The organism is Rhizobium sp. P40RR-XXII (assembly GCF_012641405.1).
In the GTDB taxonomy this organism is placed as follows: Bacteria; Pseudomonadota; Alphaproteobacteria; order Rhizobiales; family Rhizobiaceae; genus Rhizobium.
In genome coordinates this window covers 1-82,175 of the sequence record NZ_JABAII010000026.1, presented here as the reverse complement: position 1 = coordinate 82,175, position 82,175 = coordinate 1, and the positions used below count along the sequence as shown (strand labels likewise).

General features: G+C 61.3%; 75 protein-coding genes, 2 tRNA genes, 2 pseudogenes and 1 riboswitch. Of the genes and pseudogenes, 33 read left to right on the top strand and 46 right to left on the bottom strand.

What is annotated here, in order from left to right; all coding sequences use genetic code 11:
• The first annotated feature begins 48 nt into the window (after positions 1 to 48).
• The 6 genes from HGP16_RS31345 (at position 49) to HGP16_RS31325 (ending at position 2,606) form a co-directional block, all read left to right on the top strand.
• A tRNA-Met gene (locus HGP16_RS31345) sits at positions 49 to 125 on the top strand.
• A 169-nt stretch (positions 126 to 294) separates the two neighbouring features.
• Positions 295 to 1,119 (top strand): hypothetical protein, encoded by an 825-nt coding sequence (locus tag HGP16_RS31340; RefSeq protein ID WP_246703608.1) that lies wholly within the window; start codon positions 295 to 297, stop codon positions 1,117 to 1,119.
• Positions 1,068 to 1,553 carry a hypothetical protein gene (locus HGP16_RS34290; protein ID WP_246703609.1) on the top strand — a complete coding sequence of 162 codons (486 nt, stop codon included), beginning with the start codon at positions 1,068 to 1,070 and terminating at the stop codon, positions 1,551 to 1,553. Before HGP16_RS31340 ends, HGP16_RS34290 begins: the two co-directional genes overlap by 52 nt.
• 212 nt (positions 1,554 to 1,765) lie before the next feature.
• Positions 1,766 to 2,011: a CopG family ribbon-helix-helix protein gene (locus tag HGP16_RS31335; RefSeq protein ID WP_168843836.1), complete on the top strand. Its 246-nt coding sequence runs from the start codon at positions 1,766 to 1,768 to the stop codon at positions 2,009 to 2,011.
• Complete coding sequence (locus HGP16_RS31330; protein WP_168843835.1) at positions 2,008 to 2,298, top strand: type II toxin-antitoxin system RelE/ParE family toxin; 291 nt, start codon at positions 2,008 to 2,010, stop codon at positions 2,296 to 2,298. The genes HGP16_RS31335 and HGP16_RS31330 overlap by 4 nt, the downstream gene beginning before the upstream one ends.
• Positions 2,299 to 2,529: 231 nt before the next feature.
• Positions 2,530 to 2,606, top strand: a tRNA-Met gene (locus HGP16_RS31325).
• Positions 2,607 to 2,731: 125 nt separating this feature from the next.
• Here the strand turns inward: HGP16_RS31325 and HGP16_RS31320 are convergent.
• From HGP16_RS31320 to HGP16_RS31305, 4 genes are read right to left on the bottom strand one after another with little or no spacing between them, the layout of a single operon-like run.
• Entirely contained in the window at positions 2,732 to 3,790 is a 1,059-nt protein-coding gene (locus HGP16_RS31320; protein ID WP_168843834.1) for an ABC transporter ATP-binding protein, read from the bottom strand.
• A 6-nt stretch (positions 3,791 to 3,796) separates the two neighbouring features.
• On the bottom strand, positions 3,797 to 4,588 hold the full coding sequence (locus HGP16_RS31315; RefSeq protein ID WP_168843840.1) for an ABC transporter permease: 792 nt from the start codon (positions 4,586 to 4,588) through the stop codon (positions 3,797 to 3,799).
• On the bottom strand, positions 4,588 to 5,412 hold the full coding sequence (locus tag HGP16_RS31310) for an ABC transporter permease (RefSeq protein ID WP_168843833.1): 825 nt from the start codon (positions 5,410 to 5,412) through the stop codon (positions 4,588 to 4,590). Before HGP16_RS31310 ends, HGP16_RS31315 begins: the two co-directional genes overlap by 1 nt.
• Before the next feature lie 46 nt (positions 5,413 to 5,458).
• Positions 5,459 to 6,496, bottom strand: coding sequence for an ABC transporter substrate-binding protein (locus HGP16_RS31305; protein ID WP_168843832.1), 1,038 nt, complete (start codon positions 6,494 to 6,496; stop codon positions 5,459 to 5,461).
• A gap of 272 nt (positions 6,497 to 6,768) precedes the next feature.
• Here HGP16_RS31305 and HGP16_RS31300 point away from each other — a divergent pair, with 272 nt between their 5' ends.
• The 5 genes from HGP16_RS31300 (at position 6,769) to HGP16_RS31280 (ending at position 12,071) form a co-directional block, all read left to right on the top strand.
• Complete coding sequence (locus HGP16_RS31300; protein WP_168843831.1) at positions 6,769 to 8,646, top strand: adenine deaminase; 1,878 nt, start codon at positions 6,769 to 6,771, stop codon at positions 8,644 to 8,646.
• 224 nt (positions 8,647 to 8,870) lie between these two features.
• A complete protein-coding gene (locus tag HGP16_RS31295) occupies positions 8,871 to 9,716 on the top strand; it encodes a sugar phosphate isomerase/epimerase (RefSeq protein WP_312862958.1) in 846 nt (281 codons plus the stop codon).
• 333 nt (positions 9,717 to 10,049) lie between these two features.
• Complete coding sequence (locus tag HGP16_RS31290) at positions 10,050 to 10,838, top strand: EAL domain-containing protein (protein ID WP_168843830.1); 789 nt, start codon at positions 10,050 to 10,052, stop codon at positions 10,836 to 10,838.
• A 61-nt stretch (positions 10,839 to 10,899) separates the two neighbouring features.
• Positions 10,900 to 11,454 (top strand): RNA polymerase subunit sigma-54, encoded by a 555-nt coding sequence (locus tag HGP16_RS31285; RefSeq protein WP_205926747.1) that lies wholly within the window; start codon positions 10,900 to 10,902, stop codon positions 11,452 to 11,454.
• A 170-nt stretch (positions 11,455 to 11,624) separates the two neighbouring features.
• Positions 11,625 to 12,071, top strand: a complete 447-nt coding sequence (locus HGP16_RS31280; RefSeq protein ID WP_168843828.1) for a MucR family transcriptional regulator — start codon at positions 11,625 to 11,627, stop codon at positions 12,069 to 12,071.
• A gap of 107 nt (positions 12,072 to 12,178) precedes the next feature.
• Here HGP16_RS31280 and HGP16_RS31275 read toward each other — a convergent pair whose 3' ends face one another.
• Positions 12,179 to 13,786, bottom strand: a complete 1,608-nt coding sequence (locus HGP16_RS31275; protein WP_168843827.1) for an inorganic phosphate transporter — start codon at positions 13,784 to 13,786, stop codon at positions 12,179 to 12,181.
• A 239-nt stretch (positions 13,787 to 14,025) separates the two neighbouring features.
• Here HGP16_RS31275 and HGP16_RS34835 point away from each other — a divergent pair, with 239 nt between their 5' ends.
• Positions 14,026 to 14,328 carry a GCG_CRPN prefix-to-repeats domain-containing protein gene (locus tag HGP16_RS34835; protein ID WP_409526874.1) on the top strand — a complete coding sequence of 101 codons (303 nt, stop codon included), beginning with the start codon at positions 14,026 to 14,028 and terminating at the stop codon, positions 14,326 to 14,328.
• 138 nt (positions 14,329 to 14,466) lie between these two features.
• On the opposite strand, the gene HGP16_RS31270 is transcribed toward HGP16_RS34835, so the two are convergent.
• The 3 genes from HGP16_RS31270 to HGP16_RS31260 form a co-directional block, all read right to left on the bottom strand.
• A complete protein-coding gene (locus HGP16_RS31270; protein ID WP_168843826.1) occupies positions 14,467 to 15,093 on the bottom strand; it encodes a hypothetical protein in 627 nt (208 codons plus the stop codon).
• A gap of 34 nt (positions 15,094 to 15,127) precedes the next feature.
• Positions 15,128 to 15,868: a CbtA family protein gene (locus HGP16_RS31265; protein WP_168843825.1), complete on the bottom strand. Its 741-nt coding sequence runs from the start codon at positions 15,866 to 15,868 to the stop codon at positions 15,128 to 15,130.
• A gap of 114 nt (positions 15,869 to 15,982) precedes the next feature.
• A complete protein-coding gene (locus HGP16_RS31260) occupies positions 15,983 to 16,192 on the bottom strand; it encodes a CbtB-domain containing protein (RefSeq protein WP_168843824.1) in 210 nt (69 codons plus the stop codon).
• Between the two features lie 58 nt (positions 16,193 to 16,250).
• A riboswitch (cobalamin riboswitch) is annotated at positions 16,251 to 16,324 on the bottom strand.
• A 113-nt stretch (positions 16,325 to 16,437) separates the two neighbouring features.
• Here HGP16_RS31260 and HGP16_RS31255 point away from each other — a divergent pair.
• Complete coding sequence (locus HGP16_RS31255) at positions 16,438 to 17,004, top strand: histidine phosphatase family protein (RefSeq protein WP_168843823.1); 567 nt, start codon at positions 16,438 to 16,440, stop codon at positions 17,002 to 17,004.
• A gap of 70 nt (positions 17,005 to 17,074) precedes the next feature.
• On the opposite strand, the gene HGP16_RS31250 is transcribed toward HGP16_RS31255, so the two are convergent.
• The 5 genes from HGP16_RS31250 to cyoA form a co-directional block, all read right to left on the bottom strand.
• Complete coding sequence (locus tag HGP16_RS31250) at positions 17,075 to 17,839, bottom strand: SURF1 family protein (RefSeq protein WP_168843822.1); 765 nt, start codon at positions 17,837 to 17,839, stop codon at positions 17,075 to 17,077.
• A 191-nt stretch (positions 17,840 to 18,030) separates the two neighbouring features.
• The gene (gene cyoD, locus HGP16_RS31245) at positions 18,031 to 18,435 is read right to left on the bottom strand and encodes a cytochrome o ubiquinol oxidase subunit IV (RefSeq protein ID WP_168843821.1); all 405 of its coding nucleotides are present in this window, start codon (positions 18,433 to 18,435) and stop codon (positions 18,031 to 18,033) included.
• Positions 18,432 to 19,061, bottom strand: coding sequence for a cytochrome o ubiquinol oxidase subunit III (gene cyoC / locus HGP16_RS31240; RefSeq protein WP_168843820.1), 630 nt, complete (start codon positions 19,059 to 19,061; stop codon positions 18,432 to 18,434). Before cyoC ends, cyoD begins: the two co-directional genes overlap by 4 nt.
• A gap of 5 nt (positions 19,062 to 19,066) precedes the next feature.
• Complete coding sequence (gene cyoB, locus HGP16_RS31235; protein ID WP_168843819.1) at positions 19,067 to 21,070, bottom strand: cytochrome o ubiquinol oxidase subunit I; 2,004 nt, start codon at positions 21,068 to 21,070, stop codon at positions 19,067 to 19,069.
• A 47-nt stretch (positions 21,071 to 21,117) separates the two neighbouring features.
• Positions 21,118 to 22,236 (bottom strand): ubiquinol oxidase subunit II, encoded by a 1,119-nt coding sequence (cyoA, locus tag HGP16_RS31230; protein ID WP_168843818.1) that lies wholly within the window; start codon positions 22,234 to 22,236, stop codon positions 21,118 to 21,120.
• A gap of 393 nt (positions 22,237 to 22,629) precedes the next feature.
• Between cyoA and HGP16_RS31225 the strand changes: the two genes are divergently transcribed.
• From HGP16_RS31225 to HGP16_RS31205, 5 genes are all read left to right on the top strand, one after another.
• On the top strand, positions 22,630 to 23,967 hold the full coding sequence (locus HGP16_RS31225) for an MFS transporter (RefSeq protein ID WP_168843817.1): 1,338 nt from the start codon (positions 22,630 to 22,632) through the stop codon (positions 23,965 to 23,967).
• A gap of 252 nt (positions 23,968 to 24,219) precedes the next feature.
• Positions 24,220 to 25,236, top strand: coding sequence for an iron ABC transporter substrate-binding protein (locus HGP16_RS31220; protein ID WP_168843816.1), 1,017 nt, complete (start codon positions 24,220 to 24,222; stop codon positions 25,234 to 25,236).
• 209 nt (positions 25,237 to 25,445) lie between these two features.
• Complete coding sequence (locus tag HGP16_RS31215) at positions 25,446 to 26,999, top strand: ABC transporter permease (RefSeq protein WP_205926755.1); 1,554 nt, start codon at positions 25,446 to 25,448, stop codon at positions 26,997 to 26,999.
• The gene (locus tag HGP16_RS31210) at positions 26,996 to 28,057 is read left to right on the top strand and encodes an ABC transporter ATP-binding protein (RefSeq protein WP_168843814.1); all 1,062 of its coding nucleotides are present in this window, start codon (positions 26,996 to 26,998) and stop codon (positions 28,055 to 28,057) included. Before HGP16_RS31215 ends, HGP16_RS31210 begins: the two co-directional genes overlap by 4 nt.
• A gap of 81 nt (positions 28,058 to 28,138) precedes the next feature.
• Complete coding sequence (locus tag HGP16_RS31205) at positions 28,139 to 29,314, top strand: M20 aminoacylase family protein (protein WP_168843813.1); 1,176 nt, start codon at positions 28,139 to 28,141, stop codon at positions 29,312 to 29,314.
• A gap of 55 nt (positions 29,315 to 29,369) precedes the next feature.
• Here HGP16_RS31205 and HGP16_RS31200 read toward each other — a convergent pair.
• The 3 genes and pseudogenes from HGP16_RS31200 to HGP16_RS31190 all read right to left on the bottom strand — a co-directional run bounded on the left by HGP16_RS31200 (position 29,370) and on the right by HGP16_RS31190 (position 33,597).
• Positions 29,370 to 31,156, bottom strand: a pseudogene (locus HGP16_RS31200) (adenine deaminase).
• A complete protein-coding gene (locus HGP16_RS31195) occupies positions 31,153 to 32,076 on the bottom strand; it encodes a nucleoside hydrolase (RefSeq protein ID WP_168843812.1) in 924 nt (307 codons plus the stop codon). Before HGP16_RS31195 ends, HGP16_RS31200 begins: the two are co-directional and overlap by 4 nt.
• Before the next feature lie 132 nt (positions 32,077 to 32,208).
• Positions 32,209 to 33,597 (bottom strand): M20/M25/M40 family metallo-hydrolase, encoded by a 1,389-nt coding sequence (locus HGP16_RS31190; protein WP_168843811.1) that lies wholly within the window; start codon positions 33,595 to 33,597, stop codon positions 32,209 to 32,211.
• Positions 33,598 to 33,795: 198 nt separating this feature from the next.
• Between HGP16_RS31190 and HGP16_RS31185 the strand changes: the two genes are divergently transcribed.
• A complete protein-coding gene (locus tag HGP16_RS31185) occupies positions 33,796 to 36,132 on the top strand; it encodes an EAL domain-containing protein (RefSeq protein ID WP_168843810.1) in 2,337 nt (778 codons plus the stop codon).
• A 2-nt stretch (positions 36,133 to 36,134) separates the two neighbouring features.
• On the opposite strand, the gene HGP16_RS31180 is transcribed toward HGP16_RS31185, so the two are convergent.
• Positions 36,135 to 36,551 carry a MarR family winged helix-turn-helix transcriptional regulator gene (locus HGP16_RS31180; RefSeq protein ID WP_168843809.1) on the bottom strand — a complete coding sequence of 139 codons (417 nt, stop codon included), beginning with the start codon at positions 36,549 to 36,551 and terminating at the stop codon, positions 36,135 to 36,137.
• 440 nt (positions 36,552 to 36,991) lie between these two features.
• Between HGP16_RS31180 and polA the strand changes: the two genes are divergently transcribed.
• Positions 36,992 to 39,994 (top strand): DNA polymerase I, encoded by a 3,003-nt coding sequence (polA, locus tag HGP16_RS31175; protein ID WP_168843808.1) that lies wholly within the window; start codon positions 36,992 to 36,994, stop codon positions 39,992 to 39,994.
• Positions 39,995 to 40,205: 211 nt separating this feature from the next.
• Here polA and phnN read toward each other — a convergent pair whose 3' ends face one another.
• The 15 genes from phnN to phnG all read right to left on the bottom strand — a co-directional run bounded on the left by phnN (position 40,206) and on the right by phnG (position 53,187).
• Positions 40,206 to 40,811 (bottom strand): phosphonate metabolism protein/1,5-bisphosphokinase (PRPP-forming) PhnN, encoded by a 606-nt coding sequence (gene phnN / locus HGP16_RS31170; RefSeq protein WP_168843807.1) that lies wholly within the window; start codon positions 40,809 to 40,811, stop codon positions 40,206 to 40,208.
• Positions 40,808 to 41,947 carry an alpha-D-ribose 1-methylphosphonate 5-triphosphate diphosphatase gene (locus HGP16_RS31165; protein ID WP_168843806.1) on the bottom strand — a complete coding sequence of 380 codons (1,140 nt, stop codon included), beginning with the start codon at positions 41,945 to 41,947 and terminating at the stop codon, positions 40,808 to 40,810. Before HGP16_RS31165 ends, phnN begins: the two co-directional genes overlap by 4 nt.
• 15 nt (positions 41,948 to 41,962) lie before the next feature.
• Positions 41,963 to 42,649, bottom strand: a complete 687-nt coding sequence (locus tag HGP16_RS31160) for a DUF1045 domain-containing protein (protein ID WP_168843805.1) — start codon at positions 42,647 to 42,649, stop codon at positions 41,963 to 41,965.
• Positions 42,650 to 42,837: 188 nt separating this feature from the next.
• Positions 42,838 to 44,184, bottom strand: coding sequence for a phosphonate ABC transporter, permease protein PhnE (phnE, locus tag HGP16_RS31155; protein ID WP_168843804.1), 1,347 nt, complete (start codon positions 44,182 to 44,184; stop codon positions 42,838 to 42,840).
• Between the two features lie 8 nt (positions 44,185 to 44,192).
• Entirely contained in the window at positions 44,193 to 45,173 is a 981-nt protein-coding gene (gene phnE, locus HGP16_RS31150) for a phosphonate ABC transporter, permease protein PhnE (protein WP_168843803.1), read from the bottom strand.
• Positions 45,174 to 45,255: 82 nt separating this feature from the next.
• The gene (gene phnD / locus HGP16_RS31145) at positions 45,256 to 46,167 is read right to left on the bottom strand and encodes a phosphonate ABC transporter substrate-binding protein (protein WP_168843802.1); all 912 of its coding nucleotides are present in this window, start codon (positions 46,165 to 46,167) and stop codon (positions 45,256 to 45,258) included.
• A 95-nt stretch (positions 46,168 to 46,262) separates the two neighbouring features.
• Positions 46,263 to 47,117, bottom strand: coding sequence for a phosphonate ABC transporter ATP-binding protein (gene phnC, locus HGP16_RS31140; RefSeq protein ID WP_168843801.1), 855 nt, complete (start codon positions 47,115 to 47,117; stop codon positions 46,263 to 46,265).
• A 224-nt stretch (positions 47,118 to 47,341) separates the two neighbouring features.
• Entirely contained in the window at positions 47,342 to 47,896 is a 555-nt protein-coding gene (locus tag HGP16_RS31135; protein ID WP_168843800.1) for a pyridoxamine 5'-phosphate oxidase family protein, read from the bottom strand.
• 48 nt (positions 47,897 to 47,944) lie between these two features.
• Positions 47,945 to 48,562 (bottom strand): DapH/DapD/GlmU-related protein, encoded by a 618-nt coding sequence (locus HGP16_RS31130; RefSeq protein ID WP_168843799.1) that lies wholly within the window; start codon positions 48,560 to 48,562, stop codon positions 47,945 to 47,947.
• Positions 48,559 to 49,266 (bottom strand): phosphonate C-P lyase system protein PhnL, encoded by a 708-nt coding sequence (gene phnL / locus HGP16_RS31125; RefSeq protein ID WP_168843798.1) that lies wholly within the window; start codon positions 49,264 to 49,266, stop codon positions 48,559 to 48,561. Before phnL ends, HGP16_RS31130 begins: the two co-directional genes overlap by 4 nt.
• Positions 49,267 to 49,275: 9 nt before the next feature.
• Positions 49,276 to 50,052, bottom strand: coding sequence for a phosphonate C-P lyase system protein PhnK (phnK, locus tag HGP16_RS31120; protein ID WP_037155357.1), 777 nt, complete (start codon positions 50,050 to 50,052; stop codon positions 49,276 to 49,278).
• Positions 50,049 to 50,975 carry an alpha-D-ribose 1-methylphosphonate 5-phosphate C-P-lyase PhnJ gene (locus tag HGP16_RS31115; protein ID WP_168843797.1) on the bottom strand — a complete coding sequence of 309 codons (927 nt, stop codon included), beginning with the start codon at positions 50,973 to 50,975 and terminating at the stop codon, positions 50,049 to 50,051. The genes phnK and HGP16_RS31115 overlap by 4 nt, the downstream gene beginning before the upstream one ends.
• Complete coding sequence (locus HGP16_RS31110; RefSeq protein WP_168843796.1) at positions 50,972 to 52,081, bottom strand: carbon-phosphorus lyase complex subunit PhnI; 1,110 nt, start codon at positions 52,079 to 52,081, stop codon at positions 50,972 to 50,974. The genes HGP16_RS31115 and HGP16_RS31110 overlap by 4 nt, the downstream gene beginning before the upstream one ends.
• Before the next feature lie 3 nt (positions 52,082 to 52,084).
• Positions 52,085 to 52,711, bottom strand: coding sequence for a phosphonate C-P lyase system protein PhnH (gene phnH, locus HGP16_RS31105; RefSeq protein WP_168843795.1), 627 nt, complete (start codon positions 52,709 to 52,711; stop codon positions 52,085 to 52,087).
• Complete coding sequence (gene phnG / locus HGP16_RS31100; RefSeq protein WP_168843794.1) at positions 52,711 to 53,187, bottom strand: phosphonate C-P lyase system protein PhnG; 477 nt, start codon at positions 53,185 to 53,187, stop codon at positions 52,711 to 52,713. The genes phnH and phnG overlap by 1 nt, the downstream gene beginning before the upstream one ends.
• A 101-nt stretch (positions 53,188 to 53,288) precedes the next feature.
• Here phnG and phnF point away from each other — a divergent pair, with 101 nt between their 5' ends.
• On the top strand, positions 53,289 to 54,023 hold the full coding sequence (gene phnF / locus HGP16_RS31095; RefSeq protein WP_168843793.1) for a phosphonate metabolism transcriptional regulator PhnF: 735 nt from the start codon (positions 53,289 to 53,291) through the stop codon (positions 54,021 to 54,023).
• 188 nt (positions 54,024 to 54,211) lie between these two features.
• Here phnF and HGP16_RS31090 read toward each other — a convergent pair whose 3' ends face one another.
• The 7 genes from HGP16_RS31090 to HGP16_RS31060 all read right to left on the bottom strand — a co-directional run bounded on the left by HGP16_RS31090 (position 54,212) and on the right by HGP16_RS31060 (position 61,122).
• Positions 54,212 to 54,847 carry a 2,3-bisphosphoglycerate-dependent phosphoglycerate mutase gene (locus tag HGP16_RS31090; protein ID WP_168843792.1) on the bottom strand — a complete coding sequence of 212 codons (636 nt, stop codon included), beginning with the start codon at positions 54,845 to 54,847 and terminating at the stop codon, positions 54,212 to 54,214.
• 122 nt (positions 54,848 to 54,969) lie between these two features.
• Positions 54,970 to 55,794 carry a 4-hydroxy-tetrahydrodipicolinate reductase gene (gene dapB, locus HGP16_RS31085; protein ID WP_168843791.1) on the bottom strand — a complete coding sequence of 275 codons (825 nt, stop codon included), beginning with the start codon at positions 55,792 to 55,794 and terminating at the stop codon, positions 54,970 to 54,972.
• A 14-nt stretch (positions 55,795 to 55,808) separates the two neighbouring features.
• Positions 55,809 to 57,548, bottom strand: coding sequence for an ABC transporter ATP-binding protein (locus HGP16_RS31080; protein ID WP_409526875.1), 1,740 nt, complete (start codon positions 57,546 to 57,548; stop codon positions 55,809 to 55,811).
• A gap of 263 nt (positions 57,549 to 57,811) precedes the next feature.
• The gene (locus HGP16_RS31075; RefSeq protein ID WP_168843789.1) at positions 57,812 to 58,834 is read right to left on the bottom strand and encodes a glucokinase; all 1,023 of its coding nucleotides are present in this window, start codon (positions 58,832 to 58,834) and stop codon (positions 57,812 to 57,814) included.
• Between the two features lie 34 nt (positions 58,835 to 58,868).
• Positions 58,869 to 59,249, bottom strand: coding sequence for a methylglyoxal synthase (locus tag HGP16_RS31070; protein WP_168843788.1), 381 nt, complete (start codon positions 59,247 to 59,249; stop codon positions 58,869 to 58,871).
• A gap of 99 nt (positions 59,250 to 59,348) precedes the next feature.
• Entirely contained in the window at positions 59,349 to 60,395 is a 1,047-nt protein-coding gene (gene mepA, locus HGP16_RS31065; RefSeq protein ID WP_168843787.1) for a penicillin-insensitive murein endopeptidase, read from the bottom strand.
• 157 nt (positions 60,396 to 60,552) lie between these two features.
• Positions 60,553 to 61,122, bottom strand: coding sequence for a hydrolase (locus HGP16_RS31060; RefSeq protein WP_168843786.1), 570 nt, complete (start codon positions 61,120 to 61,122; stop codon positions 60,553 to 60,555).
• A 35-nt stretch (positions 61,123 to 61,157) separates the two neighbouring features.
• Between HGP16_RS31060 and HGP16_RS31055 the strand changes: the two genes are divergently transcribed.
• The 7 genes from HGP16_RS31055 (at position 61,158) to pncB (ending at position 70,268) form a co-directional block, all read left to right on the top strand.
• Positions 61,158 to 61,793, top strand: a complete 636-nt coding sequence (locus tag HGP16_RS31055) for a TetR/AcrR family transcriptional regulator (protein WP_205926752.1) — start codon at positions 61,158 to 61,160, stop codon at positions 61,791 to 61,793.
• Between the two features lie 109 nt (positions 61,794 to 61,902).
• Positions 61,903 to 63,741 carry an extracellular solute-binding protein gene (locus HGP16_RS31050; RefSeq protein ID WP_168843784.1) on the top strand — a complete coding sequence of 613 codons (1,839 nt, stop codon included), beginning with the start codon at positions 61,903 to 61,905 and terminating at the stop codon, positions 63,739 to 63,741.
• A 170-nt stretch (positions 63,742 to 63,911) separates the two neighbouring features.
• Positions 63,912 to 65,006 carry a microcin C ABC transporter permease YejB gene (locus HGP16_RS31045; RefSeq protein WP_168843783.1) on the top strand — a complete coding sequence of 365 codons (1,095 nt, stop codon included), beginning with the start codon at positions 63,912 to 63,914 and terminating at the stop codon, positions 65,004 to 65,006.
• A complete protein-coding gene (locus HGP16_RS31040) occupies positions 65,006 to 66,160 on the top strand; it encodes an ABC transporter permease (protein WP_168843838.1) in 1,155 nt (384 codons plus the stop codon). The genes HGP16_RS31045 and HGP16_RS31040 overlap by 1 nt, the downstream gene beginning before the upstream one ends.
• Complete coding sequence (locus HGP16_RS31035) at positions 66,157 to 67,794, top strand: ABC transporter ATP-binding protein (RefSeq protein ID WP_168843782.1); 1,638 nt, start codon at positions 66,157 to 66,159, stop codon at positions 67,792 to 67,794. The genes HGP16_RS31040 and HGP16_RS31035 overlap by 4 nt, the downstream gene beginning before the upstream one ends.
• Before the next feature lie 11 nt (positions 67,795 to 67,805).
• Entirely contained in the window at positions 67,806 to 68,765 is a 960-nt protein-coding gene (locus HGP16_RS31030; protein ID WP_168843781.1) for a 2-hydroxyacid dehydrogenase, read from the top strand.
• 198 nt (positions 68,766 to 68,963) lie between these two features.
• Positions 68,964 to 70,268: a nicotinate phosphoribosyltransferase gene (pncB, locus tag HGP16_RS31025; protein ID WP_168843780.1), complete on the top strand. Its 1,305-nt coding sequence runs from the start codon at positions 68,964 to 68,966 to the stop codon at positions 70,266 to 70,268.
• Between the two features lie 127 nt (positions 70,269 to 70,395).
• Here pncB and HGP16_RS31020 read toward each other — a convergent pair whose 3' ends face one another.
• Positions 70,396 to 71,358 carry a hypothetical protein gene (locus HGP16_RS31020; RefSeq protein ID WP_168843779.1) on the bottom strand — a complete coding sequence of 321 codons (963 nt, stop codon included), beginning with the start codon at positions 71,356 to 71,358 and terminating at the stop codon, positions 70,396 to 70,398.
• A 173-nt stretch (positions 71,359 to 71,531) separates the two neighbouring features.
• Here HGP16_RS31020 and HGP16_RS31015 point away from each other — a divergent pair, with 173 nt between their 5' ends.
• On the top strand, positions 71,532 to 73,712 hold the full coding sequence (locus tag HGP16_RS31015; RefSeq protein ID WP_168843778.1) for a mechanosensitive ion channel family protein: 2,181 nt from the start codon (positions 71,532 to 71,534) through the stop codon (positions 73,710 to 73,712).
• Positions 73,713 to 73,764: 52 nt separating this feature from the next.
• Here the strand turns inward: HGP16_RS31015 and HGP16_RS31010 are convergent, their stop codons facing one another.
• From HGP16_RS31010 to HGP16_RS30990, 5 genes are all read right to left on the bottom strand, one after another.
• Entirely contained in the window at positions 73,765 to 74,823 is a 1,059-nt protein-coding gene (locus HGP16_RS31010; protein WP_168843777.1) for a LacI family DNA-binding transcriptional regulator, read from the bottom strand.
• Positions 74,824 to 75,349: 526 nt separating this feature from the next.
• Positions 75,350 to 76,078 (bottom strand): SDR family NAD(P)-dependent oxidoreductase, encoded by a 729-nt coding sequence (locus HGP16_RS31005; RefSeq protein ID WP_168843776.1) that lies wholly within the window; start codon positions 76,076 to 76,078, stop codon positions 75,350 to 75,352.
• Positions 76,075 to 77,196: an alkene reductase gene (locus tag HGP16_RS31000; protein WP_168843775.1), complete on the bottom strand. Its 1,122-nt coding sequence runs from the start codon at positions 77,194 to 77,196 to the stop codon at positions 76,075 to 76,077. The genes HGP16_RS31005 and HGP16_RS31000 overlap by 4 nt, the downstream gene beginning before the upstream one ends.
• 136 nt (positions 77,197 to 77,332) lie before the next feature.
• A complete protein-coding gene (locus HGP16_RS30995) occupies positions 77,333 to 78,139 on the bottom strand; it encodes an alpha/beta fold hydrolase (protein ID WP_168843774.1) in 807 nt (268 codons plus the stop codon).
• An 84-nt stretch (positions 78,140 to 78,223) separates the two neighbouring features.
• Entirely contained in the window at positions 78,224 to 79,102 is an 879-nt protein-coding gene (locus HGP16_RS30990; RefSeq protein WP_168843773.1) for a LysR family transcriptional regulator, read from the bottom strand.
• Positions 79,103 to 79,200: 98 nt separating this feature from the next.
• Here HGP16_RS30990 and HGP16_RS30985 point away from each other — a divergent pair, with 98 nt between their 5' ends.
• The 4 genes from HGP16_RS30985 (at position 79,201) to HGP16_RS30970 (ending at position 82,012) form a co-directional block, all read left to right on the top strand.
• Positions 79,201 to 79,950, top strand: coding sequence for a sulfite exporter TauE/SafE family protein (locus tag HGP16_RS30985; protein WP_168843772.1), 750 nt, complete (start codon positions 79,201 to 79,203; stop codon positions 79,948 to 79,950).
• A gap of 58 nt (positions 79,951 to 80,008) precedes the next feature.
• Positions 80,009 to 80,614 (top strand): isochorismatase family protein, encoded by a 606-nt coding sequence (locus HGP16_RS30980; protein ID WP_246703610.1) that lies wholly within the window; start codon positions 80,009 to 80,011, stop codon positions 80,612 to 80,614.
• Positions 80,615 to 80,684: 70 nt separating this feature from the next.
• Entirely contained in the window at positions 80,685 to 81,134 is a 450-nt protein-coding gene (locus tag HGP16_RS30975; protein ID WP_168843771.1) for an RrF2 family transcriptional regulator, read from the top strand.
• Complete coding sequence (locus HGP16_RS30970; RefSeq protein WP_168843770.1) at positions 81,131 to 82,012, top strand: NAD(P)/FAD-dependent oxidoreductase; 882 nt, start codon at positions 81,131 to 81,133, stop codon at positions 82,010 to 82,012. Before HGP16_RS30975 ends, HGP16_RS30970 begins: the two co-directional genes overlap by 4 nt.
• Before the next feature lie 53 nt (positions 82,013 to 82,065).
• On the opposite strand, the pseudogene HGP16_RS30965 reads toward HGP16_RS30970, so the two are convergent.
• Positions 82,066 to 82,175, bottom strand: a pseudogene (locus tag HGP16_RS30965) (IS5/IS1182 family transposase); the annotation flags it as partial.

The window sequence follows — 82,175 nt, the reverse complement described above, 5'->3', positions numbered from 1 at the left end:
GTTTGCGCTGGATAAGACGACAAATCGCCGCGCGATTTGCGTCAATGGCGCGGGGTGGAGCAGCCCGGTAGCTCGTCAGGCTCATAACCTGAAGGCCGCAGGTTCAAATCCTGCCCCCGCAACCAAAATTTACAAGACTTATCAAACGAATAAGCCCTCCCGCAAGGAGGGCTTTCGTGCGTTTTAGGCCTAGCACAACGCTAGCACAAACGCGGCCCCCCCCATTTGACGGGTCCCTTGCTGGTGTGATTCGCTGTCCCCATATCGAAGTAACGAAATGAGTAGGGGGCCCTTATGGCGAGCCACGACATCCTCGGAGGAAAGGTCAACGTCTACCGGCGGGGCGGGCTCACCTGGCATTGCTCGGCATCTGTAAAAGGCCGCCAGTATCGCACCAGCACCAAGGAAACGGGCCTCGAACAAGCCAAGGCCTTTGCCGAAGACTGGTATCTCGGTCTAAGGGGAAAGTCGGCGGCGGGCATTCTGAAATCGGAAACCACCTTTGCCGAGGCTGCCAAGAAGTTTGAGCTGGAATACAGCGTCATCACGGAAGGTGAGCGCAGTCCGAAATGGATTGAAGGTCACGGCATTCGGCTTCGGCTGCACCTCATCCCGTTCTTCGGTAAGATGGGCCTTTCCGAGATCAATGCCGGAACGGTTCAGGACTATCGCGTTCATCGTATTGGTTCATCCACGACGGGCAAAGCCCCGGCGCGCAGCACGTTGCATGACGAGGTGAGAACCCTCCGGCAGGTCCTGAAAACTGCCATTCGCCACAAGTGGCTCACCCATCTCCCCGATCTGTCGCCGCCTTACAAGACCCAAGGGAAGATCACGCACCGTCCGTGGTTCAGCCAGGTGGAATACAAGCAGCTTTACGAGGCTACGCGTCAGAATGCCAAGGAGCCGAAGAACCCGCACTTCCGTTGGGAAGCGGAGCAGTTGCATGACTTCATCCTGTTCATGGGGAACACGGGCTTGCGCCCGGACGAGGCCAAGCAGCTCCAGCACCGCGACGTGACCATTATTGAAGATCCCGTAGCCGTGAGCGCATCCTTGAGATCGAGGTGCGCGGCAAGCGCGGCATCGGCTGGTGCAAATCCATGCCGGGCGCGGTGAAGCCCTATGAGCGCTTGCGCGACCGGTTGAAACCGGTTCGCGGGAAAGAGAAAGAAGGTGGCGCGATCGTCATCAAGGCTCCCCAGCCGACCGACCTCCTGTTTCCGGGCAATTATCTCAAGATGTTCAACAACCTTCTTGAAGCCCAGAACCTCAAGCTCGACCGGGATGGCAAGCCGCGAACAGCCTACAGCTTACGTCATACCTATATTTGCCTTCGCCTCATGGAAGGTGCTGATGTTTATGCGATTGCCAAGAATTGTCGCACCAGCGTCGAAATGATTGAAAAATTCTACGCGGCCCACATCAAGACGTCGCTTGATACCGCGTTCATCAATTCCCGGAAGCCCAAGCGTGGCCATCGTGGACGGAAGGTGCCTAGGGCGGCGGGACCGCCGCCCTACCACGGAAGCCGAGGCCCCACGGTCCGGTAAGACACCCGAACGGGTGTCGCCACAAATCGCTTGCCGATTTGTCAGCCCGCTTGGCGGGCCTTAACAAGGGACAAGTCCCTGTCCGGTCGCCGGGTCAGAAGCCCGGTGGCCGGAATCCATTATCCAATCGAAAGTCCTCTTTCATGAGCAGAACCTTGACGAACCATGTTGGTTCACCAATAATATTAGTGAACCAAGGAAAGTTAGGTGCCATGACTGCGTTCACCGTTCGCGTCTCAGACGAAACCGCCAGCAAACTTGATCAGATCGCGGAAAAGCTGGATCGCTCCCGCTCGTATATGGCTGCACAGGCGATTGAAGATTATGTCGCCCGCGAAGAGTGGCAGCTTGCCGAGATCGAGGCCGGGTTGGCGGAAGCCAACCGGGGCGAATTCGCCAGCGACAAAGATGTGGCGAAGGTTGTCGGCAAGTACGTCAAGTCTGCCCGTCAATCATGAGTCGAAAACGCATCCGCTGGACGCTGCGAGCGTTACGACGGCTTGATGAAATCGGCGAATACATCCAGAGAGACAATCCGGATGCCGCAGCGCGCGTGATCGCGCGCATCGTGTCGGCTGTCGATATGCTGGCCGAGTTTCCGGCGACAGGGCGTGCCGGTCGTATCAAGGGCACGCGTGAAGTGGTGCTTGCAGATATTCCCTATATCATTCCCTACCGCGTCGGGCAGGACATCGAGATTCTGACCGTCATGCACGCGCACCAGCGGTGGCCACTGGAGCTGTAGTCCGCCATGGACTCCGCGATAACCTGGGCGAAAGACTGGCTGGCGGCTCACGGCTATCGTGTGCTTGGTGAGCCGGAACTTGTACGCGCCGTACCATGGTCAAGGATCTATCGTTTCGCGACGGACTGGCCTTCAACGGGCCGGATACTCCCCATCTTCTGCCCATATAAAGACAACCTTAAATAAGTTCTTGCCAGAATGTTTTTCCCGTAATACAAGCGCTGATTGTGACGCGGGATGGAGCAGCCTGGTAGCTCGCAAGGCTCATAACCTTGAGGTCGGTGGTTCGAATCCACCTCCCGCAACCAAATACAAAAGCCCGCCATCGCGCGGGCTTTCCTGTATCTGCGAACGGCCAGGCTCTTTGCGGTTTTTAACCGCACAAAGCGCATCGACGACTTCGCTCTCTGGGCAACGAAAGCGTTCCTGCCTCTTACCCTTCGGGTTCCAGGATGCAGCATTGCTCCGGCACGGGCAGGAGCACGGCGCTGCTTCCCGCCGTCATCAGCTCCGACAGCGCGCCATTGGCGACGATAGCGCCAGCCGCCGTTTCGCATTGATATTGATAGGCGCGGCCGAGATAGGTTCGTGTCCCCAAAATGGCCGGCAGTCCATTGCCCTCGCGTCGAACGGAAAGCCCGTCCGCACGGCAGCCGAGAATGAAGCTATCCGGAATCGGCCCGAAATCCTCCTGCGACAGCGTGATCCTCGCGCCGCCGGCAGCCTCGGCCGCGATCAAGGCACCTGCGCGCTCCATGACCCGCAGCGGCAGCAGGTTCTCGAAGCCGACGAAGCGGGCGACGAAGCAGCTGGCGGGTTTGCGGTAGAGGGTCTCGGGCGTATCGAGCTGCATGATGCGCCCGGCATTCATGATGGCGACGCGATCGGAGATCGAGAAGGCTTCCTCCTGATCATGCGTCACGTAAAGCGAGGTCGTGCCGTTGGCGCGCTGCAGCTGGCGGATTTCGACGCGCATATCCACCCGGAGCTTCGCATCGAGATTGGACAGCGGCTCGTCGAACATCAGGAGCGGCGGCTCGATGACGAGGGCGCGCGCCAGTGCGACGCGCTGCTTCTGGCCGCCGGAGAGTGCCGAGGGCAGGCGGTCGCCGAGACCGGAAAGTCCGACACGTTCCAGCATAGCGGCAGCCTTTTTCCGGCGTTCCTGTGTCGGGATGCGGCGCTGCTTCAGGCCGAAGGCGACATTTTCGAGTACGGTCAGATGTGGAAACAGCGCGTAGTTCTGGAACACCAGGCCGATATCCCTGGCATGCGCCGGCAGCGTCGTCAAATCACGATCGCCGAGCTTGATGGTGCCGCTGGTCGGCTGCAGGAAGCCCGCAACAAGCCGCAAGGTCGTCGTCTTGCCGCAGCCGCTGGAGCCGAGCAGCGAAACGAGTTCGCCAGCCGCCACGGAAAGCGAAAGATCCTCCAATACGGTCGTCTTGCCGTAATGGGCGCTGATGGAATTGATGGAGAGCGATACGGTCAAGGGCGGCTACTTTGTCAGGAAGGTGAGGCCCAAGGTGGCTTCGACGATCGCCATGACGGCGACGGTCACGAGCATCAGCAGCACGGACACCGAGGCGATGGTCGGGTCGAAGAACTGCTCCATATGGGCAAGGATCTGGATCGGAAGGGTGGAGATGCCGGGACCGGTCAGGAAGACCGAAACGGAGACGTCGTTGATCGAGGTGATGAAGGCGAGGATGAAGGCGGCAATGACGCCGGCGCGGATATTCGGCAGCACCACGGTCAGGAAGGTCTTCAGGGGCGGGCAGCCGAGGCTGATGGCCGCCTCCTCGATCGAGAAATCGAAGCTCGCGAGGCTGGCGCTGACGACACGCACCGAATAGGGCAGCACCAGCAGGGCATGGCCGACCAAGAGGCTCGGAAAGATCGGCAGCCCGAGCCCGATGGTGATCGATTTCATCAGCGAAAAGCCGAAGACGATTTCCGGAACGAGGATAGGCAGCACGAAGAGCGTCGAAAGCCAGCGCGGCAGTTCCACCCTGTATCGGCTGATGGCATAGGCGGCGGGGATGCCGATCAGCAGTGAAAGCGCCGTTCCGAGGAATGCCAGTTCGAGGCTGGTAATCGCTGTCGTGCGGAAGGCCTCGATCTGAAAAATGTTCGAGAACCAGTGCAGCGTCAGGCCCCGCGGCGGGAAGGTGAGATAGCTTGTGTCGCTGAAGGCCGAACCGATGATGATGACGAGCGGCGCCAGCAGGAACAGGAAGACGCAGGTCGTGAAAGCGATGAGTGCGGGGTGGATGGGTCTCGTCATGATCACACCGCCATCGGATTCAGCCGGCGTGCCAGATGGCTCATGATCGTGACAATGCCGATCGTCACCACGACCATGATGGCGGCGATTGTCGAGGCGCCAACCCAGTCGAAGGTGACCATGGCGCGCTGATAGAGGAAGGTGCCCATCATCATCTGCTTTTCGCCGCCGAGCAGCTGCGGTGTGGCGTAGGAGGTGAAGCTGCCCGTGAAGACCAGTACGGCACCGACGATAAGGCCCGGCGTCGCGAGCGGCAGGATGACCTGGCGGAAGGTTGCGGCGGGCGTTGCGCCGAGCGAGGTCGCCGCCTGGATGAGATCCTGCGGTATGCCTTCAAGCACGCCGACAAGGGTCAGGATCATCAGCGGCACGAAGAGATAGACCATCGCGACGATCACCGAGCCTTCGGTATAGAGCATCGAAAGCGGCTCGCCGATAACGCCGATCGACAGCAGAACGGTATTGAGAATACCGTTCTTGCCGAGAATGATCAGCCAGGCGAAGGAGCGCACGACCACGCCTGTCAGCAGCGGGAACACGGCGGCGATGATCATCAGGCTTTTGGCGCGCCCCGGCATCTGCGCGATCACATAGGCGGCGATGAATCCGATGATCAAAGAGATCGCCGTCGTAATCAGCGCAACCTCGATCGTCCTGAAGAGCACCGCACGGCGAAAGCCACTGCCGAAGAAGGCGATATAGGGAGAAAACACCCCCTTGGCTTCGCCGAAGGTTGCCGCGATCGTAATGATCACCGGAATGAGCAGGAACAGCGTTATCGCCAGGATTGCCGGCGTCGCCAAACCCCATTTCATCAAATGCTTCATCAACCAAATTCCGTGAGAACGCCGCATGGGCTCGCGGCATGCCCTGTTACATGCCGAAGATCTCGTTCCAGCGGTCGACCCAATCCGGTTGCGCTTCGATCAGCTTCTGATAGTCGATGCGGCTGAGCTTGGCGATCATCTCGGCGCCGTAGGTCCAGAGTTTGGCCTTCTCGGGCGGCAGCACTACCTTGGTCGAAACCGGAGCATCGACGCCCTGTTCGGCTTCGGCCTGTTGCACATCCTTCGACAGGATGAAATTGATGAACTGGTGTGCAAGCTCGACATTTTCCGAGCCCTTGGGAATATTGACCGTGTTGAGGACGGCGATATCGCCCTCCTTCAGATCGGCCCAGGCCATCGTCGGAACAGCTGATCGCAGGGATGTCAGAACAAAATCCTGTGTCATCGCCACCTTGACCTCGCCTGTCGAGATCAGGTTCACCAGCTCGGAGCCGGTATTGTAGTTCTTGACCACGTTCGGCTTCAGCGCCTCGATGGCTTCGAAGGTCTTGTCGGCATCGATATAGGGATCGACACCAGCATGCTTGCCGGCTTCGAGCACGGCGAGCGGCCCGCCTGTCGTGGTTATACCGGGAAGCGAAACCGCGCCCTTCAGATCATTGTGCCAGAGATCGTTCCAGGAGGTAATCGGCGGGGTCACCTTCGCCGCATCGTAGACGATACCCACGCGGCCGATCGTGTAAGCCGGGCCGTAATTGCCTTGCGGTGCCCTCGCGATATCGTAGAGATCGGCAAGGTTCTGGATCTTGCTGCGGTCGACTTCCTGGAAGAGGCCCTGCTGGATGCCAAGCTGCGAATAGCTGTCTGTGAGATAGATGACATCGACGCCCTTGCCCCCGCGCAGCTTCAGCTTGTTGAGGCGGTCGGCGTTATTGCCTGTTTCGAAGACGACATCGCAGCCGCAGGTCTTCTTGAACGGCTCGATGATGTTGGCCTGCATCTTCTCGCCATTATAGCCCCACCAGGAAACGGTCAGCGTTTTTGCCTGGGCGTAGGCCGGCACGGCGGACGCCGCGGCAAGAATGGCAAATCCCGCGGCGCGGGCAAGAGTGAGGCCTTTCATTCTCGAAATCCTTTTGGTCAATGAAATCGGGCATATGTTTCAAGCTTGCAGGATACTATTTTTCGAGCACCGGCTTTACAAGCCCAACAAATGGGCAGGATGGCAGTTTTTGCCTTTGATGGGATGAATATCCAGCGTTGTCGCGCTGCTACACTCAGCTATTGCAAACGCTTGAGATCATTCGCCTTCCGCAAGCGAGCCAGCCGGCTTTACAGGCCGGTCCGTCGTCTCTACCCTCCACGGATCGAATTTCCCTCGCAGGCATGCTTCCCATGACATCCCCGAAAACAACCCTTCCCGACGATCTGCTTGTCAATGCGGCGGACGAAGTGCTGGTCCGCCAGGATCTGACGCTGACCGCCCTCGGCCGGCGTCCAGCAGATCGCCTGCTGCGCGTCGGCAAGCTGTTGGATGTGCATAGCCGCACCTGGCTGGAAGACCAGGAAATCGTCATTAAGGGCCGCCGGATCGCCTATGTCGGCCCGGCCGGCAGCTATAAGGGTGAGGTCAGCGAGCGTGTGCACGAGCCGTATCTGGCGGCTGTTCCCGGCTTCGGCGAGGCCCATAAGCATATCGAAAGCTCGCATTTGACGCCGGAATGGGAGGCGGCTCTGGTCATGCCGCATGGCGTCACCTGGACCTGCGAGGCGAGCCATGAATTTTCCAATGTGAATGGCGCCCGCAACCTGGAATTCTGGCTGGAGGCCCGTCGTCGCGGCTCGCCGATGAAGATATTTCCTCTGCCCGGATCGGCCGTGCCGCCGACCGCTTACGAATGGGGAGGCGGTCACTTCGGCTATGACGAGCAGAAGTCCTTTTTGAGCGAAAGCCTGATGGTGGCCGGCCTCGATGAGGTCATGGACTGGCCTTCTGTCAGCAATCCGGAGAATCCGGCTTATGATCGCCTCTGGGGCATGATCCGGGCCACGTTCGAACAACGCGGGGTCGTCGAAGGTCATGGTGCGGGCCTGCGCGATCTGCCGTCGATCAATGCCTTTGCCGGCGCCGGCCTCGCTTCCGATCATGAGGGCTGGTTCCTGGACGAGATATGGGAAAAGCTGACGCATGGCCTGTTCATCGAGCTTAGGCCGCATTCCCTGCCTGATGTGATTAAGGGGCTGATCGACAAGGGCTTGTCCGACTGGTCACAGATCGCCTTCGTCACCGATGATCGCAGCGCCACCGATACGCTGAAGATCGGCGCGACGGATTACAATGCCCGGCTTGCGATCGAGAATGGACTGGCACCCGAAATCGCCATTCAATGCGTGACGATCAATCCCGCCCGCCACATGCGGCTGACACCTTGGGTCGGCTCGATTGCGCCCGGTCGCTTCGCCGATATCGTGCTGCTGGACGACGTGAAAACGCTATCGATCGCCAAAGTCTGGGCCGATGGCCGGCCGGCATCCGAAGGCAAGGCCTTCGTCGGCGTCCGGCCCGAGATCGACTGGCCGGATTGGGCAATGCAGACGGTCCGCATCGATCGGATCGTCACGGTGGAGGATTTCCGGATTGCCGCGCCATCGGATATGGCGACGGCGAAAGCGGCGCTGCTGCGGCCATTCCATTGGGCCGATGATTTCATCACCATGGACCTGCCCGTCAGTGATGGCGCCGTCCAGCGTGATCCTGATCGCAACGTCACGAAATTCGCGATCATCGACCGCTTCTCCGGCGAGGCCAAGGTCGCCCGCATGTTCTGGCTGGGCACGGGGCCGCGCACGCCTGATACCGCGCTGGGGGCCACGCTCGGCCATGACAAGCACAACATCTGGGTCGTGGGTTCCTCCGATGAAGCCATGGCGATGGTCGCCAATGCGCTGAAGGAGCAACAGGGTGGCTGGGTGCTGGTATCGGGCGGTAAAGTCGTCGCCCGCGTTCGCTACGAAGTCGGCGGCCTGATGACGGCGCGATCGGCCGAGGAGCTGGATGCGGAGATGCAGGCGCTGTATGAGGCAGGCGCCGAGATCGACTGGATGTATGAGCCGACCTTCTCACCGCGCTGGTGGCCAGGCTTTCCCGAGCGGCTCTCCTTTGCAACGCTCACCTGCGCGCCCTGGCGTTGGGTTCTGGTTGCTCCCTCCGAAAGGGCACCGGAGGGCTTTGTCAATGTCGCGACCGGTGAAACCCATCCCATCGTTTGGTAGGGGATATCCACTTTCCTAAATAAGGATGTCCGCTCTGAAGCCGCCGCTTGAGCGAATCACCTCATCTCGCCAGGCTGCAACTCGATCGAGCCTTGACGGCTTGAGTCCGCTCCTTGATTATCCGTTTGGTTACTTGTGGCGCATTACGACTGCGCGAAAGGACGGAGGATGACCGTCGACGCACATAGGCAAGCGCTACCGGGAATCAGACGGAGGAGGGAATTGTGTTTGCCACTAATAACGATGCGCCGCGGATCGTGCCGGCGTTTTCCACGCTGGGATGCGCGGAATTCGAATTGGATGAAACCCTCGGTCTGGCGGCACGCCACGGCCTGGATGCCATCGAAATCCGTGCTCTTGGCGGCACGATCGACCTTTCTGCCTATTTCACCGACAGGTTCGGTTCTCCGGCTGGCCTGGCCAAGGCACTGAAGGCATCCCCCGTAAGCGTGTGCGCCTTCAATACCTCGCTGCGTCTTGTCAGTGCGACATCGCAGGCGAAGGAAGAGTTTTTGCGCTATCTTCCCTGGGCGGAAGCTGCCGGCGTCAGGTCGCTGCGGGTTTTCGATGGCGGCGAAACCGGTGACGAGAGCGAAATGGCGGAAGCGCTGTCGACGCTGCAATGGTGGCGCGAGACCGCCAGGCGCGAAGGGTTTCGTGCTGACATGATCATCGAGACGCATGATTTCCTCGCTTTGCCTGATGCTATTCCCCGGTTCCTCGAAATGGCGCCCGATTGCGTGCTCCTTTGGGACACACATCACACCTGGCGCAAAGGTGGGCAGGATCCCGTCGAGACCTGGAAGCAGGTTCGCGACAATACCCAGCATCTTCATGTGAAGGACAGCATCTCCACGCCGGGGCCGAAGCTGCCGTATAGCTATGTTCTGCCGGGCGAGGGTGAGTTTCCCATGGCTGCGCTGCGAGCGGTGCTTGTTGCGGACAATTATAATGGTGTCATGAGTCTGGAATGGGAAAGACTATGGCATCCGGATTTGCCGCCCCTGGATTTAGCTGTGAGATCCGCGCAGCACAATGGATGGTGGTTCCAGGCGCCGCGCAGTGAATAGTTGCTGAAGTTTACTAATATTTTAGCTTAGTTTCATATAAGAGGGTGCTGCAGCAGTTGACTTTGCCACAGCTCGCTAATTAATATATTAGAATTAATTAAATAATAGCTTGTCGTCGTACGGCGCCGGGTTGACTATGATCTTCGGTGCAACGTTTCCAGCTTCGTAAAGGGGAACCTCGGTGATATGGGGTTTGTGGGTGTCTGGAGGATGGAAGAGACGGATTTTAGACACCAGAAATCCGATGCTTTGGGGTCATGCGCGCCGCTGTCAGCCGTCGTTCCCGTTTCCGAAGCGCCGGCTGCAATCGGCTCCCCTGCGAAGGGAGATCTGATGAACGGTAGTACGAGCCGAGGAGAGGAGGGACACAGAGCCCTCATTTTGAAGGCGATCGCCGAAGGCGGCCTGGGTTTTGCCGCGCAATGGGTTCATGACGTCGCGAATGTCGGCGAGGTCTTCTATGCGGAAAGTCTCGCGCGCGTAACCGATTCGGATGGCACCGTGCACGCGGCCGGCACATTTGTCTCGTTCCTCGAGCGGCAGGATCGCTGGTTCGATCTTGATCTGCGTATTCTTGACATGGTGCTCTCTGCTTTGGCGGAGGATGAGAGGCTGGTGCTGGGGTTCAATCTGAATGCTGCCAGCCTATCCCGTTCGGATCGGTTTTCCGATGTCTTCGGCCGCATAAGCCGTCAGCCGGAGCTCGCTCCACGGCTCGTCGTCGAGATCACGGAAGGCTATCCTGTCATCGGCACCTCCATAGAGCGCATGAAGATGATCCGCGCTCTTGGCTGCCGCATCGCGATAGACGATTTCGGATCCGGCTTTGCCACGCCGGCATCGCTGTTGCAGGTGGTCGCCGATATCGTCAAGATCGACGCTGCCTTCACACGGGATAACAGGTGCGGCCGCGACGGAAGCGACAGTCTTTCCCATCTTGTCGGCTTTGCCGCCTGCTTTGCGCCTTTCGTCGTCGTCGAAGGCATCGAAACAAGCTCTCAGCTCGACGCTGCACGAGAGGCTGGCGCAACGCACTCGCAAGGCTTCTTCCTGTCGCAACCCGTTTCGTTAGCACAGCTTCGCCGCCGCAAGGGGAAGGCCGTTTTGCGGGGGATGGGATGAACATTGCCGCCATTATCCTGCCAGGTATGATCGCGAGCTCGCCTTCACAGGTGTCGCTGTGATGAAGCAACCGGCCTTTACCTCTGATTATCAGGTTTCCGCCGCCCGGGCGACGCGCGAACTTAAGACGAAGACCTTGCTTCGCGCTTTGGTGAGCCGGCTGCATACGGCCTTTTCAGATGGCGCGGAGGCGTTGTCCTTCTCGTTTTCCGGCGGGGCTGCTCCCCATATCCTCATTTGCGATCGCGCCGCGGCGCCTTTGGGCCGTGTGACGATAGACGCGGAAACCGGGCTCTATGTTCTTTGCGAACTCGGGCGCGACGCCGCCAACATCGTCACCGCGACCGCGAATGAAAATCGGTCGATCGAGGAGATCGCCCTTCATCTGTCCGATGGCCGTCCGACGCAGCAGGCATGTGATACGGCCATCGGAAGCCTTGTCGGTCAGACGCTGCATCATTGCGGCGGAGATCACACGCATACGGCATTCATGCTCGGCATGCCGCTCGTCACCCTTTGCAACAAGCTGGCGCTGTATTTCGCAGGCTCGGTCGATGATCCGCCGCGGGCTGCGGCGGAGACAGGATATGGAATGAAAGACTATCGATTGCGATGATCGCGGACGCACGCTGTGCGAACGCATTCTGTCCCGGCAACAGAACCGGGATCGAGCGCCTGAAAGACGGCGCAATTTGAAATGGCGGGATGTCCGGCAGCGGGCGTCGCGCATGATGCAATTCGAGCGGGGCGGCGCGCGAGGAACCAAATGAAATCCGGGAAAAGATCATGGATTCTTTTAGCGAGAGAAAAGTCCCTGCCCAACCACTGCCGCGTCCCCTGTTTGACGGCTGTGTAAAGATCGTTTCGGCCTATGTCAGTCACAACGCTGTGCCACTTCACAGCCTTCCCAGGCTGATCAAGGATATCCACGAAGCGCTGCAAGCCTTGGATACAGGCACGGCCGTCGACCGCGCCAATCTGGTGCCGGCGGTGGATTTGAAGAAATCGGTGACGAGCGATTACATCGTCTGCCTTGAAGACGGCAAGCGATTCAAAACGCTGAAGCGTCACTTGCGCGTGCATTATGGGATGACGCCGGAAGAATATCGCCAGAAATGGGGATTGGCACCCAATTATCCGATGGTCGCGCAGAACTATGCACACCGCCGTTCGGAACTGGCGAAACTTTCCGGTCTCGGTGCCAACGGCAACAAGAGGGAAAGCGTGCGGTAAGGCTCCTCGCAGCCGCTTGCTGCAACAACAATGGCGCCCCATGAGGGGCGCCATTGCTTTCGAATATGGTCCGATCGCGATATCGGCGCTTGAGCCGATATGGCAGGTCAGAAGACCTGGCGCAGCACGATGAACAGCATGAAAGCCAACGCGATCGAGGCCGGCAGCGTCAGGATCCAGGCCATCAGCATGTTGCGCACGGTCGACCATTGCAAGCCGGAACCGTTCGCCGCCATGGTGCCGGCGACGCCGGAGGACAGGACGTGCGTGGTCGAAACCGGCAGGCCGAAATGGTCGGCCGCACCGATCGTCAGCATGGCCACGACTTCAGCGGCAGCACCCTGGCCATAGGTCAGGTGCGTCTTGCCGATCTTTTCGCCGACGGTGACGACGATGCGCTTCCAGCCAACCATGGTGCCGAGGCCGAGCGCGAGCGCGACGGCGACCTTCACCCAGAGGGGAATGAACTTCGTCGCGTGATCGACGGCGGCATGATAGCTGGTTACGGCCTTGAGGTCGTCGGCGCTCATCGGCAGCAGTTTCTGCTTGTCGATCAGCTTCAGCGATTCACCGATCAGGTAGATGTCGTTACGAACGTTGCCGACGAGGCCGTTCGGCAGCTTCTCGACGCTGGGGTAAGCGGCGATTTCGGCGCTGGTGGCGTGGATATAGGCCTGGAGCGCTGGCGTCGTCGCGTCCGTCCAGGTCTTGCTCTTGACGGCGTCGCTGACCACAGCCTTCGGGTCGGCCGGCGTCGCAACGCCTGGCTTCATATACTTGCCGAGCACGGTCTCGACCTGCGTCGAGGCAGTCTTATAAGCTTCGAGATAGTTGATATCGGGTGTGCGGTTCAACGCGAAAGCCGTCGGCACGAGGCCGATGAGAATGAGCATGATAAGACCCATGCCCTTCTGGCCGTCGTTGGAACCATGGGCGAAGCTGACGCCGGTGCAGGTGAAGATCAGCAGGCCACGAATCCAGGCCGGCGGCGGGGCATTACCCTTCGGTGCTTCATAGAGTTCCTTGTTGCGGATCAGCACCTTGGCGACCAGAAGCAGGATCGCGGCCATGGCAAACCCGATGATCGGCGACAGCAGTAGCGACATGCCGACGCTGCTTGCCTGCGACCAGTCGACGCCGCTGGTGGCGGAGCCGGCGGGTGCCAGGAACTGGTTGGCGAGACCGACGCCGATGATGGAGCCGACGAGAGTGTGCGAGCTCGATGCCGGCAAGCCCAGATACCAGGTGCCGAGATTCCAGATAATGGCCGCTGTCAGAAGCGCGAAAACCATGGCGAGACCGGAGCCCGAACCCACCTGGAGGATCAGTTCGACCGGCAGCAGCGCCAGAATGCCGAAGGCGACCGCGCCCGAGGAGGTCAGAACGCCGAGGAAGTTGAAGAAACCGGACCAGATGACGGCGAATTCAGCCGGCAGCGAACGGGTGTAGATGACGGTGGCAACGGCATTGGCCGTATCGTGGAAGCCGTTGACGAATTCGAAGCCGAGCGCGATCAAAAGCGCCAGACCGAGCAGGATCCACGGAACGGCGGCCGCGTCGGCAAGGTCGCTGCCGAGGGCATAGCCGACATAGGCAAGGCCGCCGAGCACGACCACGCCGAAAAGCGGCAGAAACCACTTTGCCGAGCTCCCGGCACCATGAATTGGGTGATTGGCGTTGCCACCCTCGGAAGTGTTTGAAGCGAGGTCGACCATCCCAAACTCCTTTATGGTCATTGATATTGCCGGTGTAAGCCTCGTTCATGAAACTCTCGTGACGCGCGAGAAGTCGGATGCCAGCCGTATTGGCGGGGCGGGGGGCGCTCTTTGAGGACGTATGGTTCCGAGCTGCCGTCTTGATTTTGCCCCCAAAAGGCCATTTTCGGTTCAGCCGCCGTTCATACGTTTGGGGGCTAAATCCCTGATGTAAGGGACTTGGATAGAGGGCCATCAAAATGAGATCGTCCGTGATTGCTATCGCTGCCTTGTTCGGCAGCCTGGTTGTATCTTCGGCAGAGGCAATGCCTATCCCAGCAGTTGGGACAGCGGCTTCCGTGCCGGTCGTGAAAATTGATTATGCCTGCGGTCGTGGCTGGCATCTGACGCGTTGGGGCGAATGCCGCCCGAATCGCTGGGGTCCGCCGCCGCGGCGTTGGGGTTACTACAGACCGCCACCGCCGCCGCCGTGGGGCTGGCGTGGCCATCATCGCCATTGGCGCGATGATGGCGGTTGGCGCGGCCGGCCAGGCTATTGGTGAAAAGACAAACACCGCCGCGTTTCGCGGCGGTGTTTTCTCGTGAGGGGCTCAGCTTTTCACGAAATCCCTGAACTGTTCCATCTCTTCGTTTCCCCGCAATTCCGGACGGAAATCGCCGCGCACTTTCCTGGAATTGCCCTAAGGACGCGGCGCTGCCCGCAAAGCGCGCGCCGCTACCCATAATCCTGCGATAACGACAAGGCCGGCGGCCAGAATGGTCGTGAGGCTCCTAGCGTGCAGGAGGATATCGGCGGGTTTCGGGCGGATGAGGTCGGCCGTATTGAAGCCTTCGCCGCTGAATTTGCACAGGATAAGCGAGAGATTATTGCGCACCAACGCCGAGTCGACGTCCGAGACGATGTCGCCGGCCGCTGCCTTTTCGTCCTTCATCGTCCGCATCTGGAGCAGCACCGCCTTCACTGCCGCTAGATAGGCGTGCGAACACTCGTTGAATGGACTTTCCTCGTCGCCAACGCTGCCGGGCACCATGCCCCAGAGGCAATAGGTCCGCTGGATCTGCGCGAAATTCAGCAGGCGCCTGAAGGTTTCGTCGGTGTCGGATGCGCTTTCGGCAAGCGAGATGATCCGCCCGTAATAGGGTGCGATCACAGCCATTTCGCCATGCGTGAGGCTTGGTATCGAGATGCCGGCCTGGCTGTCGGAGGAGGCGCCGCCGTGCGCGGCGACTGCAAACGGCCAACACGAAACCATGAGGCAGAAGATTGCGAGCAAGACGCCGTTTGAATCCTGGCGTCTCCCGCGCATGTTGCCATGCGCGGGATGCGAGCCATTTAGCATGCTAGGCCCGGCGCAGGGTCGCATTGCCGTGACGTGGTTGCGGCAGTTGGCGTTCCGCCCAGGCTCCGAAGGCAAGCCCGAGTGTCATCCAGAGGATGGCATGCATGCCGAGCGAGGTGATACGGAAGCGCCAAAGCACGACGGCCGAGAATTGCTCGGGCACTTCGTTGATGGGGGGAAGCAGATATTGGATCAGCGCGATGAAGACGACATAGCCGATGCCGGCAATGATCGCGCCGTTCCAGGAACCATATCGTGCCGCCAGCCGGCGACCGAAACCAACCGCGACGATCATGGCGACGACGGATGCGACGATCATGATGAAGAACAGTTCGGTTCTCGCGCCGATCGTGTCGGGATTGCCGACCGCTGGTGGGTTTGCCGGGTATTTGATGTAGGGCACCAGCGAGATCGTCACGAAAGCGGCGATCGCGAGCAGGGCTGCCGTGCCGCGCGCGCCGAGAGTGCTGATACGACCGTAGACGAAGGAAAAGACCAGCGCGAACAATCCGCCGATCGCCGTCGAAAAGATCACAGCGCCAGTGAGAAGACCGGGCCCCGCCTGCGTGGCGCGGCTGACGATTTCCGGCTCCGGGACTTCGCCGGCTGCCTGCGCGGCCTTTTCCTCAAAGCCGATGGCCCAATCGACCAGCGGTTCGCCAAAGGTGTGGGCAAAGGCAAAAATGAGAATACCGGCAAAGGCCCCGACGATCATGCCGCGAAGCAAAAGACGTCCAACCATGTATGTGCTCCCTTGAAGCATGGCGCGCAAAAGCGTGTAGCGGTTTGCGACAACGACATGCGCAAAATCAACGACCTGAAGCACGAGAAGCGATCTGAAAGATCGCGGCGCGCTTTAGTGGCAGGGGAAGCCGAGCAGATGGCGGGCGTCATGCACGAATTCGTGCACATACATGCCGGAGATGAGCGAGGTCGCACCTTCTTCTGCGCCGATGAAATAGATCGCGAGCAGCATAACCAGGCCGGCGAAAACGGCCCAGGGCAGGATTTGGCCGAGCGGAATCGGCTGCGGAACTGCGGATGGAGTGAAAGTGGTGTCGGACATTGTATTTCCCTCGTTAAGAAAAGCGCGTTCCATTTGCGGAAGGGTTCTTGCGGGAAGGGTCTGGCTCTCGGGGCGGAATTCTTCCGCCTTCGATTACAGTGGCGCGACCGCGCCGGGATTCCACCGGCTTCCACACCCGCAAGCGCAAGTTTATATCTATTTGCAAAGATAATTGTCAATCAAGCGCCACCGCGATGTGAAATCGCGACAAGAGCGCGGCAGGGGGATGGAGTTGGGAGCCTCTCATGAAGACACGTCTGAGCTGGATTTGCCACGGGGCGACGCAAGCCAATCGAAATGGCTGCTTTCCCGATGATGAACCGTTGGAGGTCAAGGCGGCACAGCAGGGCCAATCGCTGTCCTTCGGGCTTGCTGCAATCGATCGGGTTTGGACGAGCCCCGCCTTGCGTGCGCGTCAGACAGCCAGCGTCCTTGGTCTCGACGCCATTCCGGATGTCGCCTTGCGCGAATGCGATTACGGCGACTGGCGCGGGCAATCGCTTGCCGAACTGCATGAAAAGGATGCGGAATCCCTGACGCTGTGGATGACGGATACATCGGTTGCGCCGCATGGCGGCGAATCCCTGTCGGCGGTCATGAGGCGTGTCGGAGAATGGATGGGAAATCATATTGACGACGCCGGCCATATCGTCGTGGTTACGCATGCCAGCGTCATCCGCGCTGCCGTTCAGCATGTCCTGCAGGCGCCGGCCGCCGCATTCTGGGCAATCGATGTCGAGCCGTTCGGCATCGTCGAAATGACGAGCGACGGCCGTCGCTGGCAGCTTCGCTTCCCGAAAATGGCGGCATAGAACAATTCCCGCAAAAGCGCGAAGCGGTTTTGCGTGCGGAATTGCGTGAAACAAGGAAACGCTCTGGCGATCAGCGGGCAGCCTGCGCTCGCTGCCGTTCGAAATAGATGAGATAGACGGCCATGCCGAAGGTCATCGCGGCCAGCCCGTACCAGGTGACGGCATAAACGAGATGGCTATTGTGGAAGGTGATCTGCGTCAGCCCTCCCACGGGCAACTCGCCCGGGTTTTTCGCGTCGTCGGCATCGATGAAATAGGGTGCCGCGTTCTGCAGGCCGCGCGCCTCAGCGATCGCGGTCACGTCGCGTGAATACCAGCGCTCTTGCGCCGGCATATTCGAACGCAGCATCGTGCCCTTCGGCTCGCTGATCCGCAATAGACCGGTTACGGTCGTTTCGCCGCCGATCTGGCCCTCCGGGCGCGTGCCCGGATTGCGCTTCTCGGTCGGCACGAAGCCGCGGTTGATGACGACGATCGTGCCGTCGGCGAGTTTCAGCGGCGTCAGAACCCAATACCCGGGGCCGAGCGCGGTCGAGGCATAGACCTGCACTTCCTTGTCGTTGAGGAAAATGCCGCTTGCCTGCACATGGCTGTATTCGGAGTTTTCGGCATTGATATCGGCCCACTGCGCCGGACCAGGCGCCTGAACCGCCGGAGCACGCACGCGCGCATCGACCCGGGCGATCAGATCCAGCTTCCAGTGCAGTCGCTGCACCTGCCAGGTGCCGAGCCCGATGAGGAGCGCGGTCAGGAGCAGCAGCAGGCCCACCCATATGGCGAGAGCAAATGCCGAGCGCGCCCTGCCGCGAGGTGTGTTCGGGGAAATGTCGGTCATGGAGCTGGTCTCCGGGGACGCGCTGCCGCATGATTTCGGGAGGTCTCTAAGTCTCTTCGCTGAAGATCATGCGTGGTCTTAGAAAATTGGCTGCGACGTCAGGCGTTGTTAAGGAAAGCGCCGCGCAGCGCCCGGCGGAATTCGTGCCGGTGGGGAAGGGCGGACCTTCACCAGAAGGCCCGCCCTCGGTCTTATGGCATATTGCGCATCATCTCGGGCGACATGGGCATCATGTTCGCGTTGAGGTGATGCATGACCCAGAGCGAACCGGAAAGGGCGATGATGACGATCACGATGGTGAAGATCAGCGCCATCATGTTCCAGCCGCCTTCCGAGCGAGTGTTCATATGCAGGAAGTAGATCATGTGCACGACGATCTGGATCGCGCCGAGGATCATGACGATCGCCCCGGTGACGGCGGGATCGGAGAAGACCTTGCCCATCACCAGCCAGAAGGGGATGGCGGTCAGGATGACGGAAAGGACAAACCCCGTCATGTAGCTCTTGAAGGTGCCGTGCGCGGCCTCATGGCCGCCATGATGGCCATGATCGTGGGCGTCGCCGGAATGATGCGAATGGTCTGCGTTCGAGCTCATCCGAGAACTCCCATGAGATAGACGAGGGAAAACACGCCGATCCAGACGACGTCCAGGAAGTGCCAGAACATCGAAAGGCACATCAGGCGACGCTTGTTTTCCACGATCAGGCCATACCGGCCAACCTGCACCATCAGCGTGATCAGCCAGACGATACCGGTGGTGACGTGCAGACCGTGCGTGCCGACCAGCGTGAAGAAGGCCGAAAGGAAGGCGCTGCGCTGCGGACCGGCGCCGTCGAGGATTAGGTGATAGAATTCGTAAAGCTCGAAGAAGATGAAGAGGGCGCCGAAGATGCCTGTGATCGTCAGCCACATTAGCGTTCCCGACTTGTTGTCCTTCTCCATCGCCAGCATGGCAAAGCCGTAAGTGATGGAGGAGAAGAGCAGCATCGCCGTGTTGACGGCAACGAGCGGCAGCTCGAACAGGTCGGCCGGAGACGGGCCGGCAGCATAGCTGTGGCCGAGCACGGCAAAGGTCGCGAAGAGGACTGCGAAGATCAGGCAGTCGCTCATGATGTAGATCCAGAAGCCCAGCATGGTGCTGCCTTCCGGATGATGCTCTTCCGTCAGGTAGAAGGCGGGCGTTTCGCCATCCTTTGGGGCGTGTGCGGTTTGGGTGGTCATAGGTCTTATACCTGTCCTGCGAGCTGCTTCGTACGCTCGTTCTCGGTCTTCACGACCTCGTCGGCGGGAATATAGAAGTCGCGCTTATAGTTGAAGGTATGGCCGATCGTGACGATGATCATCGCGGCAAAGGTAATGGCGGCAAGCCACCACATGTACCAGATCATGCCGAATGCGAAGCCGATGGAGAGAACGCCGAGGATGATGCCCGTGCCGGTGTTCTTCGGCATGTGGATCGGGATGAAGCCCTCCGTCGGACGCTTGAAGCCGCGGTTCTTCATGTCCCACCAGGCGTCGTGATCGTAGACGATCGGCGTGAAGGCGAAGTTGTAGGCCGGCGGCGGCGACGAGGTGGACCATTCCAGCGTACGGCCGTTCCAGGGGTCGCCGGTGTGGTCGCGAAGTTCCTCGCGCTTCATGAAGCTGACGGCGAGCTGGATGAGGAAGCAGGCGATGCCGATGGCGATCAGGCCGGCGCCGAAGGCGGCGATGATGAACCAGATCTGCAGCGACGGATCATCGAACTGGCTCACGCGTCGGGTGACGCCCATCAGGCCGAGAATATAGAGCGGCATGAAGGCGAACCAGAAGCCGATTTGCCAGAACCAGAAGCTCATCTTGCCCCAGAAAGGATCGAGCTTGAAGCCGAAGGCCTTCGGGAACCAGTAGTTGACGCCCGCGAACATGCCGAAAAGCACGCCGCCGATGATCACGTTATGGAAGTGGGCGATCAGGAACAGCGAGTTGTGCAGCACGAAGTCGGCCGGCGGAATGGCGAGCATGACGCCGGTCATGCCGCCGATGGTGAAGGTCACCATGAAGCCGACGGTCCACAGCATCGGCACTTCGTAGCGGATGCGGCCGTGGTACATCGTGAACAGCCAGTTGAACAGCTTCGCACCCGTCGGGATCGAGATGATCATCGTGGTGATGCCGAAGAAGGAATTGACGCTGGCGCCGGAGCCCATCGTGAAGAAGTGGTGCAGCCAGACGAGGTAGGAGAGGATCATGATCACGCAGGTGGCGTAGACCATCGAGGCGTAGCCGAAGAGGCGCTTGCCGCAGAAGGTCGCGACGACTTCCGAGAAGACGCCGAAAGCCGGCAGGATCAGGATGTAGACTTCCGGATGGCCCCAGATCCAGATGAGGTTGACATACATCATCGGATTGCCGCCGAGGTCGTTCGTGAAGAAGTTCGTGCCGGCGTAGCGATCGAGAGTGAGCAGTGCGAGCGTGGCGGTCAGGATCGGGAAGCTCGCGACGATCAGGATGTTGGTGCAGAGCGACGTCCAGGTGAAAACAGGCATTTTCATGAACGTCATGCCCGGCGCGCGCATCTTGACGATGGTGGCGATCAGGTTGATGCCCGAAAGCGTCGTTCCGATACCCGCGACCTGCAGGCCCCAGATGTAATAGTCGACGCCGACATCGGGACTATAGGCGATGCCGGAAAGCGGCGGATAGGCCAGCCAGCCGGTCTTGGCGAATTCGCCGATGAAGAGCGAGATCATGACGACGATCGCGCCTGCCGTTGTCATCCAGAACGAGAAATTGTTCAGGAACGGGAAGGAGACGTCGCGCGCGCCGATCTGCAGCGGCACGACGAGGTTCATCAGACCGGTGACGAAGGGCATCGCCACGAAGAAGATCATGATGACGCCGTGGGCGGTGAAGATCTGGTCGTAGTGGTGCGGCGGCAGGTAGCCTTCGGAACCGTTGAAGGCGAGCGCCTGCTGCAGGCGCATCAGCAGCGCATCGGAAAAGCCGCGCAGCAGCATGATCAGCGCCAGAACGACATACATGATGCCGATCTTCTTGTGGTCGATGCTGGTGAACCACTCCGTCCAGAGATAGCCCCAGAGGCGGAAATAGGTCAGCAGGCCGAGAAGGGCGATGCCGCCGACGGCGACGCCTAGGAAGGTCACGACGAGGATCGGCTCGTGATACGGAATGGCGTCGAGCGTCAGCCGACCGAAGATGAATTTATAGAGGTCCGGGTTGGAAAACATGGATTGCCTCTGTCCCTTATGAATGTCTTGTTATTGCGCGCACCGGATCAGTGACCCTGATGCTGTGCCGAACCGGTCGACGAATCGGAAGAAGAGCTGTTGCCCATATCCATGCCCTGCATCGAATTGTCTTCATGCTGCATGGTGTGGCCGGCGCCGCTATCAGCCTTGACGGGCGTGACTTCGGCCGAGCTCGTATCACGATTGTCGTAGATCAGGCGCTCGCGGTTTTCGTGGCTTTCCTTGCCGCCGCCGCCCTTGGCGTCGATATGCATCATTTCGCTCATGCACATCTTGCTCGGATCGGCGCACATGTTGAGGATGGCGTTGTAGAGACCATCTTCAACGGCGTTGAAGTACTGCACCGGGTTGCGTTCGCTCGGCTTGGCAAGGGTCAGGTATTCCTGGCGGCCGAGTGCTGAGCCCTGGCTCTTCGCCTTCTGGACCCACTGGTCGAAATCAGCCTGATTTAGGCCATGGAACTTGAAGCGCATGTTCGAGAAGCCGGCGCCGCTGTAATTGGCCGACATGCCCTGGAATTCGCCGGGATGGTTGATGACGGCGTGCAGCTTCGTCTCCATGCCCGGCATGGCGTAGATCTGGCCTGCCAGCGCCGGAATGAAGAAGGAGTTCATGACAGCCGAAGCCGTGATCTTGAAGTTGATCGGCCGGTCGACCGGAGCAGCCATCTCGTTGACGGTGGCGATGCCATAATCCGGATAGAAGAACAGCCATTTCCAGTCGAGCGCCACCACTTCGACCGTCAGCGGCTTCACGTCGGCACTGAGCGGCTTGTCGGCGGCGATGCGGTCGAGAGGGCGGTATGGGTCGAGCTGATGGGTGCTGATCCAGGTCACAGCGCCGAGCGCGATGATGATGGCAAGCGGAGCGGACCAGATGATCAGCTCCAGACGTGTCGAATGGTGCCAATCCGGCTCGTAAGTCGCCTCTTTGTTCGACTGGCGGTATCTCCAGGCGAAGAACAGCGTCAGGAAGATCACCGGGATGATGATGATCAGCATCAGCACGACCGAGACGATGATGAGGTCTCGCTGCTGCATGGCGATGTCGCCGGAGGGGGCCATCACCACCAGATTGCAACCTGAAAGTAGCAAAAACAATGGGATGACTGATAAACGGCTGAAAATCTTCGATAGTCTTGGCACGTCTTAAAGCTCTTTTTGTTTCGACCCTACCGCGACTAAAGGACGGCGGTCATGAACGATATGAGGTGTTTCGTCGCACCGCAGCAAGCTCGGGTGCAATGCGGTATGGAATGCCGTCCCACCTATCGGGAAAACCCCGCGAAATCCAGAAGGTTTTCCACGAGGCCCTTCGCTTTTGTCGCCGCCAATATACCTGGATCGGAACAAATGGCTATCGCCGGCGGTTCCCGCTTGAACCGGAATACGGCGGCGAAGGCCGAAATGTCTCGATTTAATCGCTAATTTGCGAATTATTTCATGCTCGATACTTGATATGTTCGCACGTTTGATCGACATTTTGATTATGCGCGAATTCTTGGAGGAATTCGCGCTCGGAGAGGGAGGCTCCCGCGCATGGTCAGCGTTACGCATGAATCATTGAATCCCAAATCTTCAACGCTTGAGAGCGATGCCCGCAGCATGCATGCGGACGGCAATGTCGCTCCCGGCAACATCGCCATCGGCGTGATCATCGGTCGCACGTCCGAGTTTTTCGATTTCTTCGTCTATGCCATTGCATCGGTCCTGGTCTTCCCGAAGCTGATGTTCCCCTTCGCCGACCCGCTGCATGGCACGCTCCTTTCCTTCCTGGTCTTCGCGCTCGCCTTCATCGCGCGTCCGATCGGCTCGTTCATCTTCATGGCGATCGACCGCGCCTATGGCCGTGGCGTCAAGCTGACGATCGCCCTGTTTCTGCTCGGCGGTTCCACGGCGTCCATGAGCTTCCTGCCCGGCTATAGCGAAGTCGGCGTCTATGCGATCATCCTGCTTGCGGTCTTCCGCATCGGGCAGGGCCTGGCGCTCGGCGGCGCCTGGGATGGTCTCGCTTCGCTCCTCGCGCTCAATGCCCCGACCAATCACCGCGGCTGGTATGCGATGATTCCCCAGCTCGGCGCGCCGATCGGCTTCATGCTGGCGAGTGCCTTGTTCGCCTATTTCGTCACGAGCATCTCGACGGCGGACTTCCTGGACTGGGGCTGGCGCTACCCCTTCTTCTGCGCCTTTGCGGTCAACGTCGTCGCGCTCTTTGCCCGCCTGCGTCTGGTGGCAACGGAAGAATTCGGCACGCTGCTGGAACGCCATGAGCTTGAGCCCGTGAAGATGACGGAACTGCTGCGCGTGCATGGCGGGGACGTTCTGATCGGCGCCTTCGTGCCGCTGGCCAGCTTTGCGACCTTCCATCTGGTCACGGTCTTCCCGCTCGGCTGGGTAACGCTCTACAGCGAGCAGAGCCCAGGTTCGTTCCTGCTGATGGAATTCTTGGGCGCCATCTGCGGCATTCTCGCCATCATCTGCTCCGGCATGCTCGCCGACCGGATCGGCCGCCGCAATCAGCTCGCCATCGGCGCCGTGCTGATCGCCTGCTTTGCCTTCGTCGCGCCCTGGCTGCTCGACGGCGGCGTCACCGGCCGCCACATTTACGTGGTTCTCGGCTTCACGCTGCTCGGCCTCTCCTTCGGCCAGGCGGCCGGCGCAAGTGCCTCGCGCTTCAGCCAGAACTATCGCTATAGCGGCTCGGCTCTCGTGTCGGATTTGTCTTGGCTGATCGGCGCCGGTTTCGCGCCCTTCGTGGCGCTTGCCCTCTCCAGCCAGTTCGGCCTCGTCTACACTAGCCTTTATCTGCTGTCGGGCGTCGTCTGCACGCTGGTCGCGATCTTCTTCAGCAAGACGCTGGAGACGCGAGACAACTGAGGCGGATTTTCGAATTGAAAAAAAGGAGCCGCGGCATGCATGTGCCGCGGCTTTTTTCGTTCGGGAGGCGGTTATCTCTCACATATGCCGCTCGCGCCTGCTCGACCTTGCAGAGATCGCGGCGAAATCTTGACTCTATTCTCAAACTTTTGTGATAAGCAGGAGCGATCGTAAACTTGAAAAAAACGGTCAGGAAAAATATAGGCTATCGCATCGCTGCCGGGGGCGGCGCTTTTCAAGCGAGAGGACTTAATGACTTTTTCCTTTTCTCATCTCACCGGCGCGCTGGCGCTTGCCGCGGGCCTTGCCGCTGCTCCGATGATGGCGAGTGCCGCGGAGTCCGAAGGCATCGTTGTCTACAACGCCCAGCACGAAGCGCTGACGCAGGCATGGGCGGATGGCTTCACTAAGGAAACCGGCATCAAGGTCACGATCCGCAACGGTAGCGACATGCAGTTCGCCAACCAGATCGTTCAGGAAGGTGCTGCCTCTCCCGCCGACGTCTATCTGACGGAAAATTCCCCGGGCATGGCGCTGGTCGACGCCAACAAGCTTTTTGCTCCGGTCGACGCCGAAACGCTGGCGCAGGTGCCGGAAACCTTCAAGGCCGCCGATGGCAACTGGGTCGGCGTTGCCGCCCGTTCCACCGTCTTCGCCTATGACAAGACCAAGCTGAAGGAAGCCGATCTGCCGAAGTCGATGCTCGATCTGGCCGATCCCAAGTGGAAGGGCCGTTGGGGCGCTTCGCCTGCCGGCGCCGACTTCCAGGCGATCGTCAGTGCCTTCCTTGAGCTGAAGGGCGAGGACGCCACCCGCGCCTGGCTGAAGGCGATGAAGGAAAATGCCAGCCCCTACAAGGGCAACAGCGTTGCCATGAAGGCCGTCAATGCCGGCGAAATCGAAGGCGCGGTGATCTATCACTATTACTGGTTCGGCGATCAGGCCAAAACCGGCGAAAACAGCAAGAACGTTGCCCTGCATTACTTCAAGAACCAGGATCCGGGCGCTTTCGTCAGCATCTCCGGCGGCGGCGTGCTGGCATCCAGCCAGCATCAGAAGGAAGCGCAGGCATTCCTGAAGTGGATCACCGGCAAGGGCGGCCAGGTCGTGCTGCGCGACGGTGACTCCTATGAATATGCCGTCGGCAATGGCGCTGCTTCCAACCCGAAGCTGGTGCCGCTAGCGGACCTGCAGGCACCGAAGGTCGAGCCTTCGAAGCTGAACAGTAAGAAGGTCACCGACCTGATGACGGAAGCAGGGCTCATCTAAGGCGAGAGCCCTTGCCGCAACGCGTTTCGCGATTTCGGACGGGCTCCGCTCTTGCATCCCATCCGCATGCCCTGCTAGGGGCATACGGATGGCTTTAAGGCCAATCGATCGGGCAATCGCCGTCAGCGGCGGTTGCCTTCCTATTTCAGGGCGTGAAAGGCAGCTCGGATTTGCTGCAGAAGAACACATATGCCGGCGAGCCTGCCGCCATGCGAATGCCCCAGTTGACGGCTGCTCCCCGCGGCCGCGTTCGGCATGCCTCCGTCGTCGCCCTTGCTTCCATCGTTGCGCTTCTGAGCCTGGTACCGCTCGGCTTCATCGTCTGGATTACGATCGATACCGGCTGGGCCTCCGTCGTCGCCCTGATCTTCCGCAATCGCGTCGGCGAGCTGCTCGTCAACACCGTCATGCTCGAAATCTGCACCATTCCGCTGTGTATCCTGCTGGCCGTCACGCTTGCCTGGCTGACGGAGCGCACCGATATTCCCGGTGCCCGCCTCTGGTCCTGGCTCTCCGCAGCGCCGCTTGCCGTGCCCGCCTTCGTGCACAGCTATGCGTGGGTCAGCCTCGTGCCCGGCATGCGCGGGCTCTGGAGCGGTGTGCTGGTATCGGTGCTCGCCTACTATCCCTTTCTCTATCTGCCCGTCGCGGCCGCCCTGCGCCGGCTCGATCCGGCGATCGAGGATGCGGCGGCCTCGCTCGGCCTCGGCCCCTGGCGCGTCTTCTTCAGGGCAATCCTGCCGCAGCTTCGCCTCGCCATCTGTGGCGGCTCGCTGCTGATCGGCCTGCATCTCCTGGCCGAATACGGTCTCTACGTGATGATCCGCTTCGACACCTTCTCCACCGCCATCGTCGATCAGTTCCAGTCGGCCTATAACAGCCCGGCCGCCAACATGCTCGGCGGCGTCCTCGTCTTCTGCTGCCTGCTGCTGCTCGGCATCGAGGTGCTGGTGCGCGGCAACGAGCGTTATGCCCGCATCGGTTCGGGTGCCGCCCGCCCCACCGATCGGCGTCGCCTCGGCTGGTTTGTCGGCCCAGCCATCGCGCTGCCCGTCGTGACGGCCGCCTTGACGCTCGGCATTCCTTTCGTAACCCTGGCACGCTGGCTTTATCTTGGCGGCATGGATATCTGGCGGATCGATACGGTCGGCTCCGCTCTGCTGCAGACTATTGTTCTGGCCATCGCCGGCGGCCTCCTCGCCACCATTGCCGCGACCCCCATGGCCTGGCTGTCGGTGCGCGCGCCGGGGCGGCTGCAGCGCATTCTCGAAGCCTGCCATTATTATGTCGGTTCGCTGCCGGGCGTCGTCGTCGCGCTCGCCCTGGTATCCATCACCGTCCGGCTGGTCCTGCCGCTCTATCAGACCTTTGCGACCCTACTGCTCGCCTATGTCCTGCTGTTCTTGCCGCGCGCCATGGTCGGCCTGCGCGCCAGCATCGCCCAGGCGCCCGTCGAGCTCGAGCGCGCCGCCATGGCGCTCGGCCGCACGCCGGCGCAGGCCGTGCGGCAGATCACCATGCGGCTTGCCGCTCCCGGCTTTGCCGCCAGCGTCGCGCTTGTCGCGCTCGGCATCACCAATGAGCTGACGGCAACGCTCATGCTCTCTCCTAACGGCACGGAAACACTGGCAACCAAATTCTGGTCGCTGACCAGCGAGATCGATTATGTTTCGGCGGCACCCTACGCCTTCATGATGGTCGTGCTGTCGCTGCCGCTCACCCTTCTTCTTTACGTGCAATCCAAGCGAACGGCCGGACAATGACCTTTCTGGCGATCAAGAATATCAGCAAGCGCTACGGCCCCGTGCATGCGCTTGACCATATCGACCTCACGGTCGCCGCCGGCAGCCGCACGGCGATCGTCGGCCCGTCCGGTTCGGGCAAGACGACGCTGCTGCGCATCATCGCCGGTTTCGAGGTCCCCGATGCGGGACAGGTGATGCTGGAGGGCGAGACTCTCGCCGACGGAGAGGCGATCGTGCCCGCGCATCGCCGCGGCATCGGCATCGTCTCGCAGGATGGCGCCCTGTTTCCACATCTGAGCGTATCGGAAAATATCGGCTTCGGCATGGAGCGCGGCGCGCGGGACCGCGACCAGCGCATCAACGCCCTCATCGATATGGTCGAACTCGATCGCAGCATGCTCGATCGGCGCCCGCATCAGCTTTCGGGCGGTCAGCAGCAGCGTGTCGCGCTTGCGCGGGCCCTCGGCCGCAAGCCGAAGCTGATGCTGCTCGACGAGCCTTTTTCCGCTCTCGATACAGGTCTGCGCGAGAACATGCGAAAGGCGGTCGCCCGCGTGCTGCAGATTGCCGGCATCACCGCGGTTCTGGTGACGCATGATCAGGCGGAGGCACTCTCCTTCGCGGATCAGGTCGCCGTCCTGCGCGAGGGCAGGCTCATACAGGCGGGAACGCCGCAAGCCCTCTACCTCAACCCTAGGGATCGCGAGACCGCGCTCTTCCTCGGCGACGCCCTCGTGCTGCCGGCCGATGTCGGCAACGGATCGGCCAAATGTGTCCTCGGGCACATTCCGGTCGACGCCGAAAGCCGACAGGAGCGCACAGACATCATGCTGCGGCCCGAGCAATTGCGCCTGACCGCTCTCGAGGATGCCGGTGCGAGTGCGGCTTGCATCGGCAAGGTGACTGAAGTCGAATTCGGCGGTGCCGTCTGCGCGGTGACGGTCGTCTTGTCCGATGCCAACGGTTCGGAGACATTGAACATCAAAAGCTCCGGTGTCGGCTTGCCCGAGATCGGCAGCATGGTTTCGGTGACCGTCATCGGAAAGGCACATGTCTTCAACAAGCTCGGCGCCTGAGCGTCATTTGGGTTGAAGCAGGTGATGCTTTGGGGAAGATAGGGCACGCCGTCATCGTGCCCCATGCCGAAGGAATTCCCCATGCCCTTTCCCGATGAAATCGCCGAGGATCTGCCTTTCCTCACCTCGCTTCGCCATAATCTTCATGCCCACCCCGAGCTCGGCTTCGAGGAAGAGCGCACCAGCGGCATCGTCGCAACCTTGCTGGAGGAGGCTGGGCTGACGGTGCATCGCGGCCTCGGCAAGACCGGCGTCGTCGGCACGCTGCAGGGCGGCAACGGCACGCGCCGCATCGGACTTCGCGCCGACATGGATGCGCTTGCCATGCCGGAGAAGGCCAATCGGCCCTACAAATCCACCATTCCCGGCAAGATGCATGCCTGCGGCCATGACGGCCATACGGCCATGCTGATCGGCGCGGCCCGTCATCTCGCCGCCAAGCGAGGCTTTTCCGGCACGGTGCATTTCATCTTCCAGCCGGCCGAGGAAGGCCGAGGCGGCGCCAAGCGCATGGCGGACGATGGCCTTTTCGATCTGTTTCCCTGCGATGCCGTCTATGGGCTGCATAATATGCCCGGTCTCGACGTCGATGAGATGGCCGTCGTCGAGGGGCCGCAGCTCGCCTCGTCCGACAGCTGGCGCATCACTTTCCGCGGCACCGGCACCCACGGCGCCAAGCCGCATCTCGGCAAGGACCCGATTACGGCGGCGGCGACATTCCTGTCTTCGCTGCAGACCATCGTCGGGCGCGTGGTCGATCCGCTGCAGCCGGCCGTCGTAAGCGCCTGCTCGCTGCAGGCGGGCGACCCCAAGGCGCTGAACGTCATTCCCGACACCGTCGAGATCGGCGGTACGGCGCGCGCCTATACGCCCGAGGTTCGCGATCAGCTCGAGGAGGAAATCGGCCGCCTGGCGCACGGCACGGCGGCCATGTATGGGATCGGCGTCGACTTTCGGTTCGAGCGCCGCATTCCGCCCGTCGTCAATGATGCCGATGCCACGGCGCGTGCGCTGAAGGCTGCGGCAACGGTCTTCGGCGACAAAGTGCTGACGCGCTTCCCACCATCGACCGCCGGCGACGATTTCGCGTTTTTCGGCCAGAAGGCACCCGGCTGCTACGTCTGGCTCGGCAACGGCCCAGCGGTCGACGGCGCTTTGCACCATAACACCGGCTATGATTTCAACGACGATGCCATCGCCTCGGGCGTCGCCTTCTGGACGACGCTGGTGGAACAGGAGCTGGGGGAGGAGGGGTAAGCGGCCCTTCAATAGGCTGCGGCCACGAACGCACAGCTGATATCATGCGAAGAACCTAGACAACCTCCCCAAGCACCGGCGTTTCCAACACCAGTCCTGCCGCCACATCGGCAATGCCGCGATCCGTCTGGTGCGGTCCGGCATTGCAGGCAAGCGTTGCGCCGAAGCAGGCCTTGAAGACGAGGTAAGGCGGGTTCCAGTCGACGATAGCGTCGATTGCCTCGCGGACGGCGCGGAAGGCGTTGGCTGTTTCCGCAAGCGGCGCGTCGCTGACCAGCCCGGAGAGCGGCAGCGGCAGCAGCGCCTCGATCCTGCCGTTGCGTGCGACCGCAAGTCCGCCGCCGGCCGCGATGACGGCGTTGGCGGCAATCGCCATATCTCCCGCATTTCCGCCGAAAACCGTCAGATTGTGGCTGTCTGCGAAACCGTCGTGCAGAAGGCGCCGCGCCACTCGCCCCAGCCCGTGAGGAAGCCGACGCGCGGCCGGCCGTCTGCCTTGCCATGACGATGGACGACGGCGATCATCGCCGTTTCCGCTGGCGGCACGACGAAGCCGTGTCCTACATCGGCCTGCATTTCACCCCATTGCGTGAAGCGCGGCTGATCGATGGTCGCAAGCCGCACGCGGTTGCCGGTTGCCGCCACACGGAAATCATCTTCGCCGAACAATGTCAGCTTGACCGAATTGCGCAGCAGCGCGGCATCGGCTTGCTCGATCAGACCGATCATTCGGCCGGCCCCGGCAACCACGACGCCATTGACGATCACATGCCGCGCCTTGAACCCCTGCAGATCTTCGAAGAGCACGATGTCGGCGCGCCGTCCGGCCGCGATCAGGCCCAGATCGCTGCGTCCTAGCCGCATGGCGGCATTCAGCGTTGCCGCTCGCAAGGCCCATTCGGGCTTGAGGCCATAGCCGACGAGGCGGCGCACCACATCGTCAAGGCCGCCGCCCTCTTGCAGCTCGTCGGGAAAGACGTCATCGGTACAAAGCGTCACGGTCTGCGGCAGAAAGCCGAGATCGTTAATGACGTCGACGAATTGCGGCAGCAGATGATCGTGCGAACCGCGCAGCTCGATGGCGAGGCCCGCCAAAAGCTTGGCCAGCAGATCGGTGCCGGAGGTCAGTTCGTGGTCGGAGGAGATACCGGCAGCCATGAAGGCATTGAGATCGGCGCCCTCGAGACCGCGGGCATGGCCGCAGACGGTCTTGCCCGAAAGCAATCCGGCATTGACAATAGCGGTGGCGCGCGGATCGCCGTCGATGACACCGCGCATGGTCATGACCTCGGCCACACCGCCGATATCAGACCATGCCAGCATCTCAGCCATCGCAGCCGCACCGAAATCGGCGCCGGCCAGTTCCAGCCCCGGTGCGGAAGGCACGCAGGATGGCGCCAGCGGTATCACCCGCAGCGGCAGTTGCCGCGTCGCTTCGATCGCCCAGCGCACGCCATCGAGACCGTGGACGTTGCCGAATTCATGCGGATCCCAGACGATGGTCGTCACTCCACGCGGCAGAACGGCCTCGGCATAGGTCGCCGGCGTCACCATCGAGCTTTCGATATGCATATGCGTGTCGATCAGGCCGGGAGAAAGAAAGCAGCCCTCGGCATCGATCGTCTGCCTCGCATCGGTGCGGCTGCCGGGCGCATGTACGCTTGCGATCAGCGGGCCGACGATGCCGATATCAGCGGCGCGGATCTGCCCGGTCACCATGTCGACAAGGCGGCCGCCGGCAATTAGCAGATCGAATGGTTGATCGCCGCGTGCGGCGGCAACTGCGCGTAAACGCAGCTCGGGAACATTTAGGTCTGCCGGTTCGCCGCCTTCCCGGTTCATCGGCCGGCCTCCCGAAGCAGCGCGTCGAATATGATCCGGCGGGCGTTCTCCGCATCGATTTCGGTGGCGAAATGGGCGTTGAACTCAGCATGCGAGGCGCGTGTTTCGACGATGGTGCGCCCGCGCGTATGCTGCCCGTACAATTCCGCGTCGATCCGGGCATGCCGAAGCGTCGCTATCCCCGGCTCCACGAAAATGGCGGCCGCCGTAGGATCGTAGATTGCCATGGCCGGCCTGCCGCGGCTGATGGCGATGTTGACATAGCCCTCCAGCAGATCGCCGAGCAGCTGCGCCTTCGCGCCAGCGATCTCGCGGATGCGGGCGACATCCGCGGGTGAGGCCAGCACCTTGCGGCAGATATCGAGATCGATCATGCGCAATGGCAGGCCGTGTGCGAGTACGATCGCGAGCGCCTCCGGATCGGCATAGGCGTTGAATTCCGCCGATGCCGTGTGATTGCCCGAGGTGACGCCGCCGCCCATCCACGTCAGTTCGTCGATGCGGGCGGCGAAATCCGGTCGTGCCAGTGCTATGGCGGCGATGTTGGTCAGCGGCCCGAGCGCCAGAATGCGCTTCGGCCCGTTGCCGTCGGAAAGCCAGTCGCAGAGTGCGCTAAAGGCATCGCTTGCCGGCAACGGATCGGCCGGCGGCAGGCTTCGGCCTGTCGTGGGAATGCCGGTCTGGCCGAGAATGCTCTGCGCCGTTTCCAGCTTGCATAGGACGGGCAGCTTACGGCCGGTATGGATCGGGAACGTCCAGCCGAAGGCGGCGGCCGCGCTCGCCGCATTGGCCTGGACATGGGACAGGGGCGCGTTGCCGCTGACAAGCGAAACGCCGTCGATGACGAGATCCGAATGCGCGACCACCAGGATGGCGGCGATATCATCGAACCCCATATCGGTATCGATCCAGATTCCCATGTCCTATCTCATCGATTTCGGCCAAATGACACCGGGGCAGGATGACCGCTCTGTCCGGATGACGGCATGCCGTGCCGTCAAGGTGGGAACAATACGGGACGCACGGAGAAACCGGCGCGTCCCGCAAATCGCTTATCCGGCGAGCGCGTCGAGGACGCGGATCCAGGAGCGGATGCCCTTGTGATAGGACCGCAGCTCGTATTTCTCGTTCGGCGAATGAATGCGGTCGTCGGAAAGTCCGAAGCCGATCAGCAGCGATTCCATGCCGAGCATCTTCTGGAAATCGCCAACGATCGGGATCGAGCCGCCCATGCCGATGACGATGGCGGGCTTCGGCCATTCGCTGGACAGCGCCGTCTTCGCCTTGGTCAGGGCCGGCGAATCATAGGCGAGCTGGATGGCCGGCGAGCCACCGTGTTCATGGAATTCCACCGAGCAGTCCGCCGGGATCTTCGAGCGCACATAGGCGCGGAAGCTCTCACGGATCGCCGCCGGGTTCTGCTGGCCGACGAGACGGAAGGAAACCTTCGCCGATGCCTTGGCCGCGATCACGGTCTTGAAGCCGGCGCCGGTATAGCCGCCGGTAATTCCGTTCACTTCGGCCGTCGGCCGCGCCCAGGTGAGCTCCATCACGGAACGGCCCTTTTCGCCCGACGGGATCGACAGGCCCACTTCGCCTAGGAATTTTTCGGCTGTCAGCCCGAGCTTTTCCCAGGAGGCCTTGATATTGGCGGGCGTTTCTTCGACGCCGTCATAGAAGCCGGAAAGCGTCACGCCGCCGGTCTCGTCATGCAGGCCGGCGAGAATATCGGTCAGGATATGGATCGGATTGGCGGCAGCACCGCCGAAGACACCCGAATGCAGGTCGCGGTCGGCCGCGGTGATGATGATCTCCTCGCCCACCAGTCCGCGCAGGCCGGCGGAGATCGCCGGCGTTTCGCCGTCCCACATGCCGGTATCGCAGACGAGGGCGAAATCCGCCTTCAGCTCGGCGGCGTTGGCTTCGAGGAAAGGCTTGAGCGAGGGCGAACCGGATTCCTCCTCGCCTTCGAACAGGATGGTGATGCGCACAGGAAGCGTACCCCTGGTTTCCTTATAGGCGCGCACCGCCTCGACGAAGGTCATCAGCTGACCCTTGTCGTCGGACGTGCCGCGCCCAGTCAGGATCTTGCGGCCATTGCCCATGTCCTTGATCTCAGGCGCAAAGGGATCGCTGTCCCAGAGCTCGATCGGATCGACCGGCTGCACGTCGTAGTGACCGTAGAAGAGCACATGCGGTGCATCGGCGCCGCCGGCATCGTGATGGGCGACCACCATCGGATGTCCGGGCGTGTCGCGCACGGAGGCCGTAAAGCCTAGCGAGTTCAGATAGGCGACCAGCCATTCCGCCGCCTTGCGGCACTCTACCTTGTAGTCCGGATCCGTCGAAATGGACTTGATGCGCAGCAGCTCGAAGAGATTGTCCAGGCTGGAGGGGAGGTTCTGATCGGCTCGATCGAGAACGGGCGATAGATCGGTCATATCCGACTCCTTACATGAGATTTGGAGGGACGATAGACCAAAGCCCGATCGGTTTCGAGGCGTTAAAACTGAAAATTTACCGTAGCTTGCCGCTTTGGGTCGGGTTCGCTTTTATGTGATTAGTTGCGTATGTAATTTACAAGTTTTTTAGAGTATTGGAAATAACGTCAATCCAGAAGAGTATTCTGGAGGCGTGTAATGTTTTCAGTGATTGCATGCATTCGTGACGATCATGACTTCAGGCTTATTCTCGTTGCGGCGATCATTTGCCTCATCGGCAGCCTTGCCACCATGCTTCTGTTCTCTCGCGCGCAGGAATGCCAGTCGCATCATCGTCGCTATTGGATTGTTGCTGCAGCCTTTGCCAGCGGCGTCGGCATATGGGCAACGCATTTCATCGCCGTGCTCGCCTATCAGAGCAGCCTTCCCATCTACTACGATCTTTCGCTGACCGTGCTTTCAGTGGTTCTTGCCATCATTGGTTCCTGGCTTGCCATCGCCATTGCCTTCGAGTGGGATAACGGCGTTTCCTTTGCCGTCGGTGGTTTCTTGATGGCATTTGGAATTGGCGCCATGCACTTCAGCGGCATGCAGGCCATAGAGGCCTCGGCACAGCTTTCCTATGACTTGCAGCGCGTCGTCATCTCCATTGTAGTCGGCGCCGTTTTCTCGTCGCTGGCCTTCCTTGCATTTCGCAGCCTTCATGGCGTCAGGCGCATCATTGCCGGCGCTTTGCTCCTGCTGCTCGCAATTTGCTCGCTGCATTTCACTGCGATGAGCGGTGTGACGCTGACCCCCGAAGCGAATATGGCCGCCACCGCCGTCTCTATCGATCGAAGTATCCTTGCCGGCATCGTCATGGCTGCCGCGATGGGCCTCATTCTCATCGCTCTCGGCGCGATCTTCATCGATCGTCATCTGACCGATCTCCGTGGTTTCGCCAACGCTTCGCTCGAGGGATTGCTCATTGTCCGCGACGGCAGAATTATCGATGCGAACGAGCGCTTCTTTACCATTTCCGGATGGTCAGCCCAGCAAGTGACCGGCCTGGCGCCCGAAGCCTTCCTAACGCTCGACATGGAGGCTCATGCCGAAGCCGCCATTCCGCTCGAGACCACGCTTTCGGGCTGCGGTGGCAAATCGATTCCCGTCGAAACAGTGCGGCGTTCCATCACCTATCGTGGCCATGAATGCAGCGTGCTGGTCGTGCGCGACCTGACGGAACGGCGTCAGGCGCAGCAGATGATCGAGCACCTGGCCCATCACGATATCCTGACGGACCTGCCCAATCGCTCGCTGTTCGACCTGCGCATGCGCCAGGCGCTGCAGATGGCCAATCGCAAAGGCGGCGAAGTCGCCATCTTCTGCCTGGACCTGGATCGCTTCAAGGCGATCAACGATGTCTTCGGCCATGCCGAAGGAGATCGTATCCTTTGCAAGGTCGCCGGCATCCTGCAACGCATCATCGAAGAGGGCGATACGGTGGCGAGGCTTGGCGGCGACGAATTCGCCATCATCCAGCCGAAGCGGCAGCAGCCCGTGGGCGCCACTCGTCTTGCCGAGCGCATTCTTGCCGAATTCGCCATGGAGATGGATACGGCGCGCGACCCGACGGCCGTCGGCGTCAGTCTCGGCATCGCCATCTATCCGCGCGACGGCGCCAGCGCCGAGCAGCTGTATGCCAACGCGGATACGGCGCTTTATCGTGCCAAGCGCGCCGGCCGGGGCCACGCCTGTTTCTTCGATGCCGAAATGGACAAGGCCGTGCGCACGCGCCGCCAGCTGGAGAACGATCTGCGCCAGGCCATTCTTCGCAGGCAGCTCTTTCTGGAATACCAGCCGATCTACGATGTCGGCAGCGACAGCGTCAGCGGCTACGAGGCGCTGTTGCGCTGGGCGCACCCGGACCGTGGCGTGATCGATCCGGAGACCTTCATTCCCATCGCCGAGGAGAGCGGTTCGATCGTGTCGATCGGTGAATGGGTGCTGCAGCAGGCATGCCAGGAGGCGACGCGCTGGAGCGAGCCCGCGACTATCGCCGTCAACCTCTCGCCGCTGCAATTCATGATCCCCACCCTCTATGACCAGATCGAACGGATTCTGCGCAAAACCGGGCTTGAGCCGCGGCGGCTCGAGCTGGAGATCACCGAGGCGGCCCTGATGCGCGACCGCACGTCCGTCATCGCGACATTGCAGCGGCTGCACCGTCTCGGCATCCGCGTCGTCATGGATGATTTCGGCACCGGCTTTTCCTCGCTCAGCAACCTGCGCGCCTTCCCCTTCGATAAGATCAAGGTCGATCGCAGCTTCACCGGTGCCCTCGAACACGATCCCGCGGCACGTTCGATCGTCCGTGCGATCATCGGCCTTGGACATAGCCTGAACATGCCCGTCGTGACGGAAGGCGTGGAAACGGAAACCCAGCGCCGAATCGTCATCGAGGAAGGTTGCGCGCAGCTTCAAGGGATATTCTTCGGCAAGCCGGATGTCGCGCCCAGCCAGCCCCATCCCATCCTGGATAAGGCGGTCGGGTAGTCCTAAAGCTGCCTGGCGTTGTCCAGGACGCGCCGGATATATTCCAGCAGAAGCTCGCGCTCGAAATGGCGAAAATCTTTCAGGAGCTCCGTATCCGCTTCCATCGCGGCCTCGATCGCCTCTCCCTCCATCGCGGCCGCCCGGCTTGTCAGGAAAATCAGTTGTGCTCGCTTGTCCGAGGGATGCGGGCGGCGCTCCACCAGCCCATCGCGCTCCATGCGCGATAGGGTATTGGCCATCGTCGCCTGCTCGATATCGACCCGTTCCAGCAATTGTTTCTGCGTGAGCCCGTTTTCGGACCACAATTCCAGCAGGATCGGAAACTGACCGGGGGAAAAGCCGAGTTTCGCCGCGCGTTGGTGTAACGAGCGAGCAAATCCCTTTGCCATCTGACTGGCAAGGTAGGCGGCGGAGTCCATCCGATTAAATCCCATGATTGCAAATATGCCGACAATTCAGAACCAAGACAATCGGCAATTTCTTGGGTAGAGGTGCTCGAAAATCAGCAACTTCAGGCATTTTTTCACGTCCTGAGGTTGTATTTTTTTTGCATGAAAAAGCCGCCATGGCCTGGAGGTTCGCCATGGCGGCTCGTAAAAAGGGGGGACAAAGGCCCGGAGAGGGGATAGGCCTTTGTCCAAGTCTGACATGGCGGGGGACAGGCCGGTTGTCAGACCCTCGGCAAATCAATCGCCGGTGAACATGATTTGAGGTTGCGAATGTGGTTTTTCAAGGGAATACGCAGATTAGATTGATTAAAATTTAGTAACGTTTCAGTGAGAGATTTCGCTCTTTCCACAGACTGCAAAAGCAGAAGTTTATATGGACGTTGGAAGTGCGCCACGCTATCCATGCTTCCATGAAAAAAGGTGATCATCTTTTCCTCGTCGACGGCTCCGGTTTCATTTTCCGGGCCTTTCATGCCCTGCCGCCGCTGACGCGAAAGTCCGACGGATTGCCCGTCGGCGCCGTCTCCGGTTTCTGCAATATGTTGTGGAAGCTGCTGACCTCGGCGCGCGATACCTCCGTGGGTGTAACGCCGACGCATTTCGCCGTGATCTTCGACTACTCGTCGAAGACCTTCCGCAAGGATATCTTCCCCGAATACAAGGCCAATCGCTCGGCGCCGCCGGAGGAGCTGATCCCGCAATTCGGCCTTATCCGCGAGGCGACCCGCGCCTTCAACCTGCCCTGCATCGAGACCGACGGCTTCGAGGCGGACGATATCATTGCCACCTATGCCCGTCAGGCCGAGGCGACCGGCGCCGACGTGACGATCATCTCGTCCGACAAGGACCTGATGCAGCTCGTCACGCCCATGGTCCACATGTATGACAGCATGAAGGACAAGCAGATCGGCATTCCCGATGTCGTCGAGAAATGGGGCGTGCCGCCGGACAAGATGATCGACCTGCAGGCGATGACCGGCGACTCCGTCGATAATGTCCCCGGCATTCCCGGCATCGGCCCGAAGACGGCAGCGCAGCTTCTGGAGGAGTTTGGCGATCTTGACACGCTGCTCGCCCGCGCCGGCGAGATCAAGCAGCAGAAGCGCCGTGAAAACATCATCGCCAATGCCGAGCTTGCCCGCATTTCCCGCCAGCTGGTGACGCTTAGAACCGATGTGCCGCTGGAATTGTCGCTTGATACCCTGATGCTGGAACCCCAGGACGGCCCGAAGCTGATCGGCTTCCTGAAGACCATGGAATTCACCACGCTGACGCGGCGCGTGGCGGAGGCCTGCGACTGCGATGCAGCAGTGATCGAGCCGTCCGTCGTCAAGATCGAATGGGGCGAAGCCGCCCATGGCCCCGATCTCGATGTCGGCGAGAATGTCGACCTTGTCGCCGGCAGCACGGTCGAGGCCGAAGGCGCCACCGTCCCGGCGCCATCCGCCAAGGCGCGGCTGGCATCCGAAAGCACGGCTGAACCCGAAGACCTTGCCAAGGCCCGCGCGGCGAGTTTCGCGAACGCGCCGTTCGATCATTCGAAATATGTGACTATTCGCGATATCGCCGTCCTCGATCAATGGATCGCCGATGCGCGCGAGACCGGCATCGTCGCCTTCGATACCGAGACGACGTCGCTCGATGTCATGCAGGCGGAAATCGTCGGCTTTTCGCTGGCGATCGCGGACAACCGCAACGATCCCACCGGCGCTACCATTCGCGCGGCCTATGTCCCCCTCAGCCACAAGACCGGGGTCGGCGATCTGCTCGGCGGCGGACTGGCGGACAACCAGATTCCGCTTCGCGATGCGCTGGCTCGCCTGAAGGATCTGCTCGAGGATGCCTCCATCCTGAAGATTGCGCAGAACCTCAAATACGACTATCTGCTGATGAAGCGCTATGGCATCGAGACGCGCTCGTTCGATGACACGATGCTCCTGTCCTATGTGCTCGATGGCGGCTCCAACGCCACGCACGGCATGGACAGTCTCTCCGAGCGCTGGCTCGGCCACAAGCCGATCGCCTACAAGGATGTGGCCGGCAGCGGCAAATCCAACGTCACCTTCGATCTCGTCGATATCGACCGCGCCACCGCCTATGCCGCCGAAGATGCGGATGTCACGCTGCGTCTCTGGCTGGTGCTGAAACCACGACTTGCGGCAGAAAAACTCTCAGTCGTCTACGAGCGGTTGGAACGGCCTCTGGTGCCGGTGCTTGCCCATATGGAGGAGCGCGGCATCACGATCGACCGGCAGATCCTCTCTCGCCTTTCCGGTGAGCTGGCGCAGGGCGCCGCTCGGCTGGAAGACGAGATTTATACGCTGGCCGGCGAACGCTTCAACATCGGCTCACCGAAACAGCTCGGCGATATCCTCTTCGGCAAGATGGGATTATCAGGCGGTAGCAAGACCAAGACCGGGCAATGGTCGACCTCGGCGCAGGTGCTGGAGGATCTGGCGGCCGCCGGCTTCGAACTGCCGCGCAAGATCGTCGACTGGCGACAGCTCACCAAGCTGAAATCCACCTATACGGATGCCCTGCCGAGCTACGTCCATCCTGAGACAAAGCGCGTTCACACCTCCTATTCGCTGGCCTCGACCACAACGGGACGCCTGTCGTCCTCCGAGCCGAACCTGCAGAATATCCCGGTGCGCACAGCGGAAGGCCGCAAGATCCGCACCGCCTTCATTTCGACGCCGGGCCACAAGCTCGTCTCAGCTGATTACAGCCAGATCGAACTGCGCGTGCTGGCGCATGTCGCCGATATCCCGCAGCTCAAGCAGGCCTTCGAAGATAGCATCGATATTCACGCGATGACCGCATCCGAAATGTTCGGCGTGCCGGTAGATGGCATGCCTAGCGAGGTGCGCCGCCGCGCCAAGGCGATCAACTTCGGTATCATCTACGGCATCTCCGCCTTCGGCCTCGCCAACCAGCTCTCCATCGAGCGATCGGAAGCAGGCGATTACATCAAGAAGTATTTCGAGCGCTTCCCCGGCATCCGCGATTACATGGAAGGCGCCAAGCAGGCAGCGCGCGATAAGGGCTATGTCGAGACCATCTTCGGTCGCCGCATCCATTTTCCGGAAATCCGTTCCTCCAATCCCTCCGTCCGTGCCTTCAACGAGCGCGCCTCGATCAATGCGCCAATCCAGGGATCGGCCGCCGATGTCATCCGCCGCGCCATGATCAAGATGGAACCGGCGCTGGCCGCCGCTGGACTTGGCGATCGCGTGCGCATGCTCTTGCAGGTGCATGACGAACTGATTTTCGAAGTCGAGGATGCCGATGTCGAGCGGACAACGCCAATCATCGTCTCGGTCATGGAAAATGCCGCCATGCCGGCGGTCGACATGGCGGTGCCGCTGAAAGTCGACGCGCGCGCTGCCCACAATTGGGATGAGGCGCACTGAGGTAGTCCGGGTAGAGTGAGGAGGCCAGCCCTCATAGTGGGGCACCCCCTCATCCGACCTTTCGGGCCACCTTCTCCCCGAGGGGAGAAGGAAAAACGGGGGCGTGCGGCAAATCCCCACCTTCTCTCCATTGGAGAAAAGGACGCGCGAAGCGCAGGTTGAGGGGCGTTGCACCGTGAGTTTGTCTCTGCAGGTGCGGCACAAACCGTCTTTATCTTGCGATCAGCGCTTCGAGCACCGAAATGATGACGCCTTCGGCCTCTTCGAGCGTGCCGCTATTGTCGATATCGGCGACATCATAGCTGCCCTGGACGGTCAGCGCGCTTCTCTCCAGACGCTTCAACACATCTTCGCGGCTCTCGCGCCCGCGCGCCATCAGCCGCTCGGCCAGCACTTCGCGCGTCGCCGTGATGTTGATGACCTTCAGCCGCGGAAATGCGGCCTGGAAATGATGCAGCGCCGAGCGCGAGCCATTGGCGATGACGAGATTGCCGCGGGCAAGTTCGTCGGCGACTTCGGCCGGAATGCCGTATTTCAGGCCATGCGCTTCCCAAGAGACGGCGAAGACGCCGGCCTGTTCCATGGCATCGAAATCTGCTTCCGAAACGCTTCTATGATCCTCGTTGCCGGCATCGCCGTCGCGCGTGATGACGCGGCGAACGAAGTGGACATCCGGCCGGCCGGCGAAATGCCGGGCAGCCAGATTCATCAGCGTATCCTTGCCGGCGCCGCTCGGGCCGACGACGACAGCCAGCGTGCCCGCAGCGGTATCCGACAAGCCATTATTAGCTGGCTTGATGTTGGCTTCCGGGCTCATGCGACCCGGCGTCCTTCTCGCCATACCGATCGCGTGACCGGAACGCCGTGATCGCGGCGGACGCGCACGAGATCGGCGCGCAAGCCCTCAGCGATGCGGCCGCGGTCGTTGAGGCTGACCGTCCTTGCCGGCGTTGCGGTCACCATGGCGATCGCCTGCGGCAACGAAATGCCCTCGACTTCGTCCGCGAGGATGAAGGGCGCATGCAGCAGGCTGAGCGGCACGTAGTCGGAGGAAAGCACGTCCAGCACGCCGAGCTCGGCGAGATCACGGGCGGCGATATTGCCCGAATGCGATTTGCCGCGCACGATGTTGGGGGCACCCATCAGCACGCTCATGCCGGCGCCGTGGGAAGCCTTGGCTGCATCGATGCTGGTCGGAAACTCCGCCAGGCGAACCCCGTAGTTGATGGCTTCGTCGACATGGGCGAGCGTCGCATCGTCATGGCTGGCGACCGTTATGCCGCGTTCGGCGCAGACCTTGGAAATCGCGTCGCGGCTCGGCTTCGCGTATTTGGCTGATTCTTCCTGGCGTTTGGCGACAAACTTGGCAAAGGCTTCGTCGCTGAGCCCGCGCTTCTTCTGATAGTAGAAAATGTACTGGTCCATGGTCTGGAACTGGCGCTGTCCCGGCGCGTGGTCCATCAACGAGACCAGGCGCACATAAGGATCCTTCTCGAAATCCTGGAAGTGATCGAGGACGTTGTCGGAAGAGACTTCGCAGCGCAGGTGGATCAGGTGATCGGCGCGCAGGCGATCTTCGCCTTGGGCCGCCTGGATGGCGTCGGCCATATCGCGCATTTCGCCCTTTTCGAATCCGTCGTCTGCGTCCGAGCCCATGCGCAGGCAGTCGAATACGGTCGTAATGCCCGAGGTAACGATCTGGGCGTCATGGGCTTGGATGGCCGCCGTCTTGTTCCAACGCACGCCTGGGCGCGGGGAGTAATGGGCTTCCAGATGGTCCGTGTGCAGTTCGACCAGACCGGGGATCAGATAATCGCCCTCGAAATCCTCGCCGATGGTGGATTTGCCTTCGGAAATGCCGGCAATGCGACCGTCACGGATGAGCACGGAACCTTCGACGATCCTGTCTTCGAGGACGACGCGGGCGTTGGAAAGGACGGTTTCTTTGGTCATGTCAGGTCTTTCATATTAGGCGCTGGCAAGCGGCAGCCAGGAACGGACGATAAAGGGAGCACCGCGCTCTTCTTCCACGAAGACGGCGAGGCCGGAAACATCGAGCGGCTTGCCGGTGTGGTCGGCGAAGCGTTCGCGCAGGACGTCGTGCATCTCGGCTTGGCGCTCGGCGGGGACGCGCCCCGTCAAGGTCATATGGAAGCGGAACTCGTCGTTGACGTAAGGATAGCCCCAACGCAGCAGATTGGCACGCTGCGGCTCGGTCAGGCCCTCGGGCTTGCGCCGCGCAATATCATGATCCGAAAGCGGTGCGCGGAAAGGCTCGAAAGTCCTAACCACGCGCGAGGCGAAATCCTGCAGCGGCTGGTAGAGCGAGCCCGGAACGAGCGCGAAGAAATGCCCTAGCTGGCCAAGCACCAGTTCGGGAATGGTGAAAGCCTTGGCCTGCGAGGCGAATTCGGCGGCGACATCAAGAAGATCGCGCTCGGTGACCGAACCGGCAAGCTCGAAGGGCGCCTTCAATGTGGCATGGAAGCCATAGCGGCGCGGATCGGCCGTCAGTTCCGCATGATCCGCCGGCACGGAGCCGATGGCCTTGTCGGAAAAAATCTCGTCGGAAAATGCGTCGCGCCCCAGCCAGAGGGCGGCAAGCGAGGTCAACGGATCGTCTTTGGGCGGCGTGAAATAGAGAGCATAGCGCAAGGCTGCATTCCTTGGAAAAATCGGCTGCGCGAGACACTGTTGGGTGATTTGCGATAAACCGCAAGAGCAGCAAGGCAGCAACGAAACGAATCCGGCTAAAGCCGGCTCGAACGCTACGGTCTTGCCGGCCTGCGCTACCGGATTCCCGTGACAAAATGATGATGCGCAGAGATTTTTCTTGGTTCTTTTTATTTCACCTGCGCGCCCATCAGCCGCGAGCGCAAGGCGCTGGATGCGGCGTCGAACAGGAAGACGACGATGAGGATCAAGAGCACCATGTAGGCGACGTTTTCCCAGTTGGCGTTCGTGCGCATCGCTTCCCAGAGCTTTAGGCCGATACCGCCCGCTCCGACGGCGCCGATGATGGTCGCGCCGCGCACGTTCGATTCCCATTGGTAGAGCGTCTGGCTGACGATGACGGGCACGATCTGTGGCATGATGCCGTAGCGATGCGCGAGGATCGTCGAGGAACCGGTGGATTTCACGCCTTCGCGCGGCTTGTTGTCGATGTTCTCGAGGCCTTCGGAATAGAGCTTGCCGAGCGTGCCTGTTTCGGTGAGGAAGATCGCGCCGCTGCCGGCAAGCGGCCCCGGGCCGAAGGCGCGCGTCAGGAACAGTGCCCAGATCAGCATATCGACCGAGCGCAGGAAGTCGAAGAAGCGCTTCAGCACCTGATTGAGCAATCGGTTGGGCGTGATGTTGCGGGCGGCCAGGAAGGCGAGCGGGAAGGCGGCGAGCGAACCTAGCAGCGTGCCGAGGAAGGCCATGACGATGGTCTGGAACAGCTTGCTCCAAACGTCGCCATGCTGCCAGGCGCCATTGTTCCAGATATTGTCGAAGGCCAGCGAGAGGTTGGACTGAGCCGGGTCCAGCCGCGGTCCGGAGACGATCAGGCCGATCACTTCGCTTGCCGGCCTGTCGAAGAAGGGCGAATGCGTGTCGAAGACGAAATTCGCCCAACCGATGAAACGCTTGCGGATCTTCACGCGGTCGGTGGAAATGCTGACATCGCCGGCAAAGCCCATATTGGCGAGGATGTTGTCGTCATAGACGGTCATCCAGCCCGGTACCGGCTGCGAGCCGACGATCTTCGGCGCGTCGCCGGTGATGTCGATCGGGATGGTGACGCCATGCGCCGTCAGGATGGCCTGGGTCTTGGTGATGGTCACCATGCGGCTGGTGCCGCTGACCGAAACGGTCATGCTGCCGTCGGGCGCGGTCTTCACCCAATCCGGGTTCGGGTTGTCGCCCAGCGGCGAAAAGCGCGGATATTTGATGCTGATCTTATCGCCGGAGATGCGGAATTCCGGCTGCACGTCATAGCTGAACCATTCGCTGAGATAGATGCCGACGCGCTCCCAATGCGCCTCGGCGATGACCTTGGGCAGATCGAAGAACCATACGGCATAGATGCCGTAGAGGATGACGCCGATGAACATCATCAGCGCGCCGAAGCGCTGGCGGAACGACCGGTGAAGCACCTCCGGATACCGCGCTTCGATTTCCTGCATACGGCCGGCGTCGATGATGGACATGGTCAACCTCAATGCTGCAAAAGGAAGGCATGCTCGCCGACCAGACGGCGGCGGAGCCATGCGGAAAACTGATCGACGGCGATGATCGTCAGGAAGAGAAGCAGCACCAGGGCCAACGTCTTGGCGCCAAAACCGCGCGAAATCGCAAGTTTGAGCTCCTCGCCGATGCCGCCGCCGCCGACGGCGCCGATGATGGTGGAGGCGCGAACGTTGATCTCCAGACGCAGTAGCGCATAGGACATGAAGTTCGGCAGCACCTGCGGCAGGGCGGCAAAGCGAACGCGCTCGCTCCAGCTCGCCCCAACCGCGCGCACGCCCTCGTCGGGCTTCATGTCGATATTCTCGACGACTTCGTAGAACAGCTTGCCGAGCGCGCCGATCGTATGCAGGCCAACGGCGATGATGGCGGCGATCGGGCCGATCGACAGGATCGCGGAGAACAGGCCGGCGATGACGATTTCCGGAAAGGCGCGCAGAAGCTCCATGACGCGCTTCGTGACCAGACGGACCGGATTGGACGGCGACATGTTGCGGGCGGCGAAGAAGCTCAAAGGCACCGCGAAGACGAAACCGATGATGGTCGATACCAGCGCCACGTTGATCGTGATGATCATCAGTTCGAAATATTCCGGGATGTACAAATCGCCCCAGACATAGACGCGCCCGAGTGGGAAATTGAACTCCTCGCCACCGGCGCCGTTCGCGCCATTCGGGCTTGGCAGGTCGAAGAGCGCGCGGTAGACGTCGGCCCAGTCCTTTGGAATGAGCCAGCTCAGGAAATCGAAGAGATGCGGCAGGCGGTCAAAGAAATGCCCGGCGTTGTTTTCGTCGGCGAAGCGCACCGAGCTGACGAAGGCGACGAACAGGATCACGAGACCGATGCCGGTGTAGAGACGGCGGCGAGCAACCATTTTGCTCCAGGCGTCGCCGATCTCCTTGGCGCTCTGCGTCGCGCTTTGCATGTTCGGGTGCGTATCGGCGATCGTCATGAAATCCTGCCCTTATGAATGGCAAAGGGGGTGAATAGCAAAAGGGCGGCCGTTGCCGGCCGCCCAATTATCGGAATGCGGATCAGCCGCCGATGGCAGCCTTACGAACGTCGATGACGGCGTTGTAGAAGTCCGGGGTAACCTTGATGTAGCCCTTGAAGTCACCGCCTTCGATGGCGTTGAAGCACTTGGCGTCGGCCGTCGGGAGCTTCATGAAGAAGTCCGCCAGCTTCGTCTGCCATTCGGTGCCGAGAGCGTTGCGAACGACGAGCGGGCCGTTCGGGATCAGCGGCGAACGCCAAACTTCGACGAGCTTGTTCGGGTCGACTGCGCCCTTGTCGACTTCCTTGCGGAACGTACCGGAGGTGAAGCCGTCCTTGAAATCGCCAACGCCCGATGAGTCGTCGACAGCAACGTCGACCTTGCCGTCATAGGCGGCGAGCAGGTTGTTCTCGTGGCCGCCGTTGAACTGGGTCGAGGCGAAGAACTTGTCGTTCGGAACGCCGGTGGTCTTCGGAATCTGCGTCAGCGGAACGAGGTAGCCCGAGGTGGAATCCGGATCGGCGTAGCCGAGCTTCTTGCCCTTGGCGTCCATGATCGTCTTGATGCCGGAGGACTTGAGAGCGAGGCCGATCGAGTAGTAGCCGGTCGAACCGTCGGTCTGCTGCGTCGTCAGGATCGGGGTAACGGCCTTCGGGTCCTTGATGGCGACGGCTGCATAGCCGGAAGCGCCGAGTTCGGCGAAGTCGAGCGTGCCGCCGAGCAGGCCCTGGATAACGCCGTTATAGTCGGCGGCCGGGAACAGCGAAACCTTCTCGAAACCGAATTCCTTCTTCAGGTGATCGGTGAGGCAGGCATAGTTGCGCAGGCGGTCGGCTTCGTTTTCGCCACCGAGAATGCCGACGCGGAATTCCTTGAGATCTGCAGCGTTGGCAGCAGCGCCGGCTGCGAGCGCGGCGAGCGCCGTAGCGGCAAAGAGTGCTTTCTTCAACATGGGTTCGTCTCCTGATTAACCGGTGTCCCCGGATGTCTTCGGTCTGGTAGAAGCAATGCGCCCTTGACGCGGGCCTTCGATCCCGGCTGTCCCTCTCAGAGACCGGCCAGTGCCAGCGGTTGCGGGCCGGCAGATTCAGTCTCCGCGGCTTGCGCGGCCGGATCGGCAATGTTGATGGAGGTCGACGTCATGGTCTCGTCGATGCCGGCGCCGTCCTTGTCGGTGCCGTAGATTTCCTTGACGGCGGCGGCCGTCAGATCAGTTGGCTTGCCGTCGAAGACGACCTTGCCGGCTGCCATGCCGATGATGCGTTCGCAATAATTGCGGGCCGTGTCCAGCGTGTGCAGGTTGGTGATGACAGTAATGCCTTCACGCTCGTTGATGTCTCGCAATGCGTCCATGACGATCTTGGCGTTCAGCGGATCGAGCGAGGCGATCGGCTCGTCGGCCAGCATCATCTTCGGCTGCTGCATCAGCGCGCGGCAGATGGCGACGCGCTGCTGCTGACCGCCGGAAAGCGTGCCGGCCATCTGCAATGCCGTCTGCTCGATGCCGAGGCGTTCCAGCGCGGCGATGGCTTCGATGCGCTCCTCGCGGGTGAAGACGGAAAGAAGGCTCATGACGGTCGATCGCTGGTTCAGGCGGCCGAGCATGACGTTGGTAAGCACGTCGAGGCGCGGAACGAGGTTGAACTGCTGGAAGATCATGGCGCAATCGCGCTGCCAGCTTCGCAGCGCGCGGCCTCTGAGCTTCGAAACTTCGACGCCGGAGAAATGGATGGAGCCGGAGCTCGGGTCGGCCAGGCGGTTGATCATGCGCAGCAAGGTCGACTTGCCGGCGCCGGACCGGCCGATGACGCCGACCATCTGTCCCTGCGGTATGTCCAAAGTCACGGAATCGACAGCGAGCTTGTTGCCAAACCGGCGCGAGACATTCCTGAGTTCGAACATAGTGCTTCCCTTTCGCGGCTGCCGGGCTGCAAAAATTTTAGCGGTACCGGTGCTAAGAATGGGCGCGTGCCCCTGTCTCGAAAGGAGTTTCGAGGGGGCTGGCGCCAATCACAAGGCAACCGATTAGTCCCGCTTCATGAAGCTCCAATGTCAGTTTTGTGTAACTGCTGTTACAATTCCCGGCGATTTTGCAAGATTAGCCGGCTGAGAGCTTTCCTTTAAGTTTAGCCGTCAAACATGCCCGTCGGCAGGCCGTCCATGCTGAGGCTGTTCTTCTCGCGCCGATATTCCTCAATGCCGTCAGGACCCTTGGCTTTGGCCCACTGGTCGAGGTTCGGTCTTTCGCCTTCATAGGAAAAAAGCGGCACGCCGAAACCGCAGGACGTCTGGACGAGATCGATGTCCTGTCGCACGATCTGCCGTGCGCCCAACGGCTCTTCGTCGGCATAGTGATCGTGCAGCAATTCCCGATATTCGTCGGAGGATCGATGGATGATCCGGCCACGACCATAGAGGCGCAGGATCATCGGCGGTCCCTCGACCGCGCAGAACATGATGGTCAGCCGACCGTCGGCCTTCATATGCGCCGAGGTCTCGTTGCCGCTGCCGGTGCGGTCGAGATAGATGGCGGTGTTCGGGGAGATAATGCGCAGACAAAGCGTTTCGCGCGGCGAAACGTTGACGCGGGAATCCGATGTTGCGGATGCGGTGAAGAAGATGTGTTGCCGCGCGATGAAATCGCGCAGCCGGTCGTCGATGCTCGAAAACCGCTTCGCCATGAAAACTCCTCTTGACCCTGAACTGGATCGTCTGAAGGCTGAATTGCGCTAGGCAGCGTAACGATCCAGAAAATCCTCCGCCGAGAGGGCGCGGAAATCTGCAAGCGCCGTTCGCAGGCGGTCGTGATCCCAATCCCACCATGAGAGCTTATCCATGCGCGCACCGACCTCGGGTGTGAAACGCTCGCGGATCAGCTTGGCCGGCACGCCGCCGACGATCGTGTAGGGAGCAACGTCCTTGGAGACGACGGCGCCTGCGCCAATGACGGCGCCATTTCCGACCGTGACACCCGGTAGGATGGTGGCGCCGTGGCCGATCCAGACATCATGGCCGATTACGACGCGATGGTCGCGCCGCCAGGTGAAGAAATCGCTCTCCATATCGGCATCCGGCCAATAGTCGGCGGCGCGATAGGTGAAGTGATGCAGCGCGGCGCGCCATGTTGGATGGTTGGTGGCGTTGATGCGTACGGCAGCGGCAATGTTGACGAACTTGCCGATGGTCGTGCACCAGACCGCGCCGTCCTGCATGATGTAGGAATAATCGCCGATCTCAACTTCGTCGATACGGCAGCGGTCGGAGACCTCGGTGTAGCGGCCGAACGTTGAATTGTTGACGCTCGCCGACGGGCTGATGAAGGGCGTCTCGCCCAATTTTCGGCTCATGCGGCGGCCTTTCTCGGCGAAAATTGCGAGACGTCGAGAATGCGGCTTCCGACGGCCTCGCGCACCTCTTCGTCGTGGAAGATGCCGAGAAGGGCAACGCCCGCCTGCTTCTTCTGCTCGATCATCTCGACGACGACGGCCCGGTTGCGGGCATCGAGCGAAGCCGTGGGCTCGTCGAGCAGCAGGATGGCGTGGTCGGTGATGAAGCCGCGGGCAATATTGACGCGCTGTTGCTCGCCGCCCGAGAAGGTGGCGGGCGGCAGCTGCCAGAGTTCCCTGGGCAGGTTCAGCTGAGCGAGTAGTTCCGCAGCCCTGTCGCGGGCATCGGCAACTGATACGCCGCGTCCAAGCAGCGGCTCGGCGACGACATCGATGGCGGCGACCCGCGGCACCGTGCGCAGGAACTGGCTGACATAGCCCATCGTCTGACGGCGGACGTCGAGCACGGTGCGTGGGTCGGCTGTGGCGAGATCGACGATCTTGTCCTTGTGGGTGACGAGGATCTGGCCGTTGTCGACGGCGTAGTTGCCGTAGATCATCTTCAGCAGGGAGCTCTTGCCGATGCCGGACGGACCGCCGAGCACGACGCATTCGCCCGCGGCGACGGAGAAGGAGACATCGGCGACGACAGGCAGGCGAATGCCGTCGCGCAGATGCATGGTGAAGCTTTTGAAGACTTCGGAAACGACGAGTGGGGTTGCCATGTTTGTTCCTCAGACCTGCAGAATCGAAGAGACCAGCAGTTGCGTATAGGGTTCGCGCGGGTCGTCGAGCACACGGTCGGTGAGACCGTGTTCGATCACCTGACCGTCCTTCATCACCATCATGCGATGGGAGAGCAGCCGGGCGACGGCGAGATCGTGCGTGACGATGATCGCTGACAGGCCGAGATCGTTGACTAGGCCGCGCACGAGGTCGAGCAGGCGGGCCTGCACGGAAACGTCGAGACCGCCGGTCGGCTCGTCCATGAAGACGAGGCGGGGGCCGGTTACCAGGTTGCGGGCGATCTGCAGGCGCTGGCGCATGCCGCCGGAAAAGGCGCGCGGCTGGTCGTCGATGCGGTCGGCGTCGATCTCGACCCGCTCCAGCCAGTCGATGGCCGTATTGCGGATGTTGCCGTAGTGGCGGTTGCCGATCGCCATCAGTCGTTCGCCGACATTGGCGCCGGCCGAAACCGTCATGCGCAGGCCGTCGGCCGGGTTCTGATGCACGAAGCCCCAGTCGGTGCGCATCAGGAAGCGGCGCTCGGCCTCGTTCATGCGGAACAGGTCGCGATAGGTCTCGTCGCGCATATGGTATTCGACGCTGCCCGTCGTCGGCAGCAGCCGCGTCGAGATGCAGTTCAGCAGCGTCGTCTTGCCGGAGCCGGATTCGCCGACGATGGCCAGTACTTCGCCGGGCCAGAGTTCGAAGGACACGTCGCGGCAGCCGATACGGCTGCCGTAGAATTTCGAGATGTCCTTGACCTTGAGAAGGGGTGAGTCGCTCATTCGGCGGCCTCCTTGCTGCCAGGCAGCCCGTCGGCTGCGAGCCCATTTGGCGCCAGCCCATTTGACGCCAGCATAGGGCCGGCATGGCCATGGGCACGACGGTCTTCGCAGAAATCGGTATCGGAGCAGACGAACATGCGGCCGCCCTTGTCGTCGAGGATCACCTCGTCGAGATAGACCTGCTCGGCGCCGCAAAGCGCGCAGGGCTTGTCGAAGCGTTGCACCTCGAACGGATGGTCCTCGAAGTCGAGGCTGACGACTTCGGTATAGGGCGGCACGGCATAGATGCGCTTCTCGCGGCCGGCGCCGAACAATTGCAGCGCGTCGGACAAGTGCATTTTCGGATTGTCGAACTTCGGCGTCGGCGAGGGGTCCATGACGTAGCGGCCGGCGACCTTGACCGGATAGGCGTAAGTCGTGGCGATGCGGCCGTTGCGGGCGATATCCTCATAGAGCTTCACATGCATGAGGCCATATTCCTCGAGCGCGTGCATCTTGCGCGTCTCGGTCTCGCGCGGCTCAAGGAAACGTAAGGGTTCCGGGATCGGTACCTGGTAGACGAGCACCTGGTTGGAGTCGAGCTTCGCCTCCGGGATGCGGTGGCGTGTCTGTATGATGGTCGCCTCTTCCGTGCGGGTGGTGACGGCAACATTGGCGACCTTCTGGAAGAAGGCGCGGATGGAGACGGCATTGGTCGTGTCGTCCGCCCCTTGGTCGATGACCTTCAGCACATCTTCCGGACCGATGATGGATGCGGTCAGCTGTACGCCGCCGGTGCCCCAGCCGTAAGGCATCGGCATTTCGCGGGAGGCGAAGGGCACCTGATAGCCGGGAATGGAGATCGCCTTCAGAATGGCGCGACGGATCATCCGCTTGGTCTGCTCGTCGAGATAGGCGAAATTGTAGGTGGCGAGTTCGGTCATTCGGCTGCCTCCGTCATGGGATCCATGCCGCTTTGGCGGGCGGCCTCGAAATCGCGGCGCATGCGCCGCACCAGGTCGAGTTCGGCCTGGAAGTCGACATAATGCGGCAGCTTCAGATGTTCGACGAAGCCCGTCGCCTGCACGTTGTCGGAGTGGGAGATCACGAACTCTTCGTCCTGAGCCGGCGCAACGATGTCTTCGCCGAGTTCCTCGGCCCGCAGTGCGCGGTCGACCAGCGACATGGCCATTGCCTTGCGCTCGCTTTGGCCGAAGACCAGGCCGTAGCCGCGGGTGAACTGCGGCGGCGCCTTGGCCGAACCCTTGAACTGGTTGACCATCTGGCACTCGGTCACCTGTATCCGGCCGAGCGAGACGGCAAAGCCGAGTTCCGGTACCTCGAATTCCACCTCCACTTCACCGATGCGGATTTCGCCGGTGAAGGGATGGTTGCGGCCGTAGCCGCGCTGGGTCGAATAGCCGAGTGCCAGCAGAAAGCCTTCGTCGCCGCGGGCGAGCGCCTGCAGGCGAAGGTCTCGGGTCATCGGGAATTCCATCGGTGCGCGCGTCAGGTCGCCGATCTCGTGATCGACAGGCATGGTGCCGTCGCCCTCGATCAGTCCTTCCTGGCTGAGGATTTCCGAAACTCGCATGACGCGGCCGTCCTCAGCAGGTCGTTGCATCGGCTCGTCCACCGCCTCGTCGGTCAGAAGGCTTGGGTCGAGCAGACGATGCGTATAGTCGAAGGTCGGGCCGAGAAGCTGGCCGCCGGGCAGGTCCTTGTAGGTCGCGGAGATACGGCGTTCGATCTTCATCGCTGAAGTGTCGAGCGGCTGGGAATAGCCGAAGCGCGGCAGCGTCGTGCGGTAGGCTCTGAGCAGGAAAATCGCTTCGATCATGTCGCCGCGCGCCTGGCGCACGGCGAGTGCGGCCAGCGTGCGGTCATAGAGCGAGGCCTCAGCCATGACACGGTCGACGGCAAGCGCGAGCTGCGCGACGATCTGTTCGATGCCGACAGCCGGCAGCGAACGGTCGCCGCGGCGACGGTCGGCCAGCAGCCGGTGGGCATTGGCGATGGCGGTTTCACCGCCCTTTACGGCAACATACATATGTCACATCTCCGTCGCGGTGATCTTGGTGGTGCGCGGCAGGCAGAGGAATTGCCGGCCCGCTGTCAGAACGAGATCGACGCCGCGCGGGAAGAGCGCGCGATTGTCGTTCCAGATGCGCAGCAGCGCATCCGGCAGCCCGATCGGAGCGATCATGGTCACATCCTTGATGCCCGGGCCGGAAAGCGCCAGCGCCTTGCCGCCTTCGAGGTTTTCGATCTCAAGCACGATGGTCGTCGAACGATCGGGATATTCCTGGGTACCGATGCCGAACTGGCTGAAGGAGGAAAGCGCCATGCCGGCTTCGACAAAGGCAAAATGCGCCTCCAGCCGTTCCGAGATGACGGGCGCGCCCGTGTGGAAGGAGAGCCATTCCGGCAGGCTCGATCTTGCAAGGCTGGTGGAAAGCCAGACCGGCGTGTCATGGTCGCAAAGTGTGAGTCCGATTGCGCCAGCGGCGATACCGAGCGGCGCCGGCGGCGCGATGTCGGCCGTGACGGTTTGCAGTGTTCCCGGACGCGCCATGGCGTCCATCGTCATCTTGAAGACGCTCTGCGCGTCGAAGACCGGGTCGCTGAAGCCGCCGGTCAGGGCCTCGTTGCCGAAGGTCGGGGTGTTGAACAGGCTCATCAGTCTTCTCCGCGAACCATGGTGAAGAAATCGACGCGGGTCGCGGCCGTCTCTTCGGCGCGCTTGCGATCATAATCCGCGATGCGCTCGGCGACGGGCTCCAGGATTGCCTTCTCGACGAAATCCCTCGTGGCCGATTGCTGCCAGAGTGCGTCGAATATGGCCGAAAGCCTGGCCTTTTCCCGATCGGTACCGAGGGCATGCGAATGACCGATGGTGCCCGATGCCAGCCGGACGGTGGCGCGCGTCACCGTGACTTCGCCGAGGTTGAAAGGGGAGCCGCCGCCACCGATGCGGCCGCGCACCATGACAAGCCCCGTTTCCGGTCCGCGCACCGGCTGTGCCGCCGGCTTGCTCGGCAATGCTTCCCAGGCAGCCTCTAGCTCGTCGCGCTCGGCCTGCGCCAGAAGATCGGCGACACGCTTGCGTTCCCGACGCTCCTGTGCGGCCGCTTCCTGCCTTTGTGCTGAATTCATCGCGCCTTCCTTTAAATGTCTATTGATATAGACAACCATACAAGATAGTCTTATATCTATTAGCGAGTCGTGACAAGCGTGTGACAGGGCGAGTGGGCGAAATGGCAGGGCAGAAGATACAGAGGCAGACGGGCGTGGCGCTCTGGCGGCAGATCGCCGACCGGATTCGCGTCTCCATCAATCACGGGGATTTCGACGAGACGGGCATGGTGCCGCCGGAAACGGCGCTGGCGCTGCAGTTCGGCGTCAACCGGCATACGATCCGAAGCGCACTCGCGGCACTGGCGCAGGAGGGGATCGTGCGGGCGGTGCAGGGGCGCGGCACGCTGATCGAGCGCAAGGAACGCCTGAGCTTTCCGATTTCGAAGCGGACGCGGTTTTCGCAAGGGATTGGCGATCAGGTGCGAGAGACCCGCAGCGTCCCGCTTGCCACGGGCGAGGAGGCGGCGAGCGCGGAATTGGCCCGGCAGCTCAAGATCAAAATCGGCGCTCCCCTCGTGCGGCTGGAGACGCTCGGGCAGGCGGATCATCGCCCGGTATCGCGCGCCACCAGCTGGTTTCCCGCCGATCGCTTCGGCGCGATCGCCGAGATCTATCGGACGACGGGATCGATCACCAAGGCGTTTCGGGAGCTTGGCGTACCGGATTACGTGCGCGTCATCACCGAAATCACCGCGACGCATGCCGACGAAAGCGATCTCGCAGATCTGCAATTATCCCCGGGTGCCATCGTCCTGATCACCCAGGCGCTGAACTCGGATCTCGATAATGTGCCGGTGCAATATTCAATCTCCCGCTTCGCCGCTGACAGGGTGCGTTTCACGATCGAGAATTAAAGGCGGGGCTTGGCCCCTCATCCGGCCTGTCGGCCACCGCTCCCCGCAGGCGGGGAGAAGGGAAAAGACGCACCTCCGTCGCCTCTGAACCTCATGAGAATCGAGAGCTTGCAACGGAAGAGGTCGTTCTCCCCGTCAAAACGGGGAGAGGGCTAGGGTGAGGGGCCATCAGACCCGAATGCTTGGGCTCAATGTGCGCCGGACATATCGCCGAGGACTTCCTTGGAGGCGACGGTGGAATCGGCCTTGAGCTTGTAGACCATCGGCACGCCGGTCGCGAGGTTGAGCTCCAGGATCTGTGCCTTGCTCAGGCGATCGAGAACCATGACGAGCGAGCGTAGCGAATTGCCGTGGGCGGCGACGAGAACGTTCTGGCCGGCGAGCACGCGCGGCAGGATTTCCGTCAGGTAATAGGGCCAGACGCGGGCACCGGTATCGCGCAGGCTCTCGCCGCCGGGCGGCGGAACGTCATAGGAACGGCGCCAGACATGAACCTGCTCCTCGCCCCACTTGGCGCGGGCGTCGTCCTTGTTGAGCCCGGAGAGATCACCGTAATCGCGCTCGTTCAGCGCCTGATCCCTAATGGTTTCGAGGCCCTGCTGGCCGATTTCATCGAGGATGATCTTGAGCGTGTGCTGGGCGCGGGTGAGATCTGAGGTGAAGGCGACGTCGTATTTGATGCCGTAGTCGGCCAGCGCCTTGCCGCCGGTCTTCGCTTCTTCGATGCCAAGCGCGGTCAGATCGGGATCCTTCCAGCCGGTAAAGAGATTCTTCAAATTCCAGTCGCTCTGCCCATGGCGAACGAGAACGAGAGTGCCGCTCATAAAATTTCTCCTTGATAGAGCAATTCCAGGAAAGGTGCGTAGCGGTTTTCCGTCGGGAATTGCGAGACAATAAAAGGCTGGAGCGGATCGGCAATTCCGTGCCGACCCGCTCCTGGATCGCATCAACGTGTGGAGAGCCCGAGAACATCGAGCATGGAATAGAAGCCGGGTTTCTTGTCGCGCGCCCAGAGCGCCGCCTGCAGCGCGCCCCGTGCGAAGAGAGAGCGGTCGCCAGCACTGTGCGACAAGGTCAGCCGCTCGCTTTCGCTGGCGAAGATGACCGAGTGATCGCCGACCACGCCGCCGCCGCGCAAGGTCGCAAAGCCGATCGTACCCGCGGGACGCGCGCCCGTATGACCATCGCGCACGCGCACGGAGTTGTCGTTGAGATCGATGCCGCGGCCCTTCGCTGCCGCCTGGCCGAGCAGCAGTGCCGTGCCCGAGGGCGCATCGACCTTATGGCGATGATGCATTTCCAGCACCTCGATATCCCAGTCGTTCGAGGGTAGCGCCCGGGCTGCCTGCTCGACAAGCACGCTCAGGAGATTGATGCCGAGGCCCATATTGCCCGATTTGACGACGCGCGCATGGCGCGCGGCGGCCTTGAACTTGGCCTCGTCCTCGTCCGAGCAGCCGGTCGTGCCGATGATATGGACGATGCGCGCCTGCGCGGCGAGATCGGCAAAGGTGACGCTCGTTGCCGGCGTCGTGAAATCGATGACGCCTTCGGCATGGAGGAAGGCGGCGAGCGGATCGTCCGTCACGGGAATACCGATCGGTCCCAGCCCGGCGATTTCGCCGGCATCCTTGCCGATGAAGGCGGAGCCGGGACGCGTGACCGCGGCATGCAGGGTTACGCCGTCGGTTGCGTGGATGATGCGGATGAGAGCCTGTCCCATGCGGCCCGCCGCGCCAACCACCACCAGCTTCATCGCATCGTCGCTCATGTCGTCTCTATCGTCTATTTGCGGGAATTACTTGATATGGCCGGTAGCTGCAGGTTGTTGAGCCGAGCGTAGAGGCCATTGTCGGCCGTCGCAAGCGTCTCGTGGTTGCCTTCCTCGACAACCCGGCCGTTCTGCATGACCACGATCTTCTCGGCGCGGACAACAGTCGACAGGCGGTGCGCGATGACGACGACGGTGCGGCCGCTCATCGCCTCTTCCAGCGCCTTCTGGACAGCCGCTTCGGACTCCGTGTCGAGCGCCGAAGTCGCCTCGTCCAGAAGCAGGATCGGCGCGTTGCGCACCAGCGCGCGGGCGATCGACAGGCGCTGCCGCTGGCCGCCCGAAAGCGTCACGCCGTTTTCGCCGACGGGGGTGTCGTAGCCCATCGACTGCGCCTCGATGAAATCATGCGCATAGGCGAGGCGCGCGGCTTCCTCGACTTCGGCATTCGTCGCTTCCGGGCGCCCGTAGCGGATATTGTCGCGGATCGTGCCTTCGAACAGATAGGGCTGCTGCGAGACATAGGCGATCTGTTCCCGCAGCGACTGTTTCGTCACATGCGCGATATCCTGCCCGTCGATAAAGATGCTGCCGGCCCTGGGATCGTAGAAGCGCGGGATCAGATTGATGACGGTGGACTTGCCGGCGCCGGAGGGACCGACAAGTGCGGTCGTCTGGCCCCCCTCGGCCGCGAAGTTGACGCCGGAGAGGACGGCTTCGTCACCGTAGGCGAAATGAACGTCGCGGAACTCGATACGGGCTTTGGTCACTTTAAGTGGTTTGGCATCCAGCAGGTCGCGCTGGCGCGGCTCCATGTCGAGCAGCTCGTAGATCATCCGCGCATTGACGACCGCGCGCTCCAGCTGTACCTGCAGCTTGGCGAGGCGCCGCGCCGGATCGTAGGCGAGCAGCAGCGAAACGATGAAAGAGAAGACGGCGCCCGGCGGTACGTTCTGGTAAATCGAGCGATAGGCAGCATAGGCGAAGATGCCGGCCACGGCAAAGCCGGCGACCGTTTCGATCAGCGGGCCATTGCGCTCGGAAATACGGGCAATGCGATTTTGGCGGTTTTCCGCCGCCGTAATCAGCTTGTCGATCTTGCGCTCGAGTTCGCGCTCCATCGTGAAAGCCTTGACGATGGAAACGCCCTGAATGGTTTCCTGCATCGCGCCAAGCACGCGGCTGTTGAGAACGACCGCTTCGCGCGTGACGGCGCGCAGGCGTCTGGAAATGTGGCGCAGTGCCAGAAAGACTGGTGGAGCGATGACGAAGAAAATAACGCTCAGCATCGGGTCCTGATAGACCATGTTGCCGAGCAGGAAGACGAACGACAAAAAGTCTCGCGCCGTGGAAGTGATGACAAGATTCATCACATCGCGGATGCCGGAGACGTTCTGGCTGACCCGGGCTGCGATCTGCGCAGACCGTGCCTCGTTGAAAAAGCCAACCGAAAGCGTCATCAGATGCGCATAGAGGCGCCGTTGATAGCGGGCGATGATGTCGTTGCCGATTTTCGATAGGATGATCGATTGAAAATAACCGGCAAAACCACGCGCTATAAATGCTGCGAGGATTGCAAGGCAGATCAGCCACATGACCTCGGCGCGACGCTCGTAGAAGGCACCGTTGACGATCGGCCTCATGACCGCAGCCATTGTCGCCGTGGATGCGGCGACGACGATCAGGCAAAATATTGCGACCGAATAGCCCCATATATGTTCGCGGCCGTTCTCGGCGATAATGCGCTTCAGCATGCCGGTAATGGCTTCGCTGTCGACGCTTTTGCTTTTCGGGTCAGGCAATTTCAATAATCGGCTTCCTGTCTTGAACCAAGCGAGCCGCATCTGGCACGTGCTTCCGCGGCTCTATTAAAGAGTTAGCACGGCTTTGGCTAGACATGGCCTGCCGCGCTGGTTAAGGCCGATCACGGAGCCGGACCTATTATAGAGGAAGGCGGCTCTTTCAAAAAGGTATGGCACACCGGGTTTCAGCGCGCCACGGGCTGTTTGGCAAGCGGTTAACGCCGCCAGCGACGGCCCTCCGTGGCAAGGCCGAAGCTCGTGGGCTTGCGGGCATAGGTCGCAAGGCCGGAAAGCGCCGCCAGCGGGTTGATGACCACATGGGTCGGGATCGTCTTCATCATTTCCGTGTGTGGCGCCTTGTCCTCGAAGGCGGCGCGGAATTCCGGCTTCTGCAGCGCCGGCAGGATTTTTTGCGGGATGCCGCCCGAGAGATAGACGCCGCCGCGCGCCATGAAGACCATGGCGAAATCGCCGGCGACGCGGCCGAGATAGGTGACGAACAGCGTCAGCGTTTCCTCGGCCTGCGCATTGGTGCCGGCAAGCGCGTGGTTGGTGATGTCGGCCGGTTCCTTCAGGCTCGGCTCGATGCCGTCAGCCGCGCAGATGGCATGATAAAGGTTCTGCAGGCCGCGGCCGCAGATCACCTGCTCGGCCGAAATGCGGCCCTCGATGGGTTCCAGATGCGGCCAGATCTGCAGGTCCCGTTCCGTGCGCGCCCCGAGATCGATATGGCCGCCTTCGCCCGGCACGGGCACCCATTGATGCTGGGTATGGACCAGGGCGCCGACGCCAAGCCCCGTGCCCGGCCCGAGTACGACGCGCGATGCAGTCATGTTCCCCGATGCTTGGCCGATGATTTGGCGATGCTCGTCGGAAATCTCGGCAATCGCCAGCGCCTGCGCCTCGAAATCGTTGATGACGAGCACGTCCTCGATGCCGAGATTGGCGATCATCGTCTTCGGACGGATCACCCAGTCGCAATTTGTGAGCGGAATCTCATCGCCCTGAACGGGGCCGGCCATGGCAAGGATCGCGGCGCGGGGCCGCGTCTTGGTCTTCTCGAGGATCAGCTTGATCGCATCGTCGATCGTCTCGAAATTCGCCGTCTGCACGACCGGAAAATGCTCCGGTTCGGAACCGGCGTCGGCAAGGATCGAGAAACGCGCATTCGTCCCCCCGATATCGCCGATCAGAATGGGAAAAGGCGGTGGGGCATCGCTGTGATTGAGCTCGGGCATGGACAGGTCCGTGGTCTGCCGCCGGCAAGGCGGATTAATGGTTCAGTGTTTTGATCAGCCGCTCGGCGGTGGATTCGTTGAGCGCCATCGGAATGTCGTAGAGAACGGCAAGCCGCGTCAATGCCTTCACATCGACATCGTGCGGCAAGGGAGTGAGGGGATCGATGAAGAAGACGAGCATGTCGATCTCGCCGGTGGCGATTAGCGCGCCGATCTGCTGGTCGCCGCCGAGCGGGCCGCTTTTCAGGCGGGTGACCTTGAGGTCGGGGCTGGCATCGAGCACGCGACCGCCCGTCGTGCCGGTCGCAACGATCTTCCAGTGGGCAAGGGCTGCTTGATTGCGCCGTGCGAACTCCGCCATCGCATCTTTTTTCTCATCATGCGCGATCAAGGCGATGCATTTGCTGCCGGCCATGAAATCCTTGCTCCACCCAGTGCTTTCAATCGATTTATCCGCCTTCTATACCAAGGAGGCCCGTTTTAAAAGACTAACCCGGCAAGGAGGTTTCCGGCCTCATTGCTGCGGGATTTGGCCGGGCGGCGTGTCGCCGGAGACAGGCCCGGAGACAGGCAGCGCGTCCGTTTCCGCCGTTGCATCGGCAGCTTTGGCGTCTAAGGTTGCGGCGCGAGCCGATGCGACCGATGGTGACGCCACCACGGCCTGACAGGCCTTGGGCAGATCGGAAACCATGACCTCGCGCGGCTTGACCGGGGGCTTCGTGCTCGGCTTCGGTTTCGCCCAGGGCTCGGGACCGAACCACCAGGCGAGCGGCTTATCGCAGCCGTCACCGGCGGCGACCGGCGCCTGCGGCGTGCAGCCGACCGAACCGGCAGGGCAGCGGATGCGGATGTGGAAATGCGAGTCGTGCCCATATTCCGGCCGCAGCTTGCCGAGATTGGCGCGGTCGCCCGTCCAGGTCTCGCACATCTTCTTCTTGATCGCCGGGTTGACGAAGATGCGCTCGACTTCGGGATAGCTCGCCGCCCGCATCAGCAGGCGGGCATGCGCCGGCGTCCAGACTTTCTCGTTGATCGTCAGGAACTTGTCCTTTGCGAGCATCGTGGTGAAGGGCAGGGCTTCGCGCTCGTCGGCCGTCATCTTGCGTCGTGGCATCGGCGTCAGCCAGACATCGGCATCGAGGCCGATCTGATGCGAGGCATGGCCGTTGGCCATCGGACCGCCGCGCGGCTGCGAGATATCGCCGACGAGCAGGCCCGGCCAGCCGTCATTCCTGGCCGCATCGCGCGACAGGCGCTCCAGCAGGCCGATCATTTCAGGCCGCCCCCAGCGCCGGTTGCGCGACAGGCGCATGGCCTGCCAGGTCGGGCCATCGGCGGGCAGCGCGACTGCGCCGGCAAGGCAGCCCTTGGCATAAAAACCGATCGACTGTGGCGCCCCTTGCGTCGGCAGCGTCACCGCTCCGAAGACCGCCTTGGCGCTGCCGGGCGAAGGGGTAGCCTGCTGCGCCAGCGTATCGCCGGCGATAAGACCCATTCCGATCATTGCCGCGAAAGAGAATTTGCCGATCGTTGGAAGGGAGCGAGCCAGAAGCGAAATCATGCATATCCTTGAAAGGCGGTCGGCGTCATCCGAAGTGATTTGGGCCGAAGTGATTTGCCGCGAGATTATCCTGAAAAAGGATGGAAGTTAATCCGCGGCATTGCTGCTGGCCGACGAGCGACCGCCTTCTCATGACTGCACGGTCGTTTCGACCCGATCAATTCGCCAGAATTTCAGCCGTCTTGCGAATGCGCGACAGTCGCGGCAATACCTTCGTGCAGGCAAAGTCCTGCATTTCTTGCGAGAGGGTCGTCGCTGCGTCCTCGGCGACGATGACGGCATAATTTGCCGCATAGGCATCGCGCACGGTTGCTTCCACGCCAAAATTGGTGGCGACGCCGGTCAGGATCAGTGTTTTAATGCCGCGGCGTCGAAGCTGCAGATCGAGTTCCGTGCCGTAGAAGGCGCTCCACTGACGCTTGAGGATGGCGATATCCGGCGTCAGTGCGGCGATTTCGGCGGGTGCCGCAAGCGCCGCCGCCGGCAAGCCGCCTGGGGGAAGCGGGAAGGTTTCGTCAACAGGCTGGTTGACAGCGTCGGCATAGTCCGGGGAAAATCCAACCGTTACAAAAACAGTGGTTCCGCCGTCGGCCTTTAGCTTGTTCGCGATGGCGACGGTGTTGGCGATGACTTGTGGGGCAGTGTAGGGCGCGAGCGGCCTGTTGAGAACCAGGCTTTGCAGGTCGATGGAAATGAGAGCGGTTGTCTTGGGATCGTAAAGTGACATCTTGGGGCTCCGAAAAACATGAGGGAATCCTCACAATGGAAAATATGAGGATGACCTCACAAAAATCAAGTGAAGAATTGAAGACGCGTACGCCAAAGCGGCAGCGCGGCCATGATCGCGTCGTCATTCTGCTTGACGCGGCGGCAAGGGTCTTTGCGCGCAAGGGCTATGATGCCGCAACGATGACGGAGATCGCGACCGAGGCGCATTCCTCCATCGGCTCGCTCTATCAATTCTTTCCGACCAAGCTGCTGCTTGCCGAGGCGCTGCATATCGAACGGCTGGAGCGATTGAAGGCCGGGCTTCGGGAAGTGGCGGAAAGAAGCGCCGGCCTTTCCGCAGCAGATTGCGGCGAGGCGATCTTCGATGCGCTCGGTGTCTTCATGGGGAAGTACCCGGAACTTTCTGTACTTGCCGGCCGCCGCGATATTCCCAAGGAGCGGAAGGCGCGTTCGCGTGCCGAGCTGAAGGAGCTGATCGCGGGCGTCCTGCGGCAGGCCAAGCCGTCGATATCAGACGATGTCGCGTTGATGTCGGGCCTCGTGCTCGAACTTCTGCGGATCGTCGTCGCCGTTGCCAACGAGCCTGACGCGGCTGAGGACCGCCGCGTCGCGGGCGAATTGCGGCTGATGCTGCGCAAACGACTTGAAGAAGCGGCGGCAAAGGGCTGATTCCAGGAGATGGTCTTCGGCGTCTTTGCGAAGAGATGAATTGTTGCGTCCTGTTTTTTGCCCTCATTTGCCTTATGCTGATTCTTGGAAAAGCATCAGGAGATCATGAATGGCATCGACACGGTTGAAAGCAGGCTTGGTTGTTTCTCTTATTTGCTTGCTGGCATTGCCCGTGTCCTCGAAAGCCGAAGAGCCGCAATTCCGCATCGGCACGGCCATTCTCGGCGACCTCAAATATCAGCCCGGCTTCAAGCACTTCGATTACGTCAACCCGGATGCGCCGAAGGGCGGCGAGGTGAAGCTGTCGGCTAGCGGTACGTTCGATACCTTCAATCCAGTCCTGTCGAAGGGCAGTGTCGCCGATGGGACAGAGCTGATCTATGATACGTTGCTGAAGAAAGCCGATGACGAGGCCAATTCTTCCTATGGTTTGCTCGCCGAGGGCGTCTCTTATCCCGATGATGTTTCAAGTGCCACGTTTCGGCTGCGCGCCGAAGCGAAGTGGCCCGACGGCACCCCGGTAACGCCCGAGGACGTGATCTTCAGCTTTGAGAAAACCAAAGAACTCAATCTGATGGTGACAAGCTACTACGCCCATGTCGTGAGCGCAGAAAAAACCGGTGAGCGCGATGTTACCTTCCGTTTCGATGAGAAGGGCAACCGCGAACTTCCCTCGATCTTGGGCCAACTGACCATCCTGCCGAAACATTGGTGGGAAGCAAATGGTCCCGACGGCAAGCCGCGCGATATCTCACGTACCACGCTCGAGCCCGTCATGGGGTCGGGTCCTTATAAGATCGCTTCCTTCCAGCCTGGCTCTTCGATCCGCTACGAACTGCGTGACGATTATTGGGGCAAGAATATCCCGGTCAATGTCGGTGAGAACAATTTCGGCACTATAAACTACGTCTATTTTTCCGACTACGACGTCGCGTTCGAGGCGTTCCGTAGCGGCGTTATCGATTACTGGCAGGACAATTCAACAAGCCATTGGGTGACCGGCTACGATTTTCCGGCCGCCAAGGACGGCCGCATCAAGCGGGAGGAATTGCCCAACACCCTGCGCTCGGTCGGCGTCATGCAAGCGCTCGTTCCCAATATGAGGCGCGAACGGTTCAAGGATGAGCGCGTCCGCGAGGCGCTGAACTACGCTTACGATTTCGAGGAGCTGAACCGGACCCTGTCCTTCGGGAAGTTGACACGTGTCGACAGTTTCTTTTTCGGCACGAAATTCGCCTCCTCCGGCCTGCCGCAAGGGGAGGAACTCAATGTCCTGAACAGCGTCAAGGACAAGGTGCCCGCAGAGGTCTTCAGCACTCCCTATGCCAATCCCGTCGGCGGCGATCCGCAGAAGGCGCGCGACAATTTTCGCAAGGCGATCGCCTTGTTCAAGGATGCGGGCTGGGTCCTCAAGGGCAACAAGATGGTGAACGCGCAGACCGGCCAGCCCTTCTCGCTGGAACTCCTGCTGAACAACCCTTCGCTGGAAAGATCGGTGTTGCCCTATGTGCAGAATCTGAAGCGCATCGGCATCGATGCCAGTGTCAGGACGGTCGATCCCTCGCAATACGTCAACCGCATTCGCAGCTTCGATTATGATATGATCTGGGTCGTTTGGGCGGAGACGCTGAACCCCGGCAACGAGCAGGCGGAATACTGGGGCTCCGCCTCCGCCGCCCGCCAGGGATCGCGCAATTACGCCGGGATAGCCGACCCAGGCATCGACGCCCTCATCCAGAAAGTGATCTTGGCAAAGGACGTGGCGGAGAAGGAAGCGACGACCAAGGCACTCGATCGGGTGCTGCTCGCCCACCACTATGTTTTGCCCACCTTCTACGGGACGACGACCAGGATCGCCTACTGGGACAAATTCGAACATCTGCCTGATCTGCCCTATTACTCTATCGGCTTCCCCGAAGTCTGGTGGTCGAAAAGCGCCGGAAAATGAGCCTCTCTTGCAATAAAGGGCTCGCTGGCTCCAAATGCTCGGGCTGATTCGGATAGTTTCAAGCTGAAATGACTGCGCCGGTCTGCATCCGGCGGAAGGGAATATGATTTGATCGAAAGATGCGCTGAGGCGAGGCGGAATACACTCTATTTCGAGGGAGCGGCGGACTGATGGGCGCCTATATCCTCAGACGCCTCCTGCTGATGATCCCGACCATCGTCGGCATCATGGCCATTTCCTTCACCATCGTGCAGTTTGCGCCGGGCGGCCCGGTCGAGCAGGTCATCGCGCAGCTGACCGGGCAGGGCGACAATGCCAATGGCCGCCTGTCGGGTGGCGGTACGGACCTAGCTGTCCAGCAATCCTTCGACGACAGCAGCTCGAAATATCGCGGCGCGCAGGGGCTCGATCCGGAATTGATCGCCAAGCTCGACAAGCAGTTCGGCTTCGACAAGCCGCCGCTCGAGCGCTTCGGCCAGATGATGTGGAATTATATTCGCTTCGATTTCGGCGAAAGCTTCTTCCGCAACACCACGGTCATCGATCTTATCGGCCAGAAGCTGCCGGTGTCGATCTCGCTCGGCATCTGGATCCTGATCTTCTCTTATGCCATTTCCATTCCGCTCGGCATCCGCAAGGCGGTGCAGGACGGATCGACCTTCGATGTCTGGACGTCGGGCATCATCATCATCGGCTATGCCGTCCCGAGCTTCCTGTTCGGCATCATGCTGATCGTGCTGTTTGCCGGGGGATCCTTCTTCGATTGGTTCCCGCTGCGCGGCCTCGTCTCGGATAATTTCGCCGATCTCAGCTGGTGGCGGAAGATCCTCGATTATCTCTGGCACCTGGTGCTGCCGCTGATTTCGCTGTCGCTCGCCGCTTTCGCCACCACGACTTTGCTCACCAAGAATTCCTTTATCGAAGAGATCAAGAAGCAATATGTCGTCACCGCCCGCGCCAAGGGGCTTTCCGAACGGCGCGTGCTCTATGGCCATGTCTTCCGCAACGCCATGCTCATCGTCATTGCCGGTTTTCCCGGCGCCTTCATCTCCGCCTTCTTCACCGGTTCGCTCCTGATCGAGAACATTTTCTCGCTCGATGGCTTGGGACGCTTGAGCTACCTCTCCGTCGTCCAGCGCGATTATCCGGTGGTGTTCGCCACACTCTTCATCTTCTCGCTGCTCGGCCTCTTCGTCAGCCTCGTTTCCGATCTGATCTACACCTGGATCGACCCGCGCATCGACTTCGAGCGGAGGGACGTATGATGGACGCAGCCAGCCATACGGATTCCCCAGCTGTCGTAAAGCCACCGCGCAAGGGCCTGTTCTCGCCGACCAATCTGCGCCGTTGGGAGAATTTCAAGGCGAACCGACGCGGCTACTGGTCGCTCTGGATCTTTCTGGTCTTGTTTGTCCTCAGCCTCGGCGCCGAGTTCATCACCAATGACCGGCCGATCCTCATCTCCTACAAGGGCGAGATCCTGACGCCGATCTTCGTCGATTACCCGGAAGAGAAATTCGGCGGCTTCCTGGCGCAGACGGATTATCGCGCCCAGGATATTCAGGACGAGATCAATGCCAACGGCTGGATGATCTGGCCGCCGATCCACTATTCCTATCAGACCGCCAATTCCAACCTTCCCAAGGGCCTGTCGGCGCCGACCCCGCCCTTCTGGGCGATGAGCAAGGAACAGCGCTGCTCCGGTTATGCGCAAGGCGTCGCCGATCCGAATTGCAACTGGAGCAATTTCAATTGGCTCGGCACGGACGACCAGGCGCGTGACGTGCTCGCCCGCCTGGTCTACGGCTTCCGCATATCGGTGCTGTTCGGCCTGGCGCTCACCATCTGTTCGGCCGTCGTCGGCGTCTGCGCCGGGGCGATACAGGGTTATTTCGGCGGATGGACCGATCTTCTGATGCAGCGTTTCATCGAGATCTGGTCGTCCATGCCGGTGCTCTACATCCTGCTGATCATTGCCTCGGTCCTGCCGCCCGGCTTCTTCATTTTGCTCGGCATATTGCTCTTGTTTTCCTGGGTGGGGCTTGTCGGCGTCGTGCGCGCTGAATTCCTGCGGGCGCGCAATTTCGAATATGTGCGCGCCGCCCGCGCACTCGGCGTCAACAATCGCACCATCATGTACCGCCACCTGCTGCCGAACGCGATGGTCGCGACATTGACCTTCGTTCCCTTCATCCTGTCGGGCTCGATCTCCACTCTGACCTCGCTCGACTTCCTAGGGTTCGGCATGCCGCCCGGCTCTCCATCGCTGGGTGAAATGATCGCTCAGGGCAAATCCAATCTGCAGGCGCCCTGGCTGGGGCTCTCGGCCTTCTTCACCATGTCGATCATGCTGTCGCTGCTGATTTTCATCGGCGAGGCCGTGCGCGACGCCTTCGATCCCAGGAAGACGTTCCGATGAGCGAAAACTCCACTCCACTACTGTCAGTCCGCAATCTGTCCGTCGCCTTTCATCAAGGCGGTCAGACGTCGACGGCGGTCGATGGCGTTTCCTTCGATATCGCCAAGGGCGAAGTCTTGGCGCTGGTCGGCGAATCCGGCTCCGGCAAGTCGGTCTCGGCCAATTCGATCCTGAAGCTCTTGCCTTATCCGGCCGCAAGCCACCCTTCCGGCGAAATCCTGTTCAAGGACAAGGACCTATTGAAGGCGTCGGACAACGAGCTGCGCGCCGTGCGCGGCAACGACATCACGATGATCTTCCAGGAGCCGATGACCTCGCTCAATCCGCTTCATTCGATCGAGCGGCAGATCAGCGAAATCCTGGCATTGCACCAGGGCATGACCGGCCACGCCGCGCGCAACCGCACGCTGGAACTGCTGAACCAGGTCGGCATCCGCGAGCCGGAAAAGCGCCTCAAGGCCTATCCGCACGAACTATCCGGCGGCCAGCGTCAGCGCGTGATGATCGCCATGGCGCTAGCCAACCGTCCGGAATTGCTGATCGCCGATGAACCGACGACAGCGCTCGACGTCACAGTGCAGGCGCAGATCCTTGAATTGCTGCGGGATCTCAAGGGCGTGCACGGCATGTCGATGCTGTTCATCACCCATGACCTCGGCATCGTCCGCAAGTTCGCCGACCGCGTCTGTGTGATGACCAAGGGCCACATCGTCGAGACCGGCACGGTGGAAGAGGTTTTCACCAATCCGCAGCACGACTATACCCGCCATCTGCTGGCGGCCGAGCCGCGCGGCGAGCCGCCGGCGAGCGACGCCGGCAAGCCCGTCGTCATGGAAGGCAGCGATATCCGTGTGTGGTTCCCGATCAAGGCCGGCTTCATGCGCAAGGTCGTCGATCATGTGAAAGCGGTCGATGGCATCGACCTGAAGCTCAGGGCCGGCCAGACGCTCGGCGTCGTCGGCGAATCCGGCTCTGGCAAGACCACGCTCGGTCTGGCGCTCGCCCGGCTCATCTCCTCGCAAGGGCGCATTGCCTTCGTCGGCAAGGATATAGCCGGCTATTCATTTCGCGAAATGCGGCCGCTGCGCAACCAGCTGCAGGTGGTTTTCCAGGACCCTTACGGTTCGCTGAGCCCGCGCATGTCGGTCGGCGAGATCATTGCCGAGGGGCTCAAGGTGCATGAGCGGTCGCTTTCGGCCGAAGAGCGCGACAAGCGCGTCTGCTGGGCGCTGGAGGAGGTCGGCCTCGACCCAATCACCCGCTGGCGCTTCCCGCACGAATTCTCGGGCGGCCAGCGTCAGCGCGTCGCCATTGCCCGCGCCATGGTGCTGAAGCCGCGTTTCGTCATGCTGGACGAGCCGACCTCGGCGCTCGATATGAGCGTCCAGGCGCAGGTTGTGGATTTGTTGCGCGACCTGCAGAAGAAGCATGATCTCGCCTATCTCTTCATCAGCCACGACCTGAAGGTGGTAAAGGCGCTCGCCAACGAGCTGATCGTCATGCGCTTCGGCAAGGTCGTCGAACAGGGCGCATCCGCCGATATTTTCCGGGCGCCGAAAGAGGATTATACCAAGGCCCTTCTTGCCGCCGCATTCAACATCGAGGCGGTGCCGACCGCCGCCATCCAGCAGTGAAGGCCATCGCCATGCCGGCCAAAAGCCCCGTTCTCGTCGACCTCAAATTCAGTCCGGCGACAGTCGCCAAGGCGCTCGAAACGGCCTTTGCCGATCGCGGCAGCATCAATCTCGCCGATCCCGCCAGCAAGGGCGCGGATCTCTCCTATGTCGATTATGCGCTTGTGTGGAAACCGGATGCCGATCTCTTCGAGCGCGCCCGCAATCTCAAGGTGATCTTCTCGGGCGGCGCCGGCGTCGATTCGATGATGTCCATTGCCGGCCTGCCCGATATTCCGATCGTCCGCTTCGTCGATCGCAGCCTGACGGTGCGCATGAGCGAATGGATCGTGATGCAGTGCCTGATGCATCTGCGCGATGTGCAGGGGCATTTCAGGAACCAGCGCCAGCATCTATGGGTGCCGCATCATGGCGCGGAAGCCGCTGAGGTCACCGTTGGTGTCATGGGCCTCGGCGTTCTCGGCTGCGATGCCGCCGCCAAGCTGAAGTTGATGGGCTTCAACGTCATCGGCTGGTCCCGCAGCAAGAAAGAGATCGATGGCATGGAAACGTTCGACGCCAGCGGGCTGGATGCGTTTCTGGCCCGCACCGATATTCTGGTCGGCCTCTTGCCGCTGACGCCGGAAACGACCGGAATTTACAATGCCTCGCTCTTTTCGAAGCTGCACCGCAACGGTCCGCTCGGCAAGCCGGTCTTCATCAATGCCGGCCGCGGCAAGAGCCAGGTGGAGGCCGATATCGCCTCGGCTGTTCGTACCGGTATTCTCGGCGGCGCCTCGCTCGATGTCTTCGCCGTCGAGCCCCTGGCAGCGGACGATCCGCTATGGGGCCTGGAAAATGTCATTATCACGCCGCATGATTCCGCCGTCTCCGAAGAAAAGGCGTTGATGCGCCATGTCGAGGAGCAGATCGACCGCTTCGAACGCGGCGAACCGCTGCAGCATCTGGTGGATCGCGGCCGGGGTTACTAAGTCTGGTAGGCTGCGGAGTTGAGGCGCTTCCTTCGGTTGCCGGCAGTCGAATGTGGCAGATTCGCTCTGACATCAATTTTCTTTCAGTGACTGGACTTTCGCTCAACATTTTTTGATAACAAGCCTCTACACGCATGCTGGCATATCGGCCGGCGAGAAGCATGACGTCCGCAGGGCAGGAGACGGGGCAGGAACGACATGACCAAGACGGATATTGCCACCCGCGTCTATAACCATACCTGGAAGCTCGATCCGATCGTCCGCAGTCTGATCGATACGGATTTCTATAAGCTCCTCATGCTGCAGATGATCTGGAAGCTCTATCCGGACGTCGATGCCACTTTCTCGCTGATCAATCGCACCAAGAGCGTTCGCCTGGCCGAAGTGATCGATGAGAAGGAATTGCGCGAGCAGCTGGATCACGCCCGCACGCTCCGCCTCTCCAAGAAGGAGATGATCTGGCTTGCGGGTAACAGCTTCTATGGCCGCGCCCAGATCTTCGAACCGGAATTCCTCACCTGGCTGTCGAATTTCCAGCTGCCCGAATATGAGCTCTCTAAGCGCGACGGCCAGTATATTCTCGACTTCCACGGTTCGTGGAAGGAAACGACGATGTGGGAAATTCCCGCGCTCGCCATTATCAACGAGCTTCGCTCGCGCACGGCGCTGAAGGCGCTCGGCCCCTTCACGCTCGATGTGCTCTATGCCCGCGCCAAGGCTAAGATGTGGGAAAAGGTGGAGCGGCTGAGGGAACTGCCAGGCCTGCGCATCTCCGATTTCGGCACCCGCCGTCGCCACAGCTTCCTCTGGCAGCGCTGGTGCGTCGAGGCGCTGAAGGAAGGCGTGCCCCATGCCTTCACCGGCACGAGCAACGTGCTGCTCGCCATGGATTCCGATCTGGAAGCCGTCGGCACCAATGCGCATGAGTTGCCAATGGTCGCCGCAGCACTTGCGAAAAACGACGAAGAGCTGGGCAAGGCGCCCTACAAGGTGCTGCGCGACTGGAACCGTCTCTATGGCGGCAATCTACTTGTCGTGCTGCCCGATGCCTTCGGCACTGCCTCCTTCCTGCGCAACGCGCCGGAATGGGTGGCCGACTGGACCGGTTTCCGTCCCGACAGTGCCCCGCCCATCGAGGGCGGCGAGAAGATCATCGACTGGTGGAAGAAGATGGGTCGCGATCCGCGCCAGAAACTGCTGATCTTTTCCGACGGGCTCGATGTCGAGGCGATCATCGACACCTACAAGCATTTCGACGGCCGGGTGCGCATGAGCTTCGGCTGGGGCACCAATCTGACCAATGACTTCGCCGGCTGCGCGCCGACCGAACTCAAGGGGCTGAGCCCCATCTCCATCGTCTGCAAGGTCATCGAAGCCAACGGACGCCCGGCCGTCAAACTCTCCGACAATCCGCAGAAGGCGACCGGCGAGCCGGCGGAAGTCGAGCGCTATCTGAAATTCTTCGGCGCGGAAGATCGCGTCGATCAGGAAGTTCTGGTGTAATTTCCAGGAGGAATGTCCGGTTGCCTCAGAGCAGTTCAGCTTTTCACGGGATCGCTGAGCCGCTCTATCTCTTTGTTGTCTCGCAATTCCGGACGGAAAACCGCGACGCACTTTTCCTGGAATTGCGCTAGTGGCGGACGTTTACCGCTTCTACTCGGGCCGCCCGCTTGAACAGCGTCCACCGGCCGTTTTCCCAGCGATATTGATCCGGCGAAATGACGTAAGGCACGTCGCTGAGATCGGCGCTGATCAGCTCCAGCAGCTGTAGACCCTGAATGTCGTTCTCATGCGTGAAGAACACCTTGTCGCGCGACAGGAATGCGGCGATCGGTGCGGCGCCGCCGGATTGCTCTTGCACTTGCGCCCAGAAATTCGGCAGAAAGGCGACGCTGGATTCGAACTGGCCGTCCACCTCGACATATTGAAACCGGCTGCGTTTGGCGATCTGGACGCCGGTCTTGGCGAAGAATTTCTGCAGGTTGGCCTGTGCCGTCTCGGCAAGCTCCCGGGCATCGATGCCCCAATCGTCGAGCGCGGTGGACATGACGTAGCTGACGGTGGTCTCGCCGTTGACGACGAAGAGCTTGATCAGGTTTTCCGCCTCGTCGAGATAGACGAATTGCGGTGGGCTGGGTTCGTCCTTGACGGCCTGCATCATCTGCTGGCGGGCCACCTCGACGAATTCGCGTGTTTTCAGCACCGGCAGAACCTTGGCGAGTTCGCTATTGTCCTCCATGACTTCCGTCATGTTGAGATAGTTGTGCAGCGCCTGCGCGCGCGCCGGCCCTCGCTTTTCGCGCAATGCCAGCAACGCATTGTTCAGGAATTTCGTCATCGTATCGCCGTTGCGGCTATGCAATGTCAGGCTGCCGGCTGTGGGGTCGTAATCGACGCGGATCAGGTCGCCGAAGAATGGCAGGCGCTCCTGCAGATAGGCCGCAAAGGTCGCCTCGTTCTGCAAAGCTTCATCCGGAATGTTCAGATCGAGCGTCTTGACGGCCGTCGTGCCTTCGGGTTCGGGCAGTCTCTGCCCGCCGCGCGTGTCGGATCGACTGCCTTTACCGAAGAGCCTTTTCAGGAAATTGAACACGCGCGTCCCCGAGTACCGACCGGTATTGCCGCAGAACCTAGCGCGGCCATGGCTTCGGGACAATGCCGGGCGGGCGATGGATTTGTGCTGTAAGCGCCTGCTTGCCCGGATAAAAAACGCGTATAGTCTGCGGGAACGGGCCGGATGGTCCGATTGCGGGAAGGGCAGCGCATATGAGAAATTTCGGGGGTAGCAGGCTGTGGATCGGAGCCTTGCTTTTATATCTTCTTGCTTTGGCCGCGCCCGTCACGTCGCTCGCGCAGAATGCAGCGGCGCCACAGCCGGCGGCACCACCACCCGATAAGGTCCGCGAACTGATTCAGTTGATGAACGAGCCCGACGTCAAGCAATGGCTCGCCGCGCAGCTCAACAATCAGCCCACTTCCACCCCGACCTCCACCGCCGGCGATTCGGAAGCCCCGGGAAGAGACCAGATGTCGGTGTTGTCCGGTTTGCTCGGCCATACGCGCCATCACCTGGAGGTAGTATCCGGCGCGGCGATGACACTGCCCTACGAGGTCATGACGGCATCGGAAAAACTCGAAGGCGAAGGCAAGGCCGTCGGCTTGCTCCGCATCGTCATCCAGATCGTGATCCTCTTTTTTCTCGGGCTGGTGGCCGAGCTTGCGGTTGCGCGCTTCATCAATACCAAGCACATGCAGCGCACGGAACGGGCAGCCGGCGTCGAGACAGAGTTGCAGGCGGCGCGGTTCCAGTTCCTGGGCCGCGTTGTGCCCGCCATCATTCATGGTCTGGTGACGCTTATTCCACTTCTCGCTTTCGACTGGCCGCCGGTCATCGAAAACTTCGCCATCGCCTGCGTTATCGCCCTTGTATCAATCAGGTTGGCAATCTCCATCGGCAAGCTCTTGATGGAACTGATCGCGATGCGCCGGACGGATGATGTTCTGGACGAGGACGGCGGCGCTGCCCGCATTGCCGAACGGCGGCGTGTGGCAAAATATTGGTATCGGCGATGCACGCTGTTTGCCATCTATTTTGCTTGCGGCTGGGCTATCATACAAGCCGTCGCGTCGCTCGGCTTTTCCGCTGGCGCGCGCGATCTCATCGGCTATGCGCTCGGCATCGGCCTGTTTGTGATTGCGGTGGAAGCCGTGTGGTCGAGGCCCGTTGTTGCGGCAAGTCGTGGCAAGCGGACGGTCTCCTGGTTACTGACGATTTATTTCGCAGCTCTTTGGGGCCTGTGGGTGGCTGGCTTCGATGGCCTGCTTTGGCTCGGCATCTATGCGATGTTGCTGCCGCGTGTCCTTTCGGTGTCCACCCGCGCGATCGAGGCTCTGCATGTCGCGGCTGACGGTATCTTCGGTGCCGGCAAGCTGGCAACCGTGCTTCTCGATCGTGGCGTGCGCGCTCTGATCATTACCTTCGCGGCCCTCTGGCTCGGCCGCATGTTGGGTGTCGAGGCCACCGCGATGATGAGCGGCAGTGAATCGAATATCGGCCGCATCGCGCGCGGCATTCTGGGCGGTATCGTCATCCTGCTGGTCGCCGATCTCGTCTGGCAGCTGGCGAAAACCTATATCGACGCCAGGCTGATGCAATCCCTGCCCGCCGTCAGCGATTCCGACGAGGTGAGGGCGAGCCGCGCCCGGCTGCAGACGTTGCTGCCGATCTTCCGCAATATCCTGGCCGTCATCATCGGCATCATCGCCGTCATGATGGTGCTGTCCGGTCTCGGCGTTCAGATCGGGCCGCTGATCGCCGGTGCCGGCGTTGTCGGCGTTGCGGTCGGCTTCGGCGCGCAGACCATCGTCAAGGATGTCATCAGCGGCGTTTTCTATCTCTGGGACGATGCTTTCCGCATCGGCGAATATATCGAAAGCGGAAACCACAAGGGCGTAGTGGAATCCTTCAGCCTGCGCTCGGTAAAGCTGCGCCACCAGCGCGGTCCGCTGGCGACGATCCCCTTCGGCTCGCTCGGTGCGGTCAACAACATGAATCGCGACTGGGCCATCGACAAGATCATCGTCAAGGTCACCTACGATACCGACCTGGTAAAACTGAAGCGGATCGTCAAGGATATCGGCCAGCGTCTGCTCGAAGATGCCGATCTGGCGCCGAATATCATCCAGACGCTGAAAATGAAGGGCGTCGAGCAGTTCGGCGATTTCGCGATCGAGATCAGGCTGGCGATCACCGCCAAGCCGAACGAGCTCTCCGTCATCCGCCGCGGCGCGCTGGCGCTGATCAAGCAGTCCTTCGATGAGAACGGCATCCAGTTCGCCTTCCCGACCGTGCAGGTGGCAAGCGACAAGGACGCGGCGGCCGCCGCTGCCCGGCAGCTTATCGAGATGCGTGCGGCAAACGTGGAAGGCGCGCAGCAGGCGGGTTGACGCCCGGAATCGAACACCGCCCTGAATCCCTCAGGCTTTGCCGGCAGCGAGCCTATCGCTTCGGCGTGGCGGTGCTGCCGCGCACGACCAGTATGACGTCGATCATCTCGCGCTCGGCCGGCACGGCATCGTGGAGGACGGCCCCTACCGCGCGCTGTGCGATCTCGGCAAAGGGCTGGGCCATCGTCGTCAGGCCAGGCTCCACCATGCCGCCTTCCGGCACGCCATCGAAGCCGATGACGGAAATGTCCTGCGGAACCGAAAGGCCTTTTGCGCGCAGCCAGTTGATCGCCAGAAGCGCGATATTGTCGGACATGGCAAGGATCGCCGTCGGCGGCTCGGGCGCGGAAAACAGGTAGTCGAGCCCGGCTTCGACGCTTGGCTTGTCGTTGAGCGTCTCATAGATCGGCACGTCCTCACGACTTATCCCGAACACTTCGAGCGCCCGCCAATAGCCGAGCGCTCGATCGCGCGAGGTGGAATAGATTGCCCGCTCGATGTCGGCGACACCGACCGGCCCGACATGATCGTCCGAGAGTTCAGTCGCGAGCACGCCGAAACGCCTGTGGCCCAATTCCGCCAGATGCCGGGCGGCGACGGCCGCACCTGCCAGATTGTCGACGCTGATCGAGGGGATCGACCCGTCCTCATCATTCAAGGCGAGAGCGATGAAGGGCAATTGCCGTTCGCGTGTCAACTGAACCAGCTTTTCGCCGCCTTCCACGCAGAGCAGGATGAAGCCGTCGACCAGAGCGCTCTTGATGTTCCAGTCCAGCTTCTGCCGGTCCTTGGCCGAGACCAGCGCCAGGCCCGTACCGCTGGCATCGCAGACCTGGGACACGGCCGCCAGGAGTGCCCTAGCCCAGGGATCGTCGAAGAAATAGGCCAGTGGCTCGACGGCGGCGACGCCGATGGCATTGACCTTTCCGGCCCGCAGCAATCGTCCGGTCAGGCTCGGGCCGGCATAGCCGAGCCGTTTGGCCGTCTCGAGCACATGCTCGCGCACTTCCTCGCGCACCACCTCGGGCCGGTTGAAAACATTGGAGGCGGTTCCCTGCGAAACCCCCGCCGCCTTTGCGACATCCGCGAGCCTGATGGTGCCCTTGACCAATGAAATCCTCCATGAGTTTCCGAAGGATACTAGCAATGAAGTTGTATCGGTTCAATTCTGCTTGACGACGGATCTTTGAGGCATATGATTGAACCGATTCAAAAAGGGGTACGAGCCGAAACTGAATCGATTCAAAATAGAGAGATGAGCCGATGTTGGACAACTATCTTTTCAAGGATCTCTATCATGATCGATGGGGTGATCCCTGCAATCCGAATGCCGTCGATCGGCCTTCGCCTGCGGACAATGGCGGCGCTTGCGGCAAAGGTATTTTGGGCCGGTTGGCAGAACGTTTCCGCCGTCGCCGGGATCGTCCGTCGGCGTGGTCCTTCACGATTCCGAACGAAACATCGGACACGGAGGACGAAGCCGAAATCCGGCCTCGCACCTGTGATGAAGAGCCAAAGTTCCTTGCCATCGCCAAGGCCCTATCGCGGAATTGCTAGGGCCGGATGATTTTAGGTCTGTTCGACCTAAAATCTGAATCCGCTCTAGGGGCAGCGCATGAGTTGCTCCAATACCGGCCTCAGAAGCTTTCCTTGTAGGGACGCAGATCGAGTTCCTGGGTCCAGGCCGAAGGATGCTGGCGATGAATGTGCCAGTAGCTCTCGGCAATGGCATCGATGTTCAGCAACCCGTCGGCATCCACGTCCGGCCGGCGTGAGCGCAGCCGCTCGCCATCTATGCCGCCATCGATGATGGTGTGAGCGACATGAAGCCCGAGCGGTCCGAATTCCCTCGCCATGCTCTGGCTGATCATTCGAAGACCCGCCTTTGCGGCGGCGAATTGCGCAAAACCTGCCTTGCCGCGCAGGCTGGCAGAAGCGCCGGTGAAGATCACCGTGCCGCGACCGAGGGGCGCCAAATGACGCGCCGCCTCGCGCCCCACAAGGAAGCCACCGAAGCAGCAGACACGCCAGAATTCCTCGAATTGCGCTGCGGTGGTGGCACGAAAGGCGATCTGGCGATTGATGCCGGCATTGAAGACAACCAGATCGGGCGGCGCAATGTCGCCACGCGACGCGAAGGCATGTTCGAAGAGCCGGATGACGGCGGCTTCATCTGTTGCGTCGGTTTCGATCGCCTCGGCGCTGCCGCCGGATGCCAGGATGGCGGCGGCGACCTGATCGATCTTCGCCGCCGTCCGGCCGGCAATGAACACATGGTAGCCCTTGTCGGCAAGCAGCCGGCACAGCGCCGCTCCCAAACCCTGTTCGGCTCCGACTCCGACAATCACGGCGCTTGGCGTGCTCATTCGGCCGCCTCCCTGGCATCGAGCGTCGGATAGTCGGTGTAACCCTCGGCGCCACCGCCATAGAAAGTGGAGCGATGATAGGGGTTGAGAGGCGCACCCTGGCGAATGCGCTCCGGCAGATCGGGATTGGCGATGAAGAGACGGCCGAAAGCGATGGCGTCGGCATGGCCGGCGGCAAGCGTGGCTTCGGCCGTGTCCGGCCGGAAATTGCCAGCGGCGATCAGCGTGCCGGACCATGCCGGCCTGAACAGTTCCGCGGCAGAGGGCACGTTCTTATGATCGACCTCGGCCTGGCCGGCACCGCTGGCGCGCGGCTCGATCAGATGCAGATAGGCAAGATTGAGTCGGTCCAGTTCGCGAATGACATGCCCGTAGAGACGTAAGGGATCGTCCTCACCGCTGTCATTGGCAATACCGAAAGGCGAGAGGCGGACGCCGACGCGATCCGAGCCCCAGACATCGGAAACCGCTTCGACCACTTCCAGCAGCAGCCGCGTGCGGTTCTCGATCAAGCCGCCATATTGGTCGGTGCGCTGGTTCGTGCGGGCCTGCAGGAATTGCTCGATCAGATAGCCGTTTGCGCCGTGAATCTCTACGCCGTCGAAGCCGGCCTGCTTGGCATTGGCGGCCGCCTGGGCGTAGACGTCGATCAGGAGCGGCATAAGATCGATGTCGATCGCCTGCGGCGTCTCGAAGGGCACGCGCTCGAACGTAGCGGTAAAAGCCTCACCCTTGGCGGCGATGGCGGATGGGGCGATCGGCGGAGCACCATCAGGCTGGTGGGAGGAATGGGAGATACGGCCAACATGCCAGAGCTGCAGGAAGATCTTGCCGCCCTTGCCATGAACCGCATCCGTCACCACCTTCCAGCCGGCGATCTGCTCGGCCGTGTGGATGCCGGGTGTTGCCGGCATGCCCTGTCCGGCGCGGGAAATCTGCGAACCTTCGGAAATGATCAGGCCGCCCTCGCTGGCACGTTGGGCATAATATTCGGCATTCAAAGCCGAGGGCGTATTGCCCGGCTGGCTCGACCGCATGCGGGTGAGCGGCGCCATGACGATGCGATGCGCCAGCTCATACGGGCCGACGAAAAGCGGCGAAAACAAAGTAGCTGTCATAAAATTCTCCTGCCTGGAGCGAAAATTGCTCCCCGGGGCGGAAGGGCCTGTCAGCGGCGATTCGGTCTCGGGAGTTCGAATAAGATGATGGCCATCATTTATTCCAACAATCGGACGTGCGCAACTGAATCCGATGTCAGGCCGGAAGTTCGGAAAGAAAGCCGATCAGGGCGGCGTTGAACTGCGCCGGTCGCTGCAACGGCGCGAAATGGCTGACGCCGGGCAGGAGGATCAATTTCGCGCCCGGGATGTGCCGCACGAGATAATCGGCGTGTTCCCGCTTGATGAATTCGTCATGCTCGCTGTGCACGATGGCGACGGACACGTCGATCTCGGCGAGATCGGCGATTGTGTAGTTCGGCTCCGTCCGCTGCATCAGGCCGACCGCCTTGACGAAGGCATCGAACGTGTCAGGCGTGGCCGACAGGGCGGCGTAATCCTCCGTATGACGGGAGAAGCAGCGCTCGATGGTGGGCGTCGCCACGAATTCCTTGGTGCCGCTCGGGTCCATGTTGCAGGCAAAGAAGAAGACGCCGGAAACGCGCTCCGGATGGCTTCGCCCAAGGATCATGCCCGTGCAGGCGCCGTCGCTCCAGCCGGCAATGGCCGCTTTCTCGATCTTCAGCCTGTCCATGACGGCGAGAGCGTCTAAGGCCATCAGCTCGTAGCTATAGGGCCGCTCGTCGCGCGTACTGCGGCCATGGCCTCGGCTGTCGACGACGACAACCTGACGACCGGCATCGATTAGTGCCGGCACCTGATAGCCCCAATTGCCGCTGTTTCCGAGCCCGCCATGCAGGAGGATCACCGGAGCGCCGCTGCCATAGGAGGCATACCATATGCGCGCGCCGTCATGATCGACATGGCTTTCCGCCTCGGCTTGCGGCAGGGGCGCAGCCCCCTCGGCTTGGAAGCGGTGAAGCTCGTCGTCGTGAAATTCCATATCCACCTCCCATCGCGCCGCCTCCTCCAGGCAGCCAAGTGGCGAGACTAGTCCATCCCAACTCGTTTTTTCAACAGGCAGTGGTCATATCGCTGCCAGATGCTCGAAAAGATCGCGGGCCGGTGCCGGCAGGTCTTCGAGGGAACGGGCGCAGACCGAAAGCCGGCGCGTGGCCCAGCCGTCGGTGAGGCGCAAGATCGCTGTTTTTGCGGATCTGCAGCGGCGCGCCGCCGTTTCAGGTATGATGCCAAGGCCGATGCCCTGACCAGCCATGTCGCAGATGCTCTCGAACGTCCGCATCCCCACGCGCATTTTCAGCCGGGCGCCGAGCCGGGCGGCTTGCGCGTCGATATGATCCTGCAGCGCGCCGCCGGCAAGCCCGATGAAATGCTCGTGCAGGATCTCCGCGAAAGTGATCTGCTTTGCCGCCGCCAGCGCATGGTCGCGAGGCATCACCACCACCAGACGATCGATCGCAAAGGGCCGCAATATTGGGCCTGACGTGTCGACGGCGCTGGAGAGAATGCCGATTTCGGTAAGCCCCGCCGAAACGGCGCGTGCGATCTCGATGCTCTGGCGCTCCTTGAGATCGATATCCGTTCGCGGATGTTTTGCCATCCAGTCAGCAAGGCGCGGTGGCAGGTACTCGGCGATCGCCGCGGTGTTGGCGAGAAGCCGGATCGTTGCCCTGATGCCGCTCGCATGTTCGCCGAGTTCGCCGCGCATCTGCGCCAGCTGCCGCTGGATCAGTCGCGCATGATGCGCCAGCGCCTCTCCCGCCGGCGTCGGACGAATGCCGCGCCGGCCACGTTCCAGAAGCTGCACGCCGCCGTTCGCCTCCATGTCGCGCAGCCGCTCGCTGGCGGCCGGCGGCGAAAGCCCGACATCGGCCGCCCCATGGGTGATGCTGCCGGCATCGACGACGGCGAGGAACAGGCGAAGGTCGGTCAGGTCGAAGCGCATGGAGCAAAGAATATCGCATCTCCAGCCTTCGGCATAGCCGAAGCCTCTCTTCGCATCATCCGCATTGTGCCCGACCTCGCGTCTGCTAGTGAAAGGGCATGATGGATCATTCGATATGGCTCGTCGCGGCGATCTTCGCGACCTTCTTCATCGCCGGCATGGTCAAGGGCGTCACCGGCATGGGGCTGCCGACCGTGGCGATGGGCGTGCTGGGCGCGCTGATCTCGCCGCTTATCGCCGCCAGCCTGCTGATCGTCCCATCCTTCGTCACCAATGTCTGGCAGCTGCTGGCAGGCCCGAGCTTTGGCGCGCTTGCCCGTCGCTTCTTCCTCCTGGTCTTGTTCGTGATCGCGGGAACATTCGCCGGCTCATATTTGCTTGCCGCGGGGGACACGCGCGTGACGACGGCTGGGCTGGGTGCAGCACTCCTCGTCTATGCCGGCCACGCGCTTCTCGCCCGCCAGCTTTATGTGCACGCGACGCTGGAGCCGCTGCTGTCGCCGATCATCGGCTTGCTCACCGGCTTGCTGACCGGCGCGACCGGCGTCTTCGTCGTGCCGGCGGTGCCCTATCTTCAGGCGCTGGGATTGGAGAAGGAGGAGCTGGTGCAGGCGCTCGGCCTTTCCTTCACCGTCTCCACGGTGGCGCTGGCCGGCGCGCTCGCCTGGCATGGCGCCTTCCGCATCGACAATCTCGCGCTGTCTGCCCTGGCGATCGTCCCAGCGCTTGCCGGCATGTGGGCCGGCCAGATCATCCGCAATCGCGTCAGCCCGGTTACCTTCCGCCGTTGGTTCTTGATGTGCCTTCTGGTGCTCGGCGCCGAGATGATCGTCAAAGCCTCTTTCTGAGGCAGTCTCATATTGCCGGGTTGCCCGGTGCGCACCCATATGCTTCGGAGCTTGTTTCATGGCGGGACCTGATGGATCGATGGAAGAAGAACAGCATGAGATTTCCGATCACCATTCACTGGCCGATGCCCTGCTCGTCGTCGATGTGCAGAATGCATTCGTGCAAGGCCCGAACGCGGTTCCTGGCCATGCCATGCTGAGGTCGGTGGTCGAGATCCTGTTGGACAAGGCGCGATCGGCATGGGCACCGGTGATTTTCCTGCAGAACGATGGTCCGACGGGTGCGGTGGATGAGCCGCTTCAACCCGGATGGAAACTCCATTTTCCGCCCCTGTCCGGCGAGGTGGTCATCAGGAAGACGGAGGATGATGGTTTCGACGGCACCGATCTTAATGCCATTTTGACCGCCTTTGGCGTGAAGGATCTGGTGATCTGCGGCGTGCTTTCGGAGATGTGCGTTGCCGCGACGGCGCGGGGAGCGCTTGAGCGCGGCTATGGCGTGCTGCTGCCGCATGATGCGCACGCCACCTATGACGTTCCCGCCGGCCCGGGGTCGCAGGGCGTGCCTGCGGCTTTGGCCGCGCGAGCGGCGGAATGGTCGCTGGGCGATGAGATCAAGATTTGCGCTTCAGCGCGCGAGGTTCGTTTCAAGGAGCGGGCTTAATCGAGGTTCTCGCCTCGTCAGCACGAGACCGCTCTTGAATGTCGCGCCGAATCGTAATAATTGAAGTTACATGAAAAGAGACAGCCGACTTTCTTCCGTTCTCCATGCTCTTCTCCATATGGCCGAGCAGGATGGACCGCTGACATCCGAAACCCTGGCGCAATGCATGCACACCAATCCCGTCGTCGTGCGGCGTACCATGGGGCTGCTGCGCGAGGTAGGTATCGTCAAATCCGCTAAGGGACATACCGGCGGCTGGACGATCGCGGCTGATCTCAAAACCGTCACGCTCCGCCAGCTGCACGAGGCGCTCGGCGAGCCGGCGGTATTCGCCATCGGCAATCGCAACGAAACGCCAGAATGCCTCGTCGAGCAATCGGTCAATTCCGTGCTCGACGACGCCTTCGCGGAAGCCGAGGCCTTGCTGCTCCGGCGCTTCGAAAATGTCACGCTTGCTGATCTCGCCGGCGAATTTGCGCGGCGTCATGCGCAGTGGCGCACAGAAAGGACCCTGTCATGAGCCATGACGTCATCGTCATCGGGGGCAGCTACGCCGGAATGGCGGCCGCCCTCCAGCTTCTCCGTGCCCGCCGCAAGGTGCTTGTCATCGACGGCGGCAAGCGCCGCAATCGCTTCGCCGACACCTCCCACGGCTTTCTCGGCCAGGATGGCGTCAACCCCGGCGAGATTGCCCGCAAGGCACGCGCGCAGCTTTCCGCCTATCCGACTTTGACTTGGATCGAGGGGACTGCCGAACAGGCCGAGGGCGAGAAGGATGCCTTTGTCGTGATCACGGCAGATGGCGTACGCCATGACGGCCGGCGACTTCTCTTCGCAACCGGCGTCTCCGATGCATTGCCTGAGATCGAGGGCCTTGGCGAACGTTGGGGCCGGAGCGTTTTCCATTGCCCCTACTGCCACGGCTACGAGCTTAATCAGGGCCGCATCGGCTGCATCGCCACCGGGCCGATGTCGCTGCATCAGGCGCAGTTGCTGCCGGAATGGGGCGAGGTCACACTCTTCCTTAACGGCACTTTTGCTCCGGATGAAGCACAGCGCACCGATCTCGCCACACGCGGCGTGGCGATCGAGGAAACGCCGATCGCAGGGATCGAGGGAGATGCAGACGTGCGGCTCGCTGACGGAAGCCTGCTGCGGTTTGCCGGGCTCTTCACCGCCTCGCGCGTGTCGCCCTCGAGCCCGGTTGCCGAACGGCTCGGCTGCATGCTGGAGGAAACGCCTTTCGGCATGCAGATCCGGACCGACGCTATGAAGGAAACCACGGTATCAGGCGCATTTGCCTGTGGCGACGCCGCGCGCATACCGCATTCGGTGTCGCTCGCCGTCGGCGATGGCGCCTGGGCCGGCGCGCAGCTGCATCGGTCGCTGGTGTTTTAAGATCGGCTGCGGAGGGCTTTCGTCCTCCGATATCCGCTAGGAAGTGTGGACAGTTATCTGATCCATAGGACGATTGCTGCGATAGTGACGACTGCGAGGTAGTTTTCGGCGGTTTTTTCGAAGCGCGTAGCGACCCTGCGGAACTGCTTGAGTCTCGAGAAGC

Coding starts and splice junctions, on each gene's coding strand:
- HGP16_RS31340 (WP_246703608.1), top strand. CDS start 295: ATGGCGAGCCACGACATCCTCGGAGGAAAGGTCAACGTCTACCGGCGG.
- HGP16_RS31335 (WP_168843836.1), top strand. CDS start 1,766: ATGACTGCGTTCACCGTTCGCGTCTCAGACGAAACCGCCAGCAAACTT.
- HGP16_RS31330 (WP_168843835.1), top strand. CDS start 2,008: ATGAGTCGAAAACGCATCCGCTGGACGCTGCGAGCGTTACGACGGCTT.
- HGP16_RS31310 (WP_168843833.1), bottom strand. CDS start 5,412: ATGAAGCATTTGATGAAATGGGGTTTGGCGACGCCGGCAATCCTGGCG.
- HGP16_RS31305 (WP_168843832.1), bottom strand. CDS start 6,496: ATGAAAGGCCTCACTCTTGCCCGCGCCGCGGGATTTGCCATTCTTGCC.
- HGP16_RS31300 (WP_168843831.1), top strand. CDS start 6,769: ATGACATCCCCGAAAACAACCCTTCCCGACGATCTGCTTGTCAATGCG.
- HGP16_RS31290 (WP_168843830.1), top strand. CDS start 10,050: ATGAACGGTAGTACGAGCCGAGGAGAGGAGGGACACAGAGCCCTCATT.
- HGP16_RS31285 (WP_205926747.1), top strand. CDS start 10,900: ATGAAGCAACCGGCCTTTACCTCTGATTATCAGGTTTCCGCCGCCCGG.
- HGP16_RS31280 (WP_168843828.1), top strand. CDS start 11,625: ATGGATTCTTTTAGCGAGAGAAAAGTCCCTGCCCAACCACTGCCGCGT.
- HGP16_RS31275 (WP_168843827.1), bottom strand. CDS start 13,786: ATGGTCGACCTCGCTTCAAACACTTCCGAGGGTGGCAACGCCAATCAC.
- HGP16_RS34835 (WP_409526874.1), top strand. CDS start 14,026: ATGAGATCGTCCGTGATTGCTATCGCTGCCTTGTTCGGCAGCCTGGTT.
- HGP16_RS31270 (WP_168843826.1), bottom strand. CDS start 15,093: ATGCGCGGGAGACGCCAGGATTCAAACGGCGTCTTGCTCGCAATCTTC.
- HGP16_RS31265 (WP_168843825.1), bottom strand. CDS start 15,868: ATGGTTGGACGTCTTTTGCTTCGCGGCATGATCGTCGGGGCCTTTGCC.
- HGP16_RS31260 (WP_168843824.1), bottom strand. CDS start 16,192: ATGTCCGACACCACTTTCACTCCATCCGCAGTTCCGCAGCCGATTCCG.
- HGP16_RS31255 (WP_168843823.1), top strand. CDS start 16,438: ATGAAGACACGTCTGAGCTGGATTTGCCACGGGGCGACGCAAGCCAAT.
- HGP16_RS31250 (WP_168843822.1), bottom strand. CDS start 17,839: ATGACCGACATTTCCCCGAACACACCTCGCGGCAGGGCGCGCTCGGCA.
- cyoD (WP_168843821.1), bottom strand. CDS start 18,435: ATGAGCTCGAACGCAGACCATTCGCATCATTCCGGCGACGCCCACGAT.
- cyoC (WP_168843820.1), bottom strand. CDS start 19,061: ATGACCACCCAAACCGCACACGCCCCAAAGGATGGCGAAACGCCCGCC.
- cyoB (WP_168843819.1), bottom strand. CDS start 21,070: ATGTTTTCCAACCCGGACCTCTATAAATTCATCTTCGGTCGGCTGACG.
- HGP16_RS31225 (WP_168843817.1), top strand. CDS start 22,630: ATGGTCAGCGTTACGCATGAATCATTGAATCCCAAATCTTCAACGCTT.
- HGP16_RS31220 (WP_168843816.1), top strand. CDS start 24,220: ATGACTTTTTCCTTTTCTCATCTCACCGGCGCGCTGGCGCTTGCCGCG.
- HGP16_RS31215 (WP_205926755.1), top strand. CDS start 25,446: ATGCGAATGCCCCAGTTGACGGCTGCTCCCCGCGGCCGCGTTCGGCAT.
- HGP16_RS31210 (WP_168843814.1), top strand. CDS start 26,996: ATGACCTTTCTGGCGATCAAGAATATCAGCAAGCGCTACGGCCCCGTG.
- HGP16_RS31205 (WP_168843813.1), top strand. CDS start 28,139: ATGCCCTTTCCCGATGAAATCGCCGAGGATCTGCCTTTCCTCACCTCG.
- HGP16_RS31195 (WP_168843812.1), bottom strand. CDS start 32,076: ATGGGAATCTGGATCGATACCGATATGGGGTTCGATGATATCGCCGCC.
- HGP16_RS31190 (WP_168843811.1), bottom strand. CDS start 33,597: ATGACCGATCTATCGCCCGTTCTCGATCGAGCCGATCAGAACCTCCCC.
- HGP16_RS31185 (WP_168843810.1), top strand. CDS start 33,796: ATGTTTTCAGTGATTGCATGCATTCGTGACGATCATGACTTCAGGCTT.
- HGP16_RS31180 (WP_168843809.1), bottom strand. CDS start 36,551: ATGGACTCCGCCGCCTACCTTGCCAGTCAGATGGCAAAGGGATTTGCT.
- polA (WP_168843808.1), top strand. CDS start 36,992: ATGAAAAAAGGTGATCATCTTTTCCTCGTCGACGGCTCCGGTTTCATT.
- phnN (WP_168843807.1), bottom strand. CDS start 40,811: ATGAGCCCGGAAGCCAACATCAAGCCAGCTAATAATGGCTTGTCGGAT.
- HGP16_RS31165 (WP_168843806.1), bottom strand. CDS start 41,947: ATGACCAAAGAAACCGTCCTTTCCAACGCCCGCGTCGTCCTCGAAGAC.
- phnE (WP_168843804.1), bottom strand. CDS start 44,184: ATGTCCATCATCGACGCCGGCCGTATGCAGGAAATCGAAGCGCGGTAT.
- phnE (WP_168843803.1), bottom strand. CDS start 45,173: ATGACGATCGCCGATACGCACCCGAACATGCAAAGCGCGACGCAGAGC.
- phnD (WP_168843802.1), bottom strand. CDS start 46,167: ATGTTGAAGAAAGCACTCTTTGCCGCTACGGCGCTCGCCGCGCTCGCA.
- phnC (WP_168843801.1), bottom strand. CDS start 47,117: ATGTTCGAACTCAGGAATGTCTCGCGCCGGTTTGGCAACAAGCTCGCT.
- HGP16_RS31135 (WP_168843800.1), bottom strand. CDS start 47,896: ATGGCGAAGCGGTTTTCGAGCATCGACGACCGGCTGCGCGATTTCATC.
- HGP16_RS31130 (WP_168843799.1), bottom strand. CDS start 48,562: ATGAGCCGAAAATTGGGCGAGACGCCCTTCATCAGCCCGTCGGCGAGC.
- phnL (WP_168843798.1), bottom strand. CDS start 49,266: ATGGCAACCCCACTCGTCGTTTCCGAAGTCTTCAAAAGCTTCACCATG.
- phnK (WP_037155357.1), bottom strand. CDS start 50,052: ATGAGCGACTCACCCCTTCTCAAGGTCAAGGACATCTCGAAATTCTAC.
- HGP16_RS31115 (WP_168843797.1), bottom strand. CDS start 50,975: ATGACCGAACTCGCCACCTACAATTTCGCCTATCTCGACGAGCAGACC.
- HGP16_RS31110 (WP_168843796.1), bottom strand. CDS start 52,081: ATGTATGTTGCCGTAAAGGGCGGTGAAACCGCCATCGCCAATGCCCAC.
- phnH (WP_168843795.1), bottom strand. CDS start 52,711: ATGAGCCTGTTCAACACCCCGACCTTCGGCAACGAGGCCCTGACCGGC.
- phnG (WP_168843794.1), bottom strand. CDS start 53,187: ATGAATTCAGCACAAAGGCAGGAAGCGGCCGCACAGGAGCGTCGGGAA.
- phnF (WP_168843793.1), top strand. CDS start 53,289: ATGGCAGGGCAGAAGATACAGAGGCAGACGGGCGTGGCGCTCTGGCGG.
- HGP16_RS31090 (WP_168843792.1), bottom strand. CDS start 54,847: ATGAGCGGCACTCTCGTTCTCGTTCGCCATGGGCAGAGCGACTGGAAT.
- dapB (WP_168843791.1), bottom strand. CDS start 55,794: ATGAGCGACGATGCGATGAAGCTGGTGGTGGTTGGCGCGGCGGGCCGC.
- HGP16_RS31080 (WP_409526875.1), bottom strand. CDS start 57,548: ATGCTGAAGCGCATTATCGCCGAGAACGGCCGCGAACATATATGGGGC.
- HGP16_RS31075 (WP_168843789.1), bottom strand. CDS start 58,834: ATGCCCGAGCTCAATCACAGCGATGCCCCACCGCCTTTTCCCATTCTG.
- HGP16_RS31070 (WP_168843788.1), bottom strand. CDS start 59,249: ATGGCCGGCAGCAAATGCATCGCCTTGATCGCGCATGATGAGAAAAAA.
- mepA (WP_168843787.1), bottom strand. CDS start 60,395: ATGATTTCGCTTCTGGCTCGCTCCCTTCCAACGATCGGCAAATTCTCT.
- HGP16_RS31060 (WP_168843786.1), bottom strand. CDS start 61,122: ATGTCACTTTACGATCCCAAGACAACCGCTCTCATTTCCATCGACCTG.
- HGP16_RS31055 (WP_205926752.1), top strand. CDS start 61,158: ATGGAAAATATGAGGATGACCTCACAAAAATCAAGTGAAGAATTGAAG.
- HGP16_RS31050 (WP_168843784.1), top strand. CDS start 61,903: ATGGCATCGACACGGTTGAAAGCAGGCTTGGTTGTTTCTCTTATTTGC.
- HGP16_RS31045 (WP_168843783.1), top strand. CDS start 63,912: ATGGGCGCCTATATCCTCAGACGCCTCCTGCTGATGATCCCGACCATC.
- HGP16_RS31040 (WP_168843838.1), top strand. CDS start 65,006: ATGGACGCAGCCAGCCATACGGATTCCCCAGCTGTCGTAAAGCCACCG.
- HGP16_RS31035 (WP_168843782.1), top strand. CDS start 66,157: ATGAGCGAAAACTCCACTCCACTACTGTCAGTCCGCAATCTGTCCGTC.
- HGP16_RS31030 (WP_168843781.1), top strand. CDS start 67,806: ATGCCGGCCAAAAGCCCCGTTCTCGTCGACCTCAAATTCAGTCCGGCG.
- pncB (WP_168843780.1), top strand. CDS start 68,964: ATGACCAAGACGGATATTGCCACCCGCGTCTATAACCATACCTGGAAG.
- HGP16_RS31015 (WP_168843778.1), top strand. CDS start 71,532: ATGAGAAATTTCGGGGGTAGCAGGCTGTGGATCGGAGCCTTGCTTTTA.
- HGP16_RS31005 (WP_168843776.1), bottom strand. CDS start 76,078: ATGAGCACGCCAAGCGCCGTGATTGTCGGAGTCGGAGCCGAACAGGGT.
- HGP16_RS31000 (WP_168843775.1), bottom strand. CDS start 77,196: ATGACAGCTACTTTGTTTTCGCCGCTTTTCGTCGGCCCGTATGAGCTG.
- HGP16_RS30995 (WP_168843774.1), bottom strand. CDS start 78,139: ATGGAATTTCACGACGACGAGCTTCACCGCTTCCAAGCCGAGGGGGCT.
- HGP16_RS30990 (WP_168843773.1), bottom strand. CDS start 79,102: ATGCGCTTCGACCTGACCGACCTTCGCCTGTTCCTCGCCGTCGTCGAT.
- HGP16_RS30985 (WP_168843772.1), top strand. CDS start 79,201: ATGATGGATCATTCGATATGGCTCGTCGCGGCGATCTTCGCGACCTTC.
- HGP16_RS30980 (WP_246703610.1), top strand. CDS start 80,009: ATGGCGGGACCTGATGGATCGATGGAAGAAGAACAGCATGAGATTTCC.
- HGP16_RS30975 (WP_168843771.1), top strand. CDS start 80,685: ATGAAAAGAGACAGCCGACTTTCTTCCGTTCTCCATGCTCTTCTCCAT.
- HGP16_RS30970 (WP_168843770.1), top strand. CDS start 81,131: ATGAGCCATGACGTCATCGTCATCGGGGGCAGCTACGCCGGAATGGCG.